Source organism: Nocardiopsis sp. CC223A, from assembly GCF_030766825.1.
Classification (GTDB): Bacteria; Actinomycetota; Actinomycetes; order Streptosporangiales; family Streptosporangiaceae; genus Nocardiopsis.
The window spans coordinates 1-104070 of record NZ_JASFDV010000013.1 but is presented as its reverse complement, the minus strand read 5'-3'; the positions used below and the strand labels follow the sequence as shown (position 1 = coordinate 104070).

The 104070-nt window shown below is 71.9% G+C and carries 91 protein-coding genes, 1 pseudogene and 1 CRISPR repeat array; of the genes and pseudogenes, 48 read left to right on the top strand and 44 right to left on the bottom strand.

Annotation, left to right across the window (positions count from 1 at the left end; genetic code table 11):
* The 4 genes from QJS33_RS07830 to rimP form a co-directional block, all read right to left on the bottom strand.
* On the bottom strand, positions 1-392 hold a 392-nt coding region (locus QJS33_RS07830), incomplete at its 3' end, for a translation initiation factor IF-2 N-terminal domain-containing protein (protein ID WP_306367195.1).
* Between the two features lie 212 nt (positions 393-604).
* On the bottom strand, positions 605-913 hold the full coding sequence (locus QJS33_RS07825; RefSeq protein WP_306367200.1) for a YlxR family protein: 309 nt from the start codon (positions 911-913) through the stop codon (positions 605-607).
* Positions 914-940: 27 nt separating this feature from the next.
* The gene (gene nusA / locus QJS33_RS07820) at positions 941-1963 is read right to left on the bottom strand and encodes a transcription termination factor NusA (RefSeq protein ID WP_306367194.1); all 1023 of its coding nucleotides are present in this window, start codon (positions 1961-1963) and stop codon (positions 941-943) included.
* A 24-nt stretch (positions 1964-1987) separates the two neighbouring features.
* Positions 1988-2470, bottom strand: a complete 483-nt coding sequence (gene rimP, locus QJS33_RS07815; RefSeq protein ID WP_306367193.1) for a ribosome maturation factor RimP — start codon at positions 2468-2470, stop codon at positions 1988-1990.
* Positions 2471-2843: 373 nt separating this feature from the next.
* Between rimP and QJS33_RS07810 the strand changes: the two genes are divergently transcribed.
* A complete protein-coding gene (locus QJS33_RS07810) occupies positions 2844-3341 on the top strand; it encodes a ferritin-like domain-containing protein (RefSeq protein WP_306367192.1) in 498 nt (165 codons plus the stop codon).
* 43 nt (positions 3342-3384) lie between these two features.
* Positions 3385-3831 (top strand): DUF4439 domain-containing protein, encoded by a 447-nt coding sequence (locus QJS33_RS07805; protein ID WP_306367191.1) that lies wholly within the window; start codon positions 3385-3387, stop codon positions 3829-3831.
* A 68-nt stretch (positions 3832-3899) separates the two neighbouring features.
* Here the strand turns inward: QJS33_RS07805 and QJS33_RS07800 are convergent, their stop codons facing one another.
* Entirely contained in the window at positions 3900-5636 is a 1737-nt protein-coding gene (locus QJS33_RS07800; RefSeq protein WP_306367199.1) for a proline--tRNA ligase, read from the bottom strand.
* A gap of 177 nt (positions 5637-5813) precedes the next feature.
* Between QJS33_RS07800 and QJS33_RS07795 the strand changes: the two genes are divergently transcribed.
* From QJS33_RS07795 to QJS33_RS07770, 6 genes are all read left to right on the top strand, one after another.
* Positions 5814-6656, top strand: a complete 843-nt coding sequence (locus QJS33_RS07795; protein WP_306367198.1) for a spermidine synthase — start codon at positions 5814-5816, stop codon at positions 6654-6656.
* A 103-nt stretch (positions 6657-6759) separates the two neighbouring features.
* Positions 6760-7926 (top strand): sensor histidine kinase, encoded by a 1167-nt coding sequence (locus QJS33_RS07790; RefSeq protein ID WP_306367190.1) that lies wholly within the window; start codon positions 6760-6762, stop codon positions 7924-7926.
* A gap of 3 nt (positions 7927-7929) precedes the next feature.
* Entirely contained in the window at positions 7930-8607 is a 678-nt protein-coding gene (locus tag QJS33_RS07785; protein ID WP_306367189.1) for a response regulator transcription factor, read from the top strand.
* Positions 8608-8754: 147 nt separating this feature from the next.
* Positions 8755-10017 carry a cytochrome ubiquinol oxidase subunit I gene (locus QJS33_RS07780; protein WP_306367188.1) on the top strand — a complete coding sequence of 421 codons (1263 nt, stop codon included), beginning with the start codon at positions 8755-8757 and terminating at the stop codon, positions 10015-10017.
* Positions 10018-10031: 14 nt separating this feature from the next.
* Positions 10032-10958 carry a cytochrome d ubiquinol oxidase subunit II gene (locus QJS33_RS07775; RefSeq protein ID WP_306367187.1) on the top strand — a complete coding sequence of 309 codons (927 nt, stop codon included), beginning with the start codon at positions 10032-10034 and terminating at the stop codon, positions 10956-10958.
* A gap of 434 nt (positions 10959-11392) precedes the next feature.
* Positions 11393-11725 (top strand): hypothetical protein, encoded by a 333-nt coding sequence (locus QJS33_RS07770; protein WP_306367186.1) that lies wholly within the window; start codon positions 11393-11395, stop codon positions 11723-11725.
* Positions 11726-12397: 672 nt separating this feature from the next.
* Here QJS33_RS07770 and QJS33_RS07765 read toward each other — a convergent pair.
* The 3 genes from QJS33_RS07765 to QJS33_RS07755 form a co-directional block, all read right to left on the bottom strand.
* On the bottom strand, positions 12398-12667 hold the full coding sequence (locus QJS33_RS07765; protein ID WP_306367185.1) for a DUF6406 domain-containing protein: 270 nt from the start codon (positions 12665-12667) through the stop codon (positions 12398-12400).
* A gap of 206 nt (positions 12668-12873) precedes the next feature.
* Positions 12874-15171: an accessory Sec system translocase SecA2 gene (secA2, locus tag QJS33_RS07760; RefSeq protein WP_306367197.1), complete on the bottom strand. Its 2298-nt coding sequence runs from the start codon at positions 15169-15171 to the stop codon at positions 12874-12876.
* 108 nt (positions 15172-15279) lie between these two features.
* A complete protein-coding gene (locus QJS33_RS07755) occupies positions 15280-15900 on the bottom strand; it encodes an ATP/GTP-binding protein (RefSeq protein ID WP_306367184.1) in 621 nt (206 codons plus the stop codon).
* Positions 15901-16626: 726 nt separating this feature from the next.
* Between QJS33_RS07755 and hisS the strand changes: the two genes are divergently transcribed.
* The 4 genes from hisS to QJS33_RS07735 all read left to right on the top strand — a co-directional run bounded on the left by hisS (position 16627) and on the right by QJS33_RS07735 (position 24509).
* Positions 16627-17955 (top strand): histidine--tRNA ligase, encoded by a 1329-nt coding sequence (hisS, locus tag QJS33_RS07750; protein WP_306367183.1) that lies wholly within the window; start codon positions 16627-16629, stop codon positions 17953-17955.
* Positions 17956-18133: 178 nt separating this feature from the next.
* Positions 18134-20587 carry a LuxR C-terminal-related transcriptional regulator gene (locus QJS33_RS07745; RefSeq protein WP_306367182.1) on the top strand — a complete coding sequence of 818 codons (2454 nt, stop codon included), beginning with the start codon at positions 18134-18136 and terminating at the stop codon, positions 20585-20587.
* 147 nt (positions 20588-20734) lie between these two features.
* Positions 20735-23275 (top strand): LuxR C-terminal-related transcriptional regulator, encoded by a 2541-nt coding sequence (locus QJS33_RS07740; protein ID WP_306367181.1) that lies wholly within the window; start codon positions 20735-20737, stop codon positions 23273-23275.
* 391 nt (positions 23276-23666) lie between these two features.
* Entirely contained in the window at positions 23667-24509 is an 843-nt protein-coding gene (locus QJS33_RS07735; RefSeq protein ID WP_306367180.1) for an AMP-binding protein, read from the top strand.
* Between the two features lie 176 nt (positions 24510-24685).
* Here QJS33_RS07735 and QJS33_RS07730 read toward each other — a convergent pair whose 3' ends face one another.
* On the bottom strand, positions 24686-25210 hold the full coding sequence (locus QJS33_RS07730) for an ATP-binding protein (protein ID WP_306367179.1): 525 nt from the start codon (positions 25208-25210) through the stop codon (positions 24686-24688).
* A 654-nt stretch (positions 25211-25864) separates the two neighbouring features.
* Between QJS33_RS07730 and QJS33_RS07725 the strand changes: the two genes are divergently transcribed.
* Genes QJS33_RS07725 through QJS33_RS07710 form a run of 4 tightly spaced genes read left to right on the top strand, consistent with a single transcriptional unit; the run spans position 25865 to position 30853 of the window.
* Positions 25865-27451, top strand: coding sequence for an ABC transporter substrate-binding protein (locus tag QJS33_RS07725; protein WP_306367178.1), 1587 nt, complete (start codon positions 25865-25867; stop codon positions 27449-27451).
* Complete coding sequence (locus tag QJS33_RS07720; protein WP_306367177.1) at positions 27451-28383, top strand: ABC transporter permease; 933 nt, start codon at positions 27451-27453, stop codon at positions 28381-28383. Before QJS33_RS07725 ends, QJS33_RS07720 begins: the two co-directional genes overlap by 1 nt.
* On the top strand, positions 28380-29270 hold the full coding sequence (locus QJS33_RS07715; RefSeq protein ID WP_306367176.1) for an ABC transporter permease: 891 nt from the start codon (positions 28380-28382) through the stop codon (positions 29268-29270). Before QJS33_RS07720 ends, QJS33_RS07715 begins: the two co-directional genes overlap by 4 nt.
* On the top strand, positions 29267-30853 hold the full coding sequence (locus QJS33_RS07710) for an ABC transporter ATP-binding protein (protein WP_306367175.1): 1587 nt from the start codon (positions 29267-29269) through the stop codon (positions 30851-30853). Before QJS33_RS07715 ends, QJS33_RS07710 begins: the two co-directional genes overlap by 4 nt.
* 76 nt (positions 30854-30929) lie before the next feature.
* On the opposite strand, the gene QJS33_RS07705 is transcribed toward QJS33_RS07710, so the two are convergent.
* From QJS33_RS07705 to QJS33_RS07690, 4 genes are all read right to left on the bottom strand, one after another.
* Positions 30930-32150, bottom strand: coding sequence for a multidrug effflux MFS transporter (locus tag QJS33_RS07705; RefSeq protein WP_306367174.1), 1221 nt, complete (start codon positions 32148-32150; stop codon positions 30930-30932).
* A 143-nt stretch (positions 32151-32293) separates the two neighbouring features.
* On the bottom strand, positions 32294-34339 hold the full coding sequence (gene pta, locus QJS33_RS07700; RefSeq protein WP_306367173.1) for a phosphate acetyltransferase: 2046 nt from the start codon (positions 34337-34339) through the stop codon (positions 32294-32296).
* A 54-nt stretch (positions 34340-34393) separates the two neighbouring features.
* Complete coding sequence (locus QJS33_RS07695; protein ID WP_306367172.1) at positions 34394-35233, bottom strand: GNAT family N-acetyltransferase; 840 nt, start codon at positions 35231-35233, stop codon at positions 34394-34396.
* Between the two features lie 78 nt (positions 35234-35311).
* Entirely contained in the window at positions 35312-36916 is a 1605-nt protein-coding gene (locus tag QJS33_RS07690; RefSeq protein WP_306367196.1) for an alpha/beta fold hydrolase, read from the bottom strand.
* Positions 36917-37083: 167 nt separating this feature from the next.
* Between QJS33_RS07690 and QJS33_RS07685 the strand changes: the two genes are divergently transcribed.
* Positions 37084-37551: an Lrp/AsnC family transcriptional regulator gene (locus QJS33_RS07685; protein ID WP_306367171.1), complete on the top strand. Its 468-nt coding sequence runs from the start codon at positions 37084-37086 to the stop codon at positions 37549-37551.
* A 16-nt stretch (positions 37552-37567) separates the two neighbouring features.
* Here the strand turns inward: QJS33_RS07685 and QJS33_RS07680 are convergent, their stop codons facing one another.
* The 4 genes from QJS33_RS07680 to QJS33_RS07665 all read right to left on the bottom strand — a co-directional run bounded on the left by QJS33_RS07680 (position 37568) and on the right by QJS33_RS07665 (position 41788).
* On the bottom strand, positions 37568-38005 hold the full coding sequence (locus tag QJS33_RS07680) for a hypothetical protein (RefSeq protein ID WP_306367170.1): 438 nt from the start codon (positions 38003-38005) through the stop codon (positions 37568-37570).
* A 286-nt stretch (positions 38006-38291) separates the two neighbouring features.
* On the bottom strand, positions 38292-39932 hold the full coding sequence (locus tag QJS33_RS07675; RefSeq protein WP_306367169.1) for an amidohydrolase: 1641 nt from the start codon (positions 39930-39932) through the stop codon (positions 38292-38294).
* The gene (locus tag QJS33_RS07670) at positions 39929-41122 is read right to left on the bottom strand and encodes an MFS transporter (RefSeq protein WP_306367168.1); all 1194 of its coding nucleotides are present in this window, start codon (positions 41120-41122) and stop codon (positions 39929-39931) included. The genes QJS33_RS07675 and QJS33_RS07670 overlap by 4 nt, the downstream gene beginning before the upstream one ends.
* Positions 41123-41185: 63 nt before the next feature.
* Positions 41186-41788 carry a TetR/AcrR family transcriptional regulator gene (locus tag QJS33_RS07665; RefSeq protein ID WP_306367167.1) on the bottom strand — a complete coding sequence of 201 codons (603 nt, stop codon included), beginning with the start codon at positions 41786-41788 and terminating at the stop codon, positions 41186-41188.
* A 371-nt stretch (positions 41789-42159) separates the two neighbouring features.
* On the opposite strand from QJS33_RS07665, the gene QJS33_RS07660 reads away from it, so the two are divergent.
* Complete coding sequence (locus QJS33_RS07660) at positions 42160-42579, top strand: phosphotransferase (protein ID WP_306367166.1); 420 nt, start codon at positions 42160-42162, stop codon at positions 42577-42579.
* On the opposite strand, the gene QJS33_RS07655 is transcribed toward QJS33_RS07660, so the two are convergent.
* Positions 42568-43326 (bottom strand): alpha/beta fold hydrolase, encoded by a 759-nt coding sequence (locus tag QJS33_RS07655; RefSeq protein WP_306367165.1) that lies wholly within the window; start codon positions 43324-43326, stop codon positions 42568-42570. The genes QJS33_RS07660 and QJS33_RS07655 overlap by 12 nt on opposite strands.
* A gap of 267 nt (positions 43327-43593) precedes the next feature.
* Between QJS33_RS07655 and QJS33_RS07650 the strand changes: the two genes are divergently transcribed.
* The 4 genes from QJS33_RS07650 (at position 43594) to QJS33_RS07635 (ending at position 48322) form a co-directional block, all read left to right on the top strand.
* The gene (locus QJS33_RS07650; protein ID WP_306367164.1) at positions 43594-45024 is read left to right on the top strand and encodes a DUF6177 family protein; all 1431 of its coding nucleotides are present in this window, start codon (positions 43594-43596) and stop codon (positions 45022-45024) included.
* Positions 45025-45261: 237 nt separating this feature from the next.
* Positions 45262-45573: a cell envelope biogenesis protein TolA gene (locus QJS33_RS07645; protein ID WP_306367163.1), complete on the top strand. Its 312-nt coding sequence runs from the start codon at positions 45262-45264 to the stop codon at positions 45571-45573.
* Positions 45570-45947 (top strand): DUF6507 family protein, encoded by a 378-nt coding sequence (locus QJS33_RS07640; RefSeq protein ID WP_306367162.1) that lies wholly within the window; start codon positions 45570-45572, stop codon positions 45945-45947. The genes QJS33_RS07645 and QJS33_RS07640 overlap by 4 nt, the downstream gene beginning before the upstream one ends.
* Before the next feature lie 56 nt (positions 45948-46003).
* The gene (locus QJS33_RS07635) at positions 46004-48322 is read left to right on the top strand and encodes a hypothetical protein (protein WP_306367161.1); all 2319 of its coding nucleotides are present in this window, start codon (positions 46004-46006) and stop codon (positions 48320-48322) included.
* Positions 48323-48358: 36 nt separating this feature from the next.
* On the opposite strand, the gene QJS33_RS07630 is transcribed toward QJS33_RS07635, so the two are convergent.
* Entirely contained in the window at positions 48359-48658 is a 300-nt protein-coding gene (locus QJS33_RS07630) for a hypothetical protein (protein WP_306367160.1), read from the bottom strand.
* Positions 48659-48712: 54 nt separating this feature from the next.
* On the opposite strand from QJS33_RS07630, the gene QJS33_RS07625 reads away from it, so the two are divergent.
* Positions 48713-49948: a hypothetical protein gene (locus QJS33_RS07625; RefSeq protein WP_306367159.1), complete on the top strand. Its 1236-nt coding sequence runs from the start codon at positions 48713-48715 to the stop codon at positions 49946-49948.
* Between the two features lie 725 nt (positions 49949-50673).
* A complete protein-coding gene (locus QJS33_RS07620; RefSeq protein ID WP_306367158.1) occupies positions 50674-50946 on the top strand; it encodes a hypothetical protein in 273 nt (90 codons plus the stop codon).
* Positions 50947-51049: 103 nt separating this feature from the next.
* On the opposite strand, the pseudogene QJS33_RS07615 reads toward QJS33_RS07620, so the two are convergent.
* Positions 51050-51815 (bottom strand): annotated as a pseudogene (locus QJS33_RS07615) (transposase family protein).
* 245 nt (positions 51816-52060) lie between these two features.
* On the opposite strand from QJS33_RS07615, the gene QJS33_RS07610 reads away from it, so the two are divergent.
* A complete protein-coding gene (locus QJS33_RS07610) occupies positions 52061-52207 on the top strand; it encodes a hypothetical protein (RefSeq protein ID WP_306367157.1) in 147 nt (48 codons plus the stop codon).
* Positions 52208-52351: 144 nt separating this feature from the next.
* Here the strand turns inward: QJS33_RS07610 and QJS33_RS07605 are convergent, their stop codons facing one another.
* On the bottom strand, positions 52352-53191 hold the full coding sequence (locus tag QJS33_RS07605; RefSeq protein ID WP_306367156.1) for a phosphotransferase: 840 nt from the start codon (positions 53189-53191) through the stop codon (positions 52352-52354).
* 159 nt (positions 53192-53350) lie between these two features.
* On the opposite strand from QJS33_RS07605, the gene QJS33_RS07600 reads away from it, so the two are divergent.
* The 4 genes from QJS33_RS07600 (at position 53351) to QJS33_RS07585 (ending at position 56339) form a co-directional block, all read left to right on the top strand.
* Positions 53351-53920, top strand: a complete 570-nt coding sequence (locus tag QJS33_RS07600; RefSeq protein ID WP_306367155.1) for a TetR/AcrR family transcriptional regulator — start codon at positions 53351-53353, stop codon at positions 53918-53920.
* 45 nt (positions 53921-53965) lie between these two features.
* Positions 53966-54556, top strand: coding sequence for a DUF4865 family protein (locus tag QJS33_RS07595; protein ID WP_306367154.1), 591 nt, complete (start codon positions 53966-53968; stop codon positions 54554-54556).
* A gap of 192 nt (positions 54557-54748) precedes the next feature.
* Positions 54749-55237 carry a glutathione peroxidase gene (locus QJS33_RS07590; RefSeq protein ID WP_306367153.1) on the top strand — a complete coding sequence of 163 codons (489 nt, stop codon included), beginning with the start codon at positions 54749-54751 and terminating at the stop codon, positions 55235-55237.
* 133 nt (positions 55238-55370) lie between these two features.
* A complete protein-coding gene (locus tag QJS33_RS07585) occupies positions 55371-56339 on the top strand; it encodes an NAD(P)-dependent alcohol dehydrogenase (RefSeq protein WP_306367152.1) in 969 nt (322 codons plus the stop codon).
* A gap of 158 nt (positions 56340-56497) precedes the next feature.
* On the opposite strand, the gene QJS33_RS07580 is transcribed toward QJS33_RS07585, so the two are convergent.
* Both QJS33_RS07580 and QJS33_RS07575 read right to left on the bottom strand, forming a co-directional pair.
* Entirely contained in the window at positions 56498-57505 is a 1008-nt protein-coding gene (locus tag QJS33_RS07580) for a DNA-binding protein (RefSeq protein WP_306367151.1), read from the bottom strand.
* A gap of 46 nt (positions 57506-57551) precedes the next feature.
* Positions 57552-58496, bottom strand: coding sequence for an SDR family oxidoreductase (locus tag QJS33_RS07575; protein ID WP_306367150.1), 945 nt, complete (start codon positions 58494-58496; stop codon positions 57552-57554).
* Positions 58497-58811: 315 nt separating this feature from the next.
* On the opposite strand from QJS33_RS07575, the gene QJS33_RS07570 reads away from it, so the two are divergent.
* Together QJS33_RS07570 and QJS33_RS07565 are read left to right on the top strand one after the other, a co-directional pair.
* Positions 58812-59651 (top strand): helix-turn-helix transcriptional regulator, encoded by an 840-nt coding sequence (locus QJS33_RS07570; protein ID WP_306367149.1) that lies wholly within the window; start codon positions 58812-58814, stop codon positions 59649-59651.
* Between the two features lie 119 nt (positions 59652-59770).
* Positions 59771-60001, top strand: a complete 231-nt coding sequence (locus QJS33_RS07565) for a hypothetical protein (RefSeq protein WP_306367148.1) — start codon at positions 59771-59773, stop codon at positions 59999-60001.
* A 142-nt stretch (positions 60002-60143) separates the two neighbouring features.
* On the opposite strand, the gene QJS33_RS07560 is transcribed toward QJS33_RS07565, so the two are convergent.
* Entirely contained in the window at positions 60144-60965 is an 822-nt protein-coding gene (locus QJS33_RS07560) for a MerR family transcriptional regulator (RefSeq protein ID WP_306367147.1), read from the bottom strand.
* Positions 60966-61402: 437 nt separating this feature from the next.
* Between QJS33_RS07560 and QJS33_RS07555 the strand changes: the two genes are divergently transcribed.
* A complete protein-coding gene (locus QJS33_RS07555) occupies positions 61403-61963 on the top strand; it encodes a GNAT family N-acetyltransferase (RefSeq protein ID WP_306367146.1) in 561 nt (186 codons plus the stop codon).
* 190 nt (positions 61964-62153) lie between these two features.
* Positions 62154-62600: direct repeats of the CRISPR family, unit length 29 nt; unit sequence CGGTCCATCCCCGCGTGCGCGGGGCTCAC.
* A gap of 121 nt (positions 62601-62721) precedes the next feature.
* Here QJS33_RS07555 and QJS33_RS07550 read toward each other — a convergent pair.
* The 3 genes from QJS33_RS07550 to QJS33_RS07540 are packed head-to-tail and all read right to left on the bottom strand — an operon-like array spanning position 62722 to position 63889.
* Positions 62722-63039: a hypothetical protein gene (locus tag QJS33_RS07550; protein WP_306367145.1), complete on the bottom strand. Its 318-nt coding sequence runs from the start codon at positions 63037-63039 to the stop codon at positions 62722-62724.
* Positions 63036-63296 carry a hypothetical protein gene (locus QJS33_RS07545; protein WP_306365918.1) on the bottom strand — a complete coding sequence of 87 codons (261 nt, stop codon included), beginning with the start codon at positions 63294-63296 and terminating at the stop codon, positions 63036-63038. Before QJS33_RS07545 ends, QJS33_RS07550 begins: the two co-directional genes overlap by 4 nt.
* Positions 63296-63889 (bottom strand): hypothetical protein, encoded by a 594-nt coding sequence (locus tag QJS33_RS07540; protein WP_306367144.1) that lies wholly within the window; start codon positions 63887-63889, stop codon positions 63296-63298. The genes QJS33_RS07545 and QJS33_RS07540 overlap by 1 nt, the downstream gene beginning before the upstream one ends.
* A gap of 285 nt (positions 63890-64174) precedes the next feature.
* Here QJS33_RS07540 and QJS33_RS07535 point away from each other — a divergent pair, with 285 nt between their 5' ends.
* Both QJS33_RS07535 and QJS33_RS07530 read left to right on the top strand, forming a co-directional pair.
* Positions 64175-65017, top strand: coding sequence for a helix-turn-helix transcriptional regulator (locus QJS33_RS07535; RefSeq protein WP_306367143.1), 843 nt, complete (start codon positions 64175-64177; stop codon positions 65015-65017).
* Positions 65018-65060: 43 nt separating this feature from the next.
* Positions 65061-65162 (top strand): DUF397 domain-containing protein, encoded by a 102-nt coding sequence (locus QJS33_RS07530; protein WP_306367142.1) that lies wholly within the window; start codon positions 65061-65063, stop codon positions 65160-65162.
* Positions 65163-65540: 378 nt separating this feature from the next.
* Here QJS33_RS07530 and QJS33_RS07525 read toward each other — a convergent pair whose 3' ends face one another.
* The 6 genes from QJS33_RS07525 to dxr form a co-directional block, all read right to left on the bottom strand.
* Complete coding sequence (locus QJS33_RS07525; RefSeq protein WP_306367141.1) at positions 65541-67256, bottom strand: NAD(P)/FAD-dependent oxidoreductase; 1716 nt, start codon at positions 67254-67256, stop codon at positions 65541-65543.
* Between the two features lie 51 nt (positions 67257-67307).
* Complete coding sequence (locus QJS33_RS07520; RefSeq protein WP_306367140.1) at positions 67308-68132, bottom strand: carbon-nitrogen hydrolase family protein; 825 nt, start codon at positions 68130-68132, stop codon at positions 67308-67310.
* Between the two features lie 291 nt (positions 68133-68423).
* Positions 68424-69908, bottom strand: coding sequence for an amino acid permease (locus QJS33_RS07515; protein ID WP_306367139.1), 1485 nt, complete (start codon positions 69906-69908; stop codon positions 68424-68426).
* 424 nt (positions 69909-70332) lie between these two features.
* Positions 70333-71493: a flavodoxin-dependent (E)-4-hydroxy-3-methylbut-2-enyl-diphosphate synthase gene (gene ispG, locus QJS33_RS07510; RefSeq protein ID WP_306367138.1), complete on the bottom strand. Its 1161-nt coding sequence runs from the start codon at positions 71491-71493 to the stop codon at positions 70333-70335.
* Positions 71494-71818: 325 nt separating this feature from the next.
* Positions 71819-73180 (bottom strand): RIP metalloprotease, encoded by a 1362-nt coding sequence (locus QJS33_RS07505; RefSeq protein WP_306367137.1) that lies wholly within the window; start codon positions 73178-73180, stop codon positions 71819-71821.
* Between the two features lie 21 nt (positions 73181-73201).
* Entirely contained in the window at positions 73202-74449 is a 1248-nt protein-coding gene (gene dxr / locus QJS33_RS07500) for a 1-deoxy-D-xylulose-5-phosphate reductoisomerase (protein ID WP_306367136.1), read from the bottom strand.
* A gap of 317 nt (positions 74450-74766) precedes the next feature.
* Between dxr and QJS33_RS07495 the strand changes: the two genes are divergently transcribed.
* Together QJS33_RS07495 and QJS33_RS07490 are read left to right on the top strand one after the other, a co-directional pair.
* Entirely contained in the window at positions 74767-76410 is a 1644-nt protein-coding gene (locus QJS33_RS07495) for an alpha/beta fold hydrolase (RefSeq protein WP_306367135.1), read from the top strand.
* A 252-nt stretch (positions 76411-76662) separates the two neighbouring features.
* Positions 76663-77700 (top strand): serine protease, encoded by a 1038-nt coding sequence (locus QJS33_RS07490; RefSeq protein ID WP_306367134.1) that lies wholly within the window; start codon positions 76663-76665, stop codon positions 77698-77700.
* Between the two features lie 107 nt (positions 77701-77807).
* Here the strand turns inward: QJS33_RS07490 and QJS33_RS07485 are convergent, their stop codons facing one another.
* Complete coding sequence (locus QJS33_RS07485; protein ID WP_306367133.1) at positions 77808-79232, bottom strand: aldehyde dehydrogenase family protein; 1425 nt, start codon at positions 79230-79232, stop codon at positions 77808-77810.
* Positions 79233-79393: 161 nt separating this feature from the next.
* Between QJS33_RS07485 and QJS33_RS07480 the strand changes: the two genes are divergently transcribed.
* The 3 genes from QJS33_RS07480 (at position 79394) to QJS33_RS07470 (ending at position 82629) form a co-directional block, all read left to right on the top strand.
* Entirely contained in the window at positions 79394-79819 is a 426-nt protein-coding gene (locus QJS33_RS07480) for a hypothetical protein (protein WP_306367132.1), read from the top strand.
* Positions 79820-79947: 128 nt separating this feature from the next.
* Positions 79948-81711 carry a hypothetical protein gene (locus tag QJS33_RS07475; protein ID WP_306367131.1) on the top strand — a complete coding sequence of 588 codons (1764 nt, stop codon included), beginning with the start codon at positions 79948-79950 and terminating at the stop codon, positions 81709-81711.
* Positions 81712-81735: 24 nt separating this feature from the next.
* On the top strand, positions 81736-82629 hold the full coding sequence (locus tag QJS33_RS07470; RefSeq protein ID WP_306367130.1) for a 3-methyladenine DNA glycosylase: 894 nt from the start codon (positions 81736-81738) through the stop codon (positions 82627-82629).
* Here the strand turns inward: QJS33_RS07470 and QJS33_RS07465 are convergent.
* The 6 genes from QJS33_RS07465 to QJS33_RS07440 all read right to left on the bottom strand — a co-directional run bounded on the left by QJS33_RS07465 (position 82626) and on the right by QJS33_RS07440 (position 89347).
* Positions 82626-82991, bottom strand: a complete 366-nt coding sequence (locus tag QJS33_RS07465; protein ID WP_306367129.1) for a thiol-disulfide oxidoreductase DCC family protein — start codon at positions 82989-82991, stop codon at positions 82626-82628. The two genes, QJS33_RS07470 and QJS33_RS07465, sit on opposite strands and share 4 nt — an antisense overlap.
* A 302-nt stretch (positions 82992-83293) precedes the next feature.
* Entirely contained in the window at positions 83294-84394 is a 1101-nt protein-coding gene (locus QJS33_RS07460; RefSeq protein ID WP_306367128.1) for an ABC transporter ATP-binding protein, read from the bottom strand.
* On the bottom strand, positions 84391-85458 hold the full coding sequence (locus QJS33_RS07455) for an ABC transporter ATP-binding protein (RefSeq protein ID WP_306367127.1): 1068 nt from the start codon (positions 85456-85458) through the stop codon (positions 84391-84393). Before QJS33_RS07455 ends, QJS33_RS07460 begins: the two co-directional genes overlap by 4 nt.
* 2 nt (positions 85459-85460) lie before the next feature.
* On the bottom strand, positions 85461-86510 hold the full coding sequence (locus QJS33_RS07450) for an ABC transporter permease (protein ID WP_306367126.1): 1050 nt from the start codon (positions 86508-86510) through the stop codon (positions 85461-85463).
* On the bottom strand, positions 86510-87514 hold the full coding sequence (locus QJS33_RS07445) for an ABC transporter permease (RefSeq protein ID WP_306367125.1): 1005 nt from the start codon (positions 87512-87514) through the stop codon (positions 86510-86512). Before QJS33_RS07445 ends, QJS33_RS07450 begins: the two co-directional genes overlap by 1 nt.
* 165 nt (positions 87515-87679) lie before the next feature.
* A complete protein-coding gene (locus QJS33_RS07440; RefSeq protein ID WP_306367124.1) occupies positions 87680-89347 on the bottom strand; it encodes an ABC transporter substrate-binding protein in 1668 nt (555 codons plus the stop codon).
* 371 nt (positions 89348-89718) lie between these two features.
* Here QJS33_RS07440 and QJS33_RS07435 point away from each other — a divergent pair, with 371 nt between their 5' ends.
* Positions 89719-90108, top strand: a complete 390-nt coding sequence (locus tag QJS33_RS07435; RefSeq protein ID WP_220565195.1) for a hypothetical protein — start codon at positions 89719-89721, stop codon at positions 90106-90108.
* 118 nt (positions 90109-90226) lie between these two features.
* Here QJS33_RS07435 and QJS33_RS07430 read toward each other — a convergent pair whose 3' ends face one another.
* Entirely contained in the window at positions 90227-91942 is a 1716-nt protein-coding gene (locus QJS33_RS07430; protein WP_306367123.1) for a hypothetical protein, read from the bottom strand.
* Positions 91943-91986: 44 nt separating this feature from the next.
* The gene (locus tag QJS33_RS07425) at positions 91987-92496 is read right to left on the bottom strand and encodes a gluconokinase (protein WP_306367122.1); all 510 of its coding nucleotides are present in this window, start codon (positions 92494-92496) and stop codon (positions 91987-91989) included.
* A gap of 107 nt (positions 92497-92603) precedes the next feature.
* On the opposite strand from QJS33_RS07425, the gene QJS33_RS07420 reads away from it, so the two are divergent.
* Positions 92604-93335 (top strand): FadR/GntR family transcriptional regulator, encoded by a 732-nt coding sequence (locus QJS33_RS07420; RefSeq protein WP_306367121.1) that lies wholly within the window; start codon positions 92604-92606, stop codon positions 93333-93335.
* Between the two features lie 17 nt (positions 93336-93352).
* Here the strand turns inward: QJS33_RS07420 and QJS33_RS07415 are convergent, their stop codons facing one another.
* A complete protein-coding gene (locus QJS33_RS07415; protein WP_306367120.1) occupies positions 93353-94729 on the bottom strand; it encodes a GntP family permease in 1377 nt (458 codons plus the stop codon).
* 596 nt (positions 94730-95325) lie between these two features.
* Between QJS33_RS07415 and QJS33_RS07410 the strand changes: the two genes are divergently transcribed.
* From QJS33_RS07410 to QJS33_RS07385, 6 genes are all read left to right on the top strand, one after another.
* On the top strand, positions 95326-95958 hold the full coding sequence (locus tag QJS33_RS07410; RefSeq protein WP_306367119.1) for a DJ-1/PfpI family protein: 633 nt from the start codon (positions 95326-95328) through the stop codon (positions 95956-95958).
* Between the two features lie 2 nt (positions 95959-95960).
* Positions 95961-96419 (top strand): MarR family winged helix-turn-helix transcriptional regulator, encoded by a 459-nt coding sequence (locus tag QJS33_RS07405; RefSeq protein WP_306367118.1) that lies wholly within the window; start codon positions 95961-95963, stop codon positions 96417-96419.
* A 55-nt stretch (positions 96420-96474) separates the two neighbouring features.
* On the top strand, positions 96475-97482 hold the full coding sequence (locus tag QJS33_RS07400) for a low specificity L-threonine aldolase (RefSeq protein ID WP_306367117.1): 1008 nt from the start codon (positions 96475-96477) through the stop codon (positions 97480-97482).
* A gap of 180 nt (positions 97483-97662) precedes the next feature.
* A complete protein-coding gene (locus tag QJS33_RS07395; RefSeq protein ID WP_306367116.1) occupies positions 97663-98448 on the top strand; it encodes an IclR family transcriptional regulator in 786 nt (261 codons plus the stop codon).
* Positions 98449-98867: 419 nt separating this feature from the next.
* On the top strand, positions 98868-100364 hold the full coding sequence (gene glpK, locus QJS33_RS07390; protein WP_306367115.1) for a glycerol kinase GlpK: 1497 nt from the start codon (positions 98868-98870) through the stop codon (positions 100362-100364).
* A gap of 202 nt (positions 100365-100566) precedes the next feature.
* Positions 100567-101319, top strand: a complete 753-nt coding sequence (locus tag QJS33_RS07385; protein ID WP_306367114.1) for an MIP/aquaporin family protein — start codon at positions 100567-100569, stop codon at positions 101317-101319.
* A 65-nt stretch (positions 101320-101384) separates the two neighbouring features.
* Here the strand turns inward: QJS33_RS07385 and QJS33_RS07380 are convergent, their stop codons facing one another.
* Complete coding sequence (locus QJS33_RS07380; protein ID WP_306367113.1) at positions 101385-101603, bottom strand: hypothetical protein; 219 nt, start codon at positions 101601-101603, stop codon at positions 101385-101387.
* 570 nt (positions 101604-102173) lie between these two features.
* Between QJS33_RS07380 and QJS33_RS07375 the strand changes: the two genes are divergently transcribed.
* Positions 102174-103970, top strand: a complete 1797-nt coding sequence (locus QJS33_RS07375; RefSeq protein WP_306367112.1) for a glycerol-3-phosphate dehydrogenase/oxidase — start codon at positions 102174-102176, stop codon at positions 103968-103970.
* Positions 103971-104070: the final 100 nt, after the last annotated feature.

Sequence of the window (104070 nt, the reverse complement as noted above, 5' to 3'; positions counted from 1 at the left end):
GACTCGCCGCGCGGGGCCTTGGGGCCCGGCTTGGGCGCGGCCGGGCGCGCGGGCTCGCCCTGGAAGGACGGGGGCTGCGCGGCCGGGTTCTGTGCGACCGGTGCCTGCGGGGCGGGTTTGGGAGCCGGACCCGGCTTGGGCCCCGGCTTGGGTGCGGGCCCCGGCTTGGGGGCCGCGGAGGACGCGGCGCGCGGGCCGGGCTTGGGAGCCCCGCCCTTCTTGCCGCCGTCGCTCCCGTTGTTGAAAGCTTCCTGCAGGCGTCGCACGACGGGGGCCTCTATCGTCGAGGACGCCGAACGGACGAATTCGCCCATCTCGTTGAGCTTGGCCAGAACGGCCTTGCTCTCTACTCCGAACTCCTTGGCGAGTTCGTACACCCGGACCTTCGCCACTACTCTCCTTCAGCTTCGGTCCGGGACATGGGCTCGTGCCGGACCGTTGTTAGCTCGTACTCATCGCTGCGTACTCATCAGGCGCTCATCGCAATCTCGACCTGCTTCCTCATCGCTACACAACAATGGGCCGTACAAAACTCGTGCAGCGCACAGCACTGCACGCCGACCTCGGTCACTACAACCCGCAGGCCGGCCCGGACATTCCAACCCTATCGGGACGGGCTCGCCGGTGGGTCGTGCGGGGTGACGCCGAACAGCGCCTCCACACGTGAAACGTCCCACCCGCCGTCGCCCGGTCCCCTCCGAAAGGCGCGTGACCACACCCGCCTGCGCTCGGCCGCTGCGAAGCACCGCCGATCGTCGTGCAGGTAGGCACCGCGACCCGGACGTCGACCCCGCACGTCGGGGATGACGGCCGTGCCCTCGGCCACCATCCGAACGAGGTCGGATTGGACTGCCCGCGACCGACACCCCACGCACGTACGCGTGGGACGGCCGGGACCGTCTCCCGCAACCATATCGCGTCGAGCCATGGCCGCGACCCGTTAACCGTCCGTCGCGGCGCCGCGACCACCCGTACCGGTCTCGTCCTCTGCCCCTTCGCGGACCTGCGGGGTCTCCGCGTCGGAGCGGATGTCGATGCGCCAACCGGTCAGACGCGCGGCCAGGCGGGCGTTCTGGCCCTCCTTGCCGATCGCCAGCGACTGCTGGTAGTCGGGGACGATCACCCGGGCCACCCGGGCGGCCATGTCGAGGATTTCCACGGAATTGACCCGCGCCGGGGACAACGCGTTGGCGACGAACACCGCGGGGTCGTCGGAGTGGTCGACGATGTCGATCTTCTCCCCGTGCAGCTCCGCCATGACGTTGCGCACGCGGCTGCCCAGCGGGCCGATGCAGGCGCCCTTGGCGTTGACGCCGCCCCGGTTGGAACGGACCGCCATCTTGGTGCGGTGACCGGCCTCACGCGCGATCGCGGCGATCTCCACGGTGCCGTCCGCGATCTCGGGGACCTCCAGCTCGAAGAGCTTGCGCACCAGGTTGGGGTGGGTGCGCGACAGGGTCACCGAGGGGCCGCGGTGGCCCTTGCGGACCTGCACCACGTAGGCGCGCAGGCGCTCGCCGTGGGTGTAGGTCTCGGTGGGCACCTGCTCCTGCGGGGGCAGCACCGCCTCGATCCGGCCCAGGTCGACCTGGACGTTGCGGGGGTCCTTGCCCTGCTGGATGATGCCCGAGACGATGTCGTGCTCGCGCCCGGCGAACTCGCCCAGGGTCAGCTCGTCCTCGGCGTCGCGCAGACGCTGGAGGATGACCTGCTTGGCGGTGGAGGTCGCGATGCGGCCGAAGTTGGTGGGGGTGCCGTCGGACTCGCCGACGACCTCGCCCTCCTCGTCCAGTTCGGCCACCCACACGATGACGTGCCCGGTGGAGCGGTCGAGCTCGACCCTGGCCTTCTTGTCGGGGCCCTCTTCGCGGTGGTACGCGATCAGCAGCGCGTCCTCGATGGCCCGGGCGACCAGCTCGACGGAGATGTCCTTCTCGCGTTCCAGGCTGCGCAGAACGCTCATGTCAATGTCCACGGGGCTCCCCCTCTAGTCCGCCGCGTCGGTGTCGGCGGCACGGCGGAATTCCACCTGCACCCTGCCCTTGCCGATCTCGGCGTAGGCGAAGGTGCGGGGGCGGCCCTCGACGTCCAGGGTGACGCCCTCGTCGTCGGCCGCGGTGACCCGGCCGGTGACCTCGCCGCCCTCGGCGAGGGCGGCCTGCACCAGGCGCCCGCGCGAGCGGCGCCAGTGCCTGGGCAGGGTCAGCGGGCGGTCCACCCCGGGGGAGGTGACCTCCAGGACGTAGGGCAGCTCGCCCATGACGTCGGAGGACTCCAGGGTCGTGTCGACCTCCTGGCTGACCTCACCGACGGTGTCCAGGTCCACCCCGTTCTCGGAGTCCACGACCACGCGCAGCACCCGGCGCTTGCCGGCCGGTGTCAGCTCGACGGCCTCCAGGTCCAGCCCGGCCGCGGCCAGGACGGGTTCCAGCAGCTCGGCGATGCGCTCCTCGCGCGCCTGCGCTCCCATGTGGTGTGCCCCTTCAAGGCGAGAATCCCGCCCGTACGGCCTTCGGGCCGGTGTACGGGGCGGTCCAGCTCTGTACGTAAGTCTTCGACTGGTGGGTCCGCTCCCCGACGGGGACGCGAACCGGCCGCGCGTCGCGTACGACGGCGGTCGTGGTGCAAGGGTATCCACACCCGGACCCTTTCCAGGTCGCCGTCCGTGGCAGGGGCGCGTCGGGCCGTGTCCCGGCGGGCCCGCAGACCCTGCCCTGCAAGGGTTGTGGACGGGGAGCGGTTCCGGTGCCGGGCGTGGAAAGATAGGGGGCGAGGACGAACAGCCGGGCGTCCGGCGCCGGGGACGGCGCGGGGCGGGGGACCGGGCACGAAAGGGAGAGCGCGTGGGCGAGGTCGGGTTCAGCCGCCGTACGGTCCTGGGCGCGGCGGTGGCGGCCGCCGGGGTCGCCGGGCTGAGCGGGTGCGGAGAGACCGATTGGTACCCGTCCGACGTGACCCCCGACGAGCACGTGATCCGCTCGCTGCTGTGGGAGAAGGAGCTGGTCACGGCCCGCTACGCCACGGCGATCGAGACCGGTTCGGGACCGGCCGACCTGCTGGAGCGGTTGCGCGCCCACCACCTGGAGCACGTGGACGCGCTGACGGCGGCGCTGCCCGCGGACTCGGCGGCGCGGGAGGGGTCCGCGGCCGCGTCGGAGGAGCCGACCGATCCGGCCCCGGGCACCGCACCCGACGCCGAGGGACTGCGGGTGCTGGAGGCCTCGGCCGCGGCGGCCCGCATCGACCAGGCGGCGGCGGTGTCCGATCCCGGCCTGGCCCAGCTGATCAGCGGTATCGGAGCCTGCGAGGCCGTGCACGCCCACCTGCTGGCGCGCGCGTGAGCGGCCGGGTGATGGAGAGAACGGTGGAAGGTGGCGGTGCCCGGTGAGTGACGCGGACCTGTCCGTCGAGGCGGCCGACGACGGCCCCGAGGCCTTGGCGGAGGCCCTGGCCGCCGAGCACGCGGCGGTGTACGGGTACGAGTTCGCGGGCGGGGCCGGGGGCGACCTCGACTTCCGGTCCCGGGCCAATGAGACGGCCCTGGTCCACAAGGCGCTGCGTGACGAACTGCACGCGCTGTCGGTGGCCTCGGGCGTGGACCCGGCTCCCGCACGGGCGACGTACCCCCTGCCGACGGCCCGCGACGACGCGGCCCTGGACGCCTTCCTGCTGGGGCTGGAGGAGGTGGCCGCCCGCGCCTACGCGTGGCTGTCGGCCGCCCGCGACACCGACCTGCGCACCGCCGGGGCCCGCGGCCTACAGGACGCGGCGGTGCGGGTGGTGGAGCGCGGCGGGGAGCCGGTCGCCCTGCCGGGGTTCGACGGGGCCTGAACCCGGCCCCGGTACGCCGACGGCTCCGCCCGGGGTCCCGGGACCCCGGGCGGAGCCGTTCCCGTGGGTCAGGCGCGGCAGGCGGCCACGGTGCGTTCGACGATCGCGTCCAGGGCGACCTCCTCGCGCTCGCCGGTGGCGCGGTCGCGCAGCTCCACCACGCCGTCGGCCAGGCCGCGGCCGATGATGACGGCGGTGGGCACCCCCAGCAGCTCGGCGTCGGTGAACTTCACACCCGGCGAGACGCCCTTGCGGTCGTCCACCAGCACGCGCAGCCCGCGGGCCTGGAGCTCGCCGGCGATGCGCAGCGCCTCCTCGATCTGGTCGCCCTTGCCGGTGCCGATGACGTGCACGTCGGCCGGGGCGATCTCGCGCGGCCAGACGATGCCCTTGTCGTCGTGGGACTGCTCGACGACCGAGGCCACCACCCGGGAGACGCCGATGCCGTAGGAGCCCATGGTGATGCGCTTGGGCTTGCCGTCCGGTCCCAGGGCGTCGACCTGGAAGGCGTCGGTGTACTTGCGGCCCAGCTGGAAGATGTGGCCGATCTCGATGCCCCGCGCCGTGTACAGGGTGCCCCGCCCGTCCGGGGAGGGGTCGCCGTCGCGGACCTCGGCGACGTCGATGACGCCGTCCGGGGTGAAGTCGCGCCCCGCCACCAGGTCGATGACGTGGTGGTCGGGCCGGTCGGCGCCCGTCACCCAGGCGGTGCCGGTGACCACGCGCGGGTCGACCAGGTAGCGGACCTTGTTGTCGAGCAGCGCACGGGGACCGATGTAGCCCTTGACCAGGAACGGGTTGGCCGCGAAGTCCTCCTCCTCCAGCAGCGCCACCTCGGCGGGCTCCAGGGCGGCCTCCAGGCGCTTGAAGTCCACCTCGCGGTCGCCGGGCAGGCCGACGGCCAGCAGCTCCCACTCGTCCGAGCCCGGGACGCGGGTCTTGACCAGGACGTTCTTGAGGGTGTCGGCCTCGGTGAAGTCGCGGCCCAGGTCCAGCCCGTTGAGGAAGTCGACGAGGGCCAGGATGGTGGCGGTGTCCGGGGTGTGGTGGACCTTCGCCTCGGGCAGCCCCTCGACCGGCAGCGCGGCGGGGGCCGGGGTGGTGACCGCCTCGACGTTGGCCGCGTAGTCCGACCCCGTGCTGCGCACGAAGGTGTCCTCGCCGGTGGGCGCGACCGCGAGGAACTCCTCGGAGGCCGATCCGCCCATGGCGCCGGAGGTGGCCTTGACGATGACGTACTCCAGGCCCAGCCGGTCGAAGATCCGGATGTAGGCGGCCCGGTGCTTGTCGTAGGACTCCTGGAGCCCGGCGTCGTCGATGTCGAAGGAGTAGGAGTCCTTCATGTGGAACTCGCGGCCGCGCAGCACGCCGGCCCGGGGCCGGGCCTCGTCGCGGAACTTCTCCTGGATCTGGTACAGGATGACCGGGAAGTCCTTGTAGGAGGAGTACTCGCCCTTGACCAGGAGGGTGAAGACCTCCTCGTGGGTGGGGCCGAGCAGGTAGTCGGCGCCCTTGCGGTCCCGGAGCCGGAACAGGGTGTCGCCGTACTCCTCCCAGCGGCCGGTCGCCTCGTAGTACTCCTTGGGCAGCAGCGCGGGCAGCAGCAGCTCCTGGCCGCCCATCGCGTCCATCTCCTCGCGCACCACGCGGGCGACGTTCTCCAGGACGATCTTGCCCAGGGGCAGCCAGGAGTAGACGCCGGGGGCGGCGCGGCGCACGTAGCCGCCGCGGACCAGCAGCTTGTGGCTCGGCACCTCGGCGTCCGCCGGGTCCTCACGCAGGGTGCGCAGGAACAGGGTCGACATCCGCAGTAGCACGGCCACTCCTCGGTGAACGCGCCCCGACCGGGGCGCGGGTGTTGGAACAACTCGAAAGAACAGGGGAACCCCAGGCTAGCGTCCTCGGGGGGCGCAGCGCGCGGCGATTCCCGACCTGTGGACGACTACGCTGGGGGCCGCACCGGGACGGACGGGACGGGGACGATGGGCGGACGCGGGACACGGAACGACGACGAGGTCATCGGGGCGCCCGGCATGGAGCTGCTGGCCGACGCCGACCGGGCCGAATCGTGGTTCCTGGTGGTGGGCGGCACACCCCAGTCGCACGTGGACCTGTCGGACCCCGGGCACCTGGACTTCTCCTACGTGCGGCGGATCGCGCACGCCGCCGACCTGGTCGCCCCCGGCCGGGAGCCGATCGACGTCCTGCACCTGGGCGCCGGGGCGCTCACCCTGGCCCGCTACATCGCGCACACCCGGCCGGGTTCGCGCCAGCGGGCGGTGGACGTGGACGCCCCGCTGGTCGACCTGGTGCGGCGGCGGCTGCCGTGGGACCGGCGGGCGCAGCTGCGGGTGGGGATCGGCGACGCCCGGGAGTGGATCGCGGCCCGGCACGGGGCGAGCGCCGACCTCATCGTGTCCGACGTCTTCGCGGGGGCCCGCACGCCGGCGCGCCTGACGTCGGTGGAGTTCTACGCCGAGGCCGCCCGGGTGCTGCGCCCCGGCGGGCTGCTGGCGGTGAACGTGGGCGACGGCGGTGCGCTGGCGCACACCCGCGGCCAGGTGGCGACCGTCCGGGAGGTGCTGCCGCACGTGGCGCTGTCGGCGGAGCCGGGCGTGCTGCGCGGCCGCCGGTTCGGCAACCTGGTGCTGACCGCCTCCCACCGGCCGCTGCCGGAGGACGAGCTGTCCCGGCGCGCCCACCGCGACCCGGAGATGGCCCGGCTGCTCTCCGGCGAGGAGCTGGACCGCTTCGTCTCCGGCCGCGCCCCGGTGCGCGACGCCGACGCCGTGGACTCCCCCGCCCCGCCCGACCACGTCTTCTGACCCCCGCCGGGGGCGGAGTACTCCGCGGGGAGTAGGCGCGGGGCCGCGATCGCCTCCCTGGGGAGGACGGAAACCCCTGTGTGCGGGCCGTACCGTCAAGGGTGTGACAGCACTACTCCCGCGCCCCGGCCGCACCGACGTCCGGATCTCCCTGGGGCTCCTGGCCGTCTCCGCGGGCAGCACCCTGGCGGTCGGACTGATCGACCCGGATCCCTACGTCCGCTCCGCATGGCCGTGGGGGTACGCGCTCATCGCGGTCGCCTCCCTGGCCCTGCTGTGGCGCACCCGCTTCCCGCGGACGGTCGGGGTGGTGTCGGTGGCCGCCGCGACCGCCTACTACCCCCTGGGGTTCCCCGACGGGATGGTCATGGCCTGCACCGCCGTGGTGCTCTACAGCCTGGTCCGGTGGGGGCACCGCGCCTTCGGGTGGACGCTGGGGATCGTCCAGTTCCTGGCGGTGAACGGCTACGAGCTGGTGGCCAACGCGACGTTCCGCCCCGAGGCGCTGGGGATCGTCGGCTGGGTGCTGGTCCTGCTGTGCACCGGAGAGGTGGTGCGCTGGCGGCAGGAGTACCTCAGGGCGGACCGGGAACGGAAGGCCGAGGTCACCCGCACCCGGGAGGAGGAGCTGCTGCGGCGGGCCTCCGAGGAGCGGCTGCGGCTGGCCCGCGACGTCCACGACACGGTCGCGCACAACATCTCGCTCATCAACGTGCAGGCCGGCACCGCCCTGTACCTGATGGAGAACGAGCCGGAACGGGCCGTCGAGGCGCTGTCCACCATCAAGCGGACCAGCAAGGACACGCTCGTCGAGCTGCGCGCCATCCTCGGGGTGCTGCGCGCGGCGGACGAGGGCGCTCCGCGCTCCCCGGTGGCCGGTATCGACCGGATCGACGAGATCGCGGAGGCCACCCGCAGCGCCGGGGTCGCTGTGGACGTGAAGGTCACCGGGGCTCCCGTGCGGCTGCCGGTGGGCACCGACTCGGCCGCGTACCGCACCGTTCAGGAGGCGCTGACCAACGTGGTGCGGCACGCGGAGGCCGACCAGGCGACGGTGCTCGTCGACTACCGCCCCTCCGAGCTGGTCATCGAGGTCGCCGACGACGGGCGCGGCACGCTGGGCGCTCCCGCCGCGGGCAACGGCATCAGCGGCATGCGCGAGCGGGCCTCCCTGGTCGGCGGCACGGTGGACGCGGGCCCGCTGGAGGGTGGAGGATTCCGGGTGCGGGCCCGGCTGCCGATCACGGGTTCCGACGAACGAACGGGGTGAACGTTGATCCGCGTACTGCTGGCCGACGACCAGGCGCTGGTGCGGGCCGGTTTCCGCGCCCTGTTGGACAGCGCGGACGACATCCAGGTGGTGGCCGAGGCCGCCGACGGCGAGGAGGCGGTGCGGCTGGCCCGCGCCGAACGTCCCGACGTGGTCCTCATGGACATCCGCATGCCCGGGGTGGACGGCCTGGCCGCGGCCGCGCGCATCATCGCCGAACCCTCCCTGGCCACGACCCGGATCGTCATCCTGACCACGTTCGACCTGGACGAGTACATCTTCGAGGCGCTGCGCTCGGGGGTGAGCGGGTTCCTGGTCAAGGACACCGAGCCGCGCGACCTGCTCCAGGCCGTGCGGGTGGTGCACGACGGCGAGGCCCTGCTGTCCCCCGGCATCACCCGGCGGCTGATCGCCGACTACACGAGCCGCCCGCGCACGGCCCCGGCGCCTTCGCCGCGGTTGAACGACCTCACCGACCGGGAGCGGGAGGTGGTGGCGCTGGTGGGGCGCGGGCTGTCGAACGAGGAGATCGCCCGGGAGCTGGTGCTCAGCCCCGCCACCGCCAAGACCCACGTCAGCCGCGCCATGGTCAAGCTGGGCGTGCGGGACCGGGCGCAGCTGGTGGTGCTCGCCTACGAGTCCGCGCTGGTGACCCCCGGCTGGAGCGGGCGGACCCCCTAGGGGTTCCCCGTAGCCCCCGGGGAGTAGGGCCCGGGGTCCGGATACCCCCGGAGGAGACGGGCGAAAGCCTTCCGCCGGACGATGCCCGGCACCGGACCCGCACCGGATGCTTCTCGTGATTCCCGACGACGATCACGAGGCCCTGCGATGTTCGACGATCCCCTCCTCCTGGCGCGGCTACAGTTCGCGTTCACGGCGGCGACGCACTACATGTTCGTGGCCCTGACCCTGGGCCTGGCGCCCTACATCCTCGTCGCCCAGCTGCGGGCGGCCCTGTCCGGCGACCGGACGCGGATGTCCGCCGTCCGCTTCTGGGGCGGGCTGTACCTGGTCAACTACGGCATGGGCGTGCTCTCCGGGCTGGTCATGGAGCTCCAGCTGGCGCTCAACTGGAGCGGCCTACAGGAGATGTACGGCTACTCCTTCGGGGCGCCGCTGGCCCTGGAGACGATGACGGCGTTCTTCGTCGAGTCCACGTTCCTGGGGCTGTGGATCTTCGGATGGGACCGGATGGGCCGCTGGGCGCACCTGGGCTGCTTCGCGGTGGTGACCGCGACGGCGTACATGTCGGCCTGGTGGGTGCTGGTGTCCAACGGGTTCCTGCGCAACCCGGTGGGCTTCGAGATGGTGGACGGGGTCGCGCACCTGACCGATCCGGTGGCGCTGATGACCAACCCGGCGGCGACCATGGCGTTCGGGCACATCGTGACCGGTGCCCTGCTGGTGGGCGCCGCGGTGATCATCGCGACCAGCGCCCACCACCTGCGGCGGGGGAACGACCCGCAGCGGATGTTCTCGCGCGGCATCACCTACGGAACGCTCGTCATGTGCCTTCTGCCGATCCCGGTGGCGGCCTTCGGCGGGGTGCAGTTCGAGCTGTTCGACCAGGCTCCGCCGACCAGCGGCCAGACCTACACCGCGGCGGAGATCGAGGCCGTCGAGGCGGCCGGCGACGGGGTCCCGGCCGTTGTGGGGGGCACCGCGGACATCCTCATGATGAGCATGTGGGGCCTGATGTTCTTCCTGGGGCCGGTCCTGCTGCTGGGCCGGCTGGTGGCGCACTTCGCCCCGGGCGTTCGGCGGATGCGGTGGGCGCTGTACCCGCTGGCCGTACTGCCCTTCCTGCCCTATCTGGCGAGCGTCGGCGGGTGGGTGTTCCGGGAGACCAACCGCCAGCCGTGGACCGTCGTGCACCACCTGACCACCGCCGACGCGGTGACGCCGATGTCCCCGGCGGCCGCGGCGGTCTCCTTCGGGCTGTTCACGCCGGCGTTCGCGCTGCTGGCCGCCACGACCTGGTGGCTGCTGGTGCGGTTCGCCCGGCGCGGCCCCGAGGGCGGACCGCTGGCCGAGCACCGCGACGACGACTCCGCACCGGCGGAGTCCCCCACCTCCGTCCCCTCCTTCTGATCCGGAGCCATGCCATGTCGGACGTCCTGTCCTCTCTGTCCTCTCTTCTGCTCGCCCTGTTCGTCGTGGGCTACCTGGTGCTGGCCGGGGCCGACGTGGGGCTGGGCATGCTGATGCCGCGCGTGGCGCGCGGCCCCGACCAGCGGCGCCGGGTGGTGGCCGCGATCGCCCCCTACTTCCTGGCCACCGAGGTGTGGCTGGTGTCCCTGGTGGGGGTGCTGGCCGGGTTGTTCCCGTCGGTGGAGCACCATGTGGTGGCGCGGCTGTGGCCGGTGCTGGTGGCGTTGGCGGCCGGGCTGCTGGTGCGGGACGCGGGCCTGTGGCTGCGCTCACGGGTACCGGGCGCGGGGTGGGCGGCGCTGTGGGACGGCGCCGTCGTCGCCGGCAGCTGGACGCTGGCCCTGTCCTGGGGCTGGGTCCTGGCGTCACTGATCGCCGGGGAGCCGGGGATCTCCCTGTTCACGGTGGCGTGCGCCCTGACCGTGGCGTTGCTGTTCGCGCTGCGGGGGGTGGCCTTCGGGGCCGAGCGGCTGGTCGGCGAGTCCGACGCCGAGAGCGCGGACGTGGCCGCCCGCGACACCCGCCGGATCGCCCTGGCCGCCCTGGCGGGGACTTCGGTCACCGCGGTGGCCGCCCTGCCGTCGGGTGCCGGTGTGGGCGCAGCGGCGCTGGTCCCGGCGGTGGTGCTGGCGGCCGCTCTGGCGGCGACGGCGGGCCTGTCCGGTCCGATGCTGTCCCGGCACACTTCCGCGGTGGCGATCTCCGTGCCGGGCGTGCTGGTGGCGGTGGCGGGAGGACTGCCGCTGGCCGCCGTCCCGGACACGACCGCGGTGCTGGTCTGGTCGGTGCTGGCCCCCGCAATTCCGGTCATGCTCATCGGTCAGGTTTGGCTCTACCGAATGACGCGCCGACCGAGCCGTTCCCCGGGCTTCTTCGCCTGAGCCCGGACCTCTCGGACCCATGGGGCGGGGCGTCCTGGCCGCGGGCGTGTCGGTCAGGATTCGTCAAGGACACCGTCTCGGATTGGGAAAGCCCGGCTCCGGGCACATCACCTGTCGGGAACCGCGCCGCCCGGGCGCGGTGGACCGGACTTCGGACCGATCCGAGGAGGGAACATGACCCACCCCTTGACCACTTCCCCGAGCGCCTGTGGCTGCGGTTCCGGCTGTGGCTGCGGCTGCCAGAGCGGCGGTTCGTGCGCCTGCGGCGGCAACTGCCAGTAGCCCGTCCGCACCCCCTTCCCGGCGGGCTGCCCCTCCCCTTGGGGGCAGCCCGCTTTCGTGCGCACCCCCCACGTCGCGACATTCCGCGACGATAGGTATACGCTTAGTCACTAGATGTATCTGCGCATCCACCCGTTGGGGGGAGATCGGCGATGCCGCTCACCAGGCCGACGAAAGGGAGTGCCACCGAGCACGCGTTACTGCTCCGGTGCGTCGAGGGCATCCGGGAACGCTCGGCGCGGGCGGTCCCCTGGGAACCCGACACGGTCGGGATACCGCGGGGCGGCTCCGAGAGCCCGCTGTCCCGGATCAACGACGTGGCCTTCTACGCGAACGCGCGCAACGACGTGGCGGCCCTGGCGGGAGTGTGCGCGGAACTGCTGCGGCTGCACCACCCCGGGGACGGCGAGGCCGGGACGTGCACGGGGTGCGGACTGCCCTGGCCCTGTCCCACCTTCGAGGAGATCTCCCGGCTGCCGGGTTGAAACGGACGCCGCCCACCGATTCCGGGGCGCGATCCGGTCTCGGCGGGCGGCGGTCCTCACCGGCCGTCCTTGACGCCCGGTGACCGAACCACCGGACGCCCTCACCGGGCCGGGCATGGCCTGAGCGTAATACTGAAACACGTTCTAATGCAAGCCCCGAAGAGTGGGCTTCTCCCAGCAGGGGAGCGAATTCCCTCGCCCCAGATGCACTGGAACCGGTTATGAACACTCCCCCGGATGCGGACAGGATCGTCCCCTGAGCACGGAAAACAGGACGGGAAAGCGGCAGAGAGGACCCGCCGACGGCGGGGAGGTCAGGCCCAGGGGCGGGGGACAGCCCCTGGGACCGACCACGGGGCGGCGGGCGAGGCGACCCGGAACCGGGTCCCGCCCTGCCCGAACGACGTTAACGAGGCGGCGGTAACACGGACACCCACCTTCAGATAACCGGAGCGTCTCGATCCCACGGGAGATGACCGGAATGCCCGCCGCGCCCCGTGACGGCGTCGACGCCCACCGTTACCGCGCACTCACCGGGCGAAAACGTGCCACATGCGAAAAAACCGGGAACCGTCACCCTGGGCCACCTTTCCCGGAAAGGTTGCACGGGGTTGCGATTCCCGGCTCAAGCAAACAAGGCCGACCCGCCGGACTCCTCGGCGGGGCGAGTTCTCAACTAATGCGCGTGGCCAGCAGATAAGCGGAAGGGGACTCCGGCTCGATGATATCGGTGACCTTCCACACCTGCCCCCCGACACTGAACACGTCGCCCACCCGGACGTCGATCATCGGCGTGGGCCGCCACTCCTTGGGGCCGCCGATCTTGGCGACCGCCCGGCCGTCCTCGTCGATCCAGAACTGGCCGCCGCCCACAGGACCGCCGAGGAAGCGGTCGTTGCGTCCGTAACTGATCTTCTCCTGCGCGCCGATTTCGTGGACCACAGCAGTTTCTGCCCCAACCGTCTCGGATTCTCTGGAAAACGCAGCCATGTTAACCCGCGCCGGTCAATTCCGCATGGCGATTCCACCGTCACGGAGGCTTTTCAGAAGAGTAGCCGACAAAAGCAAGTGCGGGCCGGGACCAAAGTCCCGACCCGCACGGGGAAAAGGCAGTGGAACGAGCCCCGGGGAACAGGCGCCCCCCGAAACTACTTGTTACCCATGAGCCCCTTGATGCGGCCCGCCACCGCCTCCAGGGCCGAGCTGAACGGGTGGTCGTGGACCATGTACGTCCACGTCATCGACGGACGCTTGACGCCCACCTCGGAGACGTCCAGGGCGCCGTCCACGACCTCCAGCTCCTCGAAGCTCTCCGCGGCCCGCGAGCGGGCGTCGTCCAGGAAGCCCTTGAACACGGGCACGGCGTCGCGGTTGAACTCGTCCAGCGGGTCCCGGCGGCCCAGGAAGCGCAGGTGGATGCCCTCGCGCAGCTCCGACAGGAACGCGTTGTGGTCGGTCCAGCCGCGGTCCAGGTGGTACAGGGTGATGAGCCGGGCCGCGTCGGCGACCGCCTCCTCGCCCACCTCCTCGACCAGCTCCCCGTGCTTCTCGGGCCGGTCCTTCTTGATGTGCCGGTCGCCCTCGTCACCGGTGAGGACCAGCTCGCGGTGCTCCAGGACCACGTCCCGCTGCACGTCGATGAGCTGGTTGTAGCGCCAGGTGTTGCGGTGCACCTCCAGCAGCTGCCCCTCGGCGACCCGCTGGGCGTGGTCCACCATCGACAGCCAGGCCGGGTCGGTGATCTCGCCGCGGTCGTCGGTGGTGTAGCCGGAGGTCTCCGACGCGTTGTTGACCACCACGTCGTCGTCCATGCTGACGAAGAACACCGAGTCGCCCGGGTCCCCCTGGCGGCCGGCGCGGCCGCGCAGCTGGCCGTCCAGGCGGCTGCTGGGGTAGCGGCCGTAGCCCATCACGTACAGGCCCCCGGCCTCGACCACCCGGTCGCGGTCGGCCATGTCGCTGCCGCCCAGGCGGATGTCGGTGCCGCGGCCGGCCATCTGGGTGGACACCGTGATGGCACCGTGGGTGCCCGCCTCCGCGATGACGGCGGCCTCGTCGGCGTCGTTCTTGGCGTTGAGGACCACGCACTCCAGGCCGGCCTTGCGCAGCCGCTCGGCCAGCCGCTCGGACTCGGCGACGTCCTGGGTGCCGATGAGGATGGGCCGCCCGGTGGCGTGCACCTCCTCGACCTCCTCGACGAGGGCGTCCTCCTTCTCCTCGCGGGTGGCGAAGAGGTGGGTGCCGTGGTCCTCCCGGACGTTCGGCTTGTTGGAGGGGATGACCGCGACCTCCAGCTCGTAGAACTCGCGCAGCTGGTCGGCCACCGCCATGGCCGTACCGGTCATCCCGGCCCGGGTCGGGTAGCGCAGGATCAGCGACTGGACGGTGATGGAGTCCAGCACCTCGCCGGTCTCGCTGACCGCGACCTTCTCCTTGGCCTCGACGGCCGCCTGTAGACCGTCCGGCCAGCGCTGGAGCAGGGCGATGCGGCCACGGGACTCGTTGATGATCCGGACCTCGCCGTCGCGCACCACGTAGTGGACGTCGCGCTGGAGCAGCACGTGGGCGTGCAGCGCCAGGTTGACCTGCGGCAGCAGGGAGGACTCCTCCTCGGCGTACAGGTCCACACCGCCCAGCGCCTTCTCCACCGCGTCGATCCCGGCGTCGGTGAGCTGGACGTTGCGGCCCTCGCCGTCGATCTCGTAGTGCATGCGCGGCTTGAGGGTGCGCACGATGTCGGCCATCTCCACGTCGGCGTCGACCCGCTCGGCCGCGCCGGCCAGCACCAGCGGCACACGGGCCTCGTCGACGAGCACGGAGTCGGCCTCGTCGATGATGGCGACGTGGGGCTCGGGCACCACGCGGTCGGCGATGTCGGTCACCATGCGGTCGCGCAGCACGTCGAAGCCCAGCTCGCTGACCGGGGCGTAGGTGACGTCGCAGGAGTACGCCGCGCGCCGCTGCTCGGTCGTGGAGTCCTCGGTGATCCACCCGACGGTGACGCCGAGCATGTCGTAGAGCGGCTTCATCCACTCGGCGTCACGACGGGCCAGGTAGTCGTTGACGCTCATGACGTGGACGCGCCGGCCGCGCAGGGCGAAGCCCGCGGCGGCCAGGGCACCGGTCAGGGTCTTGCCCTCACCGGTGGCCATCTCGGCCACGTGCCCGTCCAACAGGGACATGACGCCCAGTAGCTGGACGTCGAAGGGGCGCTCGTCCAGGGCGCGCCGGGCCGCCTCGCGGCCCACGGCGCACAGTGACACGAGGTCGTCGCGCCCGTAGGGGAGGTCCCCGGTGCCGAGTTCGATGGCCCTGTCCGTCAGCTCGGTGTCGTCGAGCTCGCGCAGACCATCCTCCTCGGCCTCGATAGCCGACAGGAGCTTGGTATAAGGCCGCAGATCCACCGCGCCGGGCTTACCCAGCAGACGGCGCACGCTTTCCGCCATTCGTCCGAACACCACCACAGGGTAACGCCGGACACACACCTCACAAGACCCCGAACGTGCACGTTCGAGAACCGGCCGCACGGACCCGGCGGCCGGTCGGCACCGGGGTCAGACCACGAGCTGGCGTCCGCCCCGTTGGCGGGCCTCCACCGCCATGGCGTGTTTGACGAGGGTCACCAGCACCTGCACGACGGATCTGCGGTCACGGGCGTCGCACCGCACGACCGGGACGTCGGGGGTGAGGTCGAGGGCGTCGCGCAGGTCGTCGGCGGTGTACATCGACGCCTCGGGGTCGAACTCGTTGACGGCCACGACGAACGGCAGCCGGTACTGGCGCTCGAAGTAGTCCAGGGCCTGGAAGGTGTCCTCCAGACGGCGGGTGTCGGCCAGGATCACCGCTCCCAGCGCCCCGCGCACCAGGTCGTCCCACATGAACCAGAAGCGCTGCTGGCCGGGCGTACCGAACAGGAACAGGGTCAGGTCGGTATCGAGCGAGATGCGGCCGAAGTCCATGGCCACGGTCGTGGTCTGCTTGTCCGGGGTGTGGGAGAGGTCGTCCACCCCCGCGCTGGCGGCGGTCACCGCGGCCTCGGTCCGCACCGGCGGGATCTCCGATACGGCGCCGACGAACGTGGTCTTGCCCACGCCGAAACCCCCGGCGATGATGATCTTGGTGGACAGCGCGCCGGGTGCTCGAACGTCGTTCGTGGTGTTGGCTGGATCGATCACAGTCACATGTCCTAGCGAGAGTGCCGGGTCCGAACGGACGGGGTGCGGCTCGCACGGCCCGGGCTAGCGAGGGGCACGACGCTCCCGGGTCCGGACCTCCCCGCGGGCCTTCACGGGTTCCTTCAGCCGGCCGCACGGGGTCGCCGCCCCTGGAACCTAACACCGGATGGCCGTCCTGGACGGCGTTTTGGGCACAGTCGCCGTGCGGGTCCGCTTTCTCACACCGGGGAGGTCCGGGCGCCGGACAGCACGAAGCGCCACCGCACCCTTTTGGGGATCCGATGGCGATCCGTCCCCGCCCGAAAACCGAGAGTGATCAGACAAGCACAGAACTCTACCCCGGGAGATGGACTTTACGACATCGTGAGCGACCGCTTCCGGCCGCTTCCGGCCGCGCCGATCCCTGTCCGCCGCCGTCGGCGGCGTCTACGGTGGAGGACAGGGCCCCCGCACGGTGTACGCGGTCGCGGAACCGACTCCTGGCACGAGCACCCGACCGCACAGTGGGAGCCGTCGGCGGCGTTCACGGACGCGCGGCCGACGAACCGACGTCCCGCTCTTCGACGTCGGAGCCGTCGCGCCCGACCTCCGCCGAAGCCCCACCGGCCCACAACCGTCCACGTGGGCCGGTGGCGGCCGTGCCCGCGCCCCCCGTGGTCGTAGGATGGTCTCGCCCCCGCCCGGGGGCTCTTCCATGTACGACTTCCAGGGAGCCGAGAACTCCGCATGTCCGATCAGCGCGTCGTCCGCCCAGCCCCGATCAGCGGTTTCCCCGAGTGGACCCCCCGGGTCCGGTCCGTGGAGCAGCGCTGGCTGGACCATATCCGCGCCGGATTCGAGTCCTTCGGCTTCGCGTCGGTGGAGACCCCGTCCGTGGAGAACCTGGACGTGCTGACGGCCAAGGGCGAGACCTCCCAGGAGGTCTACACCCTGCACCGCCTCCAGTCCGACCCCAAGGACGACTCCGACGCCAGACTGGGTCTGCACTTCGACCTGACGGTGCCGTTCGCCCGGTACGTCGCCCAGCACTTCAACGAGCTGACGTTCCCGTTCAAGCGCTACCAGATGCAGCGCGTGTGGCGGGGCGAGCGACCGCAGGAGGGGCGCTACCGCGAGTTCACCCAGTGCGACATCGACGTCATCAACGTCGACTCCGTGCCGCTGCACTTCGACGCCGAGCTGCCGCGCATCGTGCACCGGGTGCTCAGCGGTCTGGACATCCCGACCTGGACGCTCAACGTCAACAACCGCAAGGTCCTCCAGGGCTTCTACGAGGGCCTGGGCGTCAAGGACCCGGTCATGGTCATCCGGGCCGTGGACAAGCTCCACAAGATCGGCGACGACGGCGTCCGGGAGGTCCTCACCGGGGGCGGGCTGACCGCGGAGCAGGCCGACGCCTGCCTGGCGCTGGCGCACGTCCGCGGCACCGGCGCGGACGTGCCCGAGAAGGTGCGGGCGCTGGGCGTCTCCTCCCCGCTGCTGGAGGAGGGCCTGGAGGAGCTGTCGTTCGTCCTGGACGACCTGGCCGACCTGCCCGAGGGGGCGGTGGTCGCCGACCTGTCGATCGCCCGCGGGCTGGACTACTACACCGGCACGGTCTACGAGGCGTCCTTCGACGACGACCCCGGCTACGGCAGCATCTGCGCGGGCGGCCGGTACGAGGACCTGGCCGGGCAGTTCATCCGCCGCCGGCTGCCGGGGGTGGGCATCTCCATCGGCCTGACCCGGATCTTCGCCAAGCTCGTCGCCGAGGGGCGGATCGGGGGCGGCCGGGCCTGCCCGACCGACGTGATGGTCGTGGTGCCCGACGCCGAGCGGCGCCGCGACGCCCTGGCCGTGGGCGAGCTGCTGCGCTCGCGCGGGTTCAACACCGAGGTGTTCCACTCCACCGCCAAGGTCGGCAAGCAGATCCAGTACGCCGCCAAGAAGGGCATCCCCTTCGTGTGGTTCCCGCCCTTCGACGAGGACGGCGGCCACGAGGTCAAGGACATGGGCAGCGGCGAGCAGGCGGCGGCCGACCCGGCGGCCTGGTCGCCGGGCGACCGCACAGAGTAGCCGGTCCGCGACGCGGATGCGACCGGCATGGGCGGTTTTCGACCGCTCGTGCCGGAAGCGGCCATTCCCGGGACAGGGCGCGGGGAGAAGTGCGACACTGGGTGCGACTGTTCTCCGCGGTCCCGGGTCCGGACGGGTCCGTGCCGCGGACCGTTCGGTGTCCTAGCAAATCGAGGCCATGTCTCCCCCGCGCCACAACCTGCCCCTGTCCGCCGGCGAGTTCATCCGCTTCGTCGGACGTGAACGCGACATCGTCGATCTGGGCCGCCTGCTGGGCACCGCCCGGATGGTCACGCTGACCGGGACCGGCGGGATCGGCAAGACCAGGCTGGCCCTGCACCTGGCCGAGCGCGTGATGCGCCGGTTCCCCGACGGGGTGCGCTTCGTGGACCTGAGCGAGGCCACCACCGAGGACCAGGTACTGCGCACGGTGGCCGGGGTCCTCCAGGCGGTGGAGGACGACAGCCGCACCACGACCGACGCGGTCATCACCGCCCTGCGCACCCAGAGCCTGCTGCTGTTCCTGGACACCTGCGAGCACGCGGTCGACCCGATCGGGCGGCTGTGCCGCGCGGTGCTGCGCGACTGCCCGCGGGTGCGCATCCTGGCCACCAGCCGCCAGCCCCTCCACGTTCCCGAGGAGAGCATCTGGCGGGTGCCGCCGCTGTCCCTCCCCGCCCGGCCCACGCCCACCGACCCCTACTCCGCCGACCCGGCACCACTGCCCCGGCGCGACGCCCAGCGCTACGAGTCGGTGCGGCTGTTCGTCACGCGGGCGCACGCGGCCCGCTCCGGGTTCGAGATGACCCGGGAGAACTCCGGCCACATCGCCGAGATCTGCCGGCTGCTCGACGGCATGCCGCTGGCCATCGAGCTGGCCGCGGCCCGGGTGCGGGTGCTGTCGGTGCAGCAGATCCTGCGCCGCCTGGACGACCGGTTCCAGCTGCTCACCAGTGACGGTTCCGGCGACCTGCCGCCGCGCCAGCGCACGCTGCGGGCGGTCCTGGAGTGGAGCCACGACCTGCTGAACGAACCGGAGCGGGCACTGCTGCACCGCCTGTCGGTGTTCGGCACCTGGTACCTGGAGGCGGCCGAGGACGTGTGCGCGGGCGACGGGGTGGACGCCGCCGACATCCTGCCGCTGCACTTCTCGCTGCTCGACAAGTCCCTCATCATGGTGGACACCGAGATCGAGGGCACCGCGCACTACCGGCTCACCGAGACGGTGCGCGCCTACGCCGCCGAGCACCTGGCCGCCGAGGGCGGCGAGGACGAGCGCTGGTCCCGGTACCTGGACTTCTGCGTCACCCGCCTGGAGGCGGCGGCCGAGGGCTCCCGCTCCCCGATGGGCTGGTCGGAGCGGCTGGCCCACTTCCGCCTGCTCGACCACCACCGGGAGAACCACGCCCGGGTGGTGCGGTGGGCGCTCTCGCGCGGCCGGGTGGACGAGGCCCTGCGGGTGTGCGTGGCGCTGCGCCCCTACTGGCTGGTGCGCGACCAGGCGGCCGCCGGCGGGCGGATCCTGGAGTCGGTGCTGGCCACCGACCCCGACGGGCAGTCGCCGCAGCTGCGGGCCCGCGCGCTGGCGCTCCAGGCCGAACTGCGGCTGGACCTGGACGTGGCGCCGCGGGTGTCCGCCCTGGCCATGTGCGCCCTGGAGGCGGCACGGGCCTGCCGGGAGGCGGGGGCGGCGGCCTCGGCGCTGGCCACCATGGCGGCGCTGGCGCTGCGCACCAACGCCCTGGACGAGGGGAGGCGGCACGCCGAGCGCGCCCTGTCCTGGGCCGAGCAGGACGGCGATCCGCTCACCGAGACCACCGCGCTGGGCGTGCTGGCCCAGCTGGCCCGGCGGCGCGGGGAGCCGGACAGGGCCGTGGAGCTGCTGCGGTACTGCATCGAGCTGGGCGAGAAGCTGCACGACCGGTGGAGTGTGGCGCGCTGCCTGCACGTGCTGGGGTCGATCGCCGCCGAGCAGGACGAGTTCGAGCGGGCCCGCGACCTGTTCGCCGAGTCGCTGGCGGTGTTCGAGGAACTGGGCGCGGCACCGGCCACCGCGCACTGCTCGCGGGAGCTGGGGCGGCTCTACCTGGCACAGGGGCTGATCCTCCAGGCGCGCGAGCCGCTGGCCTCCTGTCTGCGGGTGAGCTTCACCTCCGGGCAGCGCATCGCGGTGGCCCGGGCGCTGGAGGCGCTGGGCGAGCTGGCGTTGGCCGAGGAGGAGGCCGAGCGGGCCGCCGCGCTGACGGGGGTGGCCGCCGACCTGCGGACGGCCCTGGACCGGCCCTCGGCGGAGACCGTGCGGCTGCGGACGGCCGTGGAGGGGCGGGTGGGCCCGGCCCGCACCGCCGAGGCCTGGAACGCGTGGCGGTCGCTGCCGCTGGAGCAGGTGCGCGACCGCGCGCTGGCCTTCCCCCGCTCCGCGGACCGTCCGGCCGAGCCGGTCACCCTCACACCGCGGGAGCGCGAGATCGCCGAACTCGTCGAACAGGGACTGTCCAACCGGGAGATCGCCGAGCGGCTGACGATCAGTCAGGCGACGGCGGCCCGACACATCGCGAACATCTTCAGAAAACTCTCGATTTCCTCCCGGACCCAGCTGACCGGCTGGGCTTCCGCCCAAGACCGGACATGAGGGGACCGGCGCGCTCCGGCCGCACTTGCACACCGCGCGTGCAGGCGCTAAGACAGAGATTCCGACCGCCCCTCTACGAAGTCGTTCCCTTGCCAGTAACCCCCACCACGGTGAGGACCTCCCCGACCGCCCCGACATGTGAAGGCCATGGCATCTTCGACCGCGCCCGCGCGGCACAACCTCCCTCGGCCGGGCACCGGCTTCGTGGGTCGTGAGCGGGATCTGAGCAGCCTGCTGCGGCTGCTTGAGTCCAGCCGCTCGGTGACCCTGTGCGGCGCCGAGGGGATCGGCAAGACCCGGTTGGCCCTGCGTGTGGCCGAGCAGTCCACCGCGTCCTTCCCCGACGGGGTGTGGGCCGCGGACCTCACCGACGCGCACACCGAGCTGGAGGTCCACGCCCGGGTGGCGCACGCGGTGGGCGTGGTGGAGGAACCGGGGCAGCCGCTGGCGACCACCGTGGTCGAGGCGCTGCGCGACCGGCGGCTGCTGCTGGTGCTGGACGCCTGCGACCATGTCGCGGACGCGGTCACCGGGATCGGCGAGACCCTGCTGGCCGCCTGTCCGGAGGTGTCGATCCTGCTCACCGCGCTCGACCCGGTGCGGCTGTCGGGCGGGACGGTGTGGCGGATGACGCCCATGGCGCTGCCGGTGGCTCCGCGCAACGGCCCGCCGCCCGACCCCGCCGACTCCGAGGCGGTGCGGTTGTTCCTGGACCGGGCGCGCATCCGCGACCCCCGTTTCGCCCCGTCCCGGGAGGAGCTGGAGACGGTGGCGGTGCTGTGCGACCTGGCCGGCGGGGTACCGCTGGGCGTCGAGGTCCTCGGTGGGAGTGCTCCGGGCACCGGACCGGACGCGCTGGCCGAGGGGCTGCGCGCCCACCTGGCCTCGCCCGAGTTCCAGCCGGGCCCGGGGCAGGCGGTGGCGCGCAGCGAGGTGCTGCCGATCGTGCTGGCCTTCGTCTACCGGACCCTGCCCGAACCGGAGCGGGTCCTGCTGCGGCGGCTGTCGGTGTTCCGCGGTTGGGACCTGGAGTCGGCCGAGCAGGTGTGCGCCGACGTCGGCCTGGCCCGGGAGCACGTCCTGGACCTGCTGGCGTCGCTGCTGGACCGCTCGCTCATCACCGTCACCGGAGAGTTCGAGGGGCGGCTGCGGTACCGGCTGCCCGAGGCGGTGCGCGCGTTCGCCGCCGAGCGGCTGGTCGAGGCGGGCGAGGACGCCCAGCTCCGGGAGCGGCTGCTGGACCGGATGACCCGGCTGGCCGAGGACCTGGGGTTCCGGCTGGAGTCGAGCCGGGCCATGCCCTGGAGCGAGCGCGACGCCGGGCGGCGCCGGGTGCTCGCCGAGTTCGACACGCTGCGCTCGCTGCTGCGCTGGGCGCACCGGGAGGGCCGGGCCGAGCCGGGGCTGCGGCTGGCGTCGAGCCTGGTGGCGCACTGGGTGAGTCACCACGACTACTCCGAGGGCGCGCACTTCATGGACCTGCTGCTGGACATGGAGGACGCCGAGAAGGCCCCTTCGCGGGCGCGCGCCCTGGTGGGCCGGGCCCAGCTGGCGCGGGTGCGCCGCGACCACGCCCTGGCGCTGTCCCTGGGCGAGGAGGGGCTGCGGCTGTGCCGGGAGTCCGGCGACGAGATGTTCGTGCGCACCGCCCTGAACCTGCTGGCCCTGGTGGAGGTGCGCGAGCGGGTGCCCGACCGGGCGGCGGTGCGGGTGGAGGAGGCCCTGCGGCTGTGCCGGGAGTCCGGCGACCTGTGGGGCGAGGCGATCGCCCTGGGGACCCGGGGCGCGCTGGCCGCCCAGCAGGGCGACCACCAGACCGCCGACCAGCACTACAACGCGGCGCTCACCCTGCTGCGGGGGATCGACCACCGCTGGGGTGTGGGCATCACCCTCATCGGCCAGGCCCGCGCGGCCGAGCTGGGCGGGGACCTGGTGACGGCGGACCGCTGCTACCGGGAGGCGCTGGACACCCAGCGGATGATCGGCGCCCCCGCCGAGGAGGCCCGCTGCCTGGCCGGGATCGGCCGTGTGGCGTACGCTCAGGACCGGGTCGAGCAGGCCTGCGACTACCTGAGCGAGGGCCTGCTGCTGAGCCACGCGACCGGCCAGCGGGCCGAGGTCGGGCGAGCGCTGATCGCGATCGCCCGGGTGGCCTTCGCGGTCGGCATGCGCGACGCCGCCTGCGGTATCGCCGGAGCGGCCGTGCAGATGCGCGAGCGCTTGGGGCTGTCCGTACCCGCGGCGCCCTGGCCCTTCGGCAACGAAGAGAAGACACGACGACGCAGGAAGCGCCTGGTCTCCCTGTGGGAGGAAGGGCGGCGGCTGAGCACCGCCGAGGCGGTGCGGGAGGCCGAGCGGCTGGCCGAGGAGGGGCGCAGGCCGCCCGGCCGGCGCAGCCCGTCCTCCGCCTCCCGGCGGACGCCCGCCCGGACCGCCCGCCCGGCGCGGACCCCGGCGGCCCCGCCGCCTCCCCCGCCGCTGACGCCGCCGCAGCAGCGCCTGACCCGGCGCGAGCTGGAGGTGGCCCGGCTGGTGAGCAAGGGGCGGAGCAACCCGGAGATCGCACGGGCGCTGTTCATCAGCCCGGCGACCGCGGCCCGGCACATCGCCAACATCAACAGAAAGATGGGCTTCCATTCGCGCACGCAGATCGCGGCGTGGATGCAGAGCCACGGGGGACGGGACTGACGGTTCCCCCGAAACCCCCGCGAAGGGGCCCGCTATCGGCCCTGCGCACCGAATCTACATATGCATCTGCATAGCAATATGCATGTGCATCCGACCGTGAACGCGCTAGGCTTCAAGCCATGGAACGCACGCGATCGCGGCACCTCGGTGACACGTACGCGGGCGCTCCGAAAACGGCCGTCGGCCCGGGTGCGATGCCCGGGAACCCGGCGGACCGTCGGCCCCGGGAGGACTCCCGGGGCCGGTGGGAACCCGCACCGGCGCGAGGTGGAACCTGGGGAGGGACCTCGCTCGGACCGGCCGGTGCGGCGCCGCCGGGCTCGCCACGTGGAGGGGGCGTGACGAGCCCGGATGGCGGTACCACCGCGACCAGGGTGAACTGGGGGAACGCATGGGGGTAGGGCTGTCTTCTGGAACCGGACGATCGGGGCGCCACCTGCCGCGCCGGGACGACCCCATCGGCTCGCTGACCGGCGGGCTGTGCGAGCGCCTGCGGCTGCGCCCGGGCCTCGGCGGCACCATCCGCGGCGACGGGTCGCGCGTGGACGCGCTGGCCTTCGCCGCCACGGTGGAGCGGGCCGCCGCGGGACTGAGCCAACGGGGCCTGTGCCTGGGCGACGTGGTCGGTGTACTGGCCCCGGTCTCACCCGAGCGGTTCCTGGCCACCTACACCGTGATGGCGGTGGGCGGCCGGGCCCTGCCCCTGTCCCCCGCCTCCGACCTCGACGTGCAGTGCGCGGCCCTGGCCGAGACGGACGCCCGGCTGCTGGTGGTGAGCGCCGACCTGGCGCCCGCGGCGCTGGAGCTGGCCGAGCGGTCGCGGGTGCGGCAGGTCATCGCGTTCGGCGCCGCGCTGGGCACGACGCCCTTCGAGGACCTGCTGCGGCCCAGTCCGGACGGCACGGGGTACAGCCCTTCGAGGGGGCTGTTCGACAACGGCATCCTGGGCTACGAGGAGACCGGGGCGGGGCTGCTGACGACGCTGTACCCGCACAGCGACCTCATGGCGCGTTTCGTCGCGCTGCGCGAGCACCTGTCGCTGACCGCCGAGGACGTGGTCGCCGTGGACGAGCGCGGTGAGGAGGCCACCCGGGCCGCCCTGGTGGCGCTGGCGCTGTGGACCGGGGCCTGCGTGGTGACGGGGACCGACTGCCCCGTCCCGGAGGGCCGCCGGGTGACGGTGCGCTGCGCCCCCGAGCCCGAGCGGATCGCCGCCCCGGGCCCGCCCGCCTGACGGCCGGGATGATGGAGGGCGCCGCTCGCGGGTCCGACCCGGCGGACCGCGAGGCGCCGGCGGGGTCCTGGAGGCCCGGAGGATCGAGGGTGTTCACGTAGGGCCGCTGTGCCTTCTTGAAACCCGTTCCCGCCTTCTGGGGGGGCGCCGAGCACGGGCCCGGGGAAGCGGGGCGGCTAGGCGGGACCGCTCACCAGGGAGAGGCCCGGCTGGGGGTCCTCTATCTCGAACCAGGCCACGTGGGTGGCCTCGCTCCAGTATTCGCCGCTGCGGGTGGCGCAGCTGTCGACGATGAGCTTGCCGCGGCCGAAGTCGTCGCCGTCCTCGCGGGTGTGCCCGCCCTCCCCGGCGCGTTCCCCCTGGTCGGCGATGGCGACGCGCAGCCGGGAGCCGTCGGAGCGGATGAACAGCGTCATCACCCCGCCGCTCTGCCCGGAGCGGGAGTGCAGCAGGGCGTTGGTGGCCAGTTCGCTGACGGCGAGTTCGGCGTCGTCCAGGACGCTCGCGGAGTGGCCCATGCGGGCGAGGAAGTCGCGCACGCGGGCGCGGACGGAGCGGACGGCGGTGAGGTTGCCCGCGCAGCTCCACACGGTGTGGTCGGTGGCGCCGCCGGTGAGGTCGCCGCCCTCGATCGGGGCGGGCTCGGTGTTCTCGGGTACCTCCGCGGGCACGTATTCCCGGAGTTGCCTCGCCTCAGCCATCCGGTCACTCCAATCACCCGCGTCGGGCGCGCGGGTTGCGCCGCCTGCACTCACCTTAGACAAGGGTGTGCCGAGTCCAGAACAGCACACCCGCCTTCACCGTGCCCGGGATTGGCCACAAAACCCCGTCACGTGTCCTCCCCGATGCAGACAAAGGAAACAGCCCGGGCCCCAGCGAGAGCCATGTGACATGCAACACGTTGGCAATACCCGGGGTGAGACGTCGGGAGGGGCTGCTGGGGCTCCCGAGAATCCTGCAAACCCACCATTAAAGCAACAAGACCCATAAAACGGAAAATAATCGATTCAAACACCACGTTTTCGCCTCCACCCGACATCGATCGGGACACGACCCCTATCCCGGGGGGAGGGTCCGGGAAAGGGTTCCCGGGCCTGTGCCCGCCCTCGCGCCGCTGCTCGCCCGATCCCGCAAAACCCACTCTGACCAGGGACTTCAGCCTCCGAACGAACCCTCCCGCAGCACCACCGCCCAGGCGTCACCCTGCGTGATTCCGGCCCCGGAGGGCGTTGTTTGACGCCCGTGAGATGGGACAACAAGGTTCTGGCGATGCCGACGCCGCCCCCTCCCCCCGCCCCAGGTGCGTCCGGTGTCCGCTCCCCCATCCCCGATCTCCGATCCCCGTGAGGTGCCCCGTGACGTCCCGTCCCGATCCCGTCCCCGCCGCCCCCAGCCGCCGCACCCTGCTCAAGGTGTCCGCGGCCGGCGCGGCCATCGCCCCCGTCCTGGCCGCCTGCGGCGGTTCCGAGAGCGGCGGCGGGGGCGGCGGTGAGCCCGTACAGGGCGGCCGGCTGAGCGTGGGCATCGCGGGCGGAGGTGTCAACGACACCCTCGACGCGCACAATCCCACCGACAACGTCGACATCGCCCGCAACTACGCGCTGTACGCCACCCTGGTCCGCTTCGCCAACGACGGCACCATCGAGAACGACCTCGCCGAGTCGCTGGAGTCCAACGAGGACGGCACCGAGTGGACCGTCGTCCTCAAGGAGGGTCTGACCTTCCACGACGGCTCCCCGGTGACCGCCGACTCCGTGGTCTTCTCGCTGCGCCGCATCCTCGACCCCGACGACCCCCAGCGCGGGGCCGGCGACATGGCCGGGGTGGACTCCGACGGCCTGGAGGCCGTGGACGAGCGCACCGTGCGCATCCCCTGCACCGAGCCGGTCGTCACCCTGCCCGAGGCGCTCGCCGAGTACTACAACTGCATCGTCCCGGAGGGCTACGACCCCCAGGAGCCGATCGGCTGCGGCCCCTTCAAGGTCGTCGAGTTCGTCGCCGGCCAGTACAGCGTGTTCGAGCGGCACGAGGGCTACCACGAGGAGGGCCTGCCCTACCTCGACGAGCTGGAGATCGTCGACTTCCCCGACGACGACGCCCGGGTGAACGCCCTGAACAGCGGCAACGTCGACGTCATCACACAGGTGCCGCACGTGCAGGTGCCGATCATCGAGGGCAACCCGGACCTGGACATCATGGAGTCCGAGACCGGCATGTGGCTGCCCTTCACCATGCGCGTCGACACCGCCCCCTTCGACGACGTGCGGGTGCGCCGGGCGTTCCGGCTCATCGTGGACCGCCAGGAGATGATCGAGCAGGCCCTGGCCGGGTACGGGCAGGTCGGCAACGACATGTACGCGCGGATGGACCCCTCCTACCCCGAGGACCTCCCGCAGCGCGAGCAGGACATCGAGGAGGCCAAGCGGCTGCTGGCCGAGGCCGGGCACGGGGACGGCCTGGAGGTGGAGCTGGTCACCTCCGACATCAGCGTGGGCGTGGTCGCCGCCGCCGAGGTCTTCCAGGAGCAGGCCCGCGAGGCCGGGGTGACCGTGAACCTGCGCCGCGTCAACCCCAGCGAGTACTGGAACGAGGAGGAGGGCTTCCCGTACCCGTTCGGCCAGGACTTCTGGAGCGCCCGCAACTACATCACCCAGACCGCGCAGGGCTCGGTGGTGGGTGCCCCCTACAACGAGACCATGTGGGGCGAGCACGAGGAGTGGCTCGGGTTCCTGGAGGAGGCCCGCCGCACCGCCGACCTGGACGCGCGCAACGAGCTGATCCGCAAGGCCCAGGAGATCGAGTACGAGGAGGGCGGCTACATCGTCTGGGGCTTCGTCAACCTGCTCGACGCCCACAACGTGTCCGTGGGCGGCCTGGAGCCCTCCGTCTCCGGCCACCCGCTCGGCTCCTACGCCTTCCACACCCTCTGGAAGGACGCGTGATGACCCGGCTCGTCGCCGTACGCCTGCTGTTCGGGCTGCTCACCCTGTGGGCGGTGTCCGTCGCGGTGTTCGCCGCCACCCAGGCCCTGCCCGGTGACGCCGCGCTGATGATCCTGGGCCGGGACGCCACCGAGGCGCGGGTGGCGGCGCTGCGCGAGCAACTGAACCTCAACGAGCCCCTGACCGTGCAGTACGCGCAGTGGCTCCAGGGCGTCATCCAAGGCGACCTGGGGATCTCCTACTCCAACCGCTCCCCGGTGTCGGAGGTGCTCGACGGCCCGATCGGGGCGTCGCTGACGCTCATGGGCCTGGCCGCGCTGGTGGCCACCCCGGTCGCACTGGCGGTGGGCGCGTTCAGCGCGCTGCGCCGGGACCGGGCGTTCGACCACACCGCGTCCCTGGGGACGCTGGTGACGGCCGCCATCCCCGAGTTCGTCGTGGGCATCCTGCTGATCCTGGCCCTGGGGCCGGGCGGGCTGGACCTGTTCCCGTCGGTGTACTCGCGCAACGGCGGACCCGAGCAGTGGGTGCTGCCGGTGCTGACCCTGGCCTTCGCGGTGACCCCGCCGATCGTGCGGATGATGCGGGCGACCATGATCGAGGTCCTGGAGAGCGAGTACGTGCAGCAGGCCCGGCTCAAGGGGCTGGACGAGCGGACCGTGCTGGTGCGCCACGCCCTGCCCAACGCCATCGGCCCGGTGGCCCAGGTGGTCGCCCTCCAGCTGGCGTGGCTGGCGGGCGGTGTGGTGGCCGTCGAGTTCCTGTTCAACTTCCCCGGCATCGGCAAGGTGCTCATGGACGCCATCGAGAACCGCGATGTGCCGCTGGTGCAGGCCGTGGTCCTGCTCATCGCCGGGGTGTACATCCTCGTCAACCTGGCCGCCGACGTGCTCGGCCTGGCCGCCAACCCGAAGGTGAGGGTGACCCGATGAGCGCTCCCCCGATCGAGGCCCCGGCCGCGGGAGCGGCCCGGGGCCGCCGCGGCGGCGGCCTGTTCCGCGCCGCCTGGCGGCACGGGCGGACCAAGGTGGGCGTGGTGCTGACCGGTCTGGTCGTACTGGTCGCCGTGATCGGCCCGTTCATCGCCCCCTACACCCCGACCGAGTTCGTGGCCCGTCCCTTCGAGACCGGGGTGGACGGCACCGTCTTCGGCGGTGACAACCGCGGGCGCGACGTGCTCACCCGGTTCCTGTGGGGCGGGTGGACGCTGCTGCTCCTGGCCGTGGCCTCGGCCGGGCTGGGCGTCCTGGCCGGGACGGTCGTCGGCGTGGTCGCCGGGTACCTGCGCGGCTGGGCCGACGAGGCCATCATGCGCGTCAACGACATGCTGCTGGCGTTCCCCCAGCTCATCGCGGCACTGCTGGTGATGTCGATCATCGGCCCCAAGACGTGGCTGATCGTGGCCGTCATCGCGGTCTCGCACATGCCCCGGGTGGCGCGGGTGATCCGCGAGGCCACCCGCTCGGTGGTCGAGCAGGACTACGTGAAGGCCGCCGAGGCCATCGGGCTGCCCCGGTGGCGGATCATGGCGGTCGAGATCCTGCCGAACGTGACCGGCCCGCTGCTGGTGGAGCTGGGACTACGGCTCACCTACTCGATCGGCGTGGTCGCGGTGCTGGGCTTCCTCGGCATGGGGTTGCAGCCGCCGACCGCCGACTGGGGCCTGATGATCAACGAGAACCGGCAGGGCATGGTCGTGCAGCCGTGGGCGGTGCTGCTGCCGGTGACCGCGATCGCGACCCTGACCATCGGCGCCAATCTCATCACCGACGGGCTGTCCCGGGCGGCGGTCGGTATCGACCGGGGGGTCGGGAAATGACGGAGACCACGGAGACCGTGCTGGCGGTGGAGGGCCTGACCGTCATCGGCCGCCCCTCCGACGTGACGATCGTCGGCGACGTGTCGCTGACCGTGCGGCGCGGCGAGATCCTGGGCCTGGTGGGCGAGTCCGGCTCGGGCAAGACCACGGTGGGCCTGGCCCTGCTGGCACACCGCAAACGGGCCACGGAGATCACCGGCGGCCGGGTGGAGGTGGCCGGGCAGGACCTGGCCTCGCTGGACGGGCGCGGGGTGCGCGCCCTGCGCGGCCGGGCCGTCGCCTACATCCCGCAGTCGCCGGCCTCGGCGCTGAACCCGGCGCTGCGCCTGCGCGTCCAGCTGGGCGAGGCGCTGCACGACGGTTCGCTGTCCCCGGCGCAGGCCGACGCCCGGGTGCGCGAGGTGCTGCGGGAGGTGGCGCTGCCCGACGACGACACCTTCCTGAAGCGGTACCCGCACCAGCTCTCGGGCGGGCAGCAGCAGCGGGTGGCGATCGCGATGGCCTTCGTGGGCCGCCCGGACGTGATCGTCATGGACGAGCCGACCACCGGCCTGGACGTGACGACGCAGAAGCACGTGCTGGAGACGGTGCGGCGGATGACCCGCGAGTACGGCACGGCCGGGATCTACATCAGCCACGACATGGCGGTGGTCGCGGAACTGGCCGACGCGGTCGCGGTGATGTACCGCGGCGAGCTGGTGGAGCACGGGCCGACCGGTGACGTGTTGTCGGCGCCCGAGCACGAGTACACGCGGGCGCTGCTGGCGGCGGTCCCGCGGATGCGCACGGACGCGCCCGAGGCCGAGCGCGGCGACGAGCTGCTGCGGGTGTCGGGCCTGGCGGCCGGATACGGGCGCACGCGGGTGCTGGAGGACATCGACCTGTCGGTGGCCCGCGGGGAGTGCACGGCCCTGGTGGGCGAGTCCGGTTCGGGCAAGACGACCCTGTCGCGGACGGTGGCCGGGCTGCACCGCGGAGCCGTGGGCGAGGTGCTGTTCGACGGTGCCCCGCTGCCCCTGCACGGACGCCGGCGCACCGCGGAGCAGCGCCGCCGCATCCAGTACGTGTTCCAGAACCCGTACGAGGCGCTGAACCCGCGCAAGCGGGTACGGGACCTGATCCTGGGCCCCTACCGGCACCTGGTGGGCCGCCCCGCCGACCCCGACCTGGTGGTCGGGCGGGCACTGGAGCGGGCCGCCCTCCCGGCGTCCTACGCCGACCGGTTCCCCGAGCAGCTCAGCGGCGGGGAGCGGCAGCGGGTGTGCATCGCCCGCGCCGTGGCGACCGGCCCCGACCTGCTGGTGTGCGACGAGGTCACCTCGGCCCTGGACGTGTCGGTGCAGGCGGAGATCGTGGCACTGCTGCGCGGGCTCCAGGACGAGGGGATGGCGCTGCTGTTCGTCACCCACAACATCGCGCTGGTGTCGAACATCGCGCAGCGGGTGGCGGTGCTGGAGCGGGGCCGGATCGTGGAGTACGGGCCGGTGGGCCGGGTGATGTCGGATCCGCGCCACGAGTACACGAGGGCGCTGCTGGCCGACACCCCGGACTTCGCCCCGGAGGCGGGCGCGGCCGCCGAGTGAACACCGCTCCGGCGGGCGGGGTCGCCCCGCCCGCCGGGGCACGGCACGGGACCGGACGGCGCCCCCGCGTCCCCGTTCAGGCCTCGGCGACGGGGACGCGGGGACGGCGGGAGGTCATCGCCGCCAGGACCAGCAGACCGACGGCGGAGGTGCCGAACAGGAGGGCGCCCATCGGTACCGCCGTCGTCTCGTCCAGCCCCACCAGGGGTGCGACCACCGCGCCGAACAGCGGGGACAGCGCGCCCAGCAGGGCGCTCGCGCTGCCCGCCCGGCGCTCCTGCCCCACCATGGCCAGGGCGAACGAGCCGGTGAGGATCATGCCCATGCAGGTCATGTAGACGAAGATCGGCACGACCAGGGCGACCAGCGGCCCCTGGAGCACCGTGGCGGCCAGCAGTGCCCCGGTGGCCAGCACGGCGACGGAGACCGCGGTGACCAGCAGGCGGCGTTCGCCGAAGCGCGGCGAGAACCGGCCCACCGCCCAGCTGCCGCCGATGATCGCGATCCCGTTGATCCCGAACAGCACCCCGAACGCCTGCGGGGACACCCCGTGCAGATCCTGGTAGACGAAGGGCGTCCCGGCGACGTAGGCGAAGCTGCCGCCGTGCAACAGCCCGGTGACCAGCGCATATCCCAGGAACACGCGGTCGCGCAGCAGCTCGCCGATGCTGCGCAGGGTGCCACCGACCGTGCCGGGGGTGCGCCGCTCCCGGGGCAGGGTCTCGGGCAGGCGCAGGGCGGTGATCGCGATGACGGCGACGCCCAGCAGTGCCAGGGCCCAGAACACGACCTGCCACCCGGCGAAGGCCGGCCACAGCAGGGCGCCGCCGACCACCGGTGCCACCAGCGGGGCCACCGCGTTGATCACCATGAGCAGGGCGAAGAAGCGGGTGAGCTCGTGTCCGTCGAACACGTCGCGCACGACCGCCCGGGAGAGCACCACCCCGGCCGAGGCGGTCAGCCCCTGGAGGAAGCGGCCCGCCACCAGCACGGCGATGTTCGGGGCCAGCGCGCACACGGCGGACGCCAGCACGAACAGGCCCAGGGAGACCAGCAGCGGCCCGCGGCGGCCGTACGCGTCACTGAGCGGACCGACGATGAACTGGCCGATCGCCAGCCCGACGAGGCAGGTGGTGAGGCTGAGCTGGACCTGCGAGGCCCCGGCGCCCAGGTCGGCGGAGATCTCCGGGAACGCGGGCAGGTACATGTCGATGTTGAGCGGTCCCAGCACGGCCAGCGCCGCCAGCAGGAAGGCCAGGGACAGGCGGGTGCGGCCGGTCGGGTTCCGCAGGGTCATCGGCGCTCTCTCGGGGTGCGGGGACGAAAAAGCGCGATCGGCGCCCTTTGCAGGCTAACCGTGACGGGGCACCCCGAAACCGCGCCCGGCCCCGATCTGACACCGATGTGTACGAAACCTCCCGGACCGGCCGGCCGCCGGGGTCAGCCCCGGGCCCCGGCCTGGGCCTGGACGGCGGTGATGGCGACGGTGCTGACGATGTCCCGCACGGTCGCGCCCCGGGAGAGGTCGTTGACCGGGCGGCGCAGCCCCTGGAGCACCGGCCCCACCGCGACCGCCCCGGCGCTGCGCTGCACGCCCTTGTACAGGGTGTTGCCGGTGTTGAGGTCGGGGACGACGAACACCGTGGCGCGCCCGGCCACCCGGCTGTCGGGGAGCTTGGTGCGGGCCACCCCGGGGTCGACGGCCGCGTCGTACTGGATGGGCCCCTCCACCAGGAGGTCCGGGCGGCGTTCGCGGACCAGGTCGGTGGCGGCGCGCACCTTGTCCACGTCGGCGCCGCTGCCGGAGGCGCCGGTGGAGTAGGACAACAGGGCCACCCGGGGGTCCACGCCGAAGCGGGCGGCGGTGTCGGCGGAGGCCGAGGCGATCTCGGCGAGCTGCTCGGCGGTGGGGTCGGGGACCACGGCGCAGTCGCCGTAGACGAGCACGCGGTCGGCCAGGCACATGAAGAACACGCTGGACACCAGCGAGGTGCGCAGGATCTCGAAGGAGGGCCGGATGGTCTGCGCGGTGGTGTGGACCGCGCCGGACACCATGCCGTCGGCGTACCCCAGGTGGACCATGAGCGTGCCGAAGTAGGAGACCTCCACGACGGTGTCGCGGGCCAGCTGCTCGGTGACGCCCTTGTGGGAGCGCAGCCGGGCGTACTCGGCGGCGAACTCGTCCCGCAGCGGGGAGGTCTCCGGGTCGACCAGGTCGGCGGCGGCCACGTCCAGGCCCAGGTCGGCGGCGCGGGCCCGGATCTCGCGGGGGTCGCCGAGCAGGGTGAGGTCGGCGACGTCGCGGCGCAGCACCAGGTCGGCGGCGCGCAGCACGCGCTCCTCGGTGCCCTCGGCCAGGACGATGCGCCGCCGGTCGGCCCGGGCCCGGCCCAGCAGGGTGGACTCGAACATGAGCGGGGTGACGGTGTCGGTGCGGGTCACCTGGAGGCGTTCGAGTAGGGCGGGCCCGTCCACGCCGGAGTCGAAGGCGGCCACCGCGGACTCGATCTTGTGGTCGGGCAGGGGCGCGCCGCCGCCGCGGACGTCGGCGAGCAGGGTGGCGGCGGTGAAGGTGTCCAGGCCGGTGGCGATGACCGGGACCCGCACGTGCATCCCGGCGAGCAGCCGCCAGACGGGTTCGGGCATGTCGGAGTCGGTGTCGCCGGTGAGGAACACCCCGGCGACCGCGGGGAAGTCCGGGGACAGGTGGGCGGCGATGAGCGCGGGCAGGACCGCGCCCGCCCGGTCGGCGGGGAGGATGACGACGCTCTCGTCGCGCATCCGGTCCAGGATGTGCGGCAGGGACATGGCGGCGACGAGCAGGCCCGACACCTCGCGGCCGGTGCGCTTGTCCTCCCCGAACAGCAGCCGCCCGCCGCAGGCCCGTTGCAGGTCGCGGACGGTGGGCACGGTGAGGCCGGGCACTTCGGGCAGCACCGACCAGGGCCCGGCGGCGCGCAGCGCCCCGACCCGCTCGGGTTCGACCCGGCCCACGACGGTGCCCAGCGGGGCGGCGTGCTCGCGGGCGAGTTCGGCCTCGGCGACCGCGGCGGCGCCGCGGACCTGCTCCTCGGAGCGGCCGCGGCCGGAGAGCACCAGCAGCACCGGGGCGCCCAGGTTGGCGGCGACGCGGGCGTTGAACGCGAACTCGGTGGGGGTGACGACGTCGGTGTAGTCGGTGCCGATGACGACGACGGCCGCGCACTCGGCGGCCAGTGCCCCGTAGGCGGCGACGATCTCGGACATGGCCTGCTCGGGGTCGTCCTGGACCCGGTCGTAGACCACGCCCGTGCACGCCTCGTAGGACGCCGTGACCCCGAACCTGCGGCGGATCGTCTCGACCAGCGGGTCGCGCTCCCCCTCGCCCACCACCGGCCGGAACACGCCGAGGGAGTCGACGGTCCCCGCCAGCAGCTCGGCCAGGCCGAGCGCGACGGGTCTCTTGTCCCCCTCGGCGTCGCTGGACGCTACGTAGACACCGTGCACCGTCGCGGTCCCTTCTGTGGCCGGGGGTCGTGCGGGCGGGTCGGCGGCCGCCGGTCAGAAGAGCACCGACATGACCTCTCCGACCTGGCGGAACCCGACCCGTTGGTAGGCGGCCCGGGCCGGGGTGTTGAAGTCGTTGACGTACAGGGTGACCCGCGGGGCGATCTCGGCCAGGGCGTAGCGCACGACGGCGGCCATGCCCGGCACCGAGTGGCCCTGCCCGCGCAGGTCGGGGTGGACCCACACGCCCTGGATCTGGCAGGCCTGCGGGGTGACCGCGCCGATCTCGGCCTTGAACACGACCCGGCCGTCCTCGATGCGGGCGAAGGCGCGGCCGGTGCGCACCAGCTCCTCGATGCGGGCGCGGTACATGGCGCCGCCGTCGCCGGAGTCCGGCGGTACGCCGACCTCCTCGGTGAACATGGCCACGCAGGCGGGCACGAGGATGTCGAGTTCGGTGCGCCGGACCCGGCGCACCTGCGGATCGGCGGGCACGGCGGGGGCGGCGGAGATCTCCAGCACGGGCTGGCTGGCACGGATGGCGCGGGCCGGCCCCCAGGCCGGGGTGACCTGCTGCCAGAAGTCGTTGACCGCGTCGACCGGGCCGACGATGGACGAGCAGCGCCTGCCCCGCCAGCGGGCGTGGTCGGCGAAGCTGCGGATCGCCGTGGGACCGGCGTTGACGGGGACCAGGTTGGCCCCGGAGTAGCACAGTGCGGTGAGCCGGCCGTGTTCGACGTGCCCCCACACCTCGGTCCCGTTGCCCGCGGAGATACCCGCGGCCATCAGTCGGGAGGTGACGAACACGTTCCCCACCGGATCCATGTCCAGGAGGGCGCGCACGGCCTCCCTGTCACGTTCGCCGAGAATCCTCACCGGTGAGGTCCGCAGCATCGCATCTCCCCCATCCGCCCACCGTCTCCCCGACGGCGGGATCAGGTCCGTTCGCGCCGGTTCCAGCCTATTCCACCCTCACCCGGACGTCCCGGGGCGATCCACCAAAGGCTCGCTCTGCGCGGTGCGCGGGGACGGCTCGGGGCGGGCCCGGCAGACGGCGTCGGGTCCCTCGCCCTCCTTCCGCTCGGGGAGGGTGCCCTCCAGCAGGTAGTCGCGGGCGATCTCGTCGACGCAGACGTTGCCGGTGAGCGCCACCCCGTGGGTGAGCCCGCCCTCCTCGACGACCAGCGCCGATCCCGGCAGCCGGTCGCGCAGGGAGTAGGAGCCCTCCACGGGGGTGGCCCCGTCCCCGGTGGCGTGCACGATGAGCGCACCGCCCCGGTAGGCGGGGTGCCGGTAGGGGCCGTCGCCGACCTGGAACCACTCCTCGACCTCGGCGTCCCAGGTGGCGCACGGGGCGTTGTACCAGGTGTTGTGCCAGCCCATGAAGGGTGCGTTCGCGTGCACGCCTTCGGTGTCCTCGTGCCAGGTGTCCCAGTCCTTGGGCCAGGGGGCGTCCGTGCACTGGACCGCGAGGTAGCCGCCGTAGCCGGTGTCGGTGTCGGCGTCGGGCTGCTCCCCGTAGGCGTCGAAGAGGCCCTTCAGTGCGGCGGGGTCGCCGTCGACGATGTGGTCGGACAGGGCGGCGGCGACGGTCGGCCAGGAGGCGCCGCTGTAGGCGACGACGATGATGGAGCTCTCCAGTTCGGTCGGCCCGACCACGCCGTCGATGGGATCGGAGGCCAGCTCCGAGCGCAGGGTGTGGTAGGCCTCCTCGACCGTGTCGGCGTCGGCGCCCAGGCCGTAGGCGGCGTCGTGGCGGGCGACCCAGTCGAAGAAGTTGCGGGCGGACCGGTCCAGGGCCAGGCTCTGGCGCAGGTTGCTCTCGTACCAGGGGTTGTCGGGGTCGACCACGCTGTCGAGGATGAGCGCGCGCACCCGGTTCGGGTACAGGGCGGAGTAGACGGTGCCCAGGTAGCTGCCGTAGGAGTAGCCCAGGTAGTCGATCTCGTCCAGGTCCAGGGCGGCCCGGATGGCGTCCATGTCGTGGGCGATGTCCTCGGTGCGCATGTGGTCCAGCAGCGGCCCGGTGTTCTGTGCGCAGGACCGGGCGTACTCCTCGGCGTCGGCCCGCAGCGCCTGCTCGGCGCCGGGGTCGGCGGGGACGCCGTCGGGGCGCGGGGCGGTGAAGTGCCCGGGGTCGCAGGTGATCCTCGGGGTGGAGGCCCCCACGCCGCGCGGGTCGAAGGCCACCACGTCGTAGACCTCGCGCAGTTCGGGCGCCATGCGCAGGTGCGTGTAGGAGGCCCACCGGCGCCCGGCGCTGCCCGGTCCGCCCGGGTTGACCAGCAGGGTGTGCTCGGCGGTGCCGGTGGCGGCCGCCCGGGACAGGGCGATCCGGACGGGGTCCGCGTACCCGCGGTCGCCGTGCGCCATGGGAACGGTGAGCGTCGCGCACTCCAGGGTCTCCTCGCCCACGGGGTCGAGGTCCTCGCAGGGCTCCCAGCGCAGGGCCCTCTGGTCGATGCGGGTGGTCCCGGGCCGCTCCGGGGCCGGTGCCTGCCCGGGTGGCGGGGCGAGGGCCTGGGCGGCGGCGGGCGCCGGGGCGGCCACCAGGGAGGCCATGAGGACCCCCGACATCACGGTCAGAGACGGTGCTCGCACGTGTCCACTCCCTCGCCCAGGCATTGCGACCATATGTATTGTCCATGTCACCATCAGTGACCATAGGAAGCGACACGGCTGCCCACCTGGGGATGCGCCGGTACGATGTGACCGCCGGCAACAGAAGTGGACAAAGGGACACCATGCGTCTTGATCGTGTCGATGAGCGGATCATCTCGATCCTCGGCGCGGACGCGCGCATGAGCTTCGCGGAGATCGGCGGCCAGGTGGGCCTGAGCCCGTCGGCCGTCAAGCGGCGGGTCGACCGGCTGGTGGAGTCCGGCGCGGTGCGCGGGTTCACCGTCGTGGTGGAGCCCCAGGCCGTCGGCTGGACCACCGAGGCGTTCATCGAGCTGTACTGCCGGGCCCGCACCTCCCCCGGGGAGATCCGCACGGGCCTGTCCGCCTACCCCGAGATCACCTCGGCCTGCACGGTCACCGGCGAGGCCGACGCCATCGTCCAGGTGCGGGCGCGCGACACCCGCCACCTGGAGGAGGTCATCGAGCGCATCGGCGCCGAGCCCTTCGTGGTCCGCACCAAGAGCACCCTGGTGCTGTCCCGGCTGGTCGACCAGCCCATCCTGGCCGGCAGCGCCGAGAACCGGACCTGAGCGGGGGCGCGGCCGGTCAGCCGCGCAGCGGGGCGTCGGCCAGGTCCAGGCGCAGGAGGTTGCCCCAGTCGTTGGTGACGACGGCGACCGCCCCCTCGTAGCGCACCCCCGTGAACGGGTTGGAGTGGAACAGGGGCAGGACCCACCGCAGGGAGCGGTCCGGTCCCAGGCGGGCGAGGAAACCGATGTTGCCCATCCCCCCGCCACCGCCGGTCAGCCGCCCCGAGCCGTCCGGCAGCGGGGCCTCGAACCAGGGGTCGGCCTCGTTGGCGCCGTCCTCGGCCAGGGCCCGGGCCACGTCCAGCGGGCCGCCCAGGCGGAAGGGGATCGGCCGCCCGGCGTCGGGATGGTAGGCGCCGGGTCCGGGCACGTCCACCTCCAGGGCGGTGTCGTCCGGGCGGTACAGCCCGTCGCGGAAGGGCATCTCGCCCGCAGCCCACAGCTCCTCGATCATGCGAACGACCCTAGGGCGTGTGCGGCGGATCATTCCGGGGAGCGGCCGCGAGGCCGCCCCTCGCCGCGCCGACCGCGCTCGGACGGCCGCCCCCGGGCGGGCCCGCTGTGCGACACCGCGGAGCCTGCGTAGCAGGGCACAGTAGGGGCAGCTGCGCTCGTCGTCTTGTGAGAGATCGCCTCGCGGCCGCTCCCCGCACTCGGCGCAAGCGCCGAGCCGCCCGAAAGCATCCGCCGAACACGCCCCACCCGCGGGCCCGCGGGTGGGGCTACCCCGTGGACAGGGCTCACCCGCCGTACACGACCCGCCCGTCCAGGACGGTCAGCCGGTTGCGGGTGAGGTGGACGTCCTGCGGCGGGCCCGCGAAGGGGTCGCGGTCCGCGACGCACAGGTCGGCGGCCCTTCCCGCCTCCAGGAGTCCGGAGTCGGCGAACCCGAGCAACCGGTGGGACCCGGCCGTGTACGCCTCCAGCACCCGGGCCAGGGGCAGGGCCTCCCCCGCCTCCAGCGGCGGGGACGCCGTGTCCCCGGGCGAACGGCGGTTCACGGCGACGTGGACCGCCTGCCAGGGGTCGGGGGTGGACACCGGCCAGTCCGAGCCCATGGCCAGCTCCGCCCCGTCGGCGGCGAGCGAGCCGAAGGGGTACTGCCACCGGGCGCGTTCGGGGCCCAGGATCGGCAGCGTCAGCTCGGTCATCTGCTCCTCGACGCACGCCCACAGGGCCTGCATGTTGACCGTGACCCCCAGTTCCCGGAACCGGGGCACGTCGCGGGGGTCGACGACCTGGAGGTGGGCCAGGTGGTTGCGCACCGAGGCGCGGTGTTCGGGTGCCACCCGTTGCACGGCGTCGAGCGCCATGGTGACGGCGCGGTCGCCGATCGCGTGGAAGTGCGCGGCGATCCCGGCGGCGTTGAGCGCGGGCACGAGCGCGTCGAGCAGGTCCTGGCCGAAGTAGGCGAGGCCGCGTTCGGGGCCGCCGCAGGCGCAGGGCGACAGGTAGGGGTCGTGCAGGGCGGCGGTGCGGTTCTCGGCGACCCCGTCCACCATGATCTTGGCGGTGTCCAGGCGCAGGCCCGGCCCGCCCTTCTCCTTGCGGGCGCGCAGGTCGGCCACGAAGGCCGCCACACCGTCGGGGGTGAGCCCCCGCGGCACCCACACCGCACCGGACACCCGGGCGGACAGCCGCCCCGACTCCGCCAGGGCGGCGTAGGCGGGCGCGATGTCGGGGTACCCGGCGTACGCGCCGACGATCGCCTCGTGCCAGGCGGTCACCCCGAGCGAGAGCAGGTACTCCTGGGCGGTCAGCACACCCGCCTCGCACTCCCGCATCGTGGTCGCCGGGGTCACCCGCCCGACCAGTTCCATCGCTCCCTCGTGCAGGGTGCCCGAAGGGACGCCGTCGGCGTCCCGCTCGATGCGGCCGTCCGCGGGGTCGGGGGTGTCGGCGTCGACCCCGGCCAGGGCGAGGGCACGGCTGTTGGCCCAGGCTCCGTGGTGGTCGGCGTTGATGACGAACACGGGGCGGTCGGGGACCACCGCGTCCAGCAGGTCCCGTGTGGGGGTGCCGCCGCTGAACAGCGCCATGCCCCAGCCGCCGCCCAGCACCCAGCCGCCCGGGGTGTCGGGGTGGGCGTCGGCGTAGGCGCGGATCGCGTCCAGGCAGTCCCGGGCGGTGGCGGCAGCGGTGAGGTCGCAGCGGGCGGCCTCCACCCCGCCGAAGCAGGCGTGGACGTGGGCGTCGGCGAAACCCGGTGTCACCAGGCCGCCGGCGGCGTCGACCACCTCGGCACCGGGCCCGGCCGCGGCGCGGGCCTCCTCCTCGGTGCCGACGGCGGCGATCCGGCCGTCCCGGACGGCCAGGGCGGTGGCCTCCAGGAGGCGTCCGCCGGAGAACAGGACGCCGTCGCGGATCAGGATGTTCGTCAAGGTGCGATCTCCTCGGGGTGCTGGGGAGCGGGTGGTGCGGGGCGCGTTTCGGCCTTCTCCGCGCGCACGGCGGCGACGACCACGGCGCTGCCCGCCGCGACCGCCACCGCGGTCAGGACGGCGGCCAGGGCGCCGGTGCCGCCCACGGCCGCCAGCTGGGTGGCGACCAGCGGCCCGAGCGCGACCCCGACGACATAGGTGCCGTTGGCGAGGACGCTCGCGGACCCGTCCGCCGCCAACCGGGCGGCCAGGCCGAACACCAGCGGGATCAGGGCACCGAAGGCGAAGCCCCAGACGATGCCGCCGACCGCCAGGGGCACGGCTCCGGAACCGGCGGAGATCACCAGCTTGGCGACGGCGCTCACGCCCAGGAACACGGCGAGCAGCAGGGGCCGGGAGAAGAAGCGGTGGAGCAGCGGCACACAGACCGCGCCGGCCAGCCCGGCGAAGACGGAGGCCGCGAACATCAGTGAGAGGAGCCCGTCCCCGGTCTCGGGGGCGTTGGTGCGGATCAGGATTTCGAGCATCCCGTAGACGCCCTCGTCGGTGACGGTCCACAGGGCGAACGCCAGTGCCAGGGCCCAGGCGACCCGGTTCGGGCGGGGTGACCGCGGGGCGCCGGATGCGGGGTCGGCCGCCGGCGCCGCGGGCGGGGGCTGGAGCCAGGCCGCGCCGAGGAAGGCGATGACACCGGGCGCGGCCAACAGCAGCAGGAGTTCGCGCATCCCGCCTCCGGCCAGCGGGAGCAGCAGGAAGGCCGCGGCGACGACCACCCGGTTCACGATGATGACCAGGGTGGTGGCGCGGTCGGGGTCCTCGCTCGCGGCGACGGCTGCGGTCGCGGCGGCGATGACCAGCCCGGAGCCGAGGCCGCCGACCACGATCGCGGCCATGACGACCGCCGGCTCGGGGAACAGGGCGCCGACGACGGACGCACCGACCAGGACCGCCACCCCGACGCGCGCGGTCGCCGGACGGTGGCCGCGTTCGACCAAGCGGCGGGCGCCGAGCACGGCGGCGCCGTTGGCGATCGTCATGGCGGTGGCGGTCGCCCCGGCGACTTCGAGGCTCACGCCGAGCTCGCCGACGAGGCGGCCGATGATCGCGGGGACGAGGTTGGCGGGCAGCAGGGCGTAGACCCAGGTGGACATGAGGCCCAGCAGGGGACGCGGGCCGGGGGGCGGGTTCATGGGGGGATTCCTCACTGCCGGCGGGGGCCGGCGACGGGAGCCCGAGCGGGGGGCCGGGGGATTTCAGGGGGTGCCGGCGGCCAGGCCGCGCAGCGCGATCGCGAGGCCGGCCTCGAAGGAGCGGAGCCCGCGCGGGTCGTCGGCGTCCCGGTGGGACAGGGCGGCGCGCAGGTGCGGCGCCCCGTCCGTGTCCCGGGGGTCGAAGGGCTCCGACCCCAGGTCCATGGCGGCGCCGAGCACGTAGCCCTCCAGGAGGCCGAGGGCGGGCATGACCTCGTGCTCGGGTACTCCCATGCGGGAGATCGACCGGGCGATCAGGTCGTAGTAGGCGATCATCTCCGGCTGCCGGATGGGCTCGGCGATGAGCAGCGGGATGAGCTGCGGGACTCGGCTGAGGAACTCGTAGTAGTCGCGGAGGAGCAGTTCGAGCAGGCGCCGGGGGTCGGGTTCGTCCCGCAGCCGCTCCAGCACGGGGAGGATGCGGTCGCGGCGGATGGCCTGGATGATCTCGGACTTGGAGCGGACGTGGTTGTAGAGCGAGGAGACCCGCACGCCCAGGTGCGCGGCGAGCCCGGCGACGGTGAAGTCGCCCTGCTCGCGGACGATCTCCAGGGCCGCGTGCGCGATGCGCTCGGGGCTCAGCAGGGGGGTGCGCGGTCGTCCCACGGCGGCCTCCTCGGTGTCGGTCGGGCCACATTAAACGAGCGCCGCTCGTTTTCACAAGACCCGGAGCCGCGCGGACCGGTCCGGGCCGGTGAGGAGTCGCCCCGGAAACGCCCGCCGGGGGATACGGGCACCCGTGCCCCGGTGCCCGCCCCACACGATCGGAGGCCCGCCGTGATCGGCCCCGGAGACCCGGAGAACCACACCGTCGAGGAACTCGTCGAGTGGTACCGCGGGCCGGGGTTCAACGGGGAGGACGACGCAGCCCTCGCGAACATCCTCAAGGCCCCGGACCAGGGCCTTCATCGACCGACCCCGACCGCGGCGCCCCTCTGGAGGACGCCGCGGCGGGGGTCGGGCGCGGCCTGGACACCATGGACCCCGGCGGTGACGCCGACCGGCTCCGCCGGGTGTGGGACGACGCGATGGCGGCCCCGCCGGGAGCGGCCGCCGGTGTGGGGATCCACGGCGGCCCGCACCCGGCCGGCACCCTCGTCGCGGACGGCGCCCTGGCCGGGGTGATCGACCTCGGCGACATGTGCACCGGCGACCCGGCGACCGACCTCTCGGCGGCCCGGCTCCTGCTGCCCGCGGGCACGGCCGCGGCGTTCTCCTCCCCCTACTCCCGCGCCGACCCGGCCACCGCCCGCCGCTCCCGCGGCCGGGCGCTGCCGCGCTACCTGGGCCTCATCGCCATCGGCCGCGCCGCCGACCGGGGCCTCCCCGGCGGCGAGCCCACCCGGCGGCCCGCGGGCGAGGCCGCCCTCGCCCGCCTGCTCGCCTCATCCCCGTAGCCGGGGACCGCCCGCCGCCGACCCGCGCAGAAAAGCCTCGAACCGTTCGGTGAACCCCGGTGCGGCCGCGACGAAGTGACCGGCACCCGGATGCACGCTGCGCTCACCGCCGAGTGCGTCCGCGAGGGCGTCGCAGATCCGCTCGAACGCGGCCGCGTGGCCCCCGGACGCGACGAGCACCGGAACACCGGCGTCCCGGATCGCGTCGAGCCGCGGGCGCGCCTCGCTGGTCGGCCGACTGCCGTGCGCCCGCCGAACACCGGCGATCACGGACTCGGGGAACGGTCCGTCGCCGATGGGCGCACCCACGAGATGAAGGAACTCGCGCAGGTCGGCCGGGTCCACGTCCATCCCGTGGGTGAGGACCGCGTCGCCGATGCGCTCCAGCCGCGCCACCTCGGGATCGCCGGGGACGAGGTGGTTGAGCGGCGGCTCGATCAACGTGAGCGAGCGCACGCCGCCCGGCGCGGCGGCGGCCGCGATCAACGCCCCGAGAACGCCGTAGGAGTGGGCGACGACGTGCGGGCGGTCGACGAGCAACGGTGCCAGGTCCCGGGCGTCCACTTCGAAGTCCTGGCCCGCCCGCGGTGGTGGACTCGGCGGGTAGCCGCGGCGGTGGACGTGGGCCAGCGTCCACCGGTCGGCCAGCGGGGCGATGGCGCCCCACGTCGTCCGCGGACCGGCACCGCCGTGCACCAGCAGGACCTCCGGCCCGGAGCCCTCGCGTACCACCGTGATCCCATCCACGGAGGTGAGCCTAGCGACGCGCGGTGGGACCGCATCGCCGGAGGCGGGCTCTACGACGGCGATGCCGATGGCGAGGATCCCCCGGGCACACGACCCGGCAGGACACCCGGTGGCGCACCCACCTCACGGCCCTGGGCGAAGCCGCCCTCCCCCGGCCGCCCGCCGCACCCGGAACGGGCGATTCGTAACGTTATGAGTATGCTCGTCGGCGCACGGTGACCCACCCGCCCCCGCGACCGATCCTCCCCCAGCTCCCGAGGAGTGCCGTTGAGCTACGACGTCATCGCCCTGGTGGCCGCCGAACCCGACGAGCAGGCGATCGCCCGCGCCCTCCAGCGCGTCGACCCCGACCTGTTCCTGCACCGCTACCGGGACGACACCGACCTCCTCCAGGTCAAGAACGCCGACGGCCGCCTCCTGGCCACCTTCGAACCCGGGCTCCGCGTGGAGAACCGGGGCGAGATCGACCGGCTCCTCGACCCTGACGTGGCCGCGAACCTCACCGACCCCTGCTGGTGGGTCGAGATCCGCTCCCGCCCCGACGAGGCGGGACGGGAAGTGGCGCACGACCTCGCCGACGGCCTGGTGCTGCGGCTCGGCGGCGCGGTGTGGACCTCGGGGAGGGCCGACGTCGACCTGTGGGAGGAGACGGAGCACCCGGCGGCGGAATGCTCCGCGGACCGCGCCCTCCTGATCGTCCAGGACCGGCCGGTGGTGCCCTTCTCCTCCTGGCTCGCCGACGCCGTGGCCACCCAGGCCCGTCGGCGGACGCTCCAGGTCCTCACCCCGCACACCTCACGGCTGACCTACGGAACACGGACCTTCCTGGCGTCGGCGCTGGGGCGCTGGGTGGTGCGCGACGACTCCGGCGCCTGCCACGACGGCCTCACCGGCCTGCCGGTGAACTGGGACGACACCCACGGCTTCCGGTCCGAGAAGGAGCCGGTGGGCCTGGGCTGGGCCGCCGAGGAGCCGGGCGTCCGCCCGGTCCCGGGGTTCGTGGAGCGGGCCGCGACCCTCACGGGGACGCGGCTCGTGCTGGACGTCTCCGCCGTGCACCGCGACCCGTTCACCTCGGCCCTGGGCCGTGCGGTCGAGATCGCGACCGAGCACCTCGCCCACACCGTTCCGGCCGGCTGGGGACCCCACGAACCCGCGCTCCGGCAGTGGGACCGGGAGCGGCTGATCGCGTTCGCGCGGCGGCGCGGCCCGCGTTCTGCGATCCTCCACTTCGCGGGGCCGCACGGGAGCGGGCACCCGTTCTCGGGGCAGCTCCGCGTCTCCCGGCGGGGCAGGGAGGTCCTGGAGCGGATCTCCCTGGTGGTCGACTTCGCGGACGAGGACGCCGTGCCGTTCGACGCGCTTCCGGCCCTGGTGGAGGCGCTGGCGGAGGAAGGGGCCCTGGAGGGCCTGCGCGTCCGCCGCACCCCGGGGTCCGGCGACGGGCTGTACGCGCCGGTGTGGTCGGGACCCGCACTGCCGGTCGGCCTGGCCGTCGGGGCGGGACGGCTGGGCCGCATCGGGCGGCGCCGCGCCCAGGCCGGTCCGATCAAGGGGACCCTCGTCGGCTCCGGGGAGCAGGCGGCGGCCTGGTACCCGGTGCTGGGGGATGTGGATTCGCCGCTGGACACCCTGGCGCTCGCGGAGAAGCAGCTGGCCTACCTGGCGTCCATCGCCGGCCGAGACGATCATGAATGATTTCGCCCGGGAATCATTTTCTGCGCCCCCTTCGCTTGAGTGACGCATTTCACCCAGGCCGTTAATGATCTTTGTGTCCTGTGAATTCACGCAGGTGAGCACTCCGGAGCACCAGGAGAGCCGCCCCGGGCCCAGCTGGAACCGACCCCCGATTGTGACCACGCATACGCATAATGCCACTGAAATCCCCATGATCCGGGCACAGTGGTCGAGCGAAGCGGACAAGGACCGAGAAGAGTGAAGTTCGAACTGGTAGAGCCCTCGGACGAGGGCACCGCCACCGTTCCCCTCCCACCCGAGAACAGCGGATCACCTGGTCGAACGATCCCCGCACCCCCGCTCCCCGGACGGCCCCTCCGCACCCGCATGGCCCACGCGATCCACGACGTTCGCTCCTCCCTGGACCTCCTCAGAGCACAGGTCGCCGAACTGAGCGCGGCCGAGGCCGCCACCGACGCCCCGAGCGGGACGAGCGCCTCCGAGGACGCACCGGAGGCCGTGTTCCGCGCCGACCGCTTCACCCCCTCGGACCGGAAGGACCGCCGATGAGCCAGTGGAACATCGACGTCTACGGGGTCTCGCTGACCCTCACCACCTTCGGTGAACAGCTCGGGCTGGAGGGCGGCGGGCTGTCCTCCACCATCGACTCCGCCGCGGACGGCATCGACATGGCGCTGGACAACGTCAAGAGCCCGCCGGTGGAACACGCGCTGAGCGGGTTCCTCACCCACTTCACGACGGAGACGGACGCCATGTTCGTCCGCAGCATGTCCTGCCTCAAGGGGGCCAACGACGCCACCGTCGCCTACAACGAGGGGCAGGAGGAGATGGCGCTCGAAGCCCAGAGCCAGGCGGGCACCGGCGAGAACCTCGACCTCGGGGGCGGCGGCAGCGACGCACCGCCGAACATGGAGGTGTACTGATGACCACCTCCGGAGGGTTCGAGCCCACCGAGGCGCAGAGCGGCGTGGACCCGAACATGCTCACGCTGATCGACCCCGAGACCATCCCCTACCCGCTGACCGACGTCTGGTCGCTCAACTACGCGGCGGAGAAGCTGCGTTCCGGTGGGGAGGACCTCGCCGGGGACGCCGAGGACATGCGTTCCACCTGGACCGGGCTCCAGGCGCACTACAGCGCGCCGGAGAGCGGCGACCTGTTCTCGAAGATGGACCCGGTGGTGACCCGGGGCGAGGGCATCGAAGCTGACCTGGGCACCGTCGCCGGCGCCCTGGAGGACCTCGCCGAGGCGGCCGCGACCGCGCGCCGCAAGCTGAACACGCTGCGGATCGAGGCCCAGGGCTTCTACAACAGGAACAAGGACAAGACGGTCTGGTGGCTGGACAAGGACGACGAGACCGATGAGTTCGCCCTCCTGGAGAACATCAGGCTCAAGGACGAGGTGAACGCCGCCTGGTCGGCGTTCAACGAGGCCGAGAACACCTGCGCCACCACGATCTCCGCAGTGTACGGCGGGGCCGCCTACGTCGCACCCGACCAGGCCCGGGGCGACGACGTGATCGTCTACGGGCTGCCCACGGACGCGGTCGAACGCGACCTGGATTTCTCGAACCCCGAGACGGCGTTCACCTTCGCGGGGTTCAACTCGTACGTCAACGACATCACCGGGTGGGCGGGGTCGGAGTTCCACCCGTCCCTGGCGCGCTTCGACAGCAGCACCGGCCAGGCGGCCTGGGACACGATCGTCACCGACATGCTGTGGGGGTCCGCCGTGGGGCTGGTCTCGTTCTCGGGGACGTGGAGTCCCCAGAACGGCTGGCGCCTGGACCTGCCGGGGCGCTTCGACAACCTCAAGAAGAACGGCTGGGACTCCCTGGTGGGTGCGGCCACCCTGGTCGGCGTTCACGACGACAGGGGGTGGTTGTTCGATTCGGACACCGGCGGCGCTTCCTGGGCCAGGTGGACCGGCAACGTCGGTGACGTCCTCGCCGACAAAGGGGAAGCCCATACGGCCTGGTCCCACAAGGACGACGACCCCGAGTACACGGGTGCGACGAGCACCATCAACACGGTGTTGCTGGTCGGCGGTCTACCGCTCAAAGTGGCGAAGGGCCTGCTCACCCTGGGTTCGGGCGGCCATGTCGGGGACGGTGACGGCGCTGGATCGGACCGGCCGGGCTTCGGTGACGACGATCAGCACTCCCCCGAACACGGCCGCCCCCTGTCCGGCGAGAGCAGCCCCTGGCCCCGCGACGGCGACGCGACTCCGCCGACCGGCGAGCGCTTCGACCACGGCCTCGACATCCTGCGGGAATCCCTCCTCGACCCGAAGCGGCACAGGGACACCCCCGCCCCGCAACCGGACCGCCCCTCGTCAAACGACGACAGCACCCCCACCCCGCAGAACCAGAACACCGGCACCCCCGAGGGCCGCGGCGACTCCCCCACCTCCGACCGCCCCCGCACCGAGGAACCCGACGCACCCCACGTCCCCGAATCCTCGCCTCCCCGCGACAACGACCCGCGCGAGGACAGCGCCGACACACCGCGCGCCGAGGAGGAACCGAACCGGATCCCCGAGGACAGCGGCGACACCCGCTCCCAAGACGACGTCCGCCCGCCGGACCGTGACGCTGACCGTGAAGACGGGCAGAATCCCCGAGAGGAGCCGGAGACCCCGGAGACCCGGACCGGCGACAGCGGAGGCGGCGACGACCAGCCGCCCCGGAACCCCACCGGCACCGGTGACGACGGCGAGGGCGATCGCAGCTCTCAAAGGGAGTCTCAATACGCGGAGTCTCTTGCTGATGACAGTGAAGAGCCGGCCCAAGGAGATAGCGAAAGGCTCCTCGATGTCTTCCCCAATAAGATAAACCTAGAAGGAAGGGTTCCCCGACCAGACCAGACCGACCCTGGAAGATATCACGACTCGCAGGTCTCAGTAGAGGATCTACAGAGCGACAGGTTGATCAACGAAAAATGGGAGAGCTTTGAACCAAAAGAACGAGAAGTTGCACAGTTCCTCTCAGATCATGGAATCGAAGTTCAGTCCGTCACCGAATCGACGGTCGACGGGAGAAGAACTCCGGACGCCGTGATCTCAGGCACCGACAGCACAATCGAGTTCAAGATTCTCGAATCCGGGAACCCCCGGGCCATTGAAGCGAACATTCGAAAAGGACGGAAGCAGTCAAGCAGGATTGCGCTCGATGTACGCGGCCCACAGATTGACAGTGAGACGATCCTCGCATCCCTCGGACGCACCCTGAAGAGCAACGGAGGGGACTTGGAAGAACTGATCATCATCGGCGACGGCTATGTCATCATCTGGCCATAGGGGAAGTTCATGTCAAGGGTTGAGTTTATTTGGGTTTCAGCCGACCCGGAAGAGGTCGTCGATACGATTCGGAGTTTTCCCGAATTGACCTCCGAGCAAGAAGTGGTCGAGGGAGACTTCCAATTCTTCTTTGAAAATATAGGAAATAAGGCAAAGAACCTCACCATTGGAGTTGAAGCCGATTCGAGCGATGACTATCCGACCGTAATAGATGTCGAGCAGGCACGTTGGATGGACGCCCCAGAAAAGGTTCGTTTCTTTTTTGATCTTCTCGCAAAGAGGACAAAATGGGAGCTTGCCTCTCGCTTCGACGACGATGATCGCCCACTCGTCCACAGACCACGTCTAGAGTAAGAGCTCATCTCAAAAGCCGCCAGCATCCTTGGCCCGGTGTTCATAACAGATGAGTATGCAGGCGATACCGAGCATGGCCGGGAAGGTGGAGGCCTTGCGTTCCCAGCGCACGTTCAGCCTGCGGTAGGCACCAGGCCAGGCGATATCAACACGGTGTTGCTGGTCAGTGGTCTACCGCTCAAAGTGGTGAAGGATCTGCTCACACTGGAGCCGGGCGGCCATGTCGGGGACGGTGGCGGCGCTGGATCGGACCGGCCGGGCTTCGGTGATGACGATCAGCACTCCCCCGAACACGGCCGCCCCCTGTCCGGCGAGAGCAGCCCCTGGCCCCGCGACGGCGACGCGACTCCGCCGACCGGCGAGCGCTTCGACCACGGCCTCGACATCCTGCGGGAATCCCTCCTCGACCCGAACCGGCACAGGGACACCCCCACCCTGCAGAACCAGAACACCCGCACCCCGGACGATCGGCACGAACCCCCGGCCGCCGAGCAACCCGAGCATCGGGATGAACAGGACTCAGGCGACGGCCCACGTGAGGCGTCGGAGAGCCGGGAACCCGCCACCAATGGCGGTAGTGACGGCGGCGACCGGCCTCCCCGGGACCGCACCAGCACCGGGGGTGGCGAAGAAGGGACCGATGGTCCTACAGGAGAAGGCGACGCTTCTTCTGGCCCCCCACAGCCCCCTGAACCTCCTGAACCCAACGGTGACGATGGTGATGACGGGAAGGACGATGGCGGAGATGGAGGAGGCCTGCCGCGAGGCAACCGGGAACAGCTCTTGGATGTCTTTCCGAATAGAGTAGATACGGAAGAGAGTCTTCCGCGTCCGGAGCAGACCAAACCTCCAACTGGACGAGCAAATCCAAGACCGTTGGAAGAAATCACCGACGAAGGACTGGTTGGCCCAGGATGGGAAAACTTTAACGATAAAGAAAAAGAAGTAGCAGAGTTCCTCAGGGAGCACGGAATTGAAACCGTGTCGATCAAAGAATCGACAGTCGACGGAGTGAGAACCCCCGAAGCTGCAATAGCCGGAACCGGCGAGACGGTCGAATTCAAAATCCTTGAATCAGACACAGCAAGATCTTTCGAGCGAAACATTCGAAGCGCAAGAGGGCAGTCCCGTCGGATGGTGTTTGATGTGAGGCACCTCGGAACTTCCCAGGAAGATGCTGTGAAGGGGCTCGGAAAGGGACTGTACAACTACGGGGGAGACGTGAGTGAGGTAGTTGTCATCGGCGACGGCTACACTATCGTTTGGCCTTAGGGGGAATATTGTCGAGAGTCGAATTTATTGAGGTTTCAGCCACTCCCAGCGAAGTCGCCTCTACATTGCGCAGATTTCCCGAAACGGTACAGGAGTGGAGCAACACCCCTGAAACATTTGAATTTCGCATTGCATCCGGAGACGAACACATCGGAGAGGTTGACGTTCATGTCGAAGAGGTTTTGTCTGGGCCGTACAGTACGGCCATAGATGTGTTCTCGGCAAGTTGGTCAGACAACCCTGAGAAAGTCCAGTTCATCTTCGACCTGGTTTCGGAAAGGACAAGATGGGAGATCGCCTCTCGTTTTAACGCTGACGATCGCCCTCTTGTTCACAGGCCCCGGTTGGACTGATAGCCGAGGTGATCAGGACTCCGGGTTCGAGTGCTCTTCGCAGTTGAGGGTGTAGTTCCGGTGGGCGGGTCGGCGCCGGGATGGTCGTCGGGACCTCCCAAGGTTTCAATCGGGTGGAAATTATAGGAATACTTCAGAAATGAAGAGTGGTCCTGCTGTGCGAGACGTCTTTGGAACAAAAGAGGGGACGTATCACTGGGATGATGTCCTTGATTCATCGGGCAGAGTGGCTGGCCATGGATTGAATAACCGGCACGGGGATATGCCCCATCTTCAGATTCATACGTTCAAGGATTCCGAGTGGGCTGGATCGATTGTCCGAATATTTTTTGTGGGTAAGCCATGAAGCCAAAAGTGAAAAATAGGATTCTCATGCTGCGCGGCCTGGTTTCTGCTCGCATCGACTCGGTGGATCCAAGTGATATTTCTTGGGTTTTTGTTCAGATTCTGAAGGATGATAGTTTGAGAATCTCTCAAGTATCTGTTCCGAAATCTTTGGTGGATGGCTGCTTTGGGGAGTCTGACATTTCCAGGGAGGAGATCGGTGTTGTCTCTGAAATCTCCGAAGTGGACTCCTTGATTTCTTCTCTTGGTGTGAATCCAGACAGTCTTGAAGAGCCTTGGAAGAATGAGTTCCCTCTTTAGCCTCGGTTTGTCAGGGGACTGATGTGCTCTTCTGATCCGGCACTTTGCCCGTGACGTTCCTGGTCCGGGCAGGAACAGGCCCTCACATGACACTGAACCTTTTTCATCTTGCTTCGCGGAGCTGAAGCACCAGCATAGCGCGGGTGATCTGGCCGGCCTGTTGCGGGCAGCAGGGTAGGCAACGCAGAACGTCCCAGTTCTTGAGCCGGGCTATCGCGCGCTCGCCGGATGAGCAGAGCTTGGCGTGTTCGGAGTTGGCGTCCTTCGTCCACTGCGGCTTGCCGCGGCCCTTGAACGGGCAGAACACCACGCCAGAGAGCCCGACGTAGCCCTTGTCACCCAGCCCGATGAGCCCTGCGGCCCCGATCCGCTCGGCGATCTTCCACACCCGGGCGGCCCTGGTGTCGTGCACCGCACCGGGCAGCGACCACGAGGTCCACAGCGGCACGCCGTCGGGTGCGGACACGACCTGGATGTTCATGCCGTACCGCCGGTGTTTGCCGGAGGAGAAGGGCCGGTCGGCGGCGAGGCTGTCGCAGGCGATGAGGGTGCCGTCCACGATCACGTATCCGTGGCCGTTTCTGCGGGCGCGACGCAGCCCTTGCTCCAGGGTGGGTGCTTGTTCGGCGAGCAGGCGGGTGGTCTCGCGTACGCATGTGCCAGGCGGTGGTGGTGCCGACCTCGAAACCGGCCGCGACCTGGATGAGCGGCTCCCCTGTGCGCAGGTGGACCAGGACGAGCGGGGCCTGCTGTGCGGGGTCCGGGCGCCGCCACCGGGACCCGGTCTTCTCGCGGTGGGCGCGGATAACGCGGGCGGCCGGGTTCAGGGTGCGGCGTGACAACGGCAAGGCGGCACGGTAGAACAGCATCAGAGCCCTTGGGATTCAGGTCTTCGTGGTTGTTGACCCGCCTACCAGGGGCTTCTTGCTGTCAAGGGTGGTTCCCAGGGGTCGGTACGCGGCTGTGACCTGCACCTTCAAGATGAAAAAGGCTCGGGGAAAGCCTGACATCATCGTTCTCAGCCTGGAGTTGACAGAAACCGCTAATGGGGCGGTAATAAATTCATGCCGACCGAAGACACCCTCGATGGCGTTTTCCGAGAATGGGGTTTGTTGTGATCGTTCCTGCAAAAGACCCGGAGAACTACTCCTTCGAGGAGCTCTTCGCCATGTACGAGGGGCTCGGACTCAACAAGGCACAGGCGGAAGCCCACGCCGACATCCTGAAGAACCCGGACCCGGAGGGTCGCGAGGTGTACTGAGAAGTCCGGTGACCGGCAGGGCCGAAGCCATCGACGACCTGGACGAGGGACTCCCCGAGAACCTGCCCCGGGCGGAGGCCGTTCCCGCAGGTGTGCCGGATGGGCACTGGTGGTGGCGGGCTGCGGCCTCCGGCTGGGCGGCGCTCAGAGCAGGGTCTTCAGGTGCCGGCGGACGAAGGGCTCCAGATGGGCGTGGGTGTCATCGTGGTCGGCGGCCTGGACGACCTCGGCGGCGACCGCCAGCTGTGCCAGGCGGCCGGACGGGGTGTCCAGCAGACCCGTGAACTCCGCGCGCACGCGGCGGGCGAGGTCCGGAACGGGCAGGGCGTAGGCGTGCAGCAGCGCGGCGTCGAAGCCTGCCGGGGCGGTGCCCCAGCCCTCCCAATCGATGATGCGCAGTGGCGCGGCCGTGAGGTTGGCCCAGTGGAGATCGCCGTGGGCGGTCTCCCAGCGCTGGACGGTCAGGTCCTGGCCCGCGAACTCCGGGAGGACGTCCGGGATGCGGTGGACGTAGCCCTGGTCCAGAACCCAGCGCTCGGGGTGCGGTGGGACCTCGCGGATCGAGGCAACAGCCTCGGCCAGGTCCACCCACCACTGTTCGGATAGGTCCGGGGCCTGGAAGAGCACCGGCCCCGGTGACAGCGGCGACGAGGGCAGCCGCTCGTACAGGTGGGCCTGCACCGCCCACCGGTCGTCGTCCTCCCCGTCCCAGGCGGCCTCGGCCAGCAGCGCCGGGCGCGGAACGCGTTCGTCGAAGAGGTGTGCCGCCAACGCAGGCCCCTCCCACACCGCCCCCTCCGACCGGGGCGCGCACCAGATTCTCAGCCACGCCGGTTCCCCCTCGGCCGTGGTGACCGGCCCGCTGCGGGTGTGCCCGCCGGACCCCGGATGCGGGTCCGTGGTGTCCGGGCGGGCGCCCAGGTGGTGGGCGACGCGCAGCCAGTGGGAGTCCAGGTCGGGCAATGACGGGATCAGCAGGGACACGGGCTTCCTTCGGGCGGACTGCGGTGGCACGGGGTGATGACTCCCCTGCCGCGCCATCCTGCCCGCTCCGGCCGCTTGCCGGGGCTGATTTCCCGAACACGCTCCTGAAGACCCGCCCCGAAACCCCGAGGCGGACTGTAACGACTGGTCTGTACAGTCATGGAAACCAAGGCCCGACTGGTCGCCGCCGCCCGGGAACCGCTGTGGGAACGCGGCTACGCGGCGACGAGCCCGCGCGCCGTCCTCGACGCCACCGGGGCCGGCCAGGGCAGCATGTACCACCATTTCCGCGGCAAGGAGGACCTGGCACGCGCGGCGGTCGACCTGAACACCGACGAGATGCGCGCCCAGGTCGACACCGACCTCGGCGGTCCCGGCCCGGCGCTCGACCGCCTGCACCGGTATCTGCGCCGCGAGCGGGACGTGCTGCGCGGCTGCCGGTTCGGCGGGCTCGCCCAGGACCCCGAGGCCATGGCGTCACCGGTGCTGGCACCGCGGGTCGAGGAGATGTTCCGGTGGCCGGTCGGGCGGCTCGCCCCCGTCGTGCGTGAGGCGCAGGCCGCGTGCGAACTGCGCCCCGGGCTGGACGCCGACCGCCTGGCCGTGGCGATCGCGGCCGGGGTCCAGGGCGGTTACGTGCTCGCGCGGGCCACCCGTGATCCGACGGTGTTCGACTCCGCGGTCGACGGGATCGTCGCACTCCTCGACACGGCACGGACCGAACCGTGAACCCGCCCGGCCCCGGCGCCGGTCACCCCTGGAGGAAGGAACGGCATGATCGCCGCCCAGTACGAGATCGCCCTGCCCGCCGACTACGACATGGCGGTCATCCACCGCCGCATCGCCGAACGCGGCTCCGCGCTGGACGACCGCGCCGGGCTCGGACTGAAGGCCTACCTGGTCCGCGATGTCGCCGACGGCTCCCCGGTCAACGCCTACGCGCCGTTCTACCTGTGGCGGGACCCCGCGGCCCTGGCCGCGTTCCACTGGGAGGGGCAGGGGTTCGGCGGCATCGTCCGCGACTTCGGCCGCCCCGCGGTGCGCACCTGGATCGGTGGCCGCTTCGTGCGCGGGGAGGGCTTCGGGGAGGTCCCGGGCCACGCCGTCAAGGACACCGTGCGCTTCGCCCCGGGCTCCGACCCCGCGCACGAGGCCGCCGAACTCGACCGCCTCGTGCACAAGGCCGCGGCCGACCCGCACACCCACAGCGTCGCCTGGGCCGTCGACCCGACCGTGTGGGAGGCGGTCGTCCTCCGGTTGCTGACCGCCCCGCCCGAGACCGGCACCGGGGGCGGGGCCGGGGGCCGGAATGGCGCCGAAGGGGGGTCCGCTACCAAGTGGGCCACCTCTCCGCCCCGGAGATGACCGCCCTGGCATGACCGCCCGGCCGCTTTCTCGCCGGTGCCGCCGCGGCCGTGCCCGCCGTCCGACGGCCGCGCGACGGTACCGAGCCGAAGGTCCGCCGGCGGTGCTCGGCATGGGGCTCACCGCCGCCGGGCGGGTGGGGGTGAGAAGGTGTCGGATGACGAGGCACCCCACCACAGAGCAAGGAGTGACATGTCCGTTTTCGATGTCGAGATCGGTGCCCTCAACGGCGGTTCCGCCGACCTGTCCCAATACCGGGGCAAGGCCGTGCTGGTCGTCAACGTGGCGTCCCGGTGCGGGCTGACGCCGCAGTACGCGGGCCTGGAGAGCCTCCAGAAGCGTTATGCGGAGCGCGGGTTCACCGTGCTCGGGGTCCCCTGCAACCAGTTCATGGGGCAGGAGCCGGGCACCTCCGAGGAGATCGCCGAGTTCTGCTCGACCACCTACGGCGTCACCTTCCCGATGACGGAGAAGGTGGACGTGAACGGCGAGGGGCGGCACCCGCTGTACGCGGAGCTGGTCTCCGTGGCCGACGCCGAGGGCCACACCGGTGACATCCGCTGGAACTTCGAGAAGTTCCTCATCGCCCCGGACGGCACCGTCGCCGCGCGCTTCTCGCCGCAGGCGGAGCCGGAGGGCGAGGAGGTCGTCAAGGCGATCGAGGCCGCGCTGCCGGCCTGAGCGCCGCGCCCCCGCCCCGCCTCGGGGCGGGGGCACCGCCGCTCGGGGCGGACCGTTGACGGAGCCGTGGCCACTTCCGGCATCCGGCCCCGATCCCCTGGAACCGCCGTGGCCGCGCCGGTAGCGTCGTGCCATGAGAGCCGCGGTGCACGATCGGTACGGTCCCCCCGCTGTGGTGCGGATCGAGGACATCCCCGCTCCCGAACCCGGTGACGGCGACCTGCTGGTCCGCGTGCACGCGACCACGGTGAACCGGACGGACTGCGCCTACCGGGCCGCCCACCCCTTCTTCGTCCGCAGCTTCACCGGCCTGGCGCGGCCGCGCCGACGTGTGCTGGGGACCGAGTACGCGGGGGTGGTCGAGCAGGCCGGGGCGTCGGTCACCGGCTTCTCCCCCGGCGACCGCGTCTTCGGGTACAACGAGGGGGCCTTCGGCGCCCACGCGGATTACCTGGCGGTCCCCGCCTCGGGGATGGTCGCCCAGATCCCGGACGGGGTGCCCTTCGCCGCGGCGGCCTGTGCGACCGAGGGCGCGCACTACGCGCTGGCCGCGGCCCGGTGGCTCCGTGTCATGGAGGGCGAGCGGGTGTTCGTCCACGGGGCGACGGGGGCGATCGGGTCGGCCGCGGTGCAGTTGCTGAAGGCCCTGGGCGCCGAGGTGACCGCGACGGCTCCGACCGCGCACGTGGACACCGTTCGGGACCTGGGGGCCGACCGGGTCGTCGACTTCGAGGCCGGGGACTTCACCGCGGGCGGGGAGACCTACGACGTCGTCCTGGACGCGGTGGGCAAGAGCACGTACGGGGAGTGTCGGCGGCTGCTCACGGCCCGGGGGCGGTTCGCGTCGTCCGACGTGGGGCCGTACTGGCAGAACGCGGCGCTGGCGCTGACGACCCCGTGGCTGCCGGGGCGGACGGTGCGGCTCCCGGTCCCCTCGCAGAACCAGGAGATGGTCCGGTGGTTCGCGGACCTGTTGGCGACCGGGGGGTTCCGGCCGCTGGTCGACCGGCACTACCCGCTGGAGCGGATCGTGGAGGCGTACGAGTACGTGGAGACCGGGCGCAAGCTCGGGAACGTGGTGATCGACGTCGTGGAGCCGTGACGGGAGGCGTCCGCCGCCTTCGACCGCGTTCGGCGGCGGATGCCGCCGGTGGTTCTCCGGGCGGCCTGGACAGGAGCGGACGGATCGGGTCGGCGTCGACACCGAGCGCACCGATCCGGCGCGCCGCCGGTGCTGAGCGCCGCCCCGGGCCGGGGGCGTCATCCGGAGCGGGGACGGATGGCCGGGGCGTCCGGCCCGGTCCGGTACCCGGCGCGGAGGGAGTCCAGGGTCACGGCGAGGGCGTGGGCCGCGTCGCGCAGGCTCGGCCGCCGGGCGGCGCCGTCGAGCCGGTGGGCCGCCTCGGCCAGCATGCGTTCGACACGCACCGAGGACACCTCCCCCAGGCGCGGCAGCACCTCGTGCACGAGCACCGCCTCCGCCTCGTCCCAGGCGCCCGCCCGGGCCAGCGCCCACAGCAGGCTCGCGTGGGCGACGAACACGGCGCGCGCGTACCCCGGGCGGTCGGTGGCGGCGATGAACCGCTCGACGGCCCCGGCCCGGTCCCCGGTGTCGGCGTGGATCATGGCGTGGTGCCAGGCGATCTCCGCCTCGTTCACCCACCAGGCCCAGGCCGGGTCCCCCGCACGCGGCCCGTCCAGGTGACGGCTGTAGGTCAGGCGGATCAGGTCCAGGGCGCGCGTCCGCTCGCCCCGTTGTGCCGCGGCCCGCGCCGCCCGCAGTGTGAACAGGGTGCGCACGCTGCCGCGGGTCCGCACCGACACCGTGTCGCAGATGCGGGCGGCCTCGTCCGGCCGGCGGACGTGCACATCCTGCATGGCGAGCTGGGCGAGCGCGAAGTGCTCCATCGAGCGGTCCCCGGCGGCGCGCGCCAGCCGCAGCGCCTCCAGGCTCATCCGCCGGGACAGGCGCTGGTGTTCGGCGTCGTAGGCGATCCACCCGGCGACCTGGTGGGCCTCCGCGGCGGCGGAGAGCAGGTCCCGGTCGGCCCCGGTCCCTGCCCCGGTCCCGAGCCGCACCGCACGGCGGGCGGCCGACGCCGCCGAGGCGGCGTCCGCGACCAGGTGCCGGGCGCCGATGCGGGTGTCCAGGGCGATGAGGCGGGCGGTGACGGCGCGCGTCGCCGCCGGGTCCCGGTCCGGGCCGTCCTCTGGCCGGGGGGACGGCCGGTGTCCTCCGCTGTGGTGCGGCGTCGGGGAGGGGGTCATGCCCCCCATTGTCGCCGGGCGCACCGCCGTCCTCCCGCGTCGGCGCTCATGCGGCGGGGATCTCGGTCCGGGTGAGCTGTTCGGAGACCCGCCAGACCCGCTCGGCCTCCTGCGGGCTGCGCAGGGGTGCGTAGAGCTTCTGTTCGGCGGGCCGTCCGCCGAGGTTCCCGGGACCGCTGGGGCTGTAGAGCACGCCGGGCTTCGCGGCGGGGTCGGTCGCGGCCATGAGGGCGGGGAGCTTGGCGGTCTCGACCGTACCGGCGAGGATGCCGCGGGCGGACAGGAACCGGATCAGGCGCACGCCCAGGGTGTCCCGGTCGCGGCCGACCTCGGGGCGGGCGGCGAGCAGACTGGTCGGGGCCACCCCGGGGTGGGACAGGTTGCTGGTGATGCCCCACCCGTGGGTTCGGCTGCGCCGCTGGAGTTCGAGGCCGAAGAGCCCGAACGCGATCTTGGACTGACTGTAGGCGCGCATGCCGTCGTAGGACCGTTCCCGGTTCAGGTCGTCCCAGTTGATGGCGCCGCGCCGGGCGGCGATGCTGACCTGCGAGGTGACGCGGGCGCGGCCCGCGCGCAGCAACGGGAGCAGGTGGCCGACGAGCGCGAAGTGGCCGAGGTGGTTGGTGCCGAACTGGAGCTCGAAGCCGTCCGCCGTGGTCTGCCGGTCGGGCGGTGTCATCACTCCCGCGTTGTTGATGAGGATGTGGATCGGACGGCCCTCGCCGCGGAGGGTGTCCCCGAGGGCGGCGACCGAGTCGAGCGAGGAGAGGTCGAGGTCGCGCAGGGAGGCCCGGGCGGTCGGGTGGTTCCGGTGGATCCTCGCGATCGCGTCCGCGCCCTTGCGGGGGTTGCGGACGGGCAGGAGGACCTCGGCGCCGGCCGCGGCCAGGCGTTCGGCCATGCCCAGGCCCATACCGTCGCTCGCACCGGTGACGAGGGCGAGCTTCCCGGTCAGGTCGGGCACGGTGATGTCGATGGTTCGGCGAGGCATGGTTCGGCTCCTTGGGTCGTGATGGTTTCACGATCGGCGAAGTCGGCGGAGTCATCCAGGGACTCCCGGTCCGGGGCTGACGCGGTCGCCCCCCGAACGTAAGGGGGGATCGGCGATCCGTTGTCGGAGGCGCGCGCGGGCGGTAGACACAGGAGAAGGCCCTGGTGAGGTCCTGGTGAGGTGCCGGTGGCGGGTCTTCGGGTCCCCTGAGTCCTTTGGAGAACCTTGGCGTCTTGCGGGCCCGGATCCCCGAACCTCGGATCCCGGGAGGCCGGGCCCCGGAACCCCGTACACCTGGCAGGAAGAAGGCGTGCCGTGATCGATCGCACCGGACTGGCGGAGTTCCTCCGGAACCGGCGGGAGGCGCTGCAACCCGAGGACGTCGGCATGCTGCGGGGGCGGCGGCGCAGGACCACGGGGCTGCGGCGCGAGGAGGTCGCGGTGCTGTGCCACATGTCGACCGACTACTACTCGCGGCTCGAACAGGAGCGCGGGCCGCAGCCGTCGCCCCAGATGCTGGCCTCGATCGCCCAGGGGTTGCACCTGTCGCTGGATGAGCGGGACCACCTGTTCCGTCTGGCCGGGCACAACCCGCCCGCGCGCGGCGCGGTGAGCGAACATGTCAGCCCCGGCCTGCTGCGGATCCTGGACCGGTTGGACGACACTCCGGCGGAGGTCGTCACCGAACTCGGGGAGACGCTGCGGCAGAGCCCGATGGGGGTGGCGCTGACCGGGGACACGACCCGGTTCACGGGGCCCGAGCGCAGCATCGGGTACCGGTGGTTCACCGACCCGGGGGCGCGGCTGCTGTACGCGCCGGAGGAGCACGGGTTCCTCTCCCGTATGTACGCCTCGGGGCTGCGCCAGGTCCTCACCCTCCGGGGGCCGGACTCGCAGGCCGCCCATCTCGCGGACCTGCTGTTGGAACGGAGCGAGGAGTTCCGGCGGGTGTGGGAGGAGCACGAGGTGGGGGTGCGTCCGCATGACGTCAAGCACTTCGTGCATCCGGAGGTCGGTGCCTTGGAGCTGCACTGTCAAAGGCTGACCGACCCGGGCCAGTCGCACTCGCTGATGGTCTACACGGCCGTCCCGGGCAGCGAGAGCCACGAGAAGCTCCGGCTGCTGTCGGTGATCGGGGCCCAGGCGCTGCGCTGAGGGACGGTCGGCGGTCGCGGTCACCCTGTGGCGGTGGCGCGAAAGCCGCGTCCGGGCCGGTTCTCGCTACGCTTGCCGGGCATCGAACGACCGGGGCGGATTCGAGAGGGCTGGGAGATATGAGCGGCATTGGAAAGTGGGGGCTCGGCCTCGGGGTCGGGTTCGTGATCGTGGCGGTGCTCTGTTCGGTGCTGAACCTGATCACCGTCTCTGTGATCACCGGGCTCCTGGGGCTGATGGGGCTCAGCATCGCCGGGTACGAGGCGGTCGACCGCTGGCTGGAACGGGTCAACCTGCGTCGGCGGGGTGCCAGGGCCGCCGCCCGCAGGAACGGGGCCGAAGGCCGCTGAGGCGGACCGGCGCGGGTTCCTCGCCGTGGCACCGGCCCGTCGCGGTGAGCCCCCAGGGCGGGGGCGAACGGCGGGCGCGTTGCGGCCCCGCCGCACGACCCCGGTCGCGGCCTGCTCCCGGCCGGGAATCAGGGGCGTCCGGTCAGGCCCGGGTCACCGGTGCCTGGAGTTCGGTCACCCAGGCGCCGCGGTCCTCGGGGCACTCCAGGTTGATCTCACGGGGGTACCCGGCCGACCGGTAGCCGTTGGCGTCGATCCAGTGGGCCAGGGTCTGGGCGGTGGGGAACACGGCGTCCATCGAACCGCGGTGCACGATGGTCGCCGCCTGGTCGAAGGACGGCAGGTCGAGGACGCGGAGGTCGCCTTCTCGGAGAGGGGCGGAGACCTGGACGGCGGCGTGGACGGTGATCCTGCCGCCGCCCTCCGGGGCGTCCTCGTAGTAGGCGATACCGGGGCCGGTGTGGGCGATGCCCGCCGCTTCCAGGAGCCGGAACAGCTCGTCGTAGAGCGGCCCGATGACGGGGGTGATGTCCTCGGGGTCGAAACTCGCGGCGGTCCCGGTCAGCTCCGCCACCCGGACGGCGGGGAGGTTCTTGACGACGACGTCGTTGGTGGGCATGCGCCCCTCGCTCTCGATCGCTCGGAGCCTCGCCTCGACCTGGAGCAGCCGGGCTTCCGCGGAAGCCCTCGCGGTCTCCAGTTCGGCCCGCCGCAGCCGCAGCATGCCGCGCAGTTCCTCGGCGCCGACCTTCTCGTCGACGATCTCCCGGACCTGTTGGAGGGTGAACCCGAGGTCCTTGAGCGCGATGATCCGGTTGAGGCGGGAGAGCTGGGCCGCGGTGTAGTAGCGGTAGCCGCTGGCGGGGTCGACGTGGGCCGGGTGCAGGAGTCCTGTCGCGTCGTAGTGACGCAGCATGCGGACCGAGACACAGCCGTGCCGGGCGAAATCTCCGATGGTGAACATGATGTCTCCGAGTCGACCGCCTGACACGGTGTGAGGGTCAAGACCTTACTCAGAGGCTGCGGGTTCGGTGAGAACGAGGGGATGCCATCGAAGCGGACCCTGCCGATGCGATGCCGGGCACGGCCGTCCCCGAGTGCGGTACTCATGGCCTTTTCGCTGCCCCCGGTGCTCCGAGACCGGTCCATTCCCTCGTGCGCGAGGTTCACCACCGGGTGCTCCCCGACCGCATCGATACATCGATTGCAGGCAGGTGAAAGCGGTCCTGCGGCGGTGACCGTGCCGGTCCACCCGTCCGGTTGACCGGCCGTCCGGAGCCCGGCACGGTACCGGGACTCACCGCCCATGCGGCGTGCTCGGCCTCACCGGGACATGTGCGGCCCCGGGCGTCCGGATAAATGGGTGGTCGGAGGCGAGGGTGACGCGGCAGGATGCTCCGCATGACATTGCCCGCCCCTGAGCTGCACACCGCCCGCCTGCGGTTGCGGCCGTTCACCGACACCGACGCGGCACCGCTCTACGCGCTGCACAGCAGTACCCACGTGATGCGTTACTGGGACTCCCCGCCGTGGACCGAAGAGGCGATCGCCCAGCGCTTCCTCGCGAACTGCCGGACGATCGAGGAGGAAGGCACGGGAGCGCGGGTGGCCGTCGACCGCGCCTCCGACGGCGCGTTCATCGGCTGGTGCGGCCTGACCGGCTGGAACCCGGATTTCCGCAGCGCGTCCCTGGGCTACATCTTCGACGCCGACGCGTGGGGCCACGGCTACGCCACGGAGACCGCGCACGCCGTCCTTGGGTGGGCGTTCGACACCCTGGACCTGAACCGTGTCCAGGCGGAGACCGACACCCGCAACGTGGCGTCCGCCCGGGTCCTGGAGAAGCTCGGCTTCGTCCGCGAAGGCACCCTCCGCGAGGACTGCGTCGTCAACGGCGACGTCTCCGACTCCTGGGTGTTCGGCCTCCTCCGCCGCGACTGGCGCCCGCAGGACGGCCGATAGGACCGAGACCTGCCCGCTTTCGTCTGCGACCCCCGGCAGGGTCATCGTGGGCCCCTTGTCCACCGGGCCGGGCCGACCGCGCCCACGGTTCCCTCCGGGTCGCCGCCGACCGCTACCGGACCGACCGTGATGACGTCTGGCGCACCCTGGAGAGCCAGGAGGGCGAGGCTACGCCCCGGCAAGAGGGCCGCGGTCCATCCCCGCGTGCGCGGGGCTCACAAGGTGAGCTGCTGGAGGTTGTTGCCCATGTTCGGTCCATCCCCGCGTGCGCGGGGCTCACCGCCGCCGCCTGGGCCGCCCGTTCCGGTGCGGGGGTCCATCCCCGCGTGCGCGGGGCTCACACCTGGATCAGGAACCGGGCCAGGTTCGGGGTCGGTCCATCCCCGCGTGCGCGGGGCTCACGGGCGCGCTTGTACAGGGCGAGCCGCATATCGCGGTCCATCCCCGCGTGCGCGGGGCTCACGTAAATGGCGCTCGCCCGATTCCCGCGTGACCGGTCCATCCCCGCGTGCGCGGGGCTCACCTGGGCGCGGCGACGATGTACCCGCCGTCCGCCGGTCCATCCCCGCGTGCGCGGGGCTCACAGTTAACGACCTGGGGAAACGCGGGGCGTTATCCCCGCGTTACATAGGCTCGGAGGGGCTTGCAGCCGCATCCACTGTGGCATGTGGCGGCAAGGAGACTCAAGCAGACCAGCGCACACGGATGCACGGAAGCGAGGGTCGCAGGCGCAGTGCGGCCCCCGCTCCGGGACCGGGTCACGGGCGCGGCCGAGGCTCAGCGCGTGAAGCCGTGTGTCGGCGGAGGCGGTCTTCGAGTTGAGCCGGTGTGGGTTCGACATGCGTGCGCCATGCAGCGCTGGGATCGCGGTGGACCGCGACCCACAGCGAGCCGGTCCAGGCGATGCGGTGGGTGGTGCCCCAGGTGGCGCGCAACCGTTCCAGCACTGGGAACGGGGGCTCCCACCGCCACCCGGTGAGGTCCTCGTGGCGGCCGGGGTGGTCGGCGTCCAGGACACAGGTACGGCGGGCCCCGCCGGGGTTGAGTGCGCTCTCCCCGCAGGGGGTCGGGATCATGGCGCACTCCTCGGGTGCGGGGGCCGAGGGGTGTAGGTGACCGGGTGGGTCTCCACCGCCGTGTCGAGGAGGCCGATGGCCTCGGCCGGGTCGCCGGTGGTGCGGATGTGGTCGACGGCCGCGCACACGGCCGCGATGCGGTGGTCCAGCACGGTGCGGCGGATGGCCTGGTCGGCTTCGGTGGCGGCGGGCGGCAGGGCCAGGGCGTCGCCGATGGCGTCGAACAGGTCCGTGATGTGGATGTCTCCGGCGAGCATCAGCGCACTCCCTGGGAGAGGTAGGTGCGGACCGCGAGGGCGAGCGGGGCCAGGTCCCGCGCGGGGTGGGCGACGTAGGCGCGGACCCGGGACGCGCAGCGCCGAATGGCAGGCCGTCGTTCCGGGGCGGAGACCGGGAGCGGGGACGTGCGTCCGGTGCAGGTGGCGATCCGTTGGTCGGTGGAAGGCGGTGCCGGGGTGCGGTGGGTGTAACCCTCCAGGGTCGAGTGGAGCGGGGTCTCCGGCCGGTGGTGGCGTCCGCGCCCCGGAAGCAGACGGAGAGGGCCTCCGCCGGTCAGAGGCCGGGTCCAGCCCACGAGATCAGGACGGAGGGGGATCACCCGGCCTGAGGTGAGGCCGCCGGTCTCGGCCTGACGGGGCGGGAGCGGGCGGGTGAACAGCGGGGAGAACTCCGGGGACAGCAGGTCAGCGCCCGCTCCGCCGTGGTTCAGGGCGAAGGCCATGCCCGCGCTCCGCCGCACGGCCGCGAGTTCGGCCGGGCGCAGGTGGCGCGCCCCCGCTCGCCCCCTCACCACCGTGGACGTGTGGTGGTCCGTGCCCAGAGGGGCGTGTTCCCCGGCGATACACTGCATTCCGTCTCACCTCGATAGGTACATATCCGGTAGGGACACGCGCCCTGGAGCCGCCGCAATCGGCCCCAGGGCGCTCTGCTGGCCACAGGAAGCCGCGCAAGCCTCCCCAGTTGCAGGGGAACCCGCGGGGAAAGGGCCGCCTTCAGGTCCTCCACCTTGTTGACCAGCTGATATCGAAGATGCCACGGAAAAGTCAAGGCAAAAAGAAGTTCGTCGCATTCGGAGAGTATCGGAACTTCTGAAAACTTCCAGAAACTTTCGGGAACCCTCGCTAAGATACCGACCATGGGCGATCAAGAGAAGGAAATGCCAAATGTCCGGTTCGGCAGGGCCTTATACCAAGCACGTAAGTCTCGGGGGAAAACCCAGGAGTGGCTCGCCGAGCAGATCGGGTGCAGCAAGAGCCACATCAGCAGCGTTGAAACGGGAGCACGGCCGCTCCAGCCGGTGGACGTGCGGACGGCGGACGACTCGCTCGGCCAAGGAGGGCGGCTCCTGCGTCTGCACAGAGAGCTGTACGAGCCGAGGACCCTGGACTGGCTCGACAAATTCCACAATCTACAGGCCGAGGCGGAGCTGATTCGGGAGTACCAGCCGATCTTGATTCCGGGGCTGTTGCAGACCCCCGACTACGCCGCGCAGGTGATTCCGGCAGGGGCTCCCTGGTTCACGCCCGAAGAGGTGGCGAAACGGGTGGAGACCCGGATCGGCCGGTCCACCGAGATCCTGGGGCCGCTGACACCTCACTACCATGCGGTGCTGGACGACCTGGTGGTCCAACGGCGGGTCGGCTCCCCGGCGATCATGGCGGCGCAGTGCCGCCATCTCGTGGACCTGGCGGTTTCCGGTCGGGTATTGCTCCAGCTCTACCCGTGGGGCACCTGGCCCCACCCAGGACTGAATGGGCCTTTGGCCTTGATCTCATCGCCCTACGCACCGGACGTTCTGCATGTGGAATCGGTCTATCTGGGACAGACGAGCGACGACATCAGCGCGGTGCGCCGATATGGCATGCTGTTTGCCAGGTTGCAGGCAGACGCACGGTCCACAGCCGATTCCGTGGAGTTCCTGCGTGGGCTGATTGAGGTGTATGACGATGGCGCATGGCCCGGAGTGGCACAAGTCTAGCTACAGCGCTGGCTCCGAAAACTGTGTGGAGGTGGCCGAGGGGATGTCCGTCATGCTCCGGGACACGCAGAACCGGGAACTGGGACAGCTCGGATTCACCGCCGGCGAGTGGACCGCACTCCTGCGCGCGCTCCCCGCGAACTAGCACCCGGACCGGCCCCGCCGACCGGTTCTCGGCCGGGCCGTCCGCCTCTTCCGTTCCCGTCGAACCTGTCAGCGGTTCCGAGCGGGCTGCCGGGCGCGCAGTGTGTCCCGGCACGGCTCATGGGGGTACATCAGCGGGATCCGGGACACGCACCGGAACGTCGGCGGCCGGACACCCGCCACCGCCCTCGGCCGTCCTCACCGGCCTCCCCCTCCCCCGCAGGACACACGACCGGGTCGGGGCATGAGAACACCCCGGGGCCATCCCCATAGCCCCGGGGTGCACGTTCCCATCGGCTCGCGGCGGTCCGGTGCGCGGGCGCGCGGGGTTCGCGGTTCCGCGCGCCCACCGGTCCTGCCGCAGAGGTCTCCCCAGACCTCAGCCTTCGGGCAGGGCCACCGGCGCGAGTTCGTCGAACTCGTCGCCCGGCCCCGGGTTCGTCGGGTCGGTGGCACCACCGAAGTGGTGCATCACCCCCCACACGGCGTTGAGCGCCGTCTGCACCGCGCCCTCGGCCCAGCCGGCCGTCCAGGACACGTCGTCGCCCGCCAGGAACAGGCCGCGGTACTCCTGGGGCAGCGCGTCCTGCGCGAAGTGCGTGAACAGGCGGCGCTGGTACCGGTAGTGCCCCGGCAGGTTGGCCTTGAAGGCGCCCATGAAGTACGGCTCGTCCTCCCACGACACCGTGACCGGGTCGCCGGTGATGTGCGAGCGGACGTCCACGCCCGGGTACACCTTGGCGAGCGAGGCCAGCATGACCTCCAGGCGCTCGTTCGGGGACAGCGGCAGCCACTTCAGCGAGTCGTCGCACCAGGTGTACGACATGCAGATGGCGGCGGGCCCGTCCGGGTCCGGCCCCTCCAGCAGGTAGGTGCCGCGGGTCATCCGGTCGGTGAGCGTCATGCTCATGACGTCGCGCCCGGTCTCGGGGTCCTTGTCCTTCCAGAACGCCCGGTCCACGGGCACGAACAGCTTGGAGGACTCCATGTAGTGGGTGCGCTCGATCGCGGTCCAGTGGTCGATCGGAAGCAGCGACTCGTCGCAGTCGATCTTGGACAGCATCATCCAGCTCTGTGCGGTGAACACCGCCGCGGCGTAGGTGCGGGTGGAGCCGGACGCGTCCGTCACGGTGATGTTGCCCGCCGGCGAACCCTTCGCCGCGGTGCGGCGCAGGGCCGTGACGGCCGGGCGCGGACCCTCGGCGTGCAGCTTCGCCAGGGTCGTGCCCTGCTCCCAGTGGACGAGCTTGTCCGGGGCGTCCTCCCAGAGCCGCTGGGGGAGCTGCTGGACGCCGCCGACGATGCCCATGTGGTCGTCGTCCGCGCCCGTGTACGTGACCCGGAGGATCTCCAGGATGGAGTTCGGGAAGTCGGTGTCCCAGCCGCCGGTGCCGAACCCCACCTGGCCGAAGATCTCACGGTGGCGGAAGGACGCGAAGGCCGGGGACTCGCACAGGAACCCGTAGAAGGTCTGGTTGTCGAGCTTCTCGACGAGCCCGTTCCAGATCTCCTTCTGGGTCGCGACGTCGCGCTCGCGGATGGCGCGCTGCATCCGGGTGTGCTGCGCCCCGTCCTCCAGGGTCCGCTCCCAGGCCCGGGCGACCTCGCGGTACACCTCGGGCAGGTCGTCCAGGGTGGTCGCGTAGTGCGACTCGCCCTTGAGGTCGACGACGGTGCTGGGGGTGGTGGGGGCGAGCGGGTTGGGGAACGGCTCGGTGCGCAGCCCGACCCGGTCCACGTAGTGCCAGAACGCCGTGGAGGAGGGCGGGAAGCGCATGGCCCCCATCTCGGCGACGACCTCTTCCTCGTCGACGCCGGGGAAGCGCTCGGTGCGCAGCCGCCCGCCGATCCGGTCGGCCTCGTACACGACCGGCTTGAGCCCCATCTTCATGAGCTCGTAGGCGGTGACGATGCCCGAGAGGCCGCCGCCGATGACCGCGACCTCGGTCCCGAGGCGCTCCGCGGGGATCTGTCCGATCCCGGCGGGGTGCTCCAGGTACCGGTCGTAGGCGAACGGGAAGTCCGGTCCGCACATGTTCAGCGGCGGGTCCTGCACCGGTGCGGTGCCGGCGGCCGTGGGCACGGCAGACGTCATGAATCCCCTCCAGGGTCGGTGTGGCGGTGGTGGCGGTGTGGCGTGTGGTCTTTACGGCGCGAGGGCCCGGTCGCGGCCCAGGGAGCCGTACAGGCCCGGCCTGCGGTCGTCCAGGTAGGACTGCCCCTCGCGGGCGCGGGCGATGGCGCCGAGGTCGACGTCGCCGACGAGGAGTTCCTCGTCGGCCCCGGCGCGCAGGGTCTCGGTGCCGTCGGGGGCGATGAGTGCGCTGCGGCCCGCGTAGCGCAGGTCGCCCTCGGTGTCGCAGCGGTTCACGTACGCCAGGTGGATCTGGTTCTCCAGCGCCCGCACCGGGACGATCCGCTCGGGCACGTCGGTGTAGGGCAGCATGAGGGCGGTCGGCACCACGAGCAGTTCGGTCCCGGCCAGCGCGTGGGCGCGCACGGGTTCGGGGAACTCGACGTCGTAGCAGACCAGCAGCCCCAGGCGGACGCCGCCCAGGTCGGCCTGGACCACCGGGGTGTCCCCGGGGGTGAAGGCGTCGCGGTCGAGGTCGCCGAACAGGTGGGTCTTGCGGTAGGCGGCCAGGCGCTCGCCGTCCGGGCCGGTGAGCAGGACGGTGTTGTACACCGCGTCCCCGTCCCGCTCCGGGAAGCCGTGGACGATCGCCACGCCGGTGTCGGCGGCGATGCGCGCGACCTGCGCGGCCAGCCGTCCGTCGGCGGGCTCGGCCAGGCGGGCGACGTCCGCGCCGATGTTGTAGCCGGTCAGCGACATCTCCGGGCCGACGAGCAGGTCGGCGCCCGCGTCGGCGGCGGCGCGCGCCCGGTCGGAGAGGCGGGCCAGGGCGTCGGCGGGGTCGCCGCTGCGGCCGGTGCCCTGGTCCAGGGCCACGCGCAGGGTCCGCCGTGCCATCCGCTCCTCCGTCCCGCCGGTCTCGTGTCCGCGGCGCCGTTGCCGCGGGGGCCGCGCATCGCCGCTGGTGGGGCGGCTGCGAGGCCGGATCCACTCTAGGCGGCGGCACCCGTCCGAAGTGTGCGTCGCACATCGGATGCTTTGCGAGTTTTCGACGCATTGATGCGGTTCTTTGCGTTCGTATGCACATATGCACTGAACACGTGCGTCGAGCATCCGAACGGCGCCCACCCGTGGAACACGGCGGAGGGGGCCGGGAATCCCGACCCCCTCCGTGGGCTCCGTCTCAGGTCAGGCGCGGACCTCGACGGTGTCCCCGGTCTCCAGTGCGGAGCGCTTCATGCTGTAGCCGAAGTAGATCGCCAGGCCGACGACCAGCCACACGATGAACGCGACCCACACGCTCACGTCCATGCTGGCCATCATGTAGGCGCAGGCCAGCACGCCCAGGACCGGGGTGACCGGCGCACCCGGCACCCGGAAGGTGCGGGGCAGGTCCGGGCGGGTCCGGCGCAGCACCAGCACCGCCACGTTCACCAGGGCGAACGCGAACAGGGTGCCGATGGCGGTGGCGTCGGCGAGCGGGCCCAGCGGGATGAACGCGGCCAGGACCGCGATCAGCACGGAGGTGATGACCGTGTTCAGACGCGGGGTGCCCTTGGCGTCGACCTTGGAGAACGCCTTGGGGATCAGGCCGTCGCGCGACATCACGAAGAGGATGCGGGTCTGGCTGTACAGGACCACCAGGACGACGCTGGCCAGGGCCAGGACGGCGCCCGCGGCGAAGATGACGGCCCAGACCGGGGTGCCGGTGACGTTGGTGAGGATGCCGGCCAGCGAGGTCTCGCCGTCGACGAAGTCGGTCCAGTTCAGGGCGCCGACCGCGGCGAAGGCCACCAGGCAGTAGATGGCGGTCACCAGGATCATCGAGAACATGATCGCGCGCGGCAGGTCGCGCTGCGGGTTCTTGGCCTCCTCGCTGGCGGTGGAGACCGAGTCGAACCCGATGTAGGAGAAGAACAGGGTGGCGCCCGCGGCGCTGACGCCCGCCATGCCCATGGGCATGAAGGGGGCGAAGTTGCCGTCCTGGACGGCGGTGACGGCGATGGCCACGAACATCACCAGGATGGCGATCTTGATGGTGACCATGACGGCGTTGACGCGGCTGCTCTCGCGCACCCCGGCGAGCAGGGCGAACATCGACAGCAGGACGACGATGGCGGCCGGGAGGTTGATCAGCCCGCCCTCCATCGGTCCGGCCAGGACGGCGGACGGCAGGGAGAGACCGGTGGTCAGGTGCAGCAGCTCGTTGATGTACTGCCCCCAGCCCACGCCGACGGCTGCCACGGAGACGCCGTAGGTGAGCATCAGGCACCAGCCGCAGATCCACGCCATGAACTCGCCGATGGTGGCGTAGCTGTAGGAGTAGGCCGAGCCGGAGGCGGGGATCATGCCCGCCATCTCGGCGTAGGCCAGGGCGGAGAACAGGGCGGTGATGCCCGCGAGCACGAACGAGACCATGACGGCCGGTCCGGCGATGGGGACGGCCTCGCCCAGGACCACGAAGATGCCGGTGCCCAGGGTCGCGCCGATGCCGATCATGGACAGCTGCCAGAAGCCCATGTGCCGCTGGAGACCGGCACCCGCGGCACCCTCTGTCTCGGCGACGAGCTTCTCCACCGGCTTGCGCCTGGTCAGGCGCTCCCGAAGCGCGGGCGCACCGCCCGGGCGCGCGGGTACCCCGGTGGTACTCGCGGGGGTCTTCTGGTCGACCACGTGTCACTCCTTGTTCCATGCGCGGGCACACCGCTCCCCGGGCACGGGCGCACAAGGGTGCCCCGGATGGGGTGCGGTGTGGGGGGACGGGCGTTCTCTTCGTCCCGTTAACAGCGGGAAAACGCCCTCAGCAACGGTAGCCGCGTTACCTGGGTAACATGACCCACATTCATTGCGTCTATCCGGAATTCGCGCGTGGAACATGCGTCCAAGCGCAAAAAAGCGCACATCAACGTGACAGATGCCACAGTGCATCACGCTGTGTGATGGCGCACGGGTGACCTGCACGTATACAGGAAAGAACCCTGTCCGAACGTCCTCGCCGCCCCTGTAACGTTCCCACCCCCGCCACCCTTCCCCGCGCAACGCGAACGGCCGCGCCCCCGGTCGGGGACGCGGCCGCCGAAAGCGCGGAAGGCGGGTGTCAGCCCGCGACGGCGACGGTGGGCTCGCCCGGCCCCACCCCGGCCTCGCCCATCTCCTCGGCGATGCGCATGGCCTCCTCGATCAGGGTCTCCACGATCTTGGACTCCGGCACCGTCTTGATGACCTCGCCCTTGACGAAGATCTGGCCCTTGCCGTTACCGGAGGCCACACCCAGATCGGCCTCACGGGCCTCGCCCGGACCGTTGACCACACACCCCATCACGGCCACCCGCAGCGGCACCTCCAGACCCTCCAGCCCGGCGGTGACCTCCTCCGCCAGCGTGTACACGTCCACCTGGGCACGCCCGCAACTGGGGCAGGACACGATCTCCAGACCCCGCTCGCGCAGACCCAGCGACTCCAGGATCTGCGCGCCGACCTTGACCTCCTCGGCCGGCGGCGCCGACAGCGACACGCGGATGGTGTCGCCGATGCCCTCCGAGAGCAGGGCGCCGAACGCCACCGCGGACTTGATGGTGCCCTGGAAGGCGGGACCGGCCTCGGTCACGCCCAGGTGCAGCGGGTAGTCGCAGGCCGAGGCGAGCTGGCGGTAGGCGTTGACCATGACGACCGGGTCGTTGTGCTTGACCGAGATCTTGATGTCGCGGAAGCCGTGCTCCTCGAACAGGGAGCACTCCCACAGCGCCGACTCCACCAGCGCCTCGGGGGTGGCCTTGCCGTACTTGGCCAGCAGGCGCTTGTCCAGGGAGCCGGCGTTGACGCCGATGCGGATCGGGGTGCCCGCCTCGCCCGCGGCCCTGGCGATCTCGGCGACCTTGTCGTCGAACTTCTTGATGTTGCCCGGGTTGACGCGCACCGCCGCGCAGCCCGCGTCGATGGCCTGGAACACGTACTTGGGCTGGAAGTGGATGTCGGCGATCACCGGGATCTGCGACTTCTTGGCGATGATCGGCAGCGCGTCGGCGTCGTCGTTGGTGGGCACCGCCACCCGGACGATCTGGCAGCCCGAGGCGGTCAGCTCGGCGATCTGCTGGAGGGTCGCGTTGATGTCGGAGGTGCGGGTGGTGGTCATGGACTGCACGGACACCGGCGCGTCCCCGCCCACGGGGACGTTGCCGACCATGATCTGCCGGGTCTTGCGCCGGGTCGCCAGCGGGCGCGGCGGGGTGGCGGGAATGCCGAGATCGACGGTCGTCACGCTTGATTCACCTCGTCTGCCGCCGGAGGGAGGGGCGGCACTTGGAATTTCGTCCGGTTCACAGAGAAGGCGCCCGGCGTGCTGCGCGGAGCCACGACCGGGGAATCGACGCCTGTGCGGGGCGGCCGTGCGGGACGTGCCGCCGTTCCCGGATCGCGCTCCCAGGTTACCCGCACCTCGGGGGGTGCCCCGCATCACACGGAACACCCGCATCGGGACGGATCCGCGCAGACCGGGCGGGGTCCGGGCGGGCACGGCGGAGCCGGTGCGCGTACGTGCGCCGGGTGCCCGGGCCGACCGGGGTCCGCGGTCGGCCCGGGCGCGGTCAGCCGAACAGCCGGACCGGGTTGAACAGGTCGGCGATCAGCAGCACCACGCTGAACGCCAGGAAGCAGGCCACGACGATGTAGGCGACCGGTGTCAGCATGGCCACGTCCACCGGGGCCGGCTCCGGTCTGCGGGTGAGCTTGGCCCAGCCGCGCTTGATCCACTCCCAGATCGCCCCCGCCATGTGCCCGCCGTCCAGCGGCAGGATCGGCAGCATGTTGAAGGCGAACAGGAAGAGGTTCACGCCCGCCAGGATCTGGATCATGATCGAGGCGGTGTCGGCGATGGGCAGCCCCTGGGCCATGATCTCGCCGCCGATGCGGGAGATGCCGACGATGCCCACCGGTGAGTCCGCGGTGCGCTCCTCGCCCAGGAACGCGGCGGCGAACACTCCGGGAATCTTGGACGGCAGCGCGATGAGCGCCTCGCCGACGCCGATCATCATGGCGCCCATCTCCCCGGCCGACTCGGCGAGGGTGAGCGGGGCGCGCTCGGTGGCGAAGATGATGCCCAGGAAGCCGACCTTCTCCATCTTGTAGACGGGGAAGCCCTGGTCGTCGGTGATCTCGTCGCCGTCGGCGTCGGTCTCGTAGATGAAGTCGCCCTCGGCGTCGCGGGCCGGGAGCTCGTTCTCGATGATGTCGACGGTGAGCGGGAGCCGCTCCCCGTCGCGCTCCACCACGACCTCGGTGGGGCCCAGGGAGGCGCGGATCAGCTGGTTGGCGTCGTTCCAGTGCGGGGTGGGCCGCCCGTCGACCTCGACGATGACGTCGCCGGGCCGCAGGCCCGCCTCGTTGGCGGGGGTGGGGTCCAGCCCCTCGCAGGAGTCGACCTGGTCCTCGACGTCGGCGGCGGCCACGCACTCGTTGACCACCGCGATCTGGGTGGTCTGCTGCGGGACGCCGATGCCCATGAAGAGCACTCCGAGCAGGATGGCCGCCAGGATGACGTTCATGCCGGGCCCGGCGAACATGACGATGAGGCGCTTCCAGGGCGCGCGCTGGTAGAACTGCCGGTCCTGGTCCTGCGGGCCGAGCTCCACGTAGGAGGCCTCGCGGGCGTCCTCGGCCATGGCGCGCCAGCGGGAGAGCCGGCGGCCGCCGTCGTCGGCGGTCCGCCGCGCCGGCGGCATCATCCCGACCATGCGGACGTAGCCGCCCAGGGGGACGGCCTTGATCCCGTACTCGGTCTCACCGCGGCGGAACGACCAGAGGGTCTTGCCGAACCCGACCATGTACTCGGTGCACTTGATGCCGAACATCTTGGCGGTGCCCAGGTGGCCGAGTTCGTGCCAGGCGATCGAGAACAGCAGCCCCAGAACGAACAGGACGATCCCGACCACGGTCAGCAGCAGGACCATGCATCTCTCCCTACACCGGTGTCAGGCCCGGCGTGCGACCAGTTCGCGCGCTCGGGTACGGGCCCATCCGTCGGCGGCGTACACGTCGTCGAGGGTGAGGCCCCCTGGTCGCTGGGACGCCTCACCGGTGCGCTCCGTTCGCCGATGCTCAGAGACTACCCGCGCGACGGTGTCCAGGATCGCCGGAAACGCGAGGTTTCCGGCGAGGAAGGCGTCGACGGCCTCCTCGTTGGCGGCGTTGTACACGGCCGGGGCGGTGCCGCCCGCCTCGCCGACCTCGCAGGCCAGCCGGACGGCGGGGAAGGCCTCGTGGTCCAGCGGCTCGAAGGTCCAGGTCTGGGCCCGGGTCCAGTCCATGCCGGGGGCGGCGTCGGGGACGCGGCCGGGGGCGCTCATGCCGTAGGCGATGGGGATCATCATGCTGGGCGGGCTGGCCTTGGCGATGGTGGACCCGTCCACGTACTCGACCATCGAGTGGACGATCGACTGCGGGTGCACGACGACGTCGATGCGGTCGAAGGGGATGTCGAACAGCAGGTTGGCCTCGATCACCTCCAGGCCCTTGTTGACCAGGGTCGCGGAGTTGACGGTGATGACCGGCCCCATGCTCCAGGTGGGGTGGGCGAGCGCCTCGGCGGGGGTGACGCCCTCCAGCTCCTCGCGGCGGCGGCCGCGGAAGGGGCCGCCGCTGGCGGTGACGACCAGGCGGCTCACCTCGTCGCGGCGGGCGGTGACGTGCCCCTGGGCGAGGCTGCGCAGTTCCCCGTCGGGCAGGTGGGGGAAGCACTGGGCGATGGCGAAGTGCTCGGAGTCGACGGGGACGATCTGGCCGGGCCGGGCCAGCTCGCGGACCAGTGGCCCGCCGATGATGAGGGACTCCTTGTTGGCCAGCGCCAGGGTGCTCCCGGCGCGCAGCGCGGCGAGCGTGGACTCCAGGCCCAGCGCCCCGGTGATGCCGTTGAGGACGACGTCGCAGGGCTCGGCGGCGAGCTCGGCGACGCCCTCGGGGCCGGCGAGCACGGTGGCGCGGGAGCCGTGGTCGGCCAGGGCGCGGCGCAGCTCGTCGGCCTTGGCGGGGTCGGCGACGGCCACCCGTGGGACGCCGAACCCGGCGGCCTGCTTGGCGAGCAGGTCCACCCGGCCGCCCCGGGCGGCCAGTCCGGCGACGCGGAAGCGGTCGGGGTTGCGGTGGACGAGGTCCAGGGCCTGGGTGCCGATCGAGCCGGTGGAGCCGAGGAGGACTACGGTTCGCTGCTGTTCTTGTCGCACGCCCCCATTGTCGCGCAAGCCGGGCACCGCCGCCGGGGGCTGTGGAGAACCCGGGACGCGCCCGGGGCGGCCGCGCCGGACCCGACCCGTGCGTCAACGGGAACCGCGGGTTCACGGGGGCTTTACAAGCGGCGCTCACTGACTTAACTTAACCGGTGAGTAAGTTACCTCACAGTTACTTGCGATCCACGTCACCCCTCCCCCGCGATCCCCCGCGGCGCAACGGCCGGTCCGACCGGCACTCCCCCGATGGTCCTCGGCGGCGCGACGACCCATCGGAAACCTCCCCGCCCCTGCTCCCCCGAGGTTCCCGACACATGCGTTCCCAGACCCCACGCCCCTCTCCCCCGTTCCGCCGACCCGCCCCCGTCCGGCTGCTGTCGGCCCTGGCGGCGGCCGTGCTGGCCGCGGTCCTGCTGACACCGGCCCCGGCCGCCGCGGCGGTCGGCTCCGAGATCCGCTACGTGACCATCACCGGTCACGACGGCGTCGAGCTCAAGGCCAAGGTCATCACCCCCACCGGCGTCGAGGGCCCGCACCCCCTGCTGGTCATGCCCTCCGCCTGGGCCACCCCGCACCTGTTGTACGTGGGCGCGGGCGCCCGGCTCGCCCAGGAGTCCGGCTACCAGGTCGTCACCTACTCCTCGCGCGGCTTCTGGGACTCCGGCGGCGGCATCGAGGTCGCCGGACCCGAGGACCGGGCCGACGCGAGCGCGGTCATCGACTGGGCCCTGGAGAACACCGACGCCGACCCCGATCGCATCGGCATGGCCGGGATCTCCTACGGCGGCGGCATCAGCCTGCTCACCGCTGCCGAGGACGACCGGATCAAGGCGGTGGCCTCGCTCAGCGGCTGGGCCGACCTACAGGAGTCGCTCTACCCCAACGGGACGATCGACGTGCAGTCCACCGAACTGCTGCTGGGGGCGGCGGCGCTGACCGGCCACAAGGGCGAGACCCTGCGGAACGTGGAGCGCGCCTACCGGCGCGGCGACATCGGGCCCGCGCTGGACATCGCCCCCGACCGGTCGGCCGCCACCAAGGTCGACCGGATCAACGCCAACGGCACCGCCGTGATGATGGCCCACGGCTGGAACGACGGCATGTTCCCGGTCGGGCACATCACCGACTTCTACGGTGAGCTGACCGGGCCCAAGCGGCTCATGATCGCCCCCGGCGACCACGCCACCCAGGAGATCTTCGGCGCGGCCGGGCTGCCCGACGAGATCTGGGCGGGGGTCGGCGACTGGTTCGACCACCACCTCAAGGGCGAGGACAACGGCGTGGACACCGCCGACCCGGTCATGGTCAAGCCCAACAACGGGCGCGGCGACTGGACCTCGCACCCGGACTGGGAGTCGGTGACCGGCGGCGAGCAGACCTTCCACCTGGGCAGGCCCGGCACGGACTGGGCCCGCTGGCAGAGCAGCGGCGCGATGGGCGCCGACCCCGACACCGGGTGGAGCTACCGGATGCGCACCGGGATCGGCACCACGGCGGAGAGCGGGACCGTGATGCTGAGCGGCGCCCTCCAGCAGTTCTTCGACGTGCCCACCGGGGTGCTGCTGCCCACCGTGGACCGCTACCGGGCCGGGGTGTGGACGAGTCCCGCCTACCCGGACGGCGCGCGGGTGGCGGGCACACCGGAGGCGACGTTCACGTTCACGCCCACCGCGCGGACGCAGTCGGTGTTCGTGTACCTGTACGCGATCGACTCCCACGGCCGGGGCGCGCTGCTCTCGCACGCCCCGTACACGCTGCACGACGCGACCCCGGGCGAGCCGGTGACCGTGACGACCGAGCTGTCGTCGGTGGTGTGGGACGTGCCCGCCGGGCACCGGCTGTCCGTCGTGGTGGACACCCGCGACCTGCGCTACGGCAGCGAGAGCAGGATCGGGAACCGGGTGACGGTGACCTCCCCCGAGGCCGAGCCCACCCGGGTGACCGTTCCCTTCGCCTGAACCCGGGTACCGGCCCGGTGGGGCTCGCGGCGCCGAAACGGCACCGTCGTGAACCCCACCGGATGCAGGACCGGAAACCGGTTCGCCCGGACCGGCGGTGCGCCGCGTCACTCCCGCGGCGCGGCGCTACCGCCCCGGCCGTCTCCGATACGACCCCCGTATCGGAGGCGGCCGTCCCCGCTTTCCCGAAAAGCCATGGACACAAACTCAAAGTAGTCATGAGATTACTTCAGGTGTGCAAAAATGCGGTCCATGACCTCGTCCACCGCGCACAAACTCCTGGCCGCCCTCGCCGCGGCGGCCCTCGCCGTCGGCGGCCTCGTCTACGCCGACCGGATGCCCGAACCCGCACAGGCCGGAACCGTCCCCGAACGCCTCCACGAGGCGCACGCCGCCCTCGACGAGGCCGACGGGGTGGTACGGCAGAGCGCGGCGGTCACCGAGGAGCAGCAGCGGGCCGTGCTGTCCTACTGGACCCCCGAGCGTATGGCCGCCGCCCGCCCCATCACCGAACTGCTCGCCCGGACCCTGCCCGACGCGCAGGGACTGGTCCCCCGGTCCGGGGCCGAGCACCAGGCCGCCCCGCGCGACGACAGCACCGGGGACAGGTGGACCGCCGGGGGCCGGGTCGTGCGCACCACCGGCAAGGTGTTCCTGACCATGGACGGGCGCGACTTCACCTGCTCGGCGTCGGTGGTGGGCGCCCCCAACCGGAGCACCGTCGTCACCGCCGGGCACTGCGCCAAGAACGGGACCGGCTCCTGGGCGCGCAACTGGACGTTCGTGCCCGGGTTCGACGACGGGTCCTCGCCCTACGGCCGCTACACCGCCCGCGACCTGCTGGTGTCGCCGGAGTGGTCCAGGCGGGCCGACGACAGCTACGACCTCGCGGTCGCGGTGGTGAACGCCGACGGCGGCAGGGCCGTGCAGGACCGGGTGGGCTCCCAGCGGATCGCGTTCGACACCTGGACGGACACACGGGTGCGCGACGGGGTGCAGGTGTACTCGTTCGGGTACCCGGCCTCGTCCCCGTACAACGGCCGCGAACTGCACTACTGCTCGGGCCGCACCCGCGCCGACACCGGCGGGACCACCGCCAACGGGATGCGCTGCCAGATGACCCAGGGCTCCAGCGGCGGGCCGTGGCTGACCGGGTTCGACCCCGAGACGGGGGTGGGGACGGTGTCCTCGGTGGTGAGCTTCAAGTACGCCAACGACCGGCGGACCCAGTACGGGCCGCGGTTCGGCGCCGAGGCCCGCAGGCTGTACGACCACGCGTCCGGGCTGTAGGCCCGCCCCACGCGGGAACCGCGGCGCGCAAGGGGCGCGGTGCCCCGTCCCCCGGGACACCGCGCCCCTCCCCTACCCCCTCCCCCGAAGGGGGCGCCGGGAACGGCTCACAGGCTGATGCCGGTGAGCACCAGGACCCGCTCGTAGGTCAGGTCCGTCATGGCCGCGCGCACGCCCTCACGGCCCACACCCGAGCCCTTGACCCCGCCGTAGGGCATCTGGTCGGCGCGGAAGGTCGGCACGTCGCCGATGATCACGCCGCCCACCTCCAGCTCCCGGTGGGCCCGGAACGCGGTCGGCAGGTCACGGGTGAACACGCCCGCCTGGAGGCCGAAGTCGCTGTCGTTGACCGCGGCGAAGGCGGCGTCGGTGTCGGCGACCCGCTGGAGCACCAGCACCGGGCCGAACACCTCCTGGCGCACCACCCGGCTGTCGGCGGGCGCCTCGGCCAGCACCGTCGGCGCCACGGTCACGCCGTCGCGGGTGCCGCCGGTGAGCAGCTTCGCGCCGCCCGCCACGGCCTCCTCCACCCACTCCTGGACACGGACCGCGGCGGCCTCGTCCACCAGCGGGCCCACGTCGGTGCCCTCGTCGGCGGGGTCGCCGGTGCCCAGCGCCTCCACCTTCTCGACCAGGCGCGACACGAACGCGTCGTACACGGCGTCGGTGACGACGACCCGCTGCACCCCGATGCAGACCTGGCCCGCCTGGTTGTTGCCGAACAGGGCGACGCGCGAGGACGCCCAGTCCAGGTCGGCGTCGTCGAGCACCACGGCCGCGGCGTTGCCGCCCAGCTCCAGGGTGACGTGCTTGTGCGGGACCCGCTTCTGGATCTCCCAGCCGAACGCGCCACCGGTGAACGAGATGACCGGGAGCCGGGCGTCGTCGATGAGGCGGCCGGCCAGGTCGTTGGGCATCGGCAGCACCGACACGGCGCCCGCGGGCAGGTCGGTCTCGGCGATGATCTCGCCCAGCAGCAGCGCGGTCATCGGGGTGGCCGGGGCGGGCTTGAGGATGATGGGGGCGCCGACCGCGATCGCCGGGGCGATCTTGTGGGCGACCAGGTTCAGCGGGAAGTTGAACGGCGAGATGCCGAGCACCGGGCCGTGCGGAACCCGGCGGACCAGGGCCATCCGGCCGGTACCGCCGGCGTCGGTGTCCAGGCGCTGGAGCTCACCGCTGTCGCGGCGGGCCTCCTCGGCGGCCCAGCGGAACACGGACACGGCGCGGGCGGCCTCGACCCGGGCCCACTTGATCGGCTTGCCGCTCTCCGCGGTGATCGTCTGCGCGATCTCCTCGGCGCGCTCGCCGATGCGGCGCGAGATGTGGTCGAGGGCGGTGGCCCTGGCGTGCGCGGGCAGCGCGGCGGCCGCGGCGGCCGCGGTGTGCGCGGCGGCGACGGCCTGCTCGACCTGGTCGGCGGTGGGCACGGAGACCCGGCCCGCGACCTCGCCGGTGTAGGGGTTGACGACGGTGAGTTCGCTGTCGCCGGTCGCGGCGGTGCCGGCCAGCCAGAACGGGTGCGTGGACATGGAAGGGACGCTAGTACCCGGACCCCGCCCTCGCCTTGTCCAGACTTGCCAGGACGACACGGCGGATTGGCCGCAATGGAGCACGCCGGCTCCGTCTTCTAGGGTCGTCCCGTACGGCTCACCGCCCCGCACGCACCCGTGCCCCGACGAAAGGCCCGCCCATGGGCGTCTCCCTCTACTACAGCGCAACGCGCGACGCCCCGCTGACCGCGGACGAGCGCGCGACCGTCGACCGCCTGGTCGCCGAGGGCGAGCGGTCCCTCCGGGAGGAGGCCCTGGAACTGTTCCCGACCTGGTACGAAGCCGGGGAGGTGCCCCTGGAGTACCGGTCGCCCGCGGAGGTCTTCGAGGGGCTGTCCCTCTACGACGACCGGCACCTCTCCGACGGGCAGGTGCTGGCCGGGTCCAGCAAGATGCCGCCGCCGGCCTGCGGGGTCGAACCGCTCCTCGCCCAGCTGCGCCACTACCTGGACGCCCTCACCCGGATGCGTCGCGCCCTGCCCGGCGCCCGGTGGCACGTGCACATCGACGACGCCGAGATTCCCTGGACCGAGGACGGGTACACCCTGGGCGACGGGACCCCGTGAAGACCACCTTCGGTCGCCCGACTGGCGTCGGAGTGCTCTTTCGTACACAGTGGTGGTGAGGGCTCTACCGGCGGGTCCGGGTCGGGTCCTCGGGTCCGCCGCCGCCGACGGAAGCCCGGGAGTGCCCATTGCCGCTTGTCTACCGCACGCTCATCGCGGTCCCGGAGGACCACGGGGACCCCATCGCCACCGCGTCGGTCGTGTTGTCCCGGTGGCTGAGCAAACGGGGGAACTCCGGAGCGCGCGTGGACTTCACCGACTCGGGCCGCTATGAGCTGAGCAACCGCTCCCGGGCGCTGGTGGTGCGGCACGACAACCCCGAGGAGGGCCTGTCCTTCCTGCGGCTGACCACCGAGTCCGACAAACCCGACGGGGTGTGGCGGACGGTCGTCACCGTCGTCGTGGACCCGGAGCTGGCACCGTGGCGGTACCTGTGGCTGGACATGACCGTGGACACCGTCGGCGCCTCCGAACAGCCCCGGCTCGACATCATGCCGCCCGAGGCCGCGCGGATGCTGCTGGACGCCCTGCCCGCACACGACGGCGGACACCGGATCCCCGCGGCGCCGGTGATCGTGCGCGGCCGCGACGACACGCTGATGGACGCGCTGGTGTCCGCGATCCGCGATCCGGAGCGAAGACTGGCGGTGCTGGCGACCGGCGCCCCCGGCGACGTCACCGTCGCGGACTGGCGCACCGCCATGGCCGCCGCCCTGTCCCGGTGCACCGGTATGGGATCGGTGTACGTGCTGGACTCCGCCGCCCAGGAGCGGATCGTGCACCTGCTCCCCGAGGGGATGGACATCCCCTCGGGCGGGGTGCGGACCTTCTTACCCGGGATCGAGGGCGACCCCTCCCGGCACCCCCGGATGAGCCCGACCACCCTGGACACCGCCCGCGACGGGGAGCGCATCCGCAACTGGGTGGGGGCGGCGCTGTCCCGGCGGGTACGGGAGAACGCCCTGGACATCACCCTGCCCGACCCCCTGCCCGCGGTGGACGCCCTCCTGGACGAGGAGACCGAGGACCTGCGCCGTGCCCCCGCCCCCGAGACCGGCGTCTCCCCGGGCGTGGCCGGGGCGCACCCGGCGGGCGATCAGGGGCAGACCCCGGCCCCGGCCGCCGCCCAGGAGCTCAAGGCCATGGAACTCCAGGTGCAGCGCCTCAGGGAGGAGGTGACCCGGCAGGGCGAGCGGATCGGTGAGCTGTCCGAGGAGCGCCGCCAACTGCTCGCCGAGACCGCCGACCTGGCCGAGGAGCTGGACGAGGAGCGCGGACGGCTGCGCAGTGCCCGCTACGAGGTGCGGTGGCTGCGCGAGCAGGCCCGTGAGGCCGGGCTGTTCCGGCTGGCCGCCGCCCCCGCCCCGCGCGACCCGACCCGGCGCCCGCCGCACAGCGTGTCCGAGCTGCTGGAACGGATCACCGACGACACCGCGCTGCCGCACCTGTACTTCACCATCGAGGACCAGACGGTCTACGAGCTGTCCGACAGCCGCAAGGAGCCGCTGTGGGTGACCCGGGCCTGGGAGGCCCTGCTCGCCCTCAACGACTACGCCCGCTACCAGTTCGACAACCCCGACCGGGGGCTGGGGTTCCACTCGTACCTGAAGGAGAACCCCGACGGGTACCGGGTGATCCCGGTCAAGCGGCTGGCGTCGCAGGAGTCCGACCACGTCCGCAACCGGGGCAAGCTCAACGAGAAGCGGTTCTTCCGGGTGCCCGAGGACGTCCACCCCGCCGGGCGGGTGCCGATGTACGCGCACATCAAGCTCGACATCGAGTACGGGATCTGCCCGCGGCTGTACTTCTTCCCCGACCTGGGGCCCGGGACCACCAACCGGGTGTACATCGGGTACCTGGGGCGCCACCTGCCCGTGCAGCAGTCCAACTGACCGCCGCGTACCCTGGGGCCCGTGATGGGAACGGACACCGGGGCCGTGCGGGCCGTGGAGGTACTGGCGGAGGACGCGTGGCGCGAGCGCGCCCGCCGCCACGAGGAGCGGGTGGACGCGCTGACCGCCGACCACCTGCGGCGCCGCCGTGCGGGCGAGCGCCACCCGGTGGAGGACTTCCTGTTCACTTACTACAACCTCAAGCCCGCCCGGCTGCGGCGCTGGGACCCCGGAGTGGGCGTGGTGCTGGCCGGGGAGGGCGCCCGGGAGCGGCTGGCGGAGCGGTTCGCGGTGGCCGTCCCCGAGGGGGTCGGCCTGGACGCGGCGGCGTTCCTCGCGGCCCGGCCGGTGGTCGGCTTCGTGGAGGGGCTGCTGTCGGCGGTCGCCTCCCGGCCCGCCCACCTGGGATGCTTCGGGCTGCACGAGTGGGCGATGGTGTACCGCACCCGGGAGGTGCGGCACGGGCAGGTGCCGCTGCGGCTGGGGGCCGAGGGGACCGACCGGGTGGTGGAGTCGCACCGCATCCGGTGCTCGCACTTCGACGCCTTCCGGTTCTTCACCGGACCGGCGCGGCCGCTCAACACGCTCCAGCCGACGCGCGAGGCGCAGGCCGCGCTGGACCAGCCGGGCTGCCTGCACGCCAACATGGACCTGTACAAGTGGGCGTACAAGCTGTCCCCGGCGGTGCCGTCGGAGCTGGTGGCGGACTGCTTCGAGCTGTCCCGGGAGATCCGGGAGCTGGACATGCGGGCCTCCCCCTACGACCTGGCGGCGTGGGGGTACGCACCGGTGCGGATCGAGACGGCCGAGGGCAAGGCCGAGTACATGCGCTACCAGGAGGGGTTCGCCGAGCGCGGCGCGGTGCTGCGCGAGCGGCTGCTGGACGTGTGCCGCGCGCTGCGCGGGGCCGCCGCCTAGGGCTGGGGCAGCGCGCAGGAGGCGGTGCCGCCGGGCAACCGGTAGCGGTTGGCGGCCACCCACCGGTAGGCGAGGCGGTTGGCCGAACGCAGCAGCGGCAGCCGCATCAGGCGGCCGACGGGCCGCACCAGCGGCCGGGAGTGCAGCAGCACCTCGGCGACCGCGTCGCCGCCGCCGAAGCGGCGCCCGTCGGGGTAGACCACCCAGGCGGCCTCGGAGGTCTGCTCGGGGGTGAGGCCGAGGGCGTCCAGGTCGGTGTCCTGCCAGGCCGCGAACTCCGTGCGCGCGCCCAGCCGGTCCCGCGCCAGCGCGACCATCCGCTTGCAGAAGCCGCAGTCGTCGTCGTACAGGAACACGGCCATCGCACTCTCCTGGCGGGTCCGGGGCCCGGTGCCGGGCCGGTCCTTCGCGGGCGGCGGGGCCCGTCGGCCGCGAAGGGGTCACAACCGGCACCTACCCGGCCGGGGGACGGTGAAGCGGGGCGCGGGCGAGGGGTGCGCCACGTTCGCGGCGCACCCCGCGTGCCTTACTGCGGGCGCTTGCGGCGCTTGCGGCGCTTGCGGCCGAAGTAGAAGGCGGCGCCGACCGGCGGCGGCCGGTCGGCGCCGTGTCGGACCGGGGCCGGCGGCGGGCGCGCTCTCCACGCCCGCCGCCGGCTCCGGGGTCATCCCGCGGAGCCGTGCACGATGCGCTCGGCGCGCTCCTCGTTCGGCAGGATCTCCCCCGACAGGATCCTCTCCGCGTGGTGGCAGGCCACCCGGTGTTCGCCGCCGTTGATCGGCCGCAGTTCCGGGCGGTCCGTGTCGCACAGCTCCTCCTGCCGCCAGGGGCAGCGGGTGTGGAACCGGCAGCCGGTGGGCGGATTCGCGGGCGAGGGCAGGTCGCCGGCCAGGAGGATGCGCTCGCGGGTGTCCTCCACCGTGGGGTCGGGGACGGGCACCGCCGACATCAGCGCCCGCGTGTAGGGGTGCAGCGGCGTCTCGTAGAGCGCGTCGCTGGGCGCCTCCTCCACGAGGGCCCCCAGGTACATCACGCCCACCGTGTCGCTGACGTGGCGGACCACCGCCAGGTCGTGGGCGATGACGAGGTAGGTCAGGCCCAGCTCCTCCTGGAGTTCCTCCAGCAGGTTGAGGACCTGCGCCTGGATGGACACGTCCAGCGCCGACACGGGTTCGTCGCAGATGATGAGGTCCGGTTCCAGCACCAGGGCGCGGGCGATGCCGATGCGCTGGCGCTGGCCGCCGGAGAACTCGTGCGGGTAGCGGTCCAGCGCCTTGGCGGACAGTCCGACGCGCTCCAGGGCCCCGACGACCCGGCGCCGCCGGTCGTCGCGGGTGGCGGCCCGGCGCTCCCCGCCGGACATCGACGCGGCCTCCTCCTCGGAGGGGCCGCCGATCCCGTGGGTCTCCAGCCCCTCCATGAGGATCGAGCCGATGTTCTGCCGGGGGTTGAGGCTGCCCAGCGGGTCCTGGAAGACCATCTGGAGGTTGCGGCGCTCCCGGCGCATCTCCTCGTTGCCCAGTGTGGCCAGGTCGCGGCCCTCGTGGACGACGGAGCCGGAGGTGATGTCGACCAGGCGCAGCACCGCCCGGCCCAGGGTGGTCTTGCCGCAGCCGGACTCGCCCACCAGGCCGTAGGTGCTGCCGCGTTCGATGCTCAGGCTGACGCCGTCCACCGCGTACACGTGGCCGATGGTGCGGTCGAACACGACGCCGCGTCTGATCGGGAAGTGGACCTTGAGGTCCTCGATCCGCAACAGGCTCATGCGCTCTCCTCCTCGTCGCCCACCACGGACGGGCTCTCCAGAACGGCCCGGGCCGCCGCGTCGGCGTGCCGGACGGGGTTGACGCAGCGGTGCGCGTGGGTGCCGTCGGCGCCCGAGACGACCAGCTCCGGCGGCCCCTGGAGGCAGTCCAGGAGGTAGCGGTCGCAGCGGGGCGCGAACGCGCACCCGTCGGCCCAGGCGATGTTGTCGTTGACCGACCCGCGGATCGGGGTGAGCGGTTCACCGCGCGGGGCGTCGAGCCGGGGGATGGACCCGAGCAGGCCCACCGTGTAGGGGTGGGTGGGGTCGGCGAACAGGGGCGCGCGCGGGGCGGTCTCCACCGCGCGGCCCGCGTACAGGACGTTGATGTCGTCGCACAGGCCCGCCACCACGCCCAGGTCGTGGGTGATCATGAGCAGGGCGGTGCCCTCCTCGGTGACCAGGTCCTTGAGGAGTTCGAGGATCTGGGCCTGGATGGTGACGTCCAGCGCGGTGGTGGGCTCGTCGGCGATCATCACCCGGGGGCGGCAGGCCACCGCCATGGCGATGAGGGCGCGCTGGCGCATGCCGCCGGAGAGCTGGTGCGGGTACTCCTTGAGGCGCCGCCCGGGGTCGGGGATGCCCACCCGGTACAGCAGGTCGGCGGCCTCCTTCTCGGCGGCCGAGCCGCGCAGCCCGCGGTGCCGGGTGAGGATCTCGGTGACCTGGCGGCCGATGGGGACCACCGGGTTCAGGGAGCTGAGCGGGTCCTGGAAGATCATCGCCAGCTGTGAGCCGCGCAGGTCGCGCATCTGCCCGGGGGCCAACCCGAGCAGGTCGACCTCGGTGTCGCCGGTGCGCAGGACGGCGGAGCCGCCGACCCGCACGCCGCGGGAGGGGAGCAGGCCCATCAGGGCCAGCGAGGTGACGCTCTTGCCGCAGCCGGACTCCCCCACCAGGCCGGTGACCCGGCCCTCCTCCAGGGTGAACGAGACCCCGTCCACGGCCCGGACCTCGTCGGAGCCGCGGCCGTCGAACACGACGGACAGTTCTTCGACCGCGAGCAGCGGTGTGCTGGAACCCATGCTTACTTCCTCAGCTTCGGGTCGAGGGCCTCGCGCATCGCCTCACCGAGCAGGGTGAAGCCCAGCGCGGTGACGATGATGCCCAGGGCCGGGTAGACGGCCAGCTGGGGTGCGCTGGAGAGGAACCGCTGTGCGTCGGCGAGCATCGTCCCCCACTCCGGGAAGGACGGGTCGGGGTTGCCCAGGCCCAGGTAGGACAGGGCCGCCGCGTCGATGATGGCGGTGGCCAGGGTGAGCGTGGACTGCACGATGACCGGTCCCAGGGAGTTGGGCAGGATGTGCGTGAGGGCGATCCTGTGGGTGCGCACGCCCAGCGCCCGGGCGGCGAGCACGTAGTCGCGGTTGCCCTGCGCGATCATCGCACCGCGCAGCAGACGGGCGAAGATCGGCACCTGGGCGATGCCGACCGCGAGCATGACCGTGGTCAGGCTCGCCCCGATCAGGGCCGCCACGGTGACCGCCAGCAGCAGGGTGGGCAGCGCCAGCATCATGTCGATGACGCGCATGATGGCGTTGTCGAGGGTCCTGCCCCAACGCCCGCCCAGGGTGGCCGCCGCACCGGCGGTGCCGCCGATCAGGGCGCCGACGCCGAACCCGACCAGGGTCGCCACGACGCCGACCAGGAGGGTCTGGCGGGCGCCGATCACCATGCGGGAGAACTGGTCGCGGCCCAGGTTGTCCAGGCCCAGCCAGTTCTCGGCCCGGGGGCCGACGAAGATGTTCTGGTTGGGGAAGACCTCCCCGCCCCAGGTCTGCGCGGTGGCCGAGTAGGGGGCGATGAGGGGGGCGAACAGGGCGATGAGGACGAACACGGCGACGATGGCCGCGCCGGAGATCGCCATGGGGCTGCGGCGCAGGCGGCGGAACGCCGTGCGCCAGATGCCGGCGCCGCCGGTGCCGTTGTCGCGGGGGCCCATGAGCTCCGCGAGCCGGTCGACCTTGTCGGCCTTGCGGGTGAGCAGGGAGGTGCCGCCCCCGGCCGGGCCGGTGGTGCCGGTGTCCGGGGTCCCCGCGTCGTCCGACGGGTTCTGCGCGTTGGGTGTCGTCGGCATCACTGGGCCCGCACTCTCGGGTCGAGGAGGCTGTAGGAGATGTCCACCAGCAGGTTGATCAGCACGTACATGGTGGCGATGAGCAGGATGAACCCGGTCAGGACCGGGTAGTCGCGGGTCTGGGTCGCCGCGTACACGAACGAGCCCACGCCCGGGAACGCGAACACGCTCTCGGTGAGGACCGCGCCGGCGAACAGGCTTCCGGTGAGCAGGCCGATGGCGGTGACGACCGGCAGCATGGCGTTGCGCAGCACGTGGCGGCCGCGGACCGTCCGGCGGTGCAGGCCCTTGGCGTTGGCGGTGCGCACGTAGTCCTCGTCCAGGACCTCCAGGACACTGGCCCGGGTCATCCGGACGATGACCGCCAGCGGGATGGAGGCCAGTGCCAGCCCCGGGAGCGCCAGGTGCATCAGGGCGTCCCACACGACGTCGAGTTCGCCCGTGCGCAGGCCGTCGAGGATGACGAAGCCGCTCAGGTCGGTGCGGCTCAGCCCCGGGGAGAGCCGGAACGCCGACGGGAACAGGCCCAGGCGTTCGGCGAAGACCACCTTCAGGATGAAGGCGAGGAAGAACACCGGCGTGCAGATGCCGATGAGGGAACCGCCGACGGCGGAGAAGTCGAGGATTCCGCCGCGGCGGCGGGCGGCCAGGTAGCCGAGCGGGATGCCGACGGCGACCGCGATGAGCATCGCGGTGACCGACAGTTCGAACGTGGCCGGGAACCGGGTGAAGAACTCCTCCATGACCGGCCGGCCGGTCTGTAGGGAGGTCCCCAGGTCGCCCTGGAGGATGTTGCGCAGGAACCGCACGTACTGGACGGTGAGGGGTTCGTCCAGGCCGAGGGAGCGACGCAGCTGGGCCCGCTGCGCATCGGTCGCGTCGTCCGGTAGGAGGGCGTACTCCGGCCCGCCGGGTAGGCGTTGGAGCCAGATGAACAACAGGATCGACAGACCGCCCAGGGTCGGGATCAGTTGCAGGGTACGCCTGACGATGAAACGCAGCACCTTCGCCGCCTTTCGCCAGTGGAGAGTGAGGCTTCCCCCGCCCGGGTACGGCGGGGTCGACATGGACGGGGCCCGGCCGACCGGGGGACGGATCGGCCGGGCCCTCCCCCTCCCGCGGCGCAGGAGGCGGGGTTTCCGAGGCCCCGGGTCACGGGGCCGTACGGGTCACTCCTTCCAGGAGGCCTCCGCGAAGTTCTCCTGGGTGAGCGGGCTGACGTTCGGCGGGTTCACGTTCTCGGCGAACACGATGGACGGCGGGGAGCTGGAGATGGGCAGGCCCGGCAGGATGTCCATGATCTGCTCGTTCAGGCCCTGGTAGGCGGCGATGCGCTCCTCCGGGTCCGGGTTGCCGCTGGCCTCGGCCATGGCGTCGAACAGCTCGGGCTCGTCCATGCCCCAGGCGTCGTTCTTGACGGAGAACCAGGTGCCCAGGAAGTTGTAGGCGTCGTTGTAGTCACCGGTCCAGCCCAGCAGGTACAGGGAGCACTCGCCGCTGTCGGTGTTGGGGATGTACTCGGTCCACTCGTAGGACTTCGCCTCCACGGTGATGCCGACGCTCTCCAGGTCCTGGCTGATGACGTCGAAGATGTCGCGCGGGGCGGGCATGTACGGGCGGGTGACCTCGGTCGGGTAGCAGAAGTCGAGGGTCAGGTCCTCCTGGCCCGCCTCGGCCAGCAGCTCCTCGGCCAGCTCCGGGTCGTAGTCGTAGGTGGTGACGTTCTCCGACCAGCCGTCGAGGGTGTCCGGGTGGAACTGGGTCGCCACCTCGCCGCCCTCCGGGAGGATGGTGTCGACGATGCGCTGGCGGTCGACCGCGTGGGCCAGGGCCTGCCGGACCTGGAGGTCGCCCAGCTCCTCGCTGGTCTCCTGCTGGAACGCCAGGTAGAGGACGTTGAAGACGTCGCGGGTCGGGACCTGGAAACCGGCCTCGGTGAGGGGCTCGACGTCGGCCGGGGCGACCAGGTCGTAGCCGTGGACGTCACCGGCCTCCAGGGCCTGGCGGCGGGCCGTCTCGTCGGGGATGGCGCGCAGGATCATGGTCTCGAACCCGGCGGGCTCGCCCCAGTAGTCGTCGAAGCGCTGGAGGGTGACCTCGGCCTGGTCGCGGTTCCAGCCCTGGGCCGTGAACGGGCCGCTGCCCGCGATGGCGCCCGGCTCGGTGGTGTAGTCGGGCAGCGTGTAACCGCCCTCCTCGCCGGTGATCTCGGCGTCGGCGATGGTCTCCAGGCTGGTGGGGCTCAGGATGCCGAACGCGGCGAGGCTGAAGCCGCCCGGGAAGATGGAGGAGTACTCCGTGATGGTGATGACGGCGGTGAGCTCGTCGGTGGCCTCACAGGAGACGTAGCGGGACTCGGGCAGCTCCTCGTCCTCGTTCTCCGCGAAGCCGCCGAAGATGGCCTGCCAGTAGTAGGAGTTGTTGGAGCTCTGCCAGGCACCGGAGAGGTTGTGCCACCGGTCGAAGTTGGCGCAGACGACCTCGGCGGTCAGTTCGTCGCCGTCGTGGAAGACGACGCCGTCGCGGAGGTTGAACGTCCACTCGGTGCCGTCTTCGGACTGTTCCCAGGTCTCGGCGAGGCCGCCGACGATCTCGCTGCCGCCGGATTCGTGTTCGAGGAGGGTTTCGTAGACCTGGCGGCTGTAACGGAAGGTCTCGCCGTCGCTCGCGAGGAACGGGTCGAGGGATTTGATGTCACCTGCGGCCGCGAATACGAACGGCTCGGCGGCGTCGGATTCTGGGTCCCGCTCACTCTCCGCGCACGCTGTCGCCAACAGCGCCACGGACGCCGCCGCGGCCAGGAGGGCCAGCGGTTTCCTGGAAGTCTTCGTGAACATGTCCACCTCTGTGGGGGGGGTGGGCGCCTGTGCCCGGGGGTCGATTGAGAGGACCCTAGACCGGGCTCGTACCAGCGGGGAAGATAGACGTCCGGGTATTAATACAACCGTTTCAGATCTGTGGCGTGATCCATAGGTCCGTTTTGTTGACCGCCTTGTTCAGCAGGGACCGAAAGTCCGATACCGGCGTTACTCAAGTGACCGGGGAAGACTACGGAGAGGCTCGGGGTAACACGGGCTTCATCTTTTTCGAGATCCGGGAAACAATGACGGAACGTGATATTGGATCATGGGACGAATGACTGATTTGTCGATATCGGGACTTGGGTCGGGCGCTCGGGGAGGGTGCGTGCGGGCCTATCATCTTCCGGGTGACCACTCCCCTTGACGACGCGGCACTGACCGCGTTCCTCGAAGGCCAGGACAGCGCCTGGCTGGCCGAACAGCTCATGCTCGCCGCGGACGACGACCCCATCACGCGGATCCGGCTGACCGCCGCCGCGGGCTCGGAGAGCGCCGTGGACGACGCCCGGGCCGTTCTCCTCGCCGCGGTCGTGCAGCACCTCCCGGCGGAGGAGCCCGATGACGACGACCCGCTGCACCGTGCCATCGACCTACTCGACGACCTCGGCGACTACGGGTTCGAGGACGAGAGCGCCGACATCGCCGACGAGGCCCGTGAGGCCTACGTGGAACGCCACGGCGACGATGACAGCGACCACCTCGCCCGCCTGCACGCCCTCGCCGACGACGAGGACTGAACCCACCGGGGGCGCCGCCCCCACCGTCGAACCCGACCACCCGGACCGCGCCCCCGCGGAACGGGCACAGCACAAGGGGGACCGGCCACGCCGGTCCCCCCGTTTTTTCGGTCGACCTTTACTTCTTGCCGGAGTCGCCCTCGGCGGCATCGGTCTTCGCCGGGCCCCGGGCCTCGGCGACCTCGGTCTCCCCATCGGCATCGGAGCCCTCGGAAGCACCGGCACCGGTGTCAGCGCCCGCGGCCGCACCCTCGCCCTCGGCACCACCGACGACACCCGAAGACACATCCGCCCCAGCCAGCCCGGCAGAAGCAACGGTGCCGGTGTCGGTGTCCTCGGAAACCTCGACCTCCCCATCAACACCGGAATCCTCGGAAGCACCGGCACCAGCGTCGGACCCGACGCGCTCGGGAGCACCGTCGGCGTCCACGTCCCCGGTCACACCCTCGCCCTCGGCACCACCGACGACACCCGAAGACACATCCGCCCCAGCCAGCCCGGCAGAAGCAACGGTGCCGGTGTCGGTGTCCTCGGAAACCTCGACCTCCCCATCAACACCGGAATCCTCGGAAGCACCGGCACCAGCGTCGGACCCGACGCGCTCGGGAGCACCGTCGGCGTCCACGTCCCCGGTCACACCCTCGCCCTCGGCACCACCGACGACACCCGAAGACACATCCGCCCCAGCCAGCCCGGCAGAAGCAACGGTGCCGGCGAGATCGGAGGACTCAACGGTCATGGCCGCCTCGCCTTCCTCGGTCGGCACGGAAGCACCGGTGGGCTCGGTCTCGTCAGGTTCACCACCCCCGGTGGCCGCGGAGACCCCCACGGAGGCATCCGCCTCTGCGGGCTCGGCGGAAGCGGCGGCATCCGTGTCCTCGGGAGCCTCGGCGGCCGCCACAGGGACATCAGAGGCCTCGGGCTCATCGGCGGGCACGGCGGTCTCTTCGCTGTCGGTCGGCGCAACAGAGGAACCGGGGCCCTCGGGAGCCCTGGCGGACTCGACGTCCACGACGGCATCGACGTCGTCCGTGGCCGCAGGGGCATCGACGGACTCGGGGGCACCGGTGTCCACGGGCGACCCGGGCCGGCCCTCCGTCGCGGGGGCGTCGGCGGGTTCGACCTCCGGGGCGGCCTCGGAGACGGCGGCGGCTTCGAGCACCTCGGAGTCAGAGGTCGCAACAGGGTCGTCCTCCGGCACGGGGACGGACGGTGCGAAGGAGGCGGGTGCGACGACCGCAGCGGAGGCGGGCTCGGCGGCGGAGAAGTGGGTGGAGGTGGTGTAGGGGGTGCGGTCGGCGGCGGGGACGGGGGCCGACGGCGGCGGGGTGGCGGTGCGGGGTTCGGCGACCGCGGCGGCGATGGCCTCGACGTTCTCGGCACTCGTGGTGTTGCGTGGGCGCCGCGGGGAGCACCAGCGGCGGACCTCCGTGGTCCACAGTGCGATGTTGACGACGATGGCCGTCACCGCCGCCAGCAGGGCTCCGGCCAGCAGCGGCGTCACCGCGAGTTTCGAGGCGATGAACAGGGCGAACAGCGCGACGCCGAGCATGAACAGGGCGACCACCTGGGAGGTGCGCCACAGGGCGTGGTCACCGCGGCGGACCGGCACGGCCAGGCCCGCCGAGGCGACGCCCGCCAGGGCCGTGAGGACCAGCAGGATCCACAGGTCGCCCACCACCTCCCGGGGAACGTCGGCCGGGAAAAGCGACCAGGTCAGGTAGCCCAGCAGGCCGTACACGGGGGCGGCGACGAACATCAGGACACACGTCTGCCGCACGTCCAGCGGGGGCCGCACAGGGGAGATGGCGGGGGACGAAACGGAATCTTGCATGACGAAAGGTTCCCTTGTCGCCCTCTCCCGCGCAAGACGGCAGTTCAGGACGGTTGCAGCACCGTTTTCACGTACGCCAGCGACTCCCGGACGAGGGTGTCCACATCCGACCGGACGTCGAACTCTCGCCCGGCCTCGTCCGGGTCCAGGGGTTGCAGGGTCTCCAGCTGGGAGCGCAGCAGCGCGGGCGGCATGAAGTGGTCCGCCCGGGCGGCGATCCGCTCCCAGATGACCTCCTCCGGCCCGTGCATGTGCAGGAAGTGCACCCCCGGCGCGCCCTCGCGCAGCAGATCCCGGTAGGACCGCTTGAGCGCGGAGCAGGCCATCACGGTCGACTCGCCCAGTGCGTCGTGGGCGGCGATCCACCCGGCGAGCTCGCGCAGCCAGGGCCAGCGGTCGTCGTCGGTGAGGGGGATCCCGGCCGCCATCTTGTCGATGTTGGCGCGCGGGTGGAAGACGTCGGCCTCCGCGAAGGGGAGCCCGAGCCCGTGGGCCACGTGCTCGGCGACGGTGGTCTTGCCGCTGCCCGAGACGCCCATGAAGACGAAGTGCATGGTTTCTCCTCGTGGGGACCTGCACGACCGCAAGTGCCACCATCAATAGTGATATCAATCAATCCGGCTAGGCTTCAGCCTGACCCCCGGTCGAAACAGGGAGAACGATGGGCACAGATCACCGCACGCTGCACAACCGGGTGCTGGCGATCCTCGGGCCCGCGATCGCCGCGGGCGAGTACACCACCGGCCACACGTTCACCCTCCAGGGACTGGAGGCGGACTTCGGCGTGTCGCGGACCGTGGCCCGCGAGGCGGTGCGGGTGCTGGAGTCGATGCGGCTGGTGGTCAGCAGGCCCCGCACCGGCATCCGGGTGCGCCCGATGCAGGACTGGAACATCTTCGACCCGCAGCTGATCCGCTGGCGGCTGGCCGGTTCGGGCCGCATGGAGCAGTTGCGCTCCCTCAACGAACTGCGCTCCGCGGTCGAACCCGGCGCCGCCGCCCTGGCCGCGCAGCGCGGCGGCACCCAGGCCCGCGCCCACCTGGTGGTGATCGCCGACGAGATGATCCGCACCGGTCGCGCCGGCGACCTGGACACCTTCCTCGAACTGGACATCGCCTTCCACCGACAGATCCTCGAACTGTCGGGCAACGAGATGCTCGTGGGCCTGTCGCAGGTGGTGTCGGAGGTCCTCGTGGGACGCACCTCCTACGACCTGATGCCCCGCCACCCGCGCCCGGAGGCGTTGCGGCTGCACAAGGCGGTCGCCCAGGCCATCCACGACGGGCTGCCCGATGTGGCCGAGGCGGCCATGCGCGCCATCGTCACCGAGGTCGTCGAGGCCCTGGAGGACGACCCGACCCGCAACGACGAGGACGACGACGTCCCCGCCTGAGCCGGGCCGCCCGCGGGTCACAGCACAAGGCTCAGGCCGAAGGCCAGCCCGAACCCGATGAAGCCGATGAGGGTCTCCATCACGGTCCAGGTCTTGAGCGTGGTCTTCACGTCCATCCCCAGGAACCGGCCGACCAGCCAGAACCCGGAGTCGTTGACGTGCGACAGGGCGGTGGCGCCGGAGGCGATGGCGATGACGACCAGCGCCAGGTCGATCGACGACAGCCCGTCCGCGGCCTGCACGGCGGGGGCGATGAGCCCGGCGGCCGTGGTGATGGCGACGGTGGCCGAACCCTGGGCGACGCGCAGTGCGAGCGCGATCAGGAAGGCGGCCACGATGACCGGCAGCCCGGCCTCGTCCAGGGTCTCGGCGAGTGCGCCGCCGATACCGCTGGTGCGCAGGACCATGCCGAACATGCCGCCCGCGCCGGTGATGAGGATGATGCCGCAGACGGGGCCCAGGGAGGCGCCGACCAGCGTCTCCATGCCCTGGCGGGTGAACCGGCCCCGGCCGAGCACGACCATGGCGACCAGCACGGTGATGAGCAGGGCGACGGGGGTCTGGCCGACGAGCTGGGAGACCTGCACCCACAGCGCGTCCGCGGACACGGACCCGGTGGCGACGAGGGTGCTCACACCGGTGTTCGCGAAGATCAGCAGCATCGGCAGGAGCAGCAGGCCGACGACGGTGGCCAGGCGCGGCGGGTTCTCGTGGTCGACGCTGCCGTCGGACATGATGTCGTCGGGCACCGGGAGCACGATGCGCTCGCCGATCCACAGGCCGAACAGGTAGCTGGACAGGTACCAGGTCGGAATGGCCAGGAGGAGGCCGATCAGCAGGACCAGGCCCATGTCGGCGCCGATCTCGACGGCGGCGGTCACCGGTCCGGGGTGCGGGGGCACGAAGGCGTGCATGACCGCGAAGGCGCCCGCGGTGGGCAGTGTGTAGGTCAGGACGGAGCCGCCGACCCGGCGGGCGACGCTGAAGACGATCGGCAGCATGACCACGAGGCCGACATCGAAGAACAGCGGGAAGCCGAAGAGCAGGGACGCGACCCCCAGCGCCAGGGGTGCCCGCTTCTCACCGAAGGCCCTGATGAGGGCTCCGGCGAGGACGGCGGCGCCGCCGGTCACCTCCAGCATGCGGCCGAGCATGACGCCGAGGCCGACCAGCAGGGCGACGTTGGCGAGGGTCCCGCCGAACCCGCCCAGGAGGGTCGGCATGATGTCGGCGGCCGGGATCCCCGCGGCGACCGCGGTCAGCAGGCTGACCAGGACGAGTGCGATGAAGGCGTGCAGTCGCAGGCGGATGATCAGGAAGAGCAGCAGGGCGATGGCCCCGGCCGCGATCCCGAGGAGGGGACCCGTCCCGTAGACGGGCGTGAAGTTCTCCACAGCGGAGCCTTCCGGTGAGCGGGCGAAAGGTGCGGGGCCGTCGGACGCAGCGGCCTCGGCCTGTCCTCAAGGCAGGCGGACGAAATGGTAGTACCATTTGTGAGCTTCTGTGAACATCCGCGCGGACTTCTGTGATCCGAGCGAGACCCGGATCACCCGCACCCCCGATGACGCGGGCGCTCCCCGCCGAGAGTGAGCCCCGTCACACGCAGCCCCGCGGGCACACCCACCCCCAATCCGGACATGAATTCCGTTCGTATTTCTTGCGAGCAGCCACCCCCGGGCGCCGGCCGCCCCAGAGGGACGCCTCCGCAGAGCACGACCGAACACAACGACGAAACCCGAACCACAAGCCGGATGACCTGCGAAGACACCGAGAGCCCCTGTTTGGGAAAGGGGTTTATCCGAATTTCCTCACCGCCCGGAAAAGCAGAAAGTCCGGGACATGGTTCACCATGCTCTTCAAGCACCGGACGCTCCCGCCGAACGCGCAGCCCGGAAGCCGACAACGGACACCCTGATCGAATGCACGCGAACTCCAGTTCCTTCGTCCCCACAACCTTGACAGCATGCTGTCAAGATGACAGGATGTTGTCATGAATACCGAGAGCAGGAAGACCGTCCACCTCGCCGTCTACGAGGGGCTCGCCGACTGGGAGATCGGCCACGCCGTCTCCACCATCCGCAGCGGTGAGTGGCAGCGTTCTCCGGGCCGCCACGACGTCGTCACCGTCGGGCTCAGCGGCGCCCCGGTGACCACCATGGGCGGCATCACCGTCCTGCCCGACCTCACGCTCCCCCAGCTCAAGCCGTCCAGCAGCGCGATGCTGATCCTGCCGGGCGCGGGTTCCTGGGACACCGACCCGGAGTCGATGACCTCCTTCGCCTCGGCCGCCGGGATCTTCCTCGACTCCGGGGTCCCCGTGGCGGCGATCTGCGGGGCCACCGCCGGCCTGGCCCGCGAGGGCCTGCTCGACTACCGCGACCACACCAGCTCCGCGCCCGAGTACCTGCTGGCCACCGGCTACACCGGCGCGGGCAGGTACCGCAACGCCCTGGCCGTCACCGACGACGGGCTGATCACCGCGGGCTCCACCGCACCGATCGAGTTCGCCCGCGAGATCTTCGCCCAGCTGGACCTGTTCACGCCCAGGACGCTGGACGCCTGGTACCGGCTGCACGCCCAGCACGACGCCGGCGCCTACTTCGCGCTGACGGAGGGGTCCTGAGCATGGCGCGTCCCGACCTCCGCAGCGCCGAACTGCTCACCGGGACCGCCCTCGCCGTCTTCCGCCTCAACGGCCAGTTCCTGTCGGTCTCCGAGGAACTGGCCAGGCCGGCGGGGCTGACCGCAGCGCGCTGGCAGGTGCTCGGCTCGGTCACCGACACCCCCAAGGCGGTGTCGGCCATCGCCCGCGACCTGGGCAGCGCCCGGCAGAGCGTGCAGCGCATCGCGGACGTGCTGGTGGAACAGGGACTCGCCGAATACCTGCCCAACCCCGCGCACAGCCGCGCCAAGCTCCTGTCCCCCACCGGGGAGGGCATCGCGGCGCTGCGCCGGATCGACCCCGCGCACGGCCGGCTGGCCGAGGCGCTGGTCGCCGAACTCGGCGAGGAGGGCGCCGCGGACGCACTGGCCTCCCTGCGCCTGCTGTCGGAGGCGTTGGACAGGATCGGCCCGCGGGACTGAACCCCGGGCAGTATCGTCGGTCGCACACCCCTCCGCCCCACCTGAGGAAGCGACCATGATCGACCTGCGATCGGATACCGTCACCCGCCCCACCTCGGCCATGCGCCGGGCCATGGCCGAGGCGGAGGTCGGTGACGACGTCTTCGGCGAGGACCCCACCGTGCGGGCGCTGGAGGAGGAGACGGCCGCCCTGCTCGGCAAGGAGGCCGCCCTCTACGTGACCTCCGGGCACATGGCGAACCAGCTGGGCCTGTACGTGTCCGTCCGCAGCGGCGACGAGGTGTGGGCGCACGAGCACCACCACCTCATCGGTGACGAGCAGGGGGCGGCGGCGGTGCTGGCCCGGGCACTGCCCCGGCTGTACTCCGGCGATCCGGTCCCCTCCGACGAGCTGTTGGAGGCGTGGATCGCCGGGCGCGGCGACGTCCACCGCGCCGAACCCGCGCTGGTGTGGCTGGAGAACACCTTCACCGGCCGGGTGGTCCCGCTGGCCGAGCAGCACCGGGTGACCGGGTTCGCGCACCGCCACGGGATGCGCACCCACCTGGACGGAGCCCGGCTGTGGAACGCCGCCGCGGCGCTGGAGGCCTCCCCCGCCGAGGTGGCCGAGGGGTTCGACTCGGTGTCGGTGTGCTTCTCCAAGGGGCTGGGCGCACCGGTGGGATCGGCCCTGGCCGGGGACGCCGCCACCATCGCCCGGGCCCGGCGGGCCCGCAAGCTGTTGGGCGCGGGGATGCGTCAGGCGGGCATCATCGCGGCGGGCGCCCTGTACGCCCTGCGCCACCACCGGGAGCGGATGGCCCAGGACCACGCGCGGGCGGCGCTGCTGGCGGAGCGGGTCGCCCAGGTGCCCGGGCTCGGGGCGCGGGCGCAGACCAACATGGTGCTGGTGGACACCCCGGCGGGGCGGGCGGCCGCGTACCGGGAGGCGTTCGCCCGGCACGGCGTGCGGGCCCTGGACATCGGCGCGGAGACGATCCGCCTGGTGGTCCATCTGGAGATCACCGACCGTGACGTCGACGAGGCCGCGACGGCCATCGACAAGGCGGCAGCCGAACTGTGACCGGTCGCCCTCGCCCGCGTTCATGCACGTCGGACGCGGGCCCCGCGGGCCCGACGACTACACTGTTGCGACCCTCGGGCCGTTCCGCACGATCCGATGTCACTCGTCCCATGGCGGGCGTCACATCGCGTAGTAGCATGCGCGTATGACATTGTCGTACTAGAGAGTGGTAGCACCCCCATGCCGGGAAGAATCCAGTCCATCGAACGCGCGGCCGCCATCCTGCGCCTCCTGGCCGGTGGCGCCCGCGGGCTGAGCCTGGCGGAGATCTCCCGCTCTCTCGAACTGCCCAAGGGTACGGTCCTGGGCATCCTGCGCACCCTCCAGCACGTGGGGTTCGTCGAACAGGACCCCGAGTCCGGCCGCTACCGGCTGGGCGGTGGCATGCTCAGCCTGGGCACCCGCTACCTCGACGGCAACGAGCTGCGCACCCGGGCCCTGAACTGGGCCGACACCCTGGCCTCCCGGAGCGGCGAGAGCGTGCGCATCGGCACCCCGCACCAGGGCCAGGTGCTCGTGGTGCACCACGTGTTCCGCCCGGACTCCTCCCGGCAGACCCTGGACGTCGGGGCCCTGCTGCCGCTGCACGCCACCGCGCTGGGCAAGGTCCTCATGGCCTTCGACCCGCTGGTCACGCCGTTGGAGGACACGAGCGTGGAGGAGGGGCCGGTGTTCCTGCCCGCCTACACGCGCTTCACGATCGTCTCCCCCGGTGAGCTGGAGAAACAGCTGGGGGAGGTCCGCGACAACGGGTGGGCCTGGGAGGCCGAGGAACTGGTGGACGGCGAGGTGTCCATCGCCGCGCCCATCCGCGACCGGCGGGGCACCACGGTCGGGGCGATCGGGGTGCGCGGCGCCGTCGAACGCCTGCGCGGCCCCGACAACAAGCTCGACATGGAGCAGGTGTCCTACGTGCGCGACGCCGCCCGCGCGATCTCCCGCGAGCTGGGCGCCACCCCCTACTGACCCTGCGCCCCCACCGATCCTGCGCCGGCACCGGCCACCGCGCCGGGGTCGACCGTTCCGCCGGCCGCGGTTCCGGCGGCACCCACCCGTGACCGGCCGCGCCCCCGGTCGGCCCGGGGACCGAGCGACGGGGCTCCGACGCGACGGCCCGACACGGCGGCGAGGCGGTCCGTGCAGGACGGCGGACGACCGGCAAGGCGACTTCGTCACGCACCCGAGGTGTTGTCAAGGTGTTCGCGAGGGTACGTGACCCACGCGACACGATTGCGTCACGCCGTCTTGACACAGGTAGGAAAAGCGGATGAAACTAACGCCTACTCATACGTCAATGTCGTACAACGTGCGGTTATAGCCCGTTGTTCGCGCGTGTCCGTTCCCGTTCCCGTTCCCGAGCCCTCCACTGAAGGCGAGAGCATCCGATGAGTCAGCAGTACGTCGCCGCGATCGACCAGGGCACCACGTCGAGTCGCTGCATCCTCTTCGACCGGGACGGCCGTATCGTCTCGGTCGACCAGCGCGAGCACCGGCAGATCTTCCCCAAGCCCGGTTGGGTCGAGCACGACGCCCAGGAGATCTGGGCCAACGTCGAGGTCGTCGTCCAGAACGCTCTGGAGAAGAGCGACATCACCCCGGACCAGATCGCCGCCATCGGCATCACCAACCAGCGCGAGACCACCGTCGTCTGGGACAAGGAGACCGGCGAACCGGTCCACAACGCCATCGTCTGGCAGGACACCCGCACCGACGGACTCGTCCGCGAGCTCGGCGCGACCGAGGGCCAGGACCGCTTCCGCGCCGCCTGCGGCCTGCCGCTGGCCACCTACTTCTCCGGCCCCAAGCTCCGCTGGCTGCTGGACAACGTCGACGGCCTGCGCGAGCGCGCCGAACGCGGCGAGGTCCTCTTCGGCACCATGGACACCTGGATCATCTGGAAGCTGACCGGCCATCACGTCACCGACGTGACCAACGCCAGCCGCACCATGCTGATGAACCTGGCCACCCTGGAGTGGGACCCCGAGATCCTCGACGCCATGGGCATCCCGGCGGCCGTGCTGCCGGAGATCCGCTCCTCCTCGGAGGTCTACGGCCAGGCCCGCGGCTACCTGGCCGGCGTGCCGGTGGCCTCGTCCCTGGGCGACCAGCACGCCGCGCTGTTCGGCCAGACCTGCTTCGACCCGGGTGACGTCAAGGGCACCTACGGCACCGGCACCTTCCTGGTGATGAACACCGGAACCGAGCCCGTCACCTCGGAGAACGGCCTGCTCACCACCCTGGGCTACAAGCTCGGCGACGCCCCGGCCGTGTACGCGCTGGAGGGCTCGATCGCGGTCACCGGCTCGCTCGTGCAGTGGCTGCGCGACAACCTGGGGCTGATCTCCACCGCACCGGAGATCGAGACCCTGGCCCGCACCGTGGAGGACAACGGCGGCTGCTACTTCGTCCCCGCCTTCTCCGGCCTGTTCGCCCCGCACTGGCGCGGCGACGCCCGCGGCGTCATCGCGGGCCTGACCGGCTACGTCAACAAGGGCCACATCGCCCGCGCCGTCCTGGAGGCGACCGCCTGGCAGACCCGCGAGGTCGTCGACGCGATGAACGCCGACTCCAAGATCGAGCTGACCACCCTGAAGGTGGACGGCGGCATGACCGCGGACAACCTGCTCATGCAGATCCTGTCCGACGTCCTGGACGCCGAGGTGGTGCGCCCGATGGTCGCCGAGACCACGTGCCTGGGCGCCGCGTACGCGGCCGGCCTGGCCGTGGGCTACTGGCCCGACGTGGAGACCCTGCGCGCCAACTGGCACAAGGCGGCCGAATGGACGCCCGAGATGGAGCCCGCCGTCCGCGAGCGGGAGTACCACAACTGGAACAAGGCGGTGAAGCGCACCCTCGGCTGGGTCGAGCACGACGAGAAGTGACCGGACGGAACCCACCCCGTCCATGACGACCGCGACCCAGGGGCTCAGGCTGCGAACCCCACGGCCCCTGGGCGCGGCCCGGGCCTCCCTGTCGGGCGGCCCCACCCATCCCATTCCTGTGACGGGTGTGTCCGATTATGCCCGTGCCCACGGGCGGACACGGCCCCCGTGACCCGGCTGCCCCTTACGGGCGGAGGCCATCATGTCTGTTTATCTCGCCGAGTTCATCGGCACGGCGATCCTCATCCTCCTCGGCGGCGGCGTCGTCGCCGGCGTCGTCCTCGCCAAGTCCAAGGCCTTCAACGGCGGTTGGATCGTGATCACGTTCGGCTGGGGCATGGCGGTGGCCATGGCCGTCTACACGGTCGGCACCGTCAGCGGCGCGCACATCAACCCGGCGGTGACGCTGGGCCTGGCCAGCATCGGCGACTTCGACTGGGCGCTGGTGCCGGGCTACATGGCGTCCCAGTTGGCCGGTGCGTTCACCGGTGCGGTGCTGGTGTACCTGGTCTACCTCCCGCACTGGAAGGAGACCGACGACCCGGACGCCAAGCTGGCCGTGTTCAGCACCGCGCCCGCCGTGCGCAACCCCGTCGCCAACGTCATCACCGAGGTCATCGGCACCGCGATGCTGGTCCTGGGCGTGCTCGGCATCGGCGCCAACTCCGGGCACGTGACGCAGGGTGACGCGGATCTGTCGGCGCTGTTCTCCACCGGCATCGCCCCGCTGCTCGTCGGCCTGCTGGTGCTGGGCATCGGGCTGTCCCTGGGCGGCCCGACCGGGTACGCCATCAACCCGGCCCGCGACCTGGGTCCGCGGCTGGCGCACGCGGTGCTGCCCATCCCGGGCAAGGGCTCCTCGGACTGGTCGTACGCCTGGATCCCGGTGGTGGCCCCGCTGATCGGCGGTGTCATCGGCGCCTGGGTGTGGCGGCTGACCGGCTTCGGCGGCTGAGCGACCCGGGCATGAACACGGAAGGGGGCGGCGGACACGGTCCGCCGCCCCCTTCTTCCGTCGGATCACCCGCCCGGTGGCACGGACACGGCGGGGGCGCCCGCCGCCGACCCGCACACGCGCACCGGCGCGCTCGGCTCTCCGTGCACGCCCGGGTCGTCGTGGAACCCCCGGTACACGGTGGTCCCGGTGGCGGTGCGCACCTCCCCGCGGCCCTGCGGGTCGAAGCCGTCCGGGGCCGACCGGGCCATGGCCAGCCGGGCGTACCCGCCGCCCGGCACCACCCACGGGTCCCGGATCCCGTCGCCGCGGCGGGCCCGCCCGCCCGCTCCCCACCGGGGGCGTCCGTCCGGGGGACGCCGAACCGGTCGTTCATCGGGCAGGGCTCCCCGCCCCCCCGGCGCGGCCCGGCCCCAACCCGACGTACACCGTCCCGGCGGCGCCCCGGTCGATCCCGGTCACCTGGAAGTCGGCACTGCGGCAGGGGCGGGCGGAGCCCCCTGGCCGGTGTGGGCCGCCCCGCCGACGAGCGCCCCCACGGCGGCCGGTGCCGCCGCCCACCGCGGCCGTGGTCCGTGCGCGTCCCGGATGCGTCGTGTCCCCCGTTCCCTTCGCTGCCACCGATGAGACGTCGGCCATATGCAGGGCGTCGGCGTCGGCCCGTACCCGTGGTCGGCCACCCCGAAGACCGCGTTCGACAATGACGCACAACAAGGACGCCAAGCCATGCGGCGGGCACTCACCGTAATATCAGTACGCCCCAGCCCCCGAAAGTGCATCGAAACCGACCCGAAATCACCGCAAGACCCCCCGCCCTCTCCACCATCGTGCGGCATTGTCGTATGATCTTTGCGATGTCCGCACGGAACGCGGAGTCCGTTCCGGCGGCCGCACAGCCATCCCTCTCCGAGGAGTACCCGGCCATGACGACCACGCCCGACCCGGCCGCCCGGCGACCCGACGCCTCCGTGCCCGCCGCCCGCGACACCGAAGCCCCGAGCGCCGAAACCCTGAGCGACACCCCGATCACCGCCGCCGACCCGTCGGGCGCCCCGGCCCCGGTGTCCCGCGCCACCGTCGCGCTTCCGGGGAGCGGCGCGGACCGCTCGCGCACCCGCGCCGAACTCTCCCGCGGCACCTTCGACCTCCTCGTCGTCGGCGGGGGCATCCTCGGCACCTCGGTCGCCTGGAACGCCGCCCAGTCCGGCCTGCGGGTCGCCATGGTGGACGCGGGCGACTTCGCCGGCGCCACCTCCAGCGCCTCCTCCAAGCTCGTCCACGGCGGGCTGCGCTACCTCCAGACCGGCAACCTCAAGCTGGTCGCCGAGAACCACCGCGAACGCCGCTCCCTGGCCACCACCGTGGCCCCGCACCTGGTCAACCCGCTGCCGTTCCTGGTGCCGGTCTACGAGGGCGGCCCGCACGGCGCGGCCAAGATGGGCGCGGGCGTGTTCCTGTACTCGGCGCTGTCGGCGTTCGGCGACGGCATGGGACGGCTGCTGTCCCCGGCCCAGGCCGCCCGGCTGGCTCCGGGGCTGCGGACCGAGGGCCTGAAGTCGGTCGCCGCCTACGGCGACCACCAGATGAACGACAGCCGCATGGCGATCATGACCGTTCGGGCCGCGGTCGACGCGGGGGCCGTCGTCCTCAACCACGCCGAGGTCGTGGACCTGCGCCGTACCGGGACCCGGGTCACCGGCGCCGAGCTGCGCGACCGCACCGACGGCACGGAGTTCGGCGTCGACGCCCGCCTGGTCCTCAACGCCACCGGTCCGTGGGTGGACCACCTGCGCCGGATGGAGGACCCCGCGGCGGCCCCGAGCGTGCGCCTGTCCAAGGGCGCCCACCTGGTACTGCGCACCCCGGAGCCGTGGCGGGCGGCGCTGACCATCCCGGTGGACCGCCACCGGGTGTCGTTCGCCATCCCGTGGGAGGGCCGCCTGCTGCTGGGCACCACCGACGAGGAGTACACCGGGGACCCGGCGGAGGTGTCCGTGCTCCCCTCCGACGTGGAGCAGATCCTGGGCGAGGCCGAACTGGGCATCGACGCGCCCTACCTGGACGCCTCCCACGTGGACTACGCCTTCGCCGGGCTGCGGGTGCTGCCGGGCGGCGGCGGGGACACCAGCGCGGCCAAGCGCGAGACGGTGGTCACCCAGGGCCGCGGCGGCATGCTGTCGGTGGCCGGGGGCAAGTGGACGACCTACCGGCACATCGGCCGGACCGTCCTGAACGAGCTGCGCAAGGTGCGCGCGGTGCCGCTGGCCGAGGAGATGGCCGACCCGCTGCGGACCGTCCCGCTGCCCGGGCTGGCCAGCCCGGACGCGGTGGCGCAGCGGATCCTGATCGACCGCGAGCCGGGCGCCCGCATGGAGCCGCCGGTGGCCCGTCACCTGGCCTCCCACTACGGCAGCCTGGCCCTGGACATCGCCGCGCTCATCCGCGAGGACCCGGCGCTGGGCGAACGCATCCACCCCGACGGCCCGGACGTGTGGGCCCAGGTGGTGTTCGCCCGCGACCGCGAGTGGGCGGTGACCGTCGACGACGTGCTGCGCCGCCGCACCACGGTGACCGTGCGCGGCCTGGAGACCCCCGGGGTCCGGGACCGCGTCCAGCGGCTCCTCACCGCGCCGGTGCCCGTCACCCGCTGATCCGACGGGAACGACCCCGTCGCAGGCCTCGGGCCTGCGGCGGGGTCGTTCCGTGCCGGGGAGCCACCGGGGGGGCGGGGCCCCGGAAACACGAAGGACG

Excerpts from the sequence above, each read along its gene's own strand:
- QJS33_RS07405 (WP_306367118.1), top strand. The coding sequence starts at position 95,961 with ATGGCGCGTCCCGACCTCCGCAGCGCCGAACTGCTCACCGGGACCGCC.
- QJS33_RS07775 (WP_306367187.1), top strand. The coding sequence starts at position 10,032 with ATGTCGGACGTCCTGTCCTCTCTGTCCTCTCTTCTGCTCGCCCTGTTC.
- QJS33_RS07795 (WP_306367198.1), top strand. The coding sequence starts at position 5,814 with ATGGGCGGACGCGGGACACGGAACGACGACGAGGTCATCGGGGCGCCC.
- QJS33_RS07485 (WP_306367133.1), bottom strand. The coding sequence starts at position 79,232 with ATGTCCACGCACCCGTTCTGGCTGGCCGGCACCGCCGCGACCGGCGAC.
- QJS33_RS07705 (WP_306367174.1), bottom strand. The coding sequence starts at position 32,150 with ATGACCCTGCGGAACCCGACCGGCCGCACCCGCCTGTCCCTGGCCTTC.
- QJS33_RS07575 (WP_306367150.1), bottom strand. The coding sequence starts at position 58,496 with ATGCCTCGCCGAACCATCGACATCACCGTGCCCGACCTGACCGGGAAG.
- QJS33_RS07770 (WP_306367186.1), top strand. The coding sequence starts at position 11,393 with ATGCCGCTCACCAGGCCGACGAAAGGGAGTGCCACCGAGCACGCGTTA.
- secA2 (WP_306367197.1), bottom strand. The coding sequence starts at position 15,171 with ATGGCGGAAAGCGTGCGCCGTCTGCTGGGTAAGCCCGGCGCGGTGGAT.
- QJS33_RS07465 (WP_306367129.1), bottom strand. The coding sequence starts at position 82,991 with ATGGCCGTGTTCCTGTACGACGACGACTGCGGCTTCTGCAAGCGGATG.
- QJS33_RS07410 (WP_306367119.1), top strand. The coding sequence starts at position 95,326 with ATGAATACCGAGAGCAGGAAGACCGTCCACCTCGCCGTCTACGAGGGG.
- QJS33_RS07685 (WP_306367171.1), top strand. The coding sequence starts at position 37,084 with ATGCGTCTTGATCGTGTCGATGAGCGGATCATCTCGATCCTCGGCGCG.
- QJS33_RS07715 (WP_306367176.1), top strand. The coding sequence starts at position 28,380 with ATGAGCGCTCCCCCGATCGAGGCCCCGGCCGCGGGAGCGGCCCGGGGC.
- QJS33_RS07490 (WP_306367134.1), top strand. The coding sequence starts at position 76,663 with ATGACCTCGTCCACCGCGCACAAACTCCTGGCCGCCCTCGCCGCGGCG.
- QJS33_RS07590 (WP_306367153.1), top strand. The coding sequence starts at position 54,749 with ATGTCCGTTTTCGATGTCGAGATCGGTGCCCTCAACGGCGGTTCCGCC.
- QJS33_RS07595 (WP_306367154.1), top strand. The coding sequence starts at position 53,966 with ATGATCGCCGCCCAGTACGAGATCGCCCTGCCCGCCGACTACGACATG.
- QJS33_RS07420 (WP_306367121.1), top strand. The coding sequence starts at position 92,604 with ATGGGCACAGATCACCGCACGCTGCACAACCGGGTGCTGGCGATCCTC.
- QJS33_RS07635 (WP_306367161.1), top strand. The coding sequence starts at position 46,004 with ATGCTCACGCTGATCGACCCCGAGACCATCCCCTACCCGCTGACCGAC.
- QJS33_RS07565 (WP_306367148.1), top strand. The coding sequence starts at position 59,771 with ATGAGCGGCATTGGAAAGTGGGGGCTCGGCCTCGGGGTCGGGTTCGTG.
- QJS33_RS07720 (WP_306367177.1), top strand. The coding sequence starts at position 27,451 with ATGACCCGGCTCGTCGCCGTACGCCTGCTGTTCGGGCTGCTCACCCTG.
- QJS33_RS07580 (WP_306367151.1), bottom strand. The coding sequence starts at position 57,505 with ATGACCCCCTCCCCGACGCCGCACCACAGCGGAGGACACCGGCCGTCC.
- QJS33_RS07730 (WP_306367179.1), bottom strand. The coding sequence starts at position 25,210 with ATGGCTGAGGCGAGGCAACTCCGGGAATACGTGCCCGCGGAGGTACCC.
- QJS33_RS07640 (WP_306367162.1), top strand. The coding sequence starts at position 45,570 with ATGAGCCAGTGGAACATCGACGTCTACGGGGTCTCGCTGACCCTCACC.
- QJS33_RS07690 (WP_306367196.1), bottom strand. The coding sequence starts at position 36,916 with ATGTCGGGGGTCCTCATGGCCTCCCTGGTGGCCGCCCCGGCGCCCGCC.
- QJS33_RS07670 (WP_306367168.1), bottom strand. The coding sequence starts at position 41,122 with ATGAACCCGCCCCCCGGCCCGCGTCCCCTGCTGGGCCTCATGTCCACC.
- QJS33_RS07530 (WP_306367142.1), top strand. The coding sequence starts at position 65,061 with ATGTCCGTCATGCTCCGGGACACGCAGAACCGGGAACTGGGACAGCTC.
- QJS33_RS07660 (WP_306367166.1), top strand. The coding sequence starts at position 42,160 with ATGGACCCCGGCGGTGACGCCGACCGGCTCCGCCGGGTGTGGGACGAC.
- QJS33_RS07505 (WP_306367137.1), bottom strand. The coding sequence starts at position 73,180 with ATGGTCCTGCTGCTGACCGTGGTCGGGATCGTCCTGTTCGTTCTGGGG.
- QJS33_RS07780 (WP_306367188.1), top strand. The coding sequence starts at position 8,755 with ATGTTCGACGATCCCCTCCTCCTGGCGCGGCTACAGTTCGCGTTCACG.
- QJS33_RS07745 (WP_306367182.1), top strand. The coding sequence starts at position 18,134 with ATGTCTCCCCCGCGCCACAACCTGCCCCTGTCCGCCGGCGAGTTCATC.
- QJS33_RS07495 (WP_306367135.1), top strand. The coding sequence starts at position 74,767 with ATGCGTTCCCAGACCCCACGCCCCTCTCCCCCGTTCCGCCGACCCGCC.
- QJS33_RS07400 (WP_306367117.1), top strand. The coding sequence starts at position 96,475 with ATGATCGACCTGCGATCGGATACCGTCACCCGCCCCACCTCGGCCATG.
- QJS33_RS07425 (WP_306367122.1), bottom strand. The coding sequence starts at position 92,496 with ATGCACTTCGTCTTCATGGGCGTCTCGGGCAGCGGCAAGACCACCGTC.
- QJS33_RS07455 (WP_306367127.1), bottom strand. The coding sequence starts at position 85,458 with ATGGGTTCCAGCACACCGCTGCTCGCGGTCGAAGAACTGTCCGTCGTG.
- QJS33_RS07385 (WP_306367114.1), top strand. The coding sequence starts at position 100,567 with ATGTCTGTTTATCTCGCCGAGTTCATCGGCACGGCGATCCTCATCCTC.
- QJS33_RS07740 (WP_306367181.1), top strand. The coding sequence starts at position 20,735 with ATGGCATCTTCGACCGCGCCCGCGCGGCACAACCTCCCTCGGCCGGGC.
- QJS33_RS07710 (WP_306367175.1), top strand. The coding sequence starts at position 29,267 with ATGACGGAGACCACGGAGACCGTGCTGGCGGTGGAGGGCCTGACCGTC.
- QJS33_RS07620 (WP_306367158.1), top strand. The coding sequence starts at position 50,674 with ATGCTGCGCGGCCTGGTTTCTGCTCGCATCGACTCGGTGGATCCAAGT.
- QJS33_RS07460 (WP_306367128.1), bottom strand. The coding sequence starts at position 84,394 with ATGAGCCTGTTGCGGATCGAGGACCTCAAGGTCCACTTCCCGATCAGA.
- QJS33_RS07540 (WP_306367144.1), bottom strand. The coding sequence starts at position 63,889 with ATGCAGTGTATCGCCGGGGAACACGCCCCTCTGGGCACGGACCACCAC.
- QJS33_RS07520 (WP_306367140.1), bottom strand. The coding sequence starts at position 68,132 with ATGGCACGGCGGACCCTGCGCGTGGCCCTGGACCAGGGCACCGGCCGC.
- nusA (WP_306367194.1), bottom strand. The coding sequence starts at position 1,963 with ATGAGCGTTCTGCGCAGCCTGGAACGCGAGAAGGACATCTCCGTCGAG.
- QJS33_RS07555 (WP_306367146.1), top strand. The coding sequence starts at position 61,403 with ATGACATTGCCCGCCCCTGAGCTGCACACCGCCCGCCTGCGGTTGCGG.
- QJS33_RS07440 (WP_306367124.1), bottom strand. The coding sequence starts at position 89,347 with ATGTTCACGAAGACTTCCAGGAAACCGCTGGCCCTCCTGGCCGCGGCG.
- QJS33_RS07375 (WP_306367112.1), top strand. The coding sequence starts at position 102,174 with ATGTCCGCACGGAACGCGGAGTCCGTTCCGGCGGCCGCACAGCCATCC.
- QJS33_RS07430 (WP_306367123.1), bottom strand. The coding sequence starts at position 91,942 with ATGCAAGATTCCGTTTCGTCCCCCGCCATCTCCCCTGTGCGGCCCCCG.
- QJS33_RS07825 (WP_306367200.1), bottom strand. The coding sequence starts at position 913 with ATGGTTGCGGGAGACGGTCCCGGCCGTCCCACGCGTACGTGCGTGGGG.
- QJS33_RS07395 (WP_306367116.1), top strand. The coding sequence starts at position 97,663 with ATGCCGGGAAGAATCCAGTCCATCGAACGCGCGGCCGCCATCCTGCGC.
- QJS33_RS07480 (WP_306367132.1), top strand. The coding sequence starts at position 79,394 with ATGGGCGTCTCCCTCTACTACAGCGCAACGCGCGACGCCCCGCTGACC.
- QJS33_RS07545 (WP_306365918.1), bottom strand. The coding sequence starts at position 63,296 with ATGCTCGCCGGAGACATCCACATCACGGACCTGTTCGACGCCATCGGC.
- QJS33_RS07470 (WP_306367130.1), top strand. The coding sequence starts at position 81,736 with ATGGGAACGGACACCGGGGCCGTGCGGGCCGTGGAGGTACTGGCGGAG.
- glpK (WP_306367115.1), top strand. The coding sequence starts at position 98,868 with ATGAGTCAGCAGTACGTCGCCGCGATCGACCAGGGCACCACGTCGAGT.
- QJS33_RS07735 (WP_306367180.1), top strand. The coding sequence starts at position 23,667 with ATGGGGGTAGGGCTGTCTTCTGGAACCGGACGATCGGGGCGCCACCTG.
- hisS (WP_306367183.1), top strand. The coding sequence starts at position 16,627 with ATGTCCGATCAGCGCGTCGTCCGCCCAGCCCCGATCAGCGGTTTCCCC.
- rimP (WP_306367193.1), bottom strand. The coding sequence starts at position 2,470 with ATGGGAGCGCAGGCGCGCGAGGAGCGCATCGCCGAGCTGCTGGAACCC.
- QJS33_RS07695 (WP_306367172.1), bottom strand. The coding sequence starts at position 35,233 with ATGCTGCGGACCTCACCGGTGAGGATTCTCGGCGAACGTGACAGGGAG.
- QJS33_RS07600 (WP_306367155.1), top strand. The coding sequence starts at position 53,351 with ATGGAAACCAAGGCCCGACTGGTCGCCGCCGCCCGGGAACCGCTGTGG.
- QJS33_RS07450 (WP_306367126.1), bottom strand. The coding sequence starts at position 86,510 with ATGCCGACGACACCCAACGCGCAGAACCCGTCGGACGACGCGGGGACC.
- QJS33_RS07535 (WP_306367143.1), top strand. The coding sequence starts at position 64,175 with ATGGGCGATCAAGAGAAGGAAATGCCAAATGTCCGGTTCGGCAGGGCC.
- QJS33_RS07550 (WP_306367145.1), bottom strand. The coding sequence starts at position 63,039 with ATGATCCCGACCCCCTGCGGGGAGAGCGCACTCAACCCCGGCGGGGCC.
- QJS33_RS07680 (WP_306367170.1), bottom strand. The coding sequence starts at position 38,005 with ATGATCGAGGAGCTGTGGGCTGCGGGCGAGATGCCCTTCCGCGACGGG.
- QJS33_RS07585 (WP_306367152.1), top strand. The coding sequence starts at position 55,371 with ATGAGAGCCGCGGTGCACGATCGGTACGGTCCCCCCGCTGTGGTGCGG.
- QJS33_RS07800 (WP_306367199.1), bottom strand. The coding sequence starts at position 5,636 with ATGTCGACCCTGTTCCTGCGCACCCTGCGTGAGGACCCGGCGGACGCC.
- QJS33_RS07560 (WP_306367147.1), bottom strand. The coding sequence starts at position 60,965 with ATGTTCACCATCGGAGATTTCGCCCGGCACGGCTGTGTCTCGGTCCGC.
- QJS33_RS07525 (WP_306367141.1), bottom strand. The coding sequence starts at position 67,256 with ATGACGTCTGCCGTGCCCACGGCCGCCGGCACCGCACCGGTGCAGGAC.